Annotated in this window: 108 protein-coding genes and 2 tRNA genes (2 of these 110 only partly in view); 56 read left to right on the top strand and 54 right to left on the bottom strand. The window is 66.5% G+C overall.

Annotation, left to right across the window (positions count from 1 at the left end; translation table 11 throughout):
• A protein-coding gene (locus ACZK2G_RS15095; RefSeq protein WP_426355553.1) for a phosphate/phosphite/phosphonate ABC transporter substrate-binding protein crosses the window boundary here: on the top strand, positions 1-411 show its final stretch. It extends 492 nt beyond the left edge of the window; 411 of the gene's 903 nt are visible here — the last part of the coding sequence; its start codon lies beyond the left edge, outside the window; its stop codon occupies positions 409-411.
• Positions 408-2534, top strand: coding sequence for a putative bifunctional diguanylate cyclase/phosphodiesterase (locus tag ACZK2G_RS15090; RefSeq protein ID WP_046988143.1), 2127 nt, complete (start codon positions 408-410; stop codon positions 2532-2534). Before ACZK2G_RS15095 ends, ACZK2G_RS15090 begins: the two co-directional genes overlap by 4 nt.
• A 60-nt stretch (positions 2535-2594) precedes the next feature.
• Here the strand turns inward: ACZK2G_RS15090 and epmB are convergent, their stop codons facing one another.
• Positions 2595-3635: an EF-P beta-lysylation protein EpmB gene (epmB, locus tag ACZK2G_RS15085; RefSeq protein WP_337302629.1), complete on the bottom strand. Its 1041-nt coding sequence runs from the start codon at positions 3633-3635 to the stop codon at positions 2595-2597.
• Between the two features lie 97 nt (positions 3636-3732).
• On the opposite strand from epmB, the gene efp reads away from it, so the two are divergent.
• From efp to ACZK2G_RS15060, 5 genes are all read left to right on the top strand, one after another.
• Positions 3733-4299, top strand: coding sequence for an elongation factor P (gene efp / locus ACZK2G_RS15080; protein ID WP_046988145.1), 567 nt, complete (start codon positions 3733-3735; stop codon positions 4297-4299).
• Between the two features lie 218 nt (positions 4300-4517).
• Complete coding sequence (locus ACZK2G_RS15075; protein ID WP_046988146.1) at positions 4518-5861, top strand: TRZ/ATZ family hydrolase; 1344 nt, start codon at positions 4518-4520, stop codon at positions 5859-5861.
• Between the two features lie 25 nt (positions 5862-5886).
• Complete coding sequence (gene ubiG, locus ACZK2G_RS15070) at positions 5887-6603, top strand: bifunctional 2-polyprenyl-6-hydroxyphenol methylase/3-demethylubiquinol 3-O-methyltransferase UbiG (protein ID WP_478473744.1); 717 nt, start codon at positions 5887-5889, stop codon at positions 6601-6603.
• Complete coding sequence (locus ACZK2G_RS15065) at positions 6600-7295, top strand: phosphoglycolate phosphatase (RefSeq protein WP_295377079.1); 696 nt, start codon at positions 6600-6602, stop codon at positions 7293-7295. Before ubiG ends, ACZK2G_RS15065 begins: the two co-directional genes overlap by 4 nt.
• Positions 7296-7306: 11 nt before the next feature.
• Positions 7307-8011: a squalene/phytoene synthase family protein gene (locus ACZK2G_RS15060; RefSeq protein ID WP_136639853.1), complete on the top strand. Its 705-nt coding sequence runs from the start codon at positions 7307-7309 to the stop codon at positions 8009-8011.
• Positions 8012-8098: 87 nt separating this feature from the next.
• Here ACZK2G_RS15060 and ACZK2G_RS15055 read toward each other — a convergent pair whose 3' ends face one another.
• Genes ACZK2G_RS15055 through yidD form a run of 3 tightly spaced genes read right to left on the bottom strand, consistent with a single transcriptional unit; the run spans position 8099 to position 10546 of the window.
• Positions 8099-8944 (bottom strand): M23 family metallopeptidase, encoded by an 846-nt coding sequence (locus ACZK2G_RS15055; RefSeq protein WP_046988150.1) that lies wholly within the window; start codon positions 8942-8944, stop codon positions 8099-8101.
• Positions 8944-10290, bottom strand: a complete 1347-nt coding sequence (locus tag ACZK2G_RS15050; protein ID WP_046988151.1) for a dihydroorotase — start codon at positions 10288-10290, stop codon at positions 8944-8946. The genes ACZK2G_RS15055 and ACZK2G_RS15050 overlap by 1 nt, the downstream gene beginning before the upstream one ends.
• A 1-nt stretch (position 10291) precedes the next feature.
• On the bottom strand, positions 10292-10546 hold the full coding sequence (yidD, locus tag ACZK2G_RS15045; protein ID WP_005414016.1) for a membrane protein insertion efficiency factor YidD: 255 nt from the start codon (positions 10544-10546) through the stop codon (positions 10292-10294).
• A 272-nt stretch (positions 10547-10818) separates the two neighbouring features.
• Here yidD and dksA point away from each other — a divergent pair, with 272 nt between their 5' ends.
• A complete protein-coding gene (gene dksA / locus ACZK2G_RS15040) occupies positions 10819-12036 on the top strand; it encodes an RNA polymerase-binding protein DksA (protein WP_136639856.1) in 1218 nt (405 codons plus the stop codon).
• A gap of 628 nt (positions 12037-12664) precedes the next feature.
• On the opposite strand, the gene ACZK2G_RS15035 is transcribed toward dksA, so the two are convergent.
• Genes ACZK2G_RS15035 through cysS form a run of 3 tightly spaced genes read right to left on the bottom strand, consistent with a single transcriptional unit; the run spans position 12665 to position 15793 of the window.
• Complete coding sequence (locus ACZK2G_RS15035) at positions 12665-13912, bottom strand: MFS transporter (protein WP_046986154.1); 1248 nt, start codon at positions 13910-13912, stop codon at positions 12665-12667.
• A complete protein-coding gene (locus ACZK2G_RS15030; RefSeq protein WP_006378633.1) occupies positions 13909-14361 on the bottom strand; it encodes a SufE family protein in 453 nt (150 codons plus the stop codon). Before ACZK2G_RS15030 ends, ACZK2G_RS15035 begins: the two co-directional genes overlap by 4 nt.
• Positions 14362-14416: 55 nt before the next feature.
• On the bottom strand, positions 14417-15793 hold the full coding sequence (cysS, locus tag ACZK2G_RS15025; protein WP_478473740.1) for a cysteine--tRNA ligase: 1377 nt from the start codon (positions 15791-15793) through the stop codon (positions 14417-14419).
• A gap of 188 nt (positions 15794-15981) precedes the next feature.
• On the opposite strand from cysS, the gene ACZK2G_RS15020 reads away from it, so the two are divergent.
• The 11 genes from ACZK2G_RS15020 to ACZK2G_RS14970 all read left to right on the top strand — a co-directional run bounded on the left by ACZK2G_RS15020 (position 15982) and on the right by ACZK2G_RS14970 (position 27330).
• Entirely contained in the window at positions 15982-16551 is a 570-nt protein-coding gene (locus tag ACZK2G_RS15020) for a glycine zipper 2TM domain-containing protein (protein WP_046986152.1), read from the top strand.
• Positions 16552-16870: 319 nt separating this feature from the next.
• Positions 16871-17881, top strand: a complete 1011-nt coding sequence (locus ACZK2G_RS15015; RefSeq protein ID WP_005410369.1) for an N-acetylornithine carbamoyltransferase — start codon at positions 16871-16873, stop codon at positions 17879-17881.
• Positions 17882-17948: 67 nt separating this feature from the next.
• Positions 17949-19142 (top strand): argininosuccinate synthase, encoded by a 1194-nt coding sequence (locus tag ACZK2G_RS15010; protein ID WP_478473739.1) that lies wholly within the window; start codon positions 17949-17951, stop codon positions 19140-19142.
• Between the two features lie 125 nt (positions 19143-19267).
• Complete coding sequence (locus ACZK2G_RS15005) at positions 19268-20356, top strand: acetylornithine deacetylase (protein WP_046986150.1); 1089 nt, start codon at positions 19268-19270, stop codon at positions 20354-20356.
• 75 nt (positions 20357-20431) lie between these two features.
• Positions 20432-21760, top strand: a complete 1329-nt coding sequence (locus tag ACZK2G_RS15000) for an acetylglutamate kinase (protein ID WP_046986149.1) — start codon at positions 20432-20434, stop codon at positions 21758-21760.
• A gap of 5 nt (positions 21761-21765) precedes the next feature.
• Positions 21766-22365, top strand: a complete 600-nt coding sequence (locus ACZK2G_RS14995) for a GNAT family N-acetyltransferase (RefSeq protein WP_046986148.1) — start codon at positions 21766-21768, stop codon at positions 22363-22365.
• Positions 22362-23315 carry an N-acetyl-gamma-glutamyl-phosphate reductase gene (gene argC / locus ACZK2G_RS14990; protein WP_046986147.1) on the top strand — a complete coding sequence of 318 codons (954 nt, stop codon included), beginning with the start codon at positions 22362-22364 and terminating at the stop codon, positions 23313-23315. Before ACZK2G_RS14995 ends, argC begins: the two co-directional genes overlap by 4 nt.
• Positions 23316-23335: 20 nt before the next feature.
• Positions 23336-24631, top strand: a complete 1296-nt coding sequence (gene argH, locus ACZK2G_RS14985) for an argininosuccinate lyase (protein WP_337302636.1) — start codon at positions 23336-23338, stop codon at positions 24629-24631.
• Complete coding sequence (locus ACZK2G_RS14980; RefSeq protein WP_478473737.1) at positions 24631-24894, top strand: YciI family protein; 264 nt, start codon at positions 24631-24633, stop codon at positions 24892-24894. Before argH ends, ACZK2G_RS14980 begins: the two co-directional genes overlap by 1 nt.
• 10 nt (positions 24895-24904) lie before the next feature.
• The gene (gene proB, locus ACZK2G_RS14975; protein WP_478473736.1) at positions 24905-26062 is read left to right on the top strand and encodes a glutamate 5-kinase; all 1158 of its coding nucleotides are present in this window, start codon (positions 24905-24907) and stop codon (positions 26060-26062) included.
• A complete protein-coding gene (locus tag ACZK2G_RS14970) occupies positions 26059-27330 on the top strand; it encodes a glutamate-5-semialdehyde dehydrogenase (RefSeq protein ID WP_046986143.1) in 1272 nt (423 codons plus the stop codon). Before proB ends, ACZK2G_RS14970 begins: the two co-directional genes overlap by 4 nt.
• 79 nt (positions 27331-27409) lie before the next feature.
• Here ACZK2G_RS14970 and pgaD read toward each other — a convergent pair whose 3' ends face one another.
• The 10 genes from pgaD to ACZK2G_RS14920 all read right to left on the bottom strand — a co-directional run bounded on the left by pgaD (position 27410) and on the right by ACZK2G_RS14920 (position 38076).
• Positions 27410-27880 carry a poly-beta-1,6-N-acetyl-D-glucosamine biosynthesis protein PgaD gene (gene pgaD, locus ACZK2G_RS14965; protein ID WP_046986142.1) on the bottom strand — a complete coding sequence of 157 codons (471 nt, stop codon included), beginning with the start codon at positions 27878-27880 and terminating at the stop codon, positions 27410-27412.
• Positions 27877-29127 carry a poly-beta-1,6-N-acetyl-D-glucosamine synthase gene (gene pgaC, locus ACZK2G_RS14960; RefSeq protein WP_202909479.1) on the bottom strand — a complete coding sequence of 417 codons (1251 nt, stop codon included), beginning with the start codon at positions 29125-29127 and terminating at the stop codon, positions 27877-27879. The genes pgaD and pgaC overlap by 4 nt, the downstream gene beginning before the upstream one ends.
• A gap of 7 nt (positions 29128-29134) precedes the next feature.
• Positions 29135-31021 carry a poly-beta-1,6-N-acetyl-D-glucosamine N-deacetylase PgaB gene (gene pgaB / locus ACZK2G_RS14955; protein WP_478473734.1) on the bottom strand — a complete coding sequence of 629 codons (1887 nt, stop codon included), beginning with the start codon at positions 31019-31021 and terminating at the stop codon, positions 29135-29137.
• Between the two features lies 1 nt (position 31022).
• Positions 31023-33050 (bottom strand): poly-beta-1,6 N-acetyl-D-glucosamine export porin PgaA, encoded by a 2028-nt coding sequence (gene pgaA / locus ACZK2G_RS14950; RefSeq protein WP_478473732.1) that lies wholly within the window; start codon positions 33048-33050, stop codon positions 31023-31025.
• 344 nt (positions 33051-33394) lie between these two features.
• Complete coding sequence (locus ACZK2G_RS14945) at positions 33395-34600, bottom strand: CynX/NimT family MFS transporter (RefSeq protein ID WP_478473731.1); 1206 nt, start codon at positions 34598-34600, stop codon at positions 33395-33397.
• Positions 34601-34802: 202 nt separating this feature from the next.
• A tRNA-Pro gene (locus tag ACZK2G_RS14940) sits at positions 34803-34879 on the bottom strand.
• Positions 34880-35019: 140 nt separating this feature from the next.
• A tRNA-Pro gene (locus ACZK2G_RS14935) sits at positions 35020-35096 on the bottom strand.
• A 55-nt stretch (positions 35097-35151) separates the two neighbouring features.
• Positions 35152-35268, bottom strand: a complete 117-nt coding sequence (cydX, locus tag ACZK2G_RS14930; protein WP_005410354.1) for a cytochrome bd-I oxidase subunit CydX — start codon at positions 35266-35268, stop codon at positions 35152-35154.
• A gap of 54 nt (positions 35269-35322) precedes the next feature.
• Positions 35323-36477, bottom strand: a complete 1155-nt coding sequence (gene cydB, locus ACZK2G_RS14925) for a cytochrome d ubiquinol oxidase subunit II (RefSeq protein WP_046986137.1) — start codon at positions 36475-36477, stop codon at positions 35323-35325.
• Positions 36478-36492: 15 nt separating this feature from the next.
• Positions 36493-38076 (bottom strand): cytochrome ubiquinol oxidase subunit I, encoded by a 1584-nt coding sequence (locus ACZK2G_RS14920; protein ID WP_006378378.1) that lies wholly within the window; start codon positions 38074-38076, stop codon positions 36493-36495.
• Between the two features lie 228 nt (positions 38077-38304).
• Here ACZK2G_RS14920 and cydD point away from each other — a divergent pair, with 228 nt between their 5' ends.
• Positions 38305-40050, top strand: a complete 1746-nt coding sequence (cydD, locus tag ACZK2G_RS14915; RefSeq protein ID WP_046986136.1) for a thiol reductant ABC exporter subunit CydD — start codon at positions 38305-38307, stop codon at positions 40048-40050.
• The gene (gene cydC / locus ACZK2G_RS14910) at positions 40047-41720 is read left to right on the top strand and encodes a thiol reductant ABC exporter subunit CydC (RefSeq protein ID WP_478473729.1); all 1674 of its coding nucleotides are present in this window, start codon (positions 40047-40049) and stop codon (positions 41718-41720) included. The genes cydD and cydC overlap by 4 nt, the downstream gene beginning before the upstream one ends.
• Before the next feature lie 98 nt (positions 41721-41818).
• Here the strand turns inward: cydC and ACZK2G_RS14905 are convergent, their stop codons facing one another.
• From ACZK2G_RS14905 to ccmA, 11 genes are all read right to left on the bottom strand, one after another.
• Positions 41819-42163, bottom strand: a complete 345-nt coding sequence (locus ACZK2G_RS14905; RefSeq protein WP_046986134.1) for a DUF1294 domain-containing protein — start codon at positions 42161-42163, stop codon at positions 41819-41821.
• Positions 42164-43276: a homoserine O-acetyltransferase MetX gene (gene metX / locus ACZK2G_RS14900; protein ID WP_478473727.1), complete on the bottom strand. Its 1113-nt coding sequence runs from the start codon at positions 43274-43276 to the stop codon at positions 42164-42166. It lies immediately after the preceding gene.
• A gap of 152 nt (positions 43277-43428) precedes the next feature.
• Complete coding sequence (locus ACZK2G_RS14895; protein ID WP_046986132.1) at positions 43429-44418, bottom strand: tetratricopeptide repeat protein; 990 nt, start codon at positions 44416-44418, stop codon at positions 43429-43431.
• Positions 44412-44861 carry a cytochrome c-type biogenesis protein gene (locus tag ACZK2G_RS14890; protein ID WP_046986131.1) on the bottom strand — a complete coding sequence of 150 codons (450 nt, stop codon included), beginning with the start codon at positions 44859-44861 and terminating at the stop codon, positions 44412-44414. Before ACZK2G_RS14890 ends, ACZK2G_RS14895 begins: the two co-directional genes overlap by 7 nt.
• Before the next feature lie 4 nt (positions 44862-44865).
• Positions 44866-45483, bottom strand: a complete 618-nt coding sequence (locus tag ACZK2G_RS14885) for a DsbE family thiol:disulfide interchange protein (RefSeq protein WP_099551847.1) — start codon at positions 45481-45483, stop codon at positions 44866-44868.
• 8 nt (positions 45484-45491) lie between these two features.
• On the bottom strand, positions 45492-47411 hold the full coding sequence (locus ACZK2G_RS14880) for a heme lyase CcmF/NrfE family subunit (protein ID WP_065724273.1): 1920 nt from the start codon (positions 47409-47411) through the stop codon (positions 45492-45494).
• Complete coding sequence (ccmE, locus tag ACZK2G_RS14875; RefSeq protein ID WP_136639498.1) at positions 47412-47873, bottom strand: cytochrome c maturation protein CcmE; 462 nt, start codon at positions 47871-47873, stop codon at positions 47412-47414.
• Complete coding sequence (locus ACZK2G_RS14870; protein WP_046984380.1) at positions 47870-48058, bottom strand: heme exporter protein CcmD; 189 nt, start codon at positions 48056-48058, stop codon at positions 47870-47872. Before ACZK2G_RS14870 ends, ccmE begins: the two co-directional genes overlap by 4 nt.
• Positions 48055-48825: a heme ABC transporter permease CcmC gene (ccmC, locus tag ACZK2G_RS14865; protein ID WP_253078186.1), complete on the bottom strand. Its 771-nt coding sequence runs from the start codon at positions 48823-48825 to the stop codon at positions 48055-48057. The genes ACZK2G_RS14870 and ccmC overlap by 4 nt, the downstream gene beginning before the upstream one ends.
• Positions 48826-48868: 43 nt before the next feature.
• Positions 48869-49564 carry a heme exporter protein CcmB gene (gene ccmB, locus ACZK2G_RS14860; RefSeq protein WP_014647762.1) on the bottom strand — a complete coding sequence of 232 codons (696 nt, stop codon included), beginning with the start codon at positions 49562-49564 and terminating at the stop codon, positions 48869-48871.
• Positions 49561-50175 carry a heme ABC exporter ATP-binding protein CcmA gene (ccmA, locus tag ACZK2G_RS14855; RefSeq protein ID WP_414490363.1) on the bottom strand — a complete coding sequence of 205 codons (615 nt, stop codon included), beginning with the start codon at positions 50173-50175 and terminating at the stop codon, positions 49561-49563. Before ccmA ends, ccmB begins: the two co-directional genes overlap by 4 nt.
• A gap of 201 nt (positions 50176-50376) precedes the next feature.
• On the opposite strand from ccmA, the gene ACZK2G_RS14850 reads away from it, so the two are divergent.
• The 3 genes from ACZK2G_RS14850 to ACZK2G_RS14840 all read left to right on the top strand — a co-directional run bounded on the left by ACZK2G_RS14850 (position 50377) and on the right by ACZK2G_RS14840 (position 52889).
• Positions 50377-51525 carry a pyridoxal phosphate-dependent aminotransferase gene (locus tag ACZK2G_RS14850; RefSeq protein ID WP_005410338.1) on the top strand — a complete coding sequence of 383 codons (1149 nt, stop codon included), beginning with the start codon at positions 50377-50379 and terminating at the stop codon, positions 51523-51525.
• A 13-nt stretch (positions 51526-51538) separates the two neighbouring features.
• Positions 51539-52351 carry an amidohydrolase gene (locus ACZK2G_RS14845; RefSeq protein ID WP_478473724.1) on the top strand — a complete coding sequence of 271 codons (813 nt, stop codon included), beginning with the start codon at positions 51539-51541 and terminating at the stop codon, positions 52349-52351.
• A gap of 103 nt (positions 52352-52454) precedes the next feature.
• The gene (locus ACZK2G_RS14840) at positions 52455-52889 is read left to right on the top strand and encodes a hypothetical protein (RefSeq protein ID WP_046984377.1); all 435 of its coding nucleotides are present in this window, start codon (positions 52455-52457) and stop codon (positions 52887-52889) included.
• On the opposite strand, the gene ACZK2G_RS14835 is transcribed toward ACZK2G_RS14840, so the two are convergent.
• Positions 52876-53169 carry a hypothetical protein gene (locus ACZK2G_RS14835; protein WP_046984376.1) on the bottom strand — a complete coding sequence of 98 codons (294 nt, stop codon included), beginning with the start codon at positions 53167-53169 and terminating at the stop codon, positions 52876-52878. The two genes, ACZK2G_RS14840 and ACZK2G_RS14835, sit on opposite strands and share 14 nt — an antisense overlap.
• A 353-nt stretch (positions 53170-53522) precedes the next feature.
• Between ACZK2G_RS14835 and ACZK2G_RS14830 the strand changes: the two genes are divergently transcribed.
• A complete protein-coding gene (locus ACZK2G_RS14830) occupies positions 53523-53930 on the top strand; it encodes a hypothetical protein (RefSeq protein WP_012511621.1) in 408 nt (135 codons plus the stop codon).
• 78 nt (positions 53931-54008) lie between these two features.
• On the opposite strand, the gene ACZK2G_RS14825 is transcribed toward ACZK2G_RS14830, so the two are convergent.
• Entirely contained in the window at positions 54009-55163 is a 1155-nt protein-coding gene (locus tag ACZK2G_RS14825; protein WP_426355562.1) for an MFS transporter, read from the bottom strand.
• Between the two features lie 90 nt (positions 55164-55253).
• On the opposite strand from ACZK2G_RS14825, the gene ACZK2G_RS14820 reads away from it, so the two are divergent.
• Positions 55254-56042: an AraC family transcriptional regulator gene (locus ACZK2G_RS14820; RefSeq protein WP_046984374.1), complete on the top strand. Its 789-nt coding sequence runs from the start codon at positions 55254-55256 to the stop codon at positions 56040-56042.
• A gap of 115 nt (positions 56043-56157) precedes the next feature.
• Here ACZK2G_RS14820 and ACZK2G_RS14815 read toward each other — a convergent pair whose 3' ends face one another.
• The 3 genes from ACZK2G_RS14815 to ACZK2G_RS14805 are packed head-to-tail and all read right to left on the bottom strand — an operon-like array spanning position 56158 to position 59624.
• On the bottom strand, positions 56158-57837 hold the full coding sequence (locus ACZK2G_RS14815) for a pseudouridine synthase (RefSeq protein ID WP_046984373.1): 1680 nt from the start codon (positions 57835-57837) through the stop codon (positions 56158-56160).
• Positions 57830-58705, bottom strand: a complete 876-nt coding sequence (scpB, locus tag ACZK2G_RS14810) for an SMC-Scp complex subunit ScpB (protein ID WP_478473721.1) — start codon at positions 58703-58705, stop codon at positions 57830-57832. Before scpB ends, ACZK2G_RS14815 begins: the two co-directional genes overlap by 8 nt.
• A gap of 13 nt (positions 58706-58718) precedes the next feature.
• On the bottom strand, positions 58719-59624 hold the full coding sequence (locus ACZK2G_RS14805) for a segregation and condensation protein A (RefSeq protein WP_046984371.1): 906 nt from the start codon (positions 59622-59624) through the stop codon (positions 58719-58721).
• A 361-nt stretch (positions 59625-59985) separates the two neighbouring features.
• Between ACZK2G_RS14805 and ACZK2G_RS14800 the strand changes: the two genes are divergently transcribed.
• The 10 genes from ACZK2G_RS14800 (at position 59986) to ACZK2G_RS14755 (ending at position 73881) form a co-directional block, all read left to right on the top strand.
• Entirely contained in the window at positions 59986-60285 is a 300-nt protein-coding gene (locus ACZK2G_RS14800) for a YciI family protein (RefSeq protein ID WP_478475590.1), read from the top strand.
• The gene (locus ACZK2G_RS14795; protein ID WP_046984370.1) at positions 60282-60557 is read left to right on the top strand and encodes a BolA family protein; all 276 of its coding nucleotides are present in this window, start codon (positions 60282-60284) and stop codon (positions 60555-60557) included. Before ACZK2G_RS14800 ends, ACZK2G_RS14795 begins: the two co-directional genes overlap by 4 nt.
• 148 nt (positions 60558-60705) lie before the next feature.
• On the top strand, positions 60706-61743 hold the full coding sequence (locus ACZK2G_RS14790; protein WP_046984369.1) for a LacI family DNA-binding transcriptional regulator: 1038 nt from the start codon (positions 60706-60708) through the stop codon (positions 61741-61743).
• Between the two features lie 76 nt (positions 61744-61819).
• Complete coding sequence (locus tag ACZK2G_RS14785) at positions 61820-64906, top strand: TonB-dependent receptor (RefSeq protein ID WP_136639501.1); 3087 nt, start codon at positions 61820-61822, stop codon at positions 64904-64906.
• A 251-nt stretch (positions 64907-65157) separates the two neighbouring features.
• Positions 65158-66762, top strand: a complete 1605-nt coding sequence (locus tag ACZK2G_RS14780) for a glucoamylase family protein (protein WP_046984367.1) — start codon at positions 65158-65160, stop codon at positions 66760-66762.
• Positions 66763-66766: 4 nt separating this feature from the next.
• A complete protein-coding gene (locus ACZK2G_RS14775; protein ID WP_006378067.1) occupies positions 66767-68107 on the top strand; it encodes a sugar ABC transporter substrate-binding protein in 1341 nt (446 codons plus the stop codon).
• Positions 68104-68985, top strand: coding sequence for a carbohydrate ABC transporter permease (locus ACZK2G_RS14770; RefSeq protein WP_046984366.1), 882 nt, complete (start codon positions 68104-68106; stop codon positions 68983-68985). Before ACZK2G_RS14775 ends, ACZK2G_RS14770 begins: the two co-directional genes overlap by 4 nt.
• Entirely contained in the window at positions 68982-69818 is an 837-nt protein-coding gene (locus tag ACZK2G_RS14765; protein ID WP_006378064.1) for a carbohydrate ABC transporter permease, read from the top strand. The genes ACZK2G_RS14770 and ACZK2G_RS14765 overlap by 4 nt, the downstream gene beginning before the upstream one ends.
• The gene (locus ACZK2G_RS14760; RefSeq protein WP_478473719.1) at positions 69815-72982 is read left to right on the top strand and encodes a discoidin domain-containing protein; all 3168 of its coding nucleotides are present in this window, start codon (positions 69815-69817) and stop codon (positions 72980-72982) included. Before ACZK2G_RS14765 ends, ACZK2G_RS14760 begins: the two co-directional genes overlap by 4 nt.
• A gap of 2 nt (positions 72983-72984) precedes the next feature.
• On the top strand, positions 72985-73881 hold the full coding sequence (locus tag ACZK2G_RS14755; protein WP_478473717.1) for an endonuclease/exonuclease/phosphatase family protein: 897 nt from the start codon (positions 72985-72987) through the stop codon (positions 73879-73881).
• A 142-nt stretch (positions 73882-74023) separates the two neighbouring features.
• Here ACZK2G_RS14755 and ACZK2G_RS14750 read toward each other — a convergent pair whose 3' ends face one another.
• Complete coding sequence (locus ACZK2G_RS14750; RefSeq protein ID WP_478473715.1) at positions 74024-77377, bottom strand: Rne/Rng family ribonuclease; 3354 nt, start codon at positions 77375-77377, stop codon at positions 74024-74026.
• Positions 77378-77785: 408 nt separating this feature from the next.
• On the opposite strand from ACZK2G_RS14750, the gene ACZK2G_RS14745 reads away from it, so the two are divergent.
• Positions 77786-78760 carry an RluA family pseudouridine synthase gene (locus ACZK2G_RS14745; protein ID WP_478473714.1) on the top strand — a complete coding sequence of 325 codons (975 nt, stop codon included), beginning with the start codon at positions 77786-77788 and terminating at the stop codon, positions 78758-78760.
• A 126-nt stretch (positions 78761-78886) separates the two neighbouring features.
• Here ACZK2G_RS14745 and zupT read toward each other — a convergent pair whose 3' ends face one another.
• The 3 genes from zupT to ACZK2G_RS14730 all read right to left on the bottom strand — a co-directional run bounded on the left by zupT (position 78887) and on the right by ACZK2G_RS14730 (position 80557).
• On the bottom strand, positions 78887-79696 hold the full coding sequence (zupT, locus tag ACZK2G_RS14740) for a zinc transporter ZupT (RefSeq protein ID WP_006456115.1): 810 nt from the start codon (positions 79694-79696) through the stop codon (positions 78887-78889).
• Between the two features lie 97 nt (positions 79697-79793).
• Positions 79794-80210, bottom strand: a complete 417-nt coding sequence (locus ACZK2G_RS14735; protein WP_046984361.1) for an energy transducer TonB — start codon at positions 80208-80210, stop codon at positions 79794-79796.
• 5 nt (positions 80211-80215) lie between these two features.
• Complete coding sequence (locus ACZK2G_RS14730; protein ID WP_478473712.1) at positions 80216-80557, bottom strand: 4a-hydroxytetrahydrobiopterin dehydratase; 342 nt, start codon at positions 80555-80557, stop codon at positions 80216-80218.
• A gap of 90 nt (positions 80558-80647) precedes the next feature.
• Here ACZK2G_RS14730 and ACZK2G_RS14725 point away from each other — a divergent pair, with 90 nt between their 5' ends.
• Together ACZK2G_RS14725 and ACZK2G_RS14720 are read left to right on the top strand one after the other, a co-directional pair.
• Entirely contained in the window at positions 80648-81247 is a 600-nt protein-coding gene (locus ACZK2G_RS14725) for an NfuA family Fe-S biogenesis protein (protein WP_006377738.1), read from the top strand.
• A 10-nt stretch (positions 81248-81257) separates the two neighbouring features.
• A complete protein-coding gene (locus tag ACZK2G_RS14720) occupies positions 81258-83024 on the top strand; it encodes a hypothetical protein (RefSeq protein ID WP_478473709.1) in 1767 nt (588 codons plus the stop codon).
• Between the two features lie 106 nt (positions 83025-83130).
• On the opposite strand, the gene ACZK2G_RS14715 is transcribed toward ACZK2G_RS14720, so the two are convergent.
• Both ACZK2G_RS14715 and ACZK2G_RS14710 read right to left on the bottom strand, forming a co-directional pair.
• Complete coding sequence (locus ACZK2G_RS14715; RefSeq protein WP_006377729.1) at positions 83131-83544, bottom strand: barstar family protein; 414 nt, start codon at positions 83542-83544, stop codon at positions 83131-83133.
• On the bottom strand, positions 83541-83993 hold the full coding sequence (locus tag ACZK2G_RS14710) for a guanyl-specific ribonuclease (RefSeq protein ID WP_295379248.1): 453 nt from the start codon (positions 83991-83993) through the stop codon (positions 83541-83543). Before ACZK2G_RS14710 ends, ACZK2G_RS14715 begins: the two co-directional genes overlap by 4 nt.
• 220 nt (positions 83994-84213) lie before the next feature.
• Between ACZK2G_RS14710 and ACZK2G_RS14705 the strand changes: the two genes are divergently transcribed.
• Positions 84214-84825, top strand: coding sequence for a superoxide dismutase (locus ACZK2G_RS14705; RefSeq protein ID WP_005410310.1), 612 nt, complete (start codon positions 84214-84216; stop codon positions 84823-84825).
• Between the two features lie 191 nt (positions 84826-85016).
• Here ACZK2G_RS14705 and ACZK2G_RS14700 read toward each other — a convergent pair whose 3' ends face one another.
• Positions 85017-85853 carry an endonuclease/exonuclease/phosphatase family protein gene (locus tag ACZK2G_RS14700; RefSeq protein WP_478473707.1) on the bottom strand — a complete coding sequence of 279 codons (837 nt, stop codon included), beginning with the start codon at positions 85851-85853 and terminating at the stop codon, positions 85017-85019.
• Between the two features lie 162 nt (positions 85854-86015).
• Between ACZK2G_RS14700 and ACZK2G_RS14695 the strand changes: the two genes are divergently transcribed.
• Complete coding sequence (locus tag ACZK2G_RS14695; protein WP_012511603.1) at positions 86016-87581, top strand: POT-type proton-dependent oligopeptide transporter; 1566 nt, start codon at positions 86016-86018, stop codon at positions 87579-87581.
• Positions 87582-87588: 7 nt separating this feature from the next.
• Entirely contained in the window at positions 87589-88215 is a 627-nt protein-coding gene (locus ACZK2G_RS14690) for a rhomboid family intramembrane serine protease (RefSeq protein ID WP_478473705.1), read from the top strand.
• Between the two features lie 56 nt (positions 88216-88271).
• Here ACZK2G_RS14690 and ACZK2G_RS14685 read toward each other — a convergent pair whose 3' ends face one another.
• Positions 88272-88433 carry a hypothetical protein gene (locus ACZK2G_RS14685; protein ID WP_012511601.1) on the bottom strand — a complete coding sequence of 54 codons (162 nt, stop codon included), beginning with the start codon at positions 88431-88433 and terminating at the stop codon, positions 88272-88274.
• A gap of 209 nt (positions 88434-88642) precedes the next feature.
• Here ACZK2G_RS14685 and ACZK2G_RS14680 point away from each other — a divergent pair, with 209 nt between their 5' ends.
• The 3 genes from ACZK2G_RS14680 to cfa are packed head-to-tail and all read left to right on the top strand — an operon-like array spanning position 88643 to position 90999.
• Positions 88643-88945 carry a GNAT family N-acetyltransferase gene (locus ACZK2G_RS14680; protein WP_006377679.1) on the top strand — a complete coding sequence of 101 codons (303 nt, stop codon included), beginning with the start codon at positions 88643-88645 and terminating at the stop codon, positions 88943-88945.
• Positions 88946-88982: 37 nt separating this feature from the next.
• Entirely contained in the window at positions 88983-89864 is an 882-nt protein-coding gene (locus ACZK2G_RS14675; protein ID WP_136639510.1) for a DUF3298 and DUF4163 domain-containing protein, read from the top strand.
• Between the two features lie 19 nt (positions 89865-89883).
• Positions 89884-90999, top strand: coding sequence for a cyclopropane fatty acyl phospholipid synthase (gene cfa / locus ACZK2G_RS14670; protein WP_478473703.1), 1116 nt, complete (start codon positions 89884-89886; stop codon positions 90997-90999).
• 82 nt (positions 91000-91081) lie between these two features.
• Here cfa and ACZK2G_RS14665 read toward each other — a convergent pair whose 3' ends face one another.
• On the bottom strand, positions 91082-93250 hold the full coding sequence (locus tag ACZK2G_RS14665) for a M3 family metallopeptidase (RefSeq protein WP_046984354.1): 2169 nt from the start codon (positions 93248-93250) through the stop codon (positions 91082-91084).
• A 130-nt stretch (positions 93251-93380) separates the two neighbouring features.
• Here ACZK2G_RS14665 and ACZK2G_RS14660 point away from each other — a divergent pair, with 130 nt between their 5' ends.
• Positions 93381-93860, top strand: coding sequence for a glutathione peroxidase (locus tag ACZK2G_RS14660; protein ID WP_136639512.1), 480 nt, complete (start codon positions 93381-93383; stop codon positions 93858-93860).
• Between the two features lie 28 nt (positions 93861-93888).
• On the opposite strand, the gene ACZK2G_RS14655 is transcribed toward ACZK2G_RS14660, so the two are convergent.
• The 5 genes from ACZK2G_RS14655 to ACZK2G_RS14635 all read right to left on the bottom strand — a co-directional run bounded on the left by ACZK2G_RS14655 (position 93889) and on the right by ACZK2G_RS14635 (position 98910).
• Positions 93889-94446, bottom strand: a complete 558-nt coding sequence (locus tag ACZK2G_RS14655) for a TlpA disulfide reductase family protein (RefSeq protein WP_478473701.1) — start codon at positions 94444-94446, stop codon at positions 93889-93891.
• Between the two features lie 109 nt (positions 94447-94555).
• Entirely contained in the window at positions 94556-95335 is a 780-nt protein-coding gene (locus ACZK2G_RS14650; protein WP_046984352.1) for a ferredoxin--NADP reductase, read from the bottom strand.
• A gap of 80 nt (positions 95336-95415) precedes the next feature.
• Positions 95416-97287 carry an ABC transporter ATP-binding protein gene (locus tag ACZK2G_RS14645; RefSeq protein WP_046984351.1) on the bottom strand — a complete coding sequence of 624 codons (1872 nt, stop codon included), beginning with the start codon at positions 97285-97287 and terminating at the stop codon, positions 95416-95418.
• A gap of 240 nt (positions 97288-97527) precedes the next feature.
• A complete protein-coding gene (locus tag ACZK2G_RS14640) occupies positions 97528-97977 on the bottom strand; it encodes a carboxymuconolactone decarboxylase family protein (RefSeq protein ID WP_046984350.1) in 450 nt (149 codons plus the stop codon).
• Positions 97978-98013: 36 nt separating this feature from the next.
• Entirely contained in the window at positions 98014-98910 is an 897-nt protein-coding gene (locus ACZK2G_RS14635; RefSeq protein WP_253078168.1) for an RNA polymerase sigma-70 factor, read from the bottom strand.
• A gap of 158 nt (positions 98911-99068) precedes the next feature.
• Between ACZK2G_RS14635 and ACZK2G_RS14630 the strand changes: the two genes are divergently transcribed.
• The 3 genes from ACZK2G_RS14630 to ACZK2G_RS14620 all read left to right on the top strand — a co-directional run bounded on the left by ACZK2G_RS14630 (position 99069) and on the right by ACZK2G_RS14620 (position 101737).
• Complete coding sequence (locus tag ACZK2G_RS14630) at positions 99069-100586, top strand: fumarate hydratase (protein ID WP_046984349.1); 1518 nt, start codon at positions 99069-99071, stop codon at positions 100584-100586.
• Positions 100587-100708: 122 nt separating this feature from the next.
• Positions 100709-101044 carry a hypothetical protein gene (locus ACZK2G_RS14625; protein WP_136639513.1) on the top strand — a complete coding sequence of 112 codons (336 nt, stop codon included), beginning with the start codon at positions 100709-100711 and terminating at the stop codon, positions 101042-101044.
• A gap of 57 nt (positions 101045-101101) precedes the next feature.
• Entirely contained in the window at positions 101102-101737 is a 636-nt protein-coding gene (locus ACZK2G_RS14620) for a glutathione S-transferase family protein (protein ID WP_136639514.1), read from the top strand.
• A 94-nt stretch (positions 101738-101831) separates the two neighbouring features.
• On the opposite strand, the gene arsC is transcribed toward ACZK2G_RS14620, so the two are convergent.
• From arsC to ACZK2G_RS14605, 3 genes are all read right to left on the bottom strand, one after another.
• Entirely contained in the window at positions 101832-102173 is a 342-nt protein-coding gene (gene arsC, locus ACZK2G_RS14615) for an arsenate reductase (glutaredoxin) (protein ID WP_046984346.1), read from the bottom strand.
• Positions 102173-103327, bottom strand: coding sequence for a phospholipase A (locus tag ACZK2G_RS14610; protein WP_046984345.1), 1155 nt, complete (start codon positions 103325-103327; stop codon positions 102173-102175). Before ACZK2G_RS14610 ends, arsC begins: the two co-directional genes overlap by 1 nt.
• A 118-nt stretch (positions 103328-103445) precedes the next feature.
• Entirely contained in the window at positions 103446-103931 is a 486-nt protein-coding gene (locus tag ACZK2G_RS14605) for a DUF456 domain-containing protein (RefSeq protein ID WP_010486801.1), read from the bottom strand.
• A gap of 235 nt (positions 103932-104166) precedes the next feature.
• On the opposite strand from ACZK2G_RS14605, the gene ACZK2G_RS14600 reads away from it, so the two are divergent.
• Positions 104167-104376: a cold-shock protein gene (locus tag ACZK2G_RS14600; RefSeq protein WP_046984344.1), complete on the top strand. Its 210-nt coding sequence runs from the start codon at positions 104167-104169 to the stop codon at positions 104374-104376.
• Between the two features lie 72 nt (positions 104377-104448).
• Here ACZK2G_RS14600 and ACZK2G_RS14595 read toward each other — a convergent pair whose 3' ends face one another.
• On the bottom strand, positions 104449-104943 hold the full coding sequence (locus ACZK2G_RS14595) for a glycine zipper 2TM domain-containing protein (protein ID WP_046984343.1): 495 nt from the start codon (positions 104941-104943) through the stop codon (positions 104449-104451).
• 136 nt (positions 104944-105079) lie between these two features.
• Positions 105080-105517 carry a hypothetical protein gene (locus ACZK2G_RS14590; RefSeq protein WP_478473696.1) on the bottom strand — a complete coding sequence of 146 codons (438 nt, stop codon included), beginning with the start codon at positions 105515-105517 and terminating at the stop codon, positions 105080-105082.
• An 80-nt stretch (positions 105518-105597) separates the two neighbouring features.
• Here ACZK2G_RS14590 and ACZK2G_RS14585 point away from each other — a divergent pair, with 80 nt between their 5' ends.
• A complete protein-coding gene (locus ACZK2G_RS14585; protein ID WP_046984341.1) occupies positions 105598-106425 on the top strand; it encodes a tRNA threonylcarbamoyladenosine dehydratase in 828 nt (275 codons plus the stop codon).
• Positions 106426-106502: 77 nt separating this feature from the next.
• Here ACZK2G_RS14585 and ACZK2G_RS14580 read toward each other — a convergent pair whose 3' ends face one another.
• Positions 106503-107276, bottom strand: coding sequence for a TatD family hydrolase (locus ACZK2G_RS14580; protein ID WP_478473695.1), 774 nt, complete (start codon positions 107274-107276; stop codon positions 106503-106505).
• Positions 107273-107488 carry a DUF6116 family protein gene (locus ACZK2G_RS14575; protein ID WP_099784760.1) on the bottom strand — a complete coding sequence of 72 codons (216 nt, stop codon included), beginning with the start codon at positions 107486-107488 and terminating at the stop codon, positions 107273-107275. Before ACZK2G_RS14575 ends, ACZK2G_RS14580 begins: the two co-directional genes overlap by 4 nt.
• A gap of 162 nt (positions 107489-107650) precedes the next feature.
• On the opposite strand from ACZK2G_RS14575, the gene ACZK2G_RS14570 reads away from it, so the two are divergent.
• The 5 genes from ACZK2G_RS14570 to asnB form a co-directional block, all read left to right on the top strand.
• Complete coding sequence (locus ACZK2G_RS14570) at positions 107651-108490, top strand: glycine zipper 2TM domain-containing protein (RefSeq protein WP_478473693.1); 840 nt, start codon at positions 107651-107653, stop codon at positions 108488-108490.
• Positions 108491-108621: 131 nt separating this feature from the next.
• Entirely contained in the window at positions 108622-109164 is a 543-nt protein-coding gene (locus ACZK2G_RS14565; protein WP_136639873.1) for a GNAT family N-acetyltransferase, read from the top strand.
• A 172-nt stretch (positions 109165-109336) separates the two neighbouring features.
• Complete coding sequence (locus ACZK2G_RS14560) at positions 109337-109993, top strand: glutathione S-transferase family protein (RefSeq protein ID WP_253078194.1); 657 nt, start codon at positions 109337-109339, stop codon at positions 109991-109993.
• A 77-nt stretch (positions 109994-110070) separates the two neighbouring features.
• Positions 110071-112350: a transketolase C-terminal domain-containing protein gene (locus ACZK2G_RS14555; protein WP_253078159.1), complete on the top strand. Its 2280-nt coding sequence runs from the start codon at positions 110071-110073 to the stop codon at positions 112348-112350.
• Between the two features lie 3 nt (positions 112351-112353).
• Positions 112354-112547 carry the beginning of an asparagine synthase (glutamine-hydrolyzing) gene (gene asnB, locus ACZK2G_RS14550; protein ID WP_253078158.1) on the top strand. It continues 1750 nt past the right edge of the window, so only the first 194 of its 1944 coding nucleotides appear in the window; its start codon is at positions 112354-112356; its stop codon lies off the right edge, out of view.

Here is a 112547-nt window from a genome sequence, read left to right as displayed (position 1 = left end):
GCCGGGGTCTGGGATATGCCGGGCCGGGACAGCGTGGGCTATGTGTTCGTGCGCAGTGAGTTGAACATCGCCACCTACGTGCACAAGGGGATGGCCGATGTGGGAGCGGTGAGCAGCGTGGACTGGAACGACGAACGGCGGGTGCCGGCGGCGTTCCGTCGCGACTTCCGCGAACTGCTGCGCACCGAGCCGTACCCGCGTGCGGTGGAGATGGTGCGCGCCGACCTCGATCCGAGGGTGCGTGACCGCCTGCAGCAGGTACTGCTGGAGGCGGCCAGCGATCCGCGGGCGCAGGGGGCGTTGCATCGGTTTTTTGGCACTTCCGGTTTCCACCGCGTCGATGCGCATGCGCAGCAGCGGCTGGATGAATTGAAACAAGGATTGACGCGCGTGCGGATGGAAGTGGAATGAAGTGGCTCGGCTCGGGAATGCAGGCCCGGTTCCTGCTTGCGATGGGCGGGGCGATGATCGTGGTCGTGGCGATCCTGGCGGTACTGCTGGGGCGGCAGACGGCGATGCAGAGCGAGGTGCGCAACCTCAGTGGCAGTGTCATCCATGAACTGTTCGATCGCGGCGTGCGCAGCCGTGGCGAGGCGATGGCGCGCGAGTTGTCCGATGCGCTGGCCAACCCGCTGTACTACCGCGATCTGGACCAGATCGGTGCGCTGGTGCGCAATACTGCCCGCCAGCAGGTGGTGCGCTACGTGCTGGTGTTCGATGACCATGGCCGGCTGGTGCATGACGGTACGGTCGAGGTTGCCGGTTTCGGGCAGCCCATGGCCGACCCGCTGGCGCCCGGAGCAGTGGCCGCGCGGGCCCTGGTGGTGCAGGAATCGCCGAAGGTGCTCGACAACGCGATGCCGATCATGGTCGGCAACCAGCGCATCGGTGGCGTCCGCGTCGGCATGGCGCTGGACGAGGTGCAGCAGCGCGAGCAGGCTGCCAACGCCACGCTCGGAGAGCGCCTGCAGCAGGTCGGCAGCCGCCACCTGGGCTGGCTGCTGCTGATGCTGGGGCTGCTGGTGGTGATCGGCGTGGTGGTGATCCTCTACGTGCAGCGCACCCTGGTGGCGCCGATCCGTGACCTGGCCGCGGCGGCACGCCGTATCGAAGCCGGGGACTACCAGGCGCCGCTGGCGGAGAACAGCCGCGATGACGAGGTTGGTGAGCTGGTACGCGGCTTCGCCAGCATGCGGGATGCGATCGCCCGCCATGATCGCGAAGTGCGGCGCATGGCCTATACCGATGCGTTGACCGGGCTGACCAACCGGCTGGCGTTCCGCGAGGCGCTGGATCACCGGTTGATGGCTGCGCGCGCTTCCAACCATAGGCTGGGCCTGCTGTTTGCCGACATTGACGACTTCAAGCGGGTCAACGATACCCTTGGCCACGAGGCAGGCGACGAGGCGTTGCTGCAGTTCGCACAGCGCATCGGCCGCGCAGTGACCGAAGCCGGTGGCGATGAGGCGCTGCTGGCGCGGTTCGGTGGCGACGAGTTCGTGATCCTGGTCGGCGACGGTGACGTGGCTGCCAATGCGCGATTGCTGGCCGAAGTGCTGGTGCGCGAGCTGGGCAAGCCGCTGGTGGTGCAGGGCAGGGAATTGTTCCTCGGAACCTCGATCGGCGTGACCCTGTTCCCCGACGACGCGGCCGATGCGACCACGCTGCTGAAGAACGGCGACATCGCCATGTACCAGGCGAAGATGGCCGGCAAGAACTGCTATCGCTACTACAGCCGCGCGATGGACCATGCAGTCGAGCGCCGCGTGCACATGGAGCAGGAGCTGCGCGGTGCCTGGGAGCGCGGCGAGCTGCGCCTGGCCTACCAGCCGATCTTCCGCATGCGCGACCGCCGCATGGTAGGTGTCGAAGTACTGCTGCGCTGGCAGCACCCGACCCTGGGTACGATCCCGCCGTCGGTGTTCATCGAAGTGGCCGAGCAGAGCGGGTTGATCGAGATCATCGGCCCGAAGGTGCTGCGCGCGGCCTGCATGGAAGCCTCGCAGTGGCCGCGCGGAGCGGGCGGCGATGACCTGTTCGTATCGGTCAATGTATCGCCTCGGCAGCTACGCGGCGGTGAGTTGCCGGCACTGGTGGCGCAGTGCCTGCATGAGTCCGGGCTGCCGGCCTCGCGCCTGCACCTGGAGCTGACCGAGACCGCGGTGATCGGTGATGAGATGGTGGCCGCGCAACTGCTGGACAAGCTGCACCGCACCGGTGTGAAGGTCTGGCTGGATGATTTCGGCACCGGCTTCTCCGGCCTCAGCCATCTGCGCCAGGTGCCGGTGGATGGGGTAAAGATCGACAAGAGTTTCGTCGCCGACATGCAGCGCGACCCCGACGACCTTGCTCTGACCACGGCGATCATCGCCATGGCCCATGCGCTGGGCATCACGGTGGTGGCCGAGGGCATCGAGCAGCAGGCGCAATTCGAACTGCTGGCCCAGCGTGGCTGCGACCTCGGCCAGGGTTACTGGCTGAGCCACCCGGTGACCGCCACCGAAGTGGTACGGATGATCGAGTCGGGCCTGTAGCCGTTGTCTTGGGGTCAGATCCCTTTTCCGCGGGAAAAGGGATCTGACCCCGGCCCCGTGTTATAGCGGGCGCTTGCTAGGGTCGCCGGGCAGTTCGCGCACCAGCTTCGGGATCAGGTAACCGGACAGGCGCGCGGTCAGGCCGGCGATCAACGCCTTGGCCTGGATGTCGTCCACTTCGAAGTGGGCCACGCCCTCAACCCGATCCAACTGATGCAGGTAATAGGGCAGCACGCCGGCGGCGAAGCTGCGTTCGCTCAGGTCCTGCAGCGCCTGCACGCTGTCGTTGACCCCGCGCAGCAGCACCGCCTGGTTCAGCAGCTGCGCACCGATGCCGCGCAGGCGCGCCATCGCGGTGTCCACGCTGGCATCGAATTCATTGGCATGGTTGGCATGGACCACGATCGCCAGCGGCCAGGGCAGCCCACCCAGCCAGGCCAGCAGCTCCTCGTCCACCCGCTCCGGCAGCACGATCGGCAGCCGCGTGTGGATGCGCAGCCGACGGATGTGCGGGATCTGGCGCATCGCGTCGGTCAGCTCGGCCAGCTTGTGCGTGGCCAGCGACAGCGGGTCGCCGCCGGACAGGATCACCTCGTCGATGTCCGGGTCGGCCGCGATGGCCGCCACCGCCTCCTGCCAGCCGCCCTTGGCGGCATTCTCCGCGCCATAGTCGAAGTGCCGGCGGAAGCAGTAGCGGCAGTTGATCGCACAGCTGCCGGTGGCCACCAGCAGGGCACGGCCGCGGTACTTCTGGATGACGCCGGTGGCCTTCTTTGCCGCGCCGTCGCCCACCGCGTCGAAGCTGAACCCGGGCGCCGGACGCATTTCCTCGTCGATCGGCAGCACCTGGCGCAGCAATGGGTCGGCCGCATCGCCCTTGCGCATGCGGGCCACGAAGCCCTCCGGCACGCGCAGCGCGAACTGGGCCATGGCTTCGTCCGAGACACCCAACGCGGCCGGGTCCAGCTGCAGCCGGGCCAGCAGGGCGTGCGGGTCGCGCAGCGCCTGGCGCCAGAGCTGCTGCCAGCGTGCGGGCGCGCCTGGCGACGGGGTCCGGGGGAAGGCGGAAAGCTGCATGGACAGGGGGCCTGCGGTTATCATGGACACATAAACAGTTGCCCGCCGGGGTTCCGGTGGGCTTTCCATTCTATCCGGCTCGCCGCACGCGCGGCGGTTTCGCCATTTGAGGAGCTTGAGCATGGCCACTGCGGGCATGAACGATGTCAAGAACGGGATGAAGATCCTGGTCAACAATGAACCGGCCGTCATCTCCGAGACCGAGTTCATCAAGCCGGGCAAGGGCCAGGCCTTCACCCGCGTGCGCTATCGCTTCATCAAGTCGGGCCGCACGGTCGAAATGACCATGAAGGCGACCGATGACGTGGAAGTGGCCGATGTGGTCGATACCAACATGGACTACATGTACAGCGACGGTGAGTACTGGCACTTCATGGACCCGGAAACCTTCGAGCAGGTCCAGGCCGACAAGTCCGGCATGGGCGGCGCTGAGAAGTGGCTGAAGGGCGAAGAGTCCTGCATCGTGACCCTGTTCAACGGCTCGCCGATCTTCGTGCAGCCGCCGAACTTCGTCGAACTGAAGATCACCGAGACCGATCCGGGCGTCCGTGGCGACACCTCCGGCGGTGGCGGCAAGCCGGCCACGCTGGAAACCGGTGCAGTGGTCCGCGTGCCGCTGTTCGTCAACCAGGATGAAATCATCAAGGTCGACACCCGCTCGGGCGAGTACTCCTCGCGCGTCAAGTAATCCGGGTACGCGCTGGCGCATTCGCGCTGGCGCTCCCACGATCCGCGATGCGGATCGTGGGCCCCACTTACCAGCACCCACACCCCGCCGCTTCGCGGCCGCCCCTGACTCAGGGGCTCGTCCTCCAGAAGCTCAGCGGTAGCCGTTCGGCCGGAGATCAGTCGCCCGGCAGACCCAAGGCCGCCAATGGTCCCTCCTCCCCCAGCCAGTGAGCCCGCATGAGCGATAGCCCGCACCTCCCCGAAGCCTGCGACCTGCTCATCGAAGCCGGTTATGTCGTTCCGATCGAGCCGCATGCGGTGGTGCTGGAAGACCATGCCGTGGCCATCCGTGGCAGCGAGATCGTGGCCATCCTGCCGCGTGCCGAAGCCCGTGCGCGTTTCCGCGCCACCCAGGTGGTGAGCCGCCCCGAGGCCGCGCTGATGCCGGGCCTGGTCAACGCGCACACGCACAACCCGATGACCCTGCTGCGCGGCGTCGCCGACGACCTGCCGCTGATGACCTGGCTGCAGCAGCACATCTGGCCGGTGGAAGCGGCGGTGATCGGCCCCGAATTCGTTGCCGACGGCACCACGCTGGCCATTGCCGAGATGCTGCGCGGCGGCACCACCTGCGCCAACGAGAACTACTTCTTTGGCGACGTGCAGGCAGCGATCTACAAGAAGCACGGTTTCCGCGCGCTGGTCGGCGCGGTCATCATCGATTTCCCCACCGCCTGGGCCAGGACCGACGACGAGTACTTCGCCAAGGCCGGTGAACTGCATGACCAGTGGCGCAACGATCCGCTGATCGGCACCGCATTCGCGCCGCATGCGCCGTACACGGTCAACGATGCCAATTTCGAGCGGGTGCGGATGCTGTCCGACCAGCTGGACATGCAGGTGCATCTGCATACCCATGAAACCGCGCAGGAAATCACCGATTCGATCAAGCTGCACGGCCAGCGTCCGCTGGCGCGGCTGGATCGCCTCGGCCTGGTCAACGACCGCCTGATCGCGGTGCACATGACCCAGCTCACCGAAGCAGAGATCCACCTGTGCGCCGAGCGTGGCGTCAGCGTGGTGCACTGCCCGGAATCGAACCTGAAACTGGCTTCCGGTTTCTGCCCGGCCTGCGCCCTGCAACGCGCCGGCGTGAACCTGGCCATCGGTACCGATGGCTGCGCCAGCAACAACGACCTGGACATGTTCAGCGAGAACCGCACCGCGGCGATCCTGGCCAAGGCCGTGGCCGACGATGCCACCGCGCTGGACGCGGCGACCACACTGCGCGCGTCCACGCTCGGTGGCGCCCGTGCGCTGGGCTTCGGCGACCGCATCGGTTCGATCGAAGTCGGCAAGCAGGCCGACCTGGTCTGCGTTGATCTGTCCGCGCTGGAAACCCAGCCGCTGCACAACGTGCTGTCGCAGCTGGTGTACGCCACCGGCCGCCAGCAGGTCAGCGACGTCTGGATTGCCGGCAAGCCGAAGCTGGTGCAGCGCGAGCTGGTCGGCATGGACCTGCCGGGCATCATCGCCAACGCGCGCCAGTGGCGCGAGCGCATCCGTCATATCCGCGCCTGAACCCCGGCGCCGCAAGGACTCCCTCATGACTGCCCCCCAAGCATCTTCCAATTTCGATCAGGCCGAGCTGGACAAGTTCGCCGCACTGGCCAACCGCTGGTGGGACGCTGACGGCCCGCAGAAGCCGTTGCATGCGCTGAACCCGGTACGCCTGCAGTACGTGGCCGACCGCGTGCCGCTGCGCGGCGCACGCGTGCTCGACATCGGTTGTGGTGGTGGTCTGTTGAGTGAAGCACTGGCCCAGGCCGGTGCCGAGGTCACCGCCATCGACCTGGCCCCGGAACTGGTAAAGGTCGCGCGGCTGCACGCGCTGGAAAGCGGTGCCACGGTCGATTACCGGGTACAGGCCGCCGAGCACCTGGCCGCCGAGCAGCCGGGCAGCTTCGACGTGGTCACCTGCATGGAAATGCTCGAGCACGTGCCGGACCCGGGCGCGATCATCGAGGCCTGCATGCGCCTGCTGAAGCCGGGCGGTCACCTGTTCCTGTCGACCATCAACCGCACCGCTGCAGCTTTTGCCGTGGCGATCGTTGGTGCCGAGTACGTGGCGCGGCTGCTGCCCAAGGGCACCCATCACTACCAGGAATTCATCAAGCCGGCCGAGCTGGCGCGCTGGCTGCGCGAGGCTGACCTTCAGCTGGCCGACGTCAGCGGCATGGCCTACGAGCCTTGGCGCAACCGCGCGCGGCTGAGCAGCCGTACCGACATCAACTACCTGGCCCACGCGGTCAAGGCTGCATGACCACCGTGCAGTTCCCGCGCGCGGTGCTGTTCGACCTGGACGGCACCCTGCTGGACAGCGCACCGGACTTCGTCGCCACACTTGATGCGATGCTGGCCGAGCGTGGTCGCCCGCCGGTCGATCCGGTGCTGCTGCGGCCGGTAGTGTCCAAGGGCTCGCGCGCGATGGTGTCGGTGGCCTTCCCTGAGCTGGAAGCCATTGAGCGCGATGCTCTGATCCCCGAGTTCCTGCAGTGCTACGAAGCGCTGATCGGCCAGCACGCAGTGCTGTTCGACGGCGTGGCCGGCATGCTCGCCGCGCTGGATGAGGCCGGTACGGTGTGGGGCATTGTCACCAACAAACCCGAGTACCTGGCGCGGCTGATCCTGCCGCAGTACGGCTGGCAGCAGCGCTGTGCGGTGCTGGTCGGCGGTGACAGCCTGGCGGAGCGCAAGCCGCACCCGCTGCCGTTGCTGCACGCCGCGCAGGCCATCGGCATCGCCGCCGAAGACTGCGTGTACGTGGGTGACGACGAGCGCGACATCATCGCCGCGCGTGCTGCGGCCATGCCGTCGGTGGCGGCGTTGTGGGGTTACCGCCTGCACAGCGATGATCCGCTGGCTTGGCAGGCCGACGTGCTGGTCGAGAACGCCGAACTTCTGCAACTGGCCAGCCTCTGGCCGACCCGGCCGGCAGCCCCGGCCCAGCCGTAAGGAATCACGTAGTGAGCAGTACCGCGCTGGACAGTTTCCTCGACAAGTGGCGCAGCCGTTGGCCGGAATGGTCGGTGGCCGCCCCGTTCGTGGCCGAACCGCAACGCGATATCGCAGTGGCGTGGTTTGCGCTGCTGCAGGAATTCGACGACATGCTCAACACCAGCGGCGACCCGCTGCCGGCCGACGCCAAGCTGGCGTGGTGGGGCGAGGAGCTGCGCAGCTGGGCCGCGCATCGTTCGCGCCATCCGCTGGGCCGTCTGCTGGAGCCGGTGCGTGCGCCGTGGGCACAACTGGCCGAAGCACTTCCGGATCTGGTTGAAGCGCGTACCGTCGCGCTGGATGCGGCTGGTGCCGAGCGTGCGCTGGCCAACTACGCCGAGGCCGTAGCCGCCGTGGAAGCGGCGCTTTTTGCCGACAAGCCGCGCACCGGCGCAGGCCGTGCGGTGCTGCTGCAGACCCTGGCCCAGCGCCTGCAGGACGCCGGCGTGGCTGGTGTGCCGCGCAGCCTGCTGGACGAGGATTCCAGCACCGCCGCGCAGCGCTGGGCACAGCATCTGTTGAAGGGGTGGGGCAGCCGGGTGCCCGGCCCGCGCCCGCGCCGCGTGTGGTCCAGCCTGGCGCGTGCCCGCGTCGCCGCGCAGGCCGCAGGCAAGCCGGTTGAAGCGACGCCGGTGCGCACCCTGCTGCGCGTGTGGTGGGCCGCGCGCGGCTGACTGCTTAGGTGGGTGCGGACTTTGGTCCGCACGCTGTATGAGATTGTGCCGACCAAGGTCGGCACCCACCAAAGTGCATTGCGCGCGTTACTTGCGTTCCAGCACCAGCAGCGGGTCGATACGGGTATCGAACCAGTTCATGCCCCAGTGCAGGTGCGGGCCGGTGGCGCGGCCGGTGGCGCCGACGGCGGCGATCACCTGGCCCTGTTCCACACGGTCACCGACCTTCACGTCGATGCGTGACAGGTGCAGGAAGTTGGAGCTGACCCCGAAACCGTGGTCGAGCAGCAGCGTGCCGCCGGTCAGGTACAGGTCCGGGCCGGCGAAGGTGACGATGCCGGCAGCCGGTGCTTTCACCGGAGTGCCGGTCGGCACCGCGATGTCCATGCCGGAATGCCCGGCACCGGGTTGGCCGTTGTATACGCGCGCATTGCCGAAGCGGCCGCTGATGCGGCCCTGCACCGGCCAGATGAAGGTCTGGGTGAAGTCAGTGCGGTCGTCATCACGGGCGCGTGCAGCCGTCACCTGCGCCTGCTCGCGCTTGATCCGCTCGGCGATGGCCGGTGGTGGATTGACCGTCTTCGGCGGCACGCCGTTGACACGTTCGGTGGGCCAGTCGCGCGGTGTCACCGTGATGGTTGCGGTCTCGCTGCCACCATCGGGGCGTTGCACCTGCACGCGCAGTGGACCCTTCTCGTCACGGCCGATGCCGAACACCACGCTGCCATAGCCGCTCACCCGCAACTGGCGGCCGGCGTATTGCACGCGGCTGCCGGCGGGTACCTTGCCGATCACCAGCGCGCCCTGCGACGCGCTGGCCGGGAACACCACGCGGCTGTCGATCAGGCTGCCGATGCCATCCTGTGCCTGCGCCGAAGGTGCGGAAAACAAGGGCGCCGCCAGCAGCGCCCCGATCAGGAGAACGGAGCGCATCAGCGGTCGTAGGTCATGCGCTGGCCGGCGGGTTCGCCCACCAGCTTGCTGCCATCCCACACCAGCTGGCCGTTGACCCAGGTGGAGGCGATGCGCGAACGGAAGGTGGTGCCTTCAAACGGCGACCAGCCGCACTTGGACAGCACGTCCTCGCGCTTGACGGTGAACGGCACGTCTTCGACCAGGACCAGATCGGCGAAGTAGCCTTCGCGCAGGAAGCCGCGCTCTTCCACGTCGAACAGCTGCGCCGGGGCGTGGGCGAACTTCTGCACCACCTGCTCGCGGGTCAGCTTGCCTTCGTGCACGCGTTCCAGTGCGGCCACCAGCGCGTACTGCACCAGCGGCAGGCCCGACGGCGCCTGCGCGTAGGGCTTCTGCTTCTCTTCCCAGGTGTGCGGCGCGTGGTCGGTGGCCAGCACGTCCAGCACGTCATCGGCCAGCGCGGCAGTGATCGCCTCGCGGTCGGACACTTCCTTGATCGCCGGGTTGCACTTGATCAGGTTGCCCTTGGTCGCATAGTCCGGACGCGCGAAGTGCAGGAAGTGCACGCAGGTCTCGGCGGTGATCTGCTTGCGGCTGCCGTCGGCGCGGATCAGCGGACCTTTCTCGAACAGCGCCAGCTCGTCGGCGGTGGAGATGTGCAGCACATGCAGGCGGGTGCCGTGCTTGCGTGCCAGCGACATCGCCAGGCGGGTCGACTTGATGCAGGCCTCGCGCGAGCGGATGTCCGGGTGCATGTCCGGGGTCAGCGCGTCGCCGTATTTCTCCTGGAACGCCTTCAGGTTGGCATCGATCATCGGCGTGTCTTCGCAGTGCGTGATGATCGGGGTCGGGCATTCGCGGAAGATCGCGTCCAGCGTTTCCGGGTTGTCCACCAGCATGTTGCCGGTGGAGGCGCCCATGAACACCTTCACGCCCGGTGCCTTCTTCGGGTCCAGTGCGCGGATCGCCTCCAGGTTGTCATTGCTGGCGCCATGGTAGAAGCCGTAGTTGGCCCAGGCGCGGCCGCGCGCGAGCTCGTATTTGGCTTCGAGGATGGTCGAATCCAGCGTCGGCGGATTGGTATTGGGCATGTCCATGAAGCTGGTCAGGCCACCGGCCACGGCCGCCGCCGATTCGCTCGCGATGTCGCCCTTGTGGGTCAGGCCCGGCTCGCGGAAGTGCACCTGATCGTCGATCATGCCGGGCAGCAGCCAGCGCCCGGCCGCGTCCACCACCTGCTCGCCGTCGCGCGGCGCCAGCCCGGAACCGATCTGCGCGATGCGGCCATTCTCGATGCGCAGGTCGCCGTCGAAGGTGCGGCCTTCGTTGACCATGCGGGCGTTGGTGATGAGCGTGGAGGACATGTCAGTGTTTTCCTGTGCAACGGCAAGAGGGGGCGTTGGGAGATTCGGGCACTGGGTCGAAGCCGCCTGGGTGGAACGGATGGCAGCGGCCCAGCCGTCGCGCCGCCAGCCAGCTGCCGCGCAGCGGGCCATGGCGCGAGATCGCTTCCATCGCGTATTCAGAGCAACTGGGTACGAAACGGCAGCGCGGCCCAAGCAGGGGGCTGATGAAGCGCTTGTAGAAGCGCAGCAGGGCGATGAGCAGGCGCGAGATCACCCAGTCATCTTATGCCAGTTGGCATGAAGGCCGCATTTGTGCAGGATGGGCCGTTGGTCGCATGTCGCCAATGGCCTGCGACCGCTCGCGGCACCCTCCAGGTGCCGGACAGGTTCCGTACCGCGCAGGGCGGTCCGTGTTGGTCGGACCGCACCTTGGGCCCGTTGTCTCCTGGACTGAATGGAGTGGGCCACCGAGGTTGCTGCTGCGGGTCGGGTAGGCTATAAAGGCCCGCTTTCCCGGGCCCCGGGGAATCCAAGGAAGAGCGTTTCGTGGCTGCTAAAAAAACTGCAAAGAAGGCCGTAACGGCCGCCAAGAAAACCGCCAAGCCTGTTGTGAAGAAGTTGGCGGCAAAGCCCGTTGCCAAGAAACCGGCCAGCAAGCCGGTGACCAAGGCAGCGTCCTCGCAACCGGCGGCCAGGAAGGCCACCGCAAAGAAAGCGCCGGTGAAGGCAACCAAGCCGGTGGCGAAGAAGGCCGCTGCGCCTGCCAAGGCCAAGCCTGCCGCTGCCGGCAGGAAGGCGCCGGTGGTGAAGAAAGCCGTCAGCAAGGCTGCACCGGTGAAGAAGGCCGCCGCCAAGCCGGTGGCGAAGAAGGCAGCAGCCAAGCCAGCGCCGAAGGCGGTGGTGAAGAAGGCTGCGGCCAAGCCGGTCGCCAAGCCTGTAGCGAAGAAAGTCGCTGCGGCCAAGCCTGCTGCTGTAAAGAAAGTTGCCAAGAATGTCGCCGCGCCGGCCGTAAAGCCGACCCCGGCCCCCGTTGTGAAGTCCGCACCGAAGCCAGCTGCGAAGCCGGCTCCGGCCAAGTCTGTCCCGGCCAAGACCGCGGCAGTGGCAGCAGCCCAACCGGCTCCCAAGCCGGCCCCGGCCGCCGCTCCTGCAGCATCGACCGCCCCGCAATCCAAGAATCCCGTGCCCGTTTCGAAATCGCCTGCCAAAACCGCCGTGAAATCCGATTCCGCCCCGAAGACCGTGCCGCGTCCTGTCGGCAAGGTCGCCGTGGCCGTCGCCGCCCGCTCGGCCGCGCCGGCCCCGCGCAGCAAGTACAAGGTGGTCGAATACAAGACCGATGAGGCCACTGGCCGCCCGATCCTGCCGGCTGGCTACAAGCCGTCCTCGGAAGAGGAATACATGAGCCCGCTGCAGCAGGAATACTTCCGCCAGCGCCTGCAGAACTGGCGTGCGGACCTGGTGGAAGAGTCCAAGCAGACCATCGAGAACCTGCGCGAGGAAGTGCGTGACATCGGCGACGAAGCCGAGCGTGCGACCCGCGAGACCGAGAACTCGCTGGAACTGCGTACCCGTGACCGCTACCGCAAGCTGATCGGCAAGATCGACAGCACCCTGAAGCGCCTGGAAGCGGGCGACTACGGTTACTGCGTGGACACCGGTGAAGAAATCGGCCTGGAGCGCCTGGAAGCGCGCCTCACCGCCGAGCGCACCATCGACGCCCAGGAGCGTTGGGAGCACCTGCAGAAGCAGCAGGGCGACTGATTCCCGGTCGTTGTATGGTCATGCGAAAAACCCGGCCTCGGCCGGGTTTTTTGTTGGGTGGTGGTTGGCTGGGTAGAACGGCGCCTTCCGGGTACGGGGGGGGGCCTGCGGGTGGGTCCGGGCAGGACACGCTGCAAGTACATCCCTGTAAGCTCGGCCGCGGCATCCATGCCGCAGACGGTCCTGCCCGGACCCACCCGCAGGCTCTCGACGGTTTCCTGCGTGCGCGGTTGCTGTAAAGCCGAGCCCATGCCCGGCTCTGGCCGAAGCCGGAGGGAAAGGAAGAGCAAAAGCAAAAGCAAAAGCAGCCAAGCATGGCTTGGCTCTACCAGAAGCGGTCATGCGTGCGCTCGCGGCTGTTGGGTCCGCCTTGTAGCGTGCCAAGCACCGCAGGGGAATCAGGGGCGAAGAGGCGCGGGTGTCTGAGCGAAGCGAGTTCCGCGCCGTCCCCTGATTCGCCGAGGAGCACAGGGCACCGGCGCGCAGCGCCGGCTCGCGGATGGCGGCGCGTTTCTTTTGGTTACTTTTCTTTTCGCGCGAAAAGAAAAGTGACACCCCACCGCGGTCGCGGAAAGAGCCCGCCGGGCATGGCCCGGCGCTACGGGCGCGTGGGCGCGCGGAAATCCACTTATTGCAGGTCGCGAAGATTCAATTTCCGCAGCGTCGGGTTCTTCCACGCCGTGATCCCGGCCACACTCAGCACCGCGAAGCCGCCCAGCACTACCGCCGGTACCAGCCCCAGCAGTTTGGCCATCGTGCCGGCATAGAACGCGCCGAGCTCGTTGGAGGAACTGATGAAAATGCCGTTGATCGACGACACCCGTCCGCGCATCTCTTCCGGCGTGGCCAGCTGCAGGATGGTCGATCGGATCACCACCGAGACGCCGTCGAAGGCCCCGTAGAACAACAGGATCAGCGCCGACAGCCAGAAGTGCTGCGACAGCCCGAAGCTGATCACGCACAGGCCGAAGCCGGCCACCGCGAACAGCAGGACGCGCCCGGCATTGCGGTGCAGCGGGTGGCGCGCCAGCCACAGGCCGACACACACAGAACCCAGCGCCGGCATCGCGCGCAGGATGCCAAGGCCTTCCGGACCGTGGTGCAGGATCTCGTGCAGGAACGCCGGCAGCATCGCCACCACGCCACCCAGCAGCACCGAGAACATGTCCAGCGCCATCGCCCCGACCATGATCCGGTTGCCGACCACGAAGCGTGCACCTTCGGCGATGCTCTTGAAGATCGGCGCAGCCGGGCCGGAATGCACGGGCTCTTCCACCTTCAGCGTGGCCAGGCAGCCCATCGCGACTGCCGCGAACACGGTGGCCACCGCATAGGACAGGCCCTTGCCAGCGAAGCCGACCAGTACGCCACCCAGTGCCGGGCCGGCGATCATGCCCGCCTGGAACACCACCGCACCGAGGCCGGCGCCACGGGCGAACTGGTCACGGGCCAGTACGCGGGCGAACAGGGCGTTGTAGATCGGCGACAGGAAGGCACGCACCATGCCGGTCAGCGCAATGGCGGCGTAGATCGGCCACACACCGTCAACCGGCAGCCATCCCATCGCCACGCTGGTCAGCACCAGCGCGGTGGCGATCAGCCCGGAACAGGCGACCATGCCCAGCCGGCGGCGCGGCAGGTGGTCGACCAGGTAGCCGGCGAACGGCGCCACGCAGAAGAACGGCAACACCTCGGCCAGGCCGATCAGGCCCAGCGAGAATGGATTGCGGGTGACTTCGTAGATATGCCAGCCGACGGTGACCGCGACCACCTGGTAGGACAGCATTGCGAAGATGCGGTAGGCCAGCAGCCTGGCGAAACCGGGTCGGGACAGCAGGCCCAGGGCGGTGTCTTCGGCTGTGGCAGGCTCGCTCACGAGGGCTCGCGCTGCAGCTGGGCCTGCGCGGTCTCGCGGATGAAGGCCAGCATCGCCGCCACGCCGTTGCTGCGGGTGGGCGACAGATGGCGGGCCAGGCCGATGTCCTGGATGTAGCTGGGCTCGGTGTCGAGGATCTCCTGCGCCGAGCGCCCGGAGTACACGCGCAGTGCCAGGAAGATCAGGCCGGAGACGATGGCCGAATCACTGATGGCGTGGAAGCGCAGCGACTGCGTGTTGCCTTCCGGCACGATCCAGACCATCGACTGGCAGCCGAGCAGGCGGTGCTCTTCGGTTTTCCATTCTTCCGGAAACACCGGCAGCTTGCGGCCGAGGTCGATCAGGTACTGGTAGCGCTCGGACCAGTCACCGAAGAAGCCGAATTCCTCGGCGATGGCGGCCTGGGCCTCGGCGGCGGTGGGTTCAAGCGGGAACGGGGAGTCGGTCACAGCGGTCTCTACAGTGGGGGGCGTGGCCGGCGCACCGGCCACGGGGCAGGGCAGGTCAGCCGCGCTTGCGCGACCAGCGCACGCCCTGCGGGGTGTCTTCCAGCACGATGCCTTCGGTGGCCAGCTGGTCGCGGATGGCATCGGAACGGGCGAAGTCGCGCGCCTGCTTGGCGGCGGCGCGCGCGTCGATCAGGCCCTGGATGCGGGCGTCGTCGCCATCATCGCCGGCGGCGGTGCCGAACCACTGCGCCGGGTCGGCCTGCAGCAGGCCCAGCGCCAGGCCGGCGCCGAGCAGTTCGCCCTTCAGGCGCGCTTGCTCGGCAGGGTCAGTTGCGCGACGCGCGTCGGCAGCGATGCGGGCCACTTCGGCCAGCGCCTGCGGGGTGTTCAGATCGTCGTCCAGCGTGGCCTCGATCGAGGCCGGGATCAGCGTGGTCGCCTCGATCAAGGCCAGCTCGCGCAGGGTGCCATACAGGCGGTCCAGGGTGCGCACCGACTGCTCGATCAGCGCGTCGGACCAGTCCAGCGGCTGCCGGTAATGGGCCGACAGCAGCGCCAGGCGCAGCGCTTCCGGCGGGTGCTGGCGTACCAGGTCATGCACGCGCTCGATGTTGCCCAGCGACTTGCTCATCTTGGCGCCGCCGAAGTTGAGCATGCCGTTGTGCAGCCAGAAGCGGGCGAAGATCCTGCCTCCGTGCGCGCATTCGCTCTGCGCCAGTTCGTTCTCGTGGTGCGGGAACTGCAGGTCGACGCCACCGGCATGGATGTCGATGGTCTCGCCCAGATGAGCGGCGGCCATTGCCGAGCATTCGATGTGCCAGCCCGGACGGCCACGGCCCCACGGCGATTCCCAGCCGGGCAGGTCGTCGCTGGACGGCTTCCACAGCACGAAATCACCCGGGTCGCGCTTGTACGGGGCAACATCGACGCGGGCACCGGCCAGCATTTCCTCCGGATCGCGGCGCGAGAGCTTGCCATAGCCCTCGAAGCTGCTGACCGCGAACAGCACGTGGCCCTCGGCCGGGTAAGCGTGGCCGCTGGCGATCAGCTGCCCGATCATGGTGATGATCTGCGGGATGTGCGCGGTCACTTCCGGCTCGATGTCCGGCGGTGCCACGCCCAGCGCGGCCATGTCTTCACGGTAGGCGGCGGCGAAACGGTCGGTGATGGTGCTGATCGGCACCCCCTGTTCGCGCGCGGCGTTGTTGATCTTGTCGTCCACGTCGGTGATGTTGCGCGCGTAGCGCAGGCCGCCGAAGCGCCGCCGCAGCAGGTCGGCCAATACCCCGAACACCACCGGGCCACGGGCGTTGCCGATGTGCACGTAGTTGTAGACCGTCGGGCCGCACACATACAGGGTCGGACAGGCCGGGTCGAGCGGGGTGAACGGTTCGAGCTGGCGAGTCAGGTTGTTGTGCAGGCGCAGGGTCATGGGGCTGTGTCTGGGGGACAAGCCTGTGATTTTAGAACGTGTCGGGGCGCTTTGGGGCGACGCGCTGCCACCGGTGGACCTGAAGCCCACCCATGGTGGGGTGGGCAGGAGCGGCGCGGACGGGTAATGTTCAGCCCCTTGCGGTCACCACTGCCTACACTATTGCCGTGTCCCTGCACTCCTCGCCAATGAAAACCACCGCGTTGCTGACCCTGGCCTGCCTGTCGGCGCTGCCTGCCGTGGTCCTGGCCCAGGAGGCCGAGCCCCGCAACCGGGTGGTGATCGTAGAGAACGTGAAGTTCGACTACGCCCAGGTACTGAACGTCGAGCCGGTATTCCAGACCCTGCGCGCGACCCGCACCGAGGAGCATTGCGAGCCGATCTCGACCCGCACCCTGGCCCCGGTCAACGTCACCGGTGAGGAGCCGGTCGAGGACAAGGGCCGGATCAGCCGCTTCTGGGACTCGGTGCGCTCGATGTTCAAGCGCAGCGATGAAGAGGGGGCCGAGGAGACCGCCGCCGAGACGCCCGCGCCGGCCCCGGCGCCGGCCAACAACGGGCCGATGCTGACCCGTGACTGCCGCATCGTGCCGGTCGGGCGTGAATTCCGCCGGCCGATCGCCTATGACGTGGACTACGTCTACAAGGGCACCAAGTACCGCTCGCGGCTGCCGGAAGACCCCGGCAACCGGCTCAAGGTCCGGGTCTCGATCACCCCATGGGTCGGTCCCGAACAGAACACTGCCAGCAATCCCTGATTCCGCGACCCACGCCCCTTGCGCCGGTCCCGGCCGCATGCAAAGATGCCCGGCCATGAAGCTCACCGACTTCCAGCACGACAGCAGCGCAGCCCGACAGGCGTCGGGCATGACCTCGCGTGCGCGTCGACCGGAACCCCACATCCTCGCTGGGTAACCGGAGCTTTTTGCTGTTCGTCCGAAAAAAACCCAGCCCACCGGCTGGGTTTTTTCGTTTCCGCGTCATGAAAGCTGCAACTGCAACCTTTTCGTACCACCTTTGGTTCCTGGTTTCCCTTCCACCGCGTCGACCTTCGGCGCCGCCACGCAAGGAAAGATGATGTCCCCCAAGCACTTCCTGAACACCCAGGACTGGAGCCGCAGCGATCTCGACGCGCTGCTGACCCAGGCCGCGCTGTTCAAGCGCAACAAGCTCGGCGACCAGCTCAAGGGCAAGTCGATCGCGCTGGTGTTCTTCAACCCGTCCATGCGCACCCGCACCAGCTTCGAACTGGGCGCGTTCCAGCTCGGCGCCCACGCCGTGGTGCTGCAGCCGGGCAAGGATGCGTGGCCGATCGAGTTCAACCTCGGCACGGTGATGGACGGTGATACCGAAGAGCACATCGCCGAAGTGGCCAAGGTGCTGGGCCGTTACTGCGACATCATCGCCGTGCGTGCGTTCCCCAAGTTCATCGACTGGGCCTACGACCGCCAGGACATCGTCCTCAACAGCTTCGCAAAGTATTCGCCGGTGCCGGTCATCAACATGGAGACCATCACCCACCCGTGCCAGGAACTGGCCCACGTGATGGCGCTGCAGGAGCACTTCGGCACCCAGGACCTGCGCGGCAAGAAGTACGTGCTGACCTGGACCTACCACCCCAAGCCGCTGAACACCGCGGTGGCGAACTCGGCGCTGACCATCGCCACCCGCATGGGCATGGACGTGACCCTGCTGTGCCCGACCGCCGACTACATCCTCGACGACCGCTACATGGGCTGGGCCGAGCAGAACGTGGCCGAGAGCGGCGGTTCTCTGAAGATCAGCCATGACATCGACAGCGCCTACGCCGGTGCCGACGTGGTCTACGCCAAGAGCTGGGGCGCGCTGCCGTTCTTCGGCAACTGGGAACCGGAAAAGCCGATCCGCGACCAGTTCAAGCACTTCATCGTGGACGAGCGGAAGATGGCGCTGACCAACAACGGTGTGTTCAGCCACTGCCTGCCGTTGCGCCGCAACGTCAAGGCCACCGATGCGGTGATGGATTCGCCGCAGTGCATCGCCATCAACGAAGCCGAGAACCGACTGCACGTGCAGAAGGCGATCATGGCGGCCGTTGCCGGGCGCTGATTCCCAAGCATTGAAACAATCCGCCGGGCATGGCCCGGCGCTACCCACCTGATTGGACATTACCCCCATGAGCAACAAAGACGTCGTTCTCGCCTTCTCCGGCGGCCTGGATACCAGCTTCTGCGTGCCGTATCTGCAGGAGCGCGGCTACAACGTGCACACCGTGTTCGCCGATACCGGCGGCGTGGATGATGAAGAGCGCGATTTCATCGAGAAGCGCGCCGCCGAGCTGGGCGTGGCCAGTCACCAGACCGTCAACGGTGGCCCGGCCATCTGGGAAGGCTTCGTCAAGCCGTTCGTGTGGGCCGGCGAAGGCTATCAGGGCCAGTACCCGCTGCTGGTCTCGGACCGTTACCTGATCGTCGATGCAGCGCTGAAGCGTGCGGCCGAACTGGGCACCAACATCATCGCCCACGGCTGCACCGGCATGGGCAACGACCAGGTCCGCTTCGACCTGGCCGTGAAGGCGCTGGGCGATTACCAGATCATCGCGCCGATCCGCGAGATCCAGAAGGAACACACCCATACCCGCGCCTACGAGCAGAAGTACCTGGAAGAGCGCGGCTTCGGCGTGCGCGCCAAGCAGCAGGCCTACACCATCAACGAGAACCTGCTGGGCCTGACCATGTCCGGCGGCGAGATCGACCGTTGGGAAGCCCCGGGCGAGGGTGCGCGTGGCTGGTGCGCACCGCGCAGCGAGTGGCCGGAACAGGCGTTGACCGTGACCCTGAAGTTCGTCGAGGGCGAAGCCGTCGAACTGAACGGCAAGGCGCTGGCGGGTGACCAGATCCTGGCCCAGCTCAACAAGCTGTTCGCCCCGTACGGCGTTGGCCGTGGCGTGTACACCGGCGACACCGTGATCGGCCTGAAGGGCCGCATCGTGTTCGAGGCACCAGGCCTGGTCTCGCTGCTGGCCGCACACCGCGCGCTGGAAGATGCGGTGCTGACCAAGCAGCAGAACCGCTTCAAGCCGGACGTGGCGCGCAAATGGGTGGAGCTGGTGTACGAAGGCTTCTACCACGACCCGCTGAAGACCGACATCGAAGCCTTCCTGAAGTCCTCGCAGGCCAAGGTCAACGGCGAAGTGGTGCTGGAAACCCGTGGTGGCCGCGTCGATGCGGTAGCGGTGAAGTCGCCGCACCTGCTCAACACCAAGGGCGCCACCTATGCGCAGTCGGCCGACTGGGGCGTGGAGGAAGCCGAAGGTTTCATCAAGCTGTTCGGCATGAGCTCGACGCTATACGCGCAAGTCAATCGCTGAGCGATTGAATTGCGCGCGCGTCTCCCGCGCATTCCACCTAATCCCCGCGCCGTTGGCGCGCCCCCTTGAGCATCAAGGGGGCTCTCCTCCAGCCGGTACACGTTGTACTGAAGGATCTTTGATTCATGCTTGAACAGACGATCTCGCATCTGCAGGCCCTGGTGTCCTTCGACACCCGCAACCCGCCGCGTGCGATCACCACCGGTGGCATCTTCGATTACCTGCGTGCGAACCTGCCCGGGTTCAACGTCGAGGTGATCGACCATGGCGCCGGTGCGGTCAGCCTGTATGCGGTGCGCGGTACGCCGAAGTACCTGTTCAACGTGCACCTGGATACCGTGCCGGACTCGCCGCACTGGAGTGCCGACCCGCACGTGATGCGCCGCCTGGACGACCGCGTGGTCGGCCTCGGCGTGTGTGACATCAAGGGCGCCGCCGCTGCACTGGTGGCCGCGGCCAATGCCAGCGACGGAGACGCTGCATTCCTGTTCTCCAGCGACGAGGAAGCCAACGATCCGCGCTGCATCGCCGCGTTTCTGGCCCGTGGCATTCCGTATGAAGCAGTGCTGGTGGCCGAGCCGACCATGAGCGAAGCCGTACTGGCGCACCGGGGCATCAGCTCGGTGCTGATGCAGTTCGCCGGTCGCGCCGGGCATGCCTCGGGCAAGCAGGATGCGGCCGCCAGCGCACTGCATCAGGCCATGCGCTGGGGCAACCGTGCGCTGGACCATGTGGAATCGCTGGCCTCGGCGCGCTTCGGCGGCCTCACCGGCCTGCGTTTCAACATCGGCCGCGTAGAGGGCGGGATCAAGGCCAACATGATTGCCCCGGCCGCTGAAGTGCGGTTCGGCTTCCGCCCGCTGCCGTCGATGGACATTGATGGCCTGCTGGCGACCTTTGCCGGTTTCGCCGAACCGGAAGCGGCACTGTTCACCGAAACCTTCCGTGGTCCCAGCCTGCCGGCCGGTGACATCGCCGAAGCCGAGAACCGCCGCCTGTTGGCGCGCGACGTGGCCGACGCACTGGAGCTGCCGATCGGCAACGCGGTGGACTTCTGGACCGAAGCCTCGCTGTTCTCGGCCGGTGGCTACACCACGCTGGTGTTCGGCCCGGGTGACATCGCCCAGGCCCATACCGCCGATGAGTTCGTAACGCTGGACCAGCTGCAGCGCTACACCGACGCCGTGCACCGCATCATTGCTGCCGGCGCCTGATCGACCCCACAACGCCGCCGTGCTCCGGCACGGTGGAACTGCAACGCGGCGACCGCCGCCTGTGACGAAACCGAAATGTCTCCTGCCCTCCAGCCCCACCGCCAGACCCGCCAGACCATCGTGCGCCTGCTTTCCAGCATGGCCAGCGCGAAGGAGATCAGCCAGTACCTCAAGCGCTTCTCGCAGCTGGATGCCAAGCGCTTCGCCGTGGTCAAGGTCGGCGGTGCCGTCCTGCGCGACGACCTTGACGCGCTGACCTCGTCGCTGTCGTTCCTGCAGGAAGTCGGCCTGACCCCGATCGTGCTGCACGGCGCCGGCCCGCAGCTGGATGCCGAGCTGTCCGCAGCCGGCATTGAGAAACAGACCGTCAACGGACTGCGCGTGACCTCGCCGGAAGCGCTGGCGATCGTGCGCCGGGTGTTCCAGCAGTCCAACCTGCGTCTGGTCGAAGCACTGCAGCAGAACGGTGCGCGTGCGACCTCGATCACCGGTGGCGTGTTCGAAGCCGAGTATCTGGACGTGGACACCTACGGCCTGGTCGGCGAGGTGAAGAAGGTCAACCTGGCGCCGATCGAGGCCAGCCTGCGCGCTGGCTCGATTCCGGTCATCACCAGCCTGGGTGAGACCGCCGGCGGGCAGATCCTCAACGTCAACGCCGATTTCGCTGCCAACGAGCTGGTGCAGGAGCTGCAGCCGTACAAGATCATCTTCCTGACCGGCACCGGCGGCCTGCTGGACGAGCAGGGCAGCGTGATCGATTCGATCAACCTGTCCACCGAGTACGACCATCTGATCGCGCAGCCGTGGATCCACGGTGGCATGAAGGTGAAGATCGAACAGATCAAGGATCTGCTCGACCGCCTGCCGCTGGAATCGTCGGTGTCGATCACCCGCCCGGCCGACCTGGCCAAGGAGCTGTTCACTCACAAGGGCTCGGGCACGCTGGTGCGCAAGGGTGAGAAGGTGCTGCGCGCCACCGCGTGGGAGCAGCTGGACCTGCCGCGCCTGAAGCAGCTGATCGAATCGAGCTTCGGCCGTACCCTTGTGCCGGACTACTTCCAGAAGACCACGCTGCTGCGCGCCTACGTCAGCGAGAACTACCGCACGGCGGTGATCCTTACTGACGAGGCCGAGGGCGTGTACCTGGACAAGTTCGCGGTGCTTGATGATGCACAGGGTGAAGGCCTGGGTCGCGCGGTCTGGAACGTGATGCGCGAGGAGACGCCGCAGCTGTTCTGGCGTTCGCGCAACGGCAACCCGATCAACCATTTCTACTACGCCGAATCCGATGGCTGCTACAAGCAGGGCCATTGGAAGGTGTTCTGGTACGGTGCTGATGGCATCGACCGTATCAGGACCTATGTCGACCATTGCGGCGTTCGTGCACCGAGCCTGGAGGGCTGAGCACGATGAACCATGCTGATTGGACCAAGGTCCCTAGCCTGGCGGGCACCCATGCGCGGCTGGAGCCGCTGCAGATGGGGCATATCGATGGCCTGCGCGGCGCGCTCGGCGATGGGGCGCTGTCCAGGCTCTGGTACACCCAGGTGCCCGATGCGAAGACCATGACCGGCTATGTGCAGGCCGCGCTGCAGGCGCAGGCCGAAGGCAAGGTGCTGCCGTTCGTGGTGTTCGATGCCAACGACCAGATTGTCGGCACCACCCGCTACTACGATCTGCAAGCGGACGTGCCGCGCCTGAGCATCGGTTACACCTGGTATGGCGAGTCTGCGCAGCGCACCGGGGTCAATACCGAGACCAAGCTGATGCTGCTGAGCCATGCGTTCGAGCGGCTGGAATGCCTGAGCGTGGTATTCGAGACCAGCTGGTTCAACTTTGCCTCGCGTACCGCGATCGCGCGCCTGGGTGCCAAGCAGGATGGCGTGCTGCGCAACCACAAGCGGCATGCCGATGGTACGCCGCGCGACACCGTCATCTTCTCCATCATCGATGCGGAATGGCAGGGCGTGAAACGCCATCTGCAGTACCGCCTGGACAGCCACGCATGAACGATTCGACTTTCACCCTGGGCATTGTCGGTGCCCGTGGCCATACCGGCGCCGAGCTGATCAAGCTGGTGGCTGCGCACCCGCAGCTGCAGCTGGCGTTCGTGTCCTCGCGCGAACGCGCGGGCCAGCGCCTGGCTGACCATCATCCCGAGTTCCGGGGCGAACTGCAGTACGAGAACCTGGATGCCGACGCGGTGGCCGCCAAGGGGGTGGACGCGGTGATCCTGGCCCTGCCCAACGGCCTGGCCGCACCGTTCGTGGCCGCGCTGGACGCGGCGAAGCCGGACACCGTCATCGTCGATCTGTCGGCCGACTACCGCTTCGACAATGCGTGGTACTACGGCCTCCCGGAGCTGACCCGCGGTCGCTACAACGGCCAGAAGCACATCAGCAATCCGGGCTGCTATGCCACCGCGATGCAGCTGGCTATCCACCCGCTGCTGGACCTGCTGGCCGGCCCGCCGCAGTGTTTCGGTGTGTCCGGTTACTCCGGTGCCGGCACCACGCCGTCGGACAAGAACAATGTCGAGCTGCTGGCCGACAACCTGATGCCATATGCACTGACCAACCATGTGCATGAGCGCGAGGTGTCGGTGCAGATGGGCGTGGCGGTCGAGTTCATGCCGCACGTGGCCCCGCATTTCCGTGGCATCACCCTGACTGCCAACCTGTGGCTGAACCGCGTGCAGACCCGCGATCAGATCGTCGAGCGCTTCCAGCAGGCCTATGCTGGCGAACCGCTGATCGAGGTCGTGGATGAGGCGCCGTGGGTCAGCCGCATCGCTGGTCGCCACGGTGCCCAGGTCGGTGGCTTCACCCTGGCCCCGGGCGGCAAGCGGGTGGTGGTGGTGGCGACCCTGGACAACCTGCTCAAGGGTGCGGCCAGCCAGGCCATGCAGAACCTCAATCTCGCGCTGGGCATCGACGAACTGACGTCGATCCCGCACTGAACACGCCTTCCGGAGCCCCCATGGCAGACCTTCTTTGGCAGAAGCCCGGCGTCGCCGTCGACGCCCAGATCCAGACCTTCCTCGCCGGTGACGACGTCATCCTCGACCGCGAGTTCTTCCTGCACGACATCGCGGCCAGCGCCGCGCACGCACAGGGCCTGCAGCACATCGGCATCCTCAGCGCCGATGAGCTGGCTGGCCTGCTGCGCGAGCTCGACGTGCTGGCGCAGGACTTCCGCGAAGGCCGTTTCGTGCTGGATACGCAGTATGAAGATGGCCATTCGGCGATCGAGGCACGGTTGACCGAGCGCCTTGGCGATGCTGGCCGCAAGATCCACACCGGACGCAGCCGCAACGACCAGATCCTGGTCGCCACCCGCCTGTGGCTGAAGGAGAAGCTGCAGCGCGTCGCTCAGCTCAGTGCCGAGGTGGCCAAAGTCGCGCTGGATCGTGCACACGCGGAAAAGGACCTGCCGATTCCCGGTTACACCCACATCCAGCGCGCCGTGGTGTCCTCGGCCGGCATGTGGTGGGGCGGTTGGGCCGAGGCCTTCATCGACAACGCCGTGCGTGCCCGCGATACCCATGCACTGGTCGATGCCAATCCGCTTGGCACCGCCGCCGGTTACGGCGTGAACCTGCCGCTGGATCGCGAGCACACCACCGCCGCGCTCGGCTTTGCGCGCATGCAGATTTCGCCGATCTACGCGCAGCTGTCGCGTGGAAAGTTCGAACTGGCTGCACTGGAAGCGCTGGGCGGTGCCACCCTGGACCTGCGCCGCATTGCCTGGGACCTGTCGCTGTTCACCAGCGCCGAATTCGGTTTCGTCGCGTTGCCGGCGCAGTACACCACCGGCAGTTCGATCATGCCCAACAAGCGCAATCCGGACGTGATCGAGCTGATGCGGGCGACCCATGCCAGCGTCGCCGCTGCCCGTACCGAAATCGAGCAGCTGCTGTCGCTGCCGTCGGGCTACCACCGCGACCTGCAGTCGTCCAAGGGCGCCATCTTCCACGGCTTCGGGCGCGGCCTCGCCGCGCTGGAACTGCTGCCGGCGCTGCTGGCCAACCTGGAGTGGCGCGATGACAGGCTGCGCGCGGCGATCGATTCGGGCATGTATGCCACCGACGTTGCGGTGGAAGCCGCGGTGGCGGGCGTGCCGTTCCGCGAGGCCTACAAGGCTGCTGCGGCCGGTGCGGACAGTGCAGGGCAGGGACGTACCCCGGAAGGCAGCCTGGCCGCGCGCGTATCGCCGGGTTCGGCAGCCGACCTGCGCCTGGACGAACTGCGTGCGCGCTGGCAGGCGCTGTCCTGATGGCCGCTACCGTGTACCTGGTGCTGGCCATGCGCCGGCCCGGCTTCAACGCCGCAGCGGTGCAGCCGCATCTGGACTTCCTCGACGCGTTGCGTGCGCAGGGCAGGCTGCAGCTGACCGGCGGTTTCGCCGACGGCAGCGGCGGCGCCTATGTGCTGTGCAACGTGGAGAACCTGGCGCAGGCGCAGGCCATCGTCGCCACCGACCCGCTGGTGACGATGCAGGCCTCCGACCTGACCGTGCACGAATGGAATACCCGCTGAGGCGCACCTGATGACCCTGCACGCCACCCACGTCGCCTCGCCGTTCCCGGAACAGGTGCTGCCACCGTGGCGGCGCGCGGTGCTGAAGGTTGGCAGCAGCCTGCTGGCCGCCGATGGCGGTGGCCTGTCGCCACGCCACGCGCTGGGCCTGGCCCAGTTCGTCTCCGCCAACGTACTGGCCGGACGCGAGGTGGTGATCGTGTCCTCGGGCGCGGTTGCCGCTGGCCGCGCGATTCTTCCCCGGGCCGACGAGCCCGGTGCGGCGATGGCGGCGCGTCAGGCGCTGGCCGCGCTCGGACAGGCCCAGCTGATCGGGCTCTGGCAGCGCTTCTTCGAACGCCCGGTGGCGCAGGTGTTGCTGACCCACGACGACCTGCGCAACCGTCGTCGCTACCTCAATGCGCGCGCCACGCTCACCGAGCTGCTGCGGCTGGGCGCGTTGCCGGTGGTCAACGAGAACGACACGGTATCGGTGGATGAACTCAAGCTCGGCGACAACGACAACCTGGCCGCAACGGTGGCGGCGCTGGTGAATGCCGATGCGCTGTTCATCGCCACCGACATCGATGGTCTGTACAGCGCCGACCCGCGCACCGTGGCCGACGCACGACCGATGCATGACGTGCTCGAGCTGGACGATGCCGTGCTGGCGATGGCCGGCGGCGCCGGTTCGCGCGCCGGCACTGGTGGAATGCGCACCAAGCTGGAAGCGGCGGCCAAGGCCGGCCGCCTCGGCATCGAGACCTATCTGTTCAATGGCCGCAGCAGTGAGGTGGTACGCGCACTGGCGCAGGACCGCCTGTTCGGCACTCGCATCCACGCCGCGCGCAGCCGTGAGGCCGCACGCAAGCACTGGCTGCGGCATGCGCCGCTGGCCGAGGGCGCGATCATCGTCGATGCGGGCGCGGCCCAGGCCATGCGTGAGAAAGGCGCTTCGCTGCTGCCCGGTGGCATCACCGGTGCAGAAGGCAGCTTCCGCCGTGGCGACATGGTGCAGGTGTGCTGGACCTCGTCGCAGGGCCGTGTCTGCATCGCCCGCGGTGTCAGCCAGTACGCCGCCGATGATGTGCGCCGGATCGCCGGTCGCCATTCGCGCGACATCGAGGCCGTGCTGGGCTACAACTACGGTGGCAGTGTCGTCCATCGCGATGATCTGGTGCTGCCATGACCGGTTTGAAGGACACTCCGATGAGCGAAATCGAAGCGCAGGCGCGTGCCTGCCGTGACGCTGCCCAGATCGTTGCCGGCCTCGACAGTGCGGCCCGCCGCACGCTGCTGCTGGCGATGGCACAGGCGCTGGAAGTGAATGCCGGGCTGATCCTGGCCGGTAATGCACGTGACCTCGCCGCCGCGCGCGACAAGGGCGTTGGCAGTGCCATGCTCGACCGCCTGGCGCTGGACCCGGCACGCCTGTTCGCGATGGCCGAAGCCGTGCGTGAGGTCGCTGCGCTTCCCGATCCGGTCGGCCAGGTCACCCGCGACGACGTGCGCCCGAACGGCATCCGTGTGCAGAAGGTGCGCGTGCCGCTGGGCGTGATCGCGATGATCTACGAAGCACGTCCGAACGTGACCGCCGAAGCCGCGGCGCTGTGCCTGAAGGCCGGCAACGGCGTGGTCCTGCGTGGCGGCTCCGAAGCGATCCATTCCAACACCGCCATCGCCCAGGCACTGGCTGGTGCATTGACCGCCAATGGCGTGCCTCCGGCGGCGGTGACCGTGCTGACCGACCTGCGTCGCGAAGCGATGCTGGAACTGCTGCAGCTGCATGAGCTGATCGACCTGGCCATTCCGCGCGGCGGTGAAGGCCTGATCCGCTTCGTTGCCGAGCATGCGCGGGTGCCGGTGATCAAGCATTACAAGGGCGTGTGCCATCTGTTCGTGGATGCCAGCGCCGATCTGGGCAAAGCCATCGACCTGCTGGTGGACGGCAAGTGCAGCCGTCCGGCAGCCTGCAACTCGCTGGAGACCCTGCTGGTGCATCGTGTCGTGGCCGATACCTTCCTGCCGCGCGTGGCACAAGCGCTTGGCGAGCGAGGCGTGCAGCTGCGCGCCGATGCGCTGGCGCAGCCGCTGCTGCCGGGCAGCACGTTGGCCACCGAAGACGACTACGCCGCCGAGTTCCTTGACCTGGTGCTGGCGGTACGCGTGGTCGACGACCTCGATGCGGCCATCGCGCACATCCGTGCTTATAGTTCCGACCATACCGAAGTAATCGCCACCGAGGACGCGGGCAACGCCGAGCGTTTCGTCAACGCGTTGCGCTCTGCGGTGGTGATGGTCAATGCCTCTTCGCGCTTCTCCGATGGCGGCCAGCTCGGCCTCGGCAGCGAGATCGGCATCTCCACCACGCGCCTGCATGCCTACGGCCCGATGGGCCTGGAAGCGCTCACCGTCGAGCGTTTCGTGGTGCGTGGCGAAGGGCAGACCCGCACCTGAGCGCAACGGACGCCGGGCATGGCCCGGCGCTACCGCCGCACATCGGGTAGCGCCGGGCCATGCCCGGCGAAGCGCAGGTTCACACCACTTCCCGGCGGATGCCGATCGGCCGCGCGTGATCGTCCATGTGCAGCGTGGCGGCCTTGCAGCCCAGCAGGCGTTCGGCCAGGCCGGTGCTGGCACCCAGGTCAGCGGCGACCTCGTTGAGACTGGCCGGTGGCCGCGGCAGGCGCCGCTCGTGGCCACGGAAGCGCGCGCGGTTGTACTCGGCCCAGCCAATCAGCAGCACGCTGGCGCACAGCAGCATCAGCGGCAGCGCCACCAGCACATACGGATCGAACTGGTTCTGTCGCTCGTACAGCTGCCGCCAAGCCAGCCGGCCGCCGGCCAGCCACGACACCAGAGTGACCAGAGGAGCCCACAGGTAGAAGTAGAAGCCCCAGAACGCCAGGGTGACGAACCCCCAGGCAGTGCGCTGGAACCGCGGCTGGCGGTGCGGCTTGCGGATCATCCGTGAATCGAAGCGGTTGGAAGAGTGGTGTGTGTTCATCGGATACCCCGGTCAGGACTGGTCCAGGTGGCACGCTTGCTGCGACGGCGCAGCAGGGTCTTCGGAAGCGCCACCAGGGTGGTGGAAAGGCTGATCAGCCAGTACGCCATCGGGTACCAGATGACCCAGAAGTAGTTGCGTCCTATCTGTGTTTCGTATCGACGGTCGATGATCAGGCTGCTGGCGAACTGCAGCAGGCAGACCAACGCCAGGATCACGCCATGCCACTGGGGCAGCAGGCTGGCGATATACAGCTGGTGGGGCAGTTCGATGAACTTGCCCAACGCCCACAACACCACGATGAACAGCATGGTGTAGGCCCAGATCACGCTCAGCACGTATTCCAGCAGTACGCCCCACATGCGCCGTTCCTTCCAGTGCAGCAGCGAGCGTGCGTGGCGCAGCATCACTTCCACGCCGCCCTGAGCCCAGCGCAGGCGCTGCCGCCACAGCCCCTTCAGCGTTTCCGGCATCAGGATGAAGCACAGCGCGTTGGGCTCGTAGCGGATGTCCCAGTGCGCGCGCTGCAGCCGCCAGCTGATGTCGATGTCTTCGGTGACCATGTCATCCGACCACCACCCGACCTGGTGCAGGGCAGTGCGGCGGAAGCCGGCGATCACTCCCGAGATGGTGAAGATGCGTCCGTACACGCGCTGCGCGCGCTTGATCATGCCGATGATCGAGGAAAACTCAGCCACCTGCAGCCGGCCCAGCAGGGTGGAGCGGTTGCGGATGCGCGGGTTGCCGGTGACCGCGCCGACCCGGTTGCCGCTGACCAGGTGCCAGATCATCCAGTGCAGCGCGTGCTCCTCCAGCATCGCATCGCCGTCAATGCACACCAGATACTCCGAACGTGCCGCCAACGCGCCCATGCGCAGCGCGTTGGCCTTGCCCAGATTGCGGTCCAGGTGCAGCACGCGCAGCCGCGGGTGCTTCGCGGCCAGCGCGTCCAGGCGGGCACCGGTGTCGTCGCTGCTGCCATCGTCGATGGCGATCACCTCGTAGTCGGCCGGATAGCGCTGTGCCAGTGCCGCTCCGAGCGTGTCGTCCAGGTTCTCCGATTCGTTGTGGCAGGGAATCAGCAGGCTGGCGAACGGTGGATCAACCATCAACGGTGGATCATTACGCGGCGGCGAATGCCGTTCGCGCCGGAAGTAGTAGTAAAGCCCACCGGACATCCAGAAGAACGCCATCACCATCGGATAGTAGAAGGCGAACTGGAACAGGATCTGCAACAACGGATGCATGTCCACGTCACTTCTCCGGATACGGGAAGTTGCCGGCGGACATAGCCGCACGGGCATCGTGGGTGGAGGGCTGGCCAGCGATGAAATCATCGGGGTACCAGGCAAAGTGGTGCACGCCCTGTGCCTGCAGCTGGCGGATCTGCGCGCGCAGGCGATCAGCTGGAATCGGCTGGACGCTACGCCAGTCAACGGTCTGCAGTTCGAACAACGTGTGCTGCAGCTGCGGGTCATGCCTGCGCACCTCGGCCAGCAGCTGGTCCAGCCATCGCTCCGGGTGCTTGCTGCCCTCCATCCACGGCATCGCCATCAGTGCAGTCTGGTCGTAGGCCTTGTTGAACAGGTCAAGGCGCTGGGCGAACCAGGCCTCACTCTGCGGGCGCAGCACCGGCTCGGCGTACAGGTTGCGCACCGTTGCGAGCTTCGGCCGCCAGCGCTGTGCGCGGTCGCGCAGGGCGAGAGTGAAGTCGATCAATGCCTGTGTACGCCCGCTGCCATCGTGGCCTGCAGCCAGTGTGGGCAGCTCGGTATCCCGCAGGTAGCCATCGTCATGGAACAGCAACCCTTCGAAATAGGAATTGACCGCCAGATCCTCGTAGATATCCAGCATGATCTGGCGTGCTTTGGGGTTGGTGAAGTCCAACCGGTACATGCCATCGGCATCTCCACTGCGGATCGCCAGTGCCTGTCGCTGCGCCGGATCCGGCAGTTCGAAACCGAGCACCGGCAACCAGGCGTACACCTTCACTCCAGCACGCGACTTCAGCTGCCACGCGACCCTGCTGAACAGGTCAGCGCGCATCGGCATGTGGCGGTTGGGGAAGTACACGGCATCGGCGGTGTTGTTGCCATCAGGGTCGGCAAAGGCCTGCAAGTAGACGTGGGTCGGCGCGATCCGCTTGACCCGCTCGATCAGTGCATCCAGGTTGCGCGCCTGCTGGGCAGGGTCACGGTCATAGACGGCATCCAGGTCGATCTGCAGGGCGCGGACGCCATCGAGTGCCACGTCGCGGCGCAGTTCGTAGGCCAGTCCCTCCACGGTCGGGTTGTCGCTGACCAGGAAGCGCGCCAACCCGTGCAGGTCACTGGCCACTGGCGTGCTGCGGCCTTCCAGATCGAACGAGACCGGCATTCCCAGCTGCTCGGCGATATCGTTGCTCAGCTGGTTGTACGCGGCGTAAGGCCAGACGATGGCGCGCGGGCGGACCCCCAGATGCTGCTCTATGCGCTGTGCGCTGCGGCTGAGGTCGGCACGCAGGCGCTGTTCGTACTGTGCTTCGCTCTCGTAGCTGTGGGTCGCGGGCGTATAGACACGGGTGACCACCGCTGGCGTGGAGTTGCCCTGAGGGTTGGCGATCACGCCATGGTGCAGGTCGTCGGTATGGCTGGCCACTTCGATCAGGCCGCTGTCGTGCATCTGCTTCAGCTGTGCCCAGGTGATGAAGTCCTCGCGACCGAACGGGCGGTAGCCGTAGTCGATGGTACGACCCGGCGCCATGTCCACGTAGTCGGTGATCACCGCCACCAGCGCCGGATAGCGATAGGCCTGCAGCAGCGGGAAGGCCTTGTCGTAGACACTGCGCAGGCCGTCATCGAAGGTCAGCAGCACCGGCTTCGGTGGCAGTGTCGCGCGTCCCTGCGAGGCGTCGATCACCTGCGACAACGACACCGGGTGGTAGCCATGCGCACCCAGCCAGTCCAGGTGGGCAGCGAAGTTCTGCGTGCTTACCGCGTAGGTATCTGCGTCGCCCTTGGCCGCGACCTGGTCGCGGATATCGTGATAGCTGAGGATCAGCAGGCCGTTGTCGGCCGCGTCGAGATGCACGGCCTGCTGCGCAGGGGCCGGTGTCGCGGCGGCCAGCAGCAGGAGCACGATCAGTCGCAGGATGTGGGTCATGTCAGTCTCCCCAGCGCAGTGCGGCTTCGAAGCCGATATGGCGCTCGCGGTGGCCGTCATAGACCGGCCGTGACCAGCGCACGCCATACTCGAGCACGCGGCCCTGGCCGATCTGCCACTCATGCATGTAGGACACCGACGGCACCAGTGCGCTGCCGAAGCCGTCCTGCCAGTAGTCGCCCAGCGAGACCGTCAGCCGGTGCCGGAAATGGCGCTCATAGTGTCGCCACAGCTGCTGGTCGACGCGCAGGCCGATCTCGACCATGCGGTCGCGCTTCGGATTGAAGTAGGGCGCATCGTCGCGGCTGCCCCAGCTGGTATAGGCACTGGCCAGGCCATCGATCAGCCAGCGTGGTCGAGTCAGCAGCCGCTGCTCGACACTGGTGCTGAACAGTTCGCGGTGATTGCCATCGTCGTAGCGGAAGCGGCTGGCGCCGAACATCCAGTGGGTGCGTTCGCTGCGCCGGTAGTCCACCTGCGCGCCCACGCTGTCGGCGGTGATGCCGGCCGCGCGCGCCTGCATCGAGGCCTCCGGATCATTGCGCGCAGCCATCAGCCCGGCATGCCAGCAGTCGTTGAACTGCCAGCCCACGCTGGCACGCAGGCCGGTATCGCCGACGTGATCGTTGGCATGCACTACCGCGGCCTCCGCATCCAGCCGGCCGAAGCGGTAGCGCACGCCTGCACCCAGCCACAGCGGGTCGATGCGCTGGTCCTGGAAGTCGACCGAGCGCCTGTCGGCGAAGGCGAACAACCGCCAGCGGTCGTCGAGCACCGGCGTCTGCACTTCCATGCCGTAGTGACGGTCGTTGTTGCCCAGTGGCGAAGTGCCGCCACCGCCGGAGCTGCGGCCGATGTCGGTCCATGCCTTCAGCTGCCAGCCGCGATGTGCACGCCAGGCCTGGTCCATGCGTTCGACGGCAGGCTGGGTGGGATAGCGCGCGAGCAGGTCGTCATGCAGTGGCCGCGCCAGGTCATCGCGCTGCAGGGCGACGTAGGCCTCTTCCATACCCAGCCGCGGCTCGATGTCGCGCGGGTCCAGTGCATGCGCCATCTGCTGCCGCTGCAGGGCCATGCGTGGCCAGCCGCGCATCATGTACACGCTGCCCAACGCACTCTGCAGGCCACCGTTGCCGGGGGCGATATCGACCATCGATTCCAGGTCGCGCTGGGCGGTCGGCAGGTCGCCGCTGTAGGCACGCACCATCGCCAGATTCAGGTCGGCCTCGTAGCGTGACCAGTTCGCATACGGCGATTTTCCGTTGCCCCAGCGCCAGGCCGGTTCCTTGTCGCGCCACGCCTGCAGCAGGCCGATGGCCTTTTCCTGCTGTTCGCTCTCAAGATAGGCATAGGCCAATTCCGAATGCGAAGCATCGCGTGTGGGATCGCCGGTCACCGCCGCCTGCAGCACCGGAATGGCCTCCAGCGGATGCAGGGTGCCCATCAGTGAATCACCCACAGCGGGCAGCACGTAGTCGGGCAGTGCATGGCCCTCGGCCTGCAGTGCGCGTGCTTCCTCACGAACCTGTGCGTGGCGGCCCAGCCGGTTGAGCAGGATCAGGCGATCCAGCCGGATCCGCAGGGGTGCCTGCGCCGCAGTGGTGCCTTCGCTGCCGACGTAGCGCTGCATGCGCGCCAGGGTCGACTCGGCTTCTTCCAGGCGGGCGTCCTCGCTGCTGCTGTAGGCCAGGCTCCAGACCACCAGCTTGGCCAGGTAGTCGCCCTCAAGTCGCTGCTTCTGTGCATCGTCGAACAACTGCGGGCGCTGCTGGTACAGCTCCCAGGCGCGCCACGCGTTGCCGATATCGCCCAGGGTCAGCACGCGCAGCTTGAACAACAGATCGTCGTTGGGCTGCTGCTGGCTGGCGCGCTCGATCGCTCCCAGCGCATCCAGCCAGCGGGCCTGGTCGCGGTAGCGGCCGATCTCGGCCAGGGCGGCCTCGCGATCAGGCGGGGCCGCGCTGCTGGCCCAGGCCAGAGCGAAGCAGGCAAGGCCGACGCAGAGCGCCAGCCGGCGGTGGACAACCATTGGGGACCCCCTTGGCTTCCGAACCAGACAACCTGAAAAATGTGACGCACATCACATGCCAGATTTTGGGATGGCCGTGGCCTGCGTCACTCCCCTCGTGCGTTCCCATCCAGCAGGATGGGTAGAACCGGGACAGCGACCTGCAATGTCTAGTCTGAAACGAGAGTCCCCCGCACACCGACTGGTGGCCTGGACGGCGCTGCCGCCCCCATGCCCGATGCCGGCACGCGGCAAGGATGGGCATTCGGGGGCACTATCTGCCCGGAACTGTCAGCCCAGCGTCAAAATCCGCGTGAAGACTGACCGGCGGTAGATGGAGGGCGGCAGCCGGCCCGGGTGGATGCTTACCAGAGGTCTTCCAGCTTGCGCGGCTTGCATGCCACCCAGGAGGCACACAGCATCAGGGTCGCGCAGCCGAACAGGAAGCTGAATGGGATCGTCCAACCGTCGCTGACGGTGTGCAGCCAGCCGACCAGGAATGGCCCCAGGCAGCTGAAGCTGTAGCCCACACCCTGCATGAAGCCGGACAGCGCGGCCGAGCCGGTCGGAGTGCGCGTGCGCAGGTTGATCAGGGTCAGTGCCAGCGGGAACGTGGACGGGCCGACACCGAGCAGGCAGGCCCACAGCAGTGGCGCCTTCATCGGTGCGAGCAGCAGGCCGGTGAAGGCGATCACGAACGAGAAGAAGCCGATCAGGACCAGCGGGAACGGGTTCTGCAGGCGCACCGCCATCGATGGGATGACCAGCGACGGCAGCAGGCCCAGCGCCGAGAACACTGCCACCATCACCCCGCCGAAGGCGGGCGTGCCGCCGGCCTCGACCACGATGCGCGGCAGCCAGGTGAACATCGAATAGGTCATCAGCGAAGTCATGCCGAACATCAGCGTCATGCTCCAGCCCAGCGACGTGCGCCAGACCTTGCCATGCGGTTGTGCGGTCGGGTCGTTGGCATCCAGCACCGGCCCGGGCGCACGGCGCGCCAGCAGCAGCCACGGCAGGCTCGCCGCCAGCGCCAGCAGCGCCCACATGCCTAGCGACACCCGCCAGCCGGCCGCATTGGCCACCGGCACCGCCAGCAGCGCCGGCATCATCGTGCCCAGCTGCAGCACACTGATGTACAGCGTGCTCATGGTGCCGACCTTGTTGGCGAAGTAACGCTTCACCAGCGGCGGCACCACTACGTTGCCGATACCCATGCCGGCCAGTGCGATCACCGAGCCCAGCAGCAGCGTGCCGACGTTGCCGGCGCTGGAGCGCAGCAGCAGGCCGGCGGCTGCCATCAGCATGGCCAGCAGGGTGGTGCGCTCCAGGCCCAGGCGCCGCGCCAGTGCCGGCGTTGCCACGCCGAACAGCGCGAACGAGGCGGTGGGCAGCATGCCCAGCACACCGGTCATGGTGGTGCCGAAATCGAACTGCTGGCCGAGCACATCGAGCAGGGGCGTGATCGAGGTGACCGCTGTGCGCAGGTTGATCGCGGCCAACAGGATCGCGGCGAATGCGAGGACGCGGCCGTGCTGCAGCGACGGCGAATCGGAAGTGGAGGAACTCATCGGTGGTCCTTGCAGGTGTCGCACGCTTCAGCAACGGCATGCAGCGCCGGCATCGGTCTACGCCGAAGCGGCAGGTGGGGGAGGCGGCCATTGTACGTGGCTGGCCAGTGGCGTTGCGGGCGGCCGCGCCTGTCCCGGGCCGCAGGCACAAAAAAACCCGGAGGACAGTGATGTCTTCCAGGCTTCTTGGTGACCACCGAAGTGGTCGGGGAGACAGGATTCGAACCTGCGACCTCTACGTCCCGAACGTAGCGCTCTACCAGACTGAGCTACACCCCGAAGGGAGCCGCCTATTCTAGCGATTCACCCCGATGGCGGCAAGGGGTGGATGCTGTTTTCTTCACACTGCCGAAGCAGTGCCACTTCAGGGAACAAAAAAGCCTGGACGACTTCACCAGGCTTCAATGCGACCACTTGAGTGGTCGGGGAGACAGGATTCGAACCTGCGACCTCTACGTCCCGAACGTAGCGCTCTACCAGACTGAGCTACACCCCGAAGGAGCCGCCTAAGATACCGTGTGAAGGCCAAGGCGGCAAGGCTTTTTTACAGCTCAGCGACGATTTTCTTTCTCGATGCGGTTCTGCTCGCGGGCTTCAAACCACATGCCGTTGAGGATGGCGACCGTCGAGGCGAGGCCGGCGCCGAGGATCCAGGCGAAATACCACATGTTCAATCTCCTGTGTGCAAGACAGGTGCCGACCGTGGGTCGGCACGCTGGCAATCAATAGGCGTTGGGGTTGTCGTCCATGTCCTCGACCGTCGTCTTGCCCTTCAGCACGCGGTACACCCAGGTGGTGTAGGCGAGGATGATCGGCAGGAAGATGGCCGTGGCCAGCAGCATGACCCACAGCGTGAGGTGGCTGGACGAGCTGTCCCAGACGGTCAGGCTGGAGGTGGGCTGGCTGGAGGACGGCAGCAGGAACGGGAAGATCGCAAAGCCGACAGTCAGGATGATGCCAGCGATGGATGCACCCGAGGCGATGAAGGCCAGGCCACCACGACGGGCACGCAGCAGCACCGCACTGGCCAGCGCGCCGAGCAGGCCGAGCACCGGGAACACGATCGTGGCCGGCATGCTGCTGTAGTTGCGCAGCCAACCACCGGCAGCCGTGCCCAGCTCGGCCGTCTTCAGCAGCGGATTGGTCGGGCCATCGGTGACCACCTGCGAGGTGATCTGGTAACCCGGCAGGCCGAAGGCCACCCAGGCACCGGCCACGGCGAACAGCACGAAGCTGATGATGGCGGCGACGCTGCCGTAACGTGCGGCACGTTCGGCCACCGGGCCGTCGGTCTTGATGACCAGCATGGCCGCACCATGCGAAACCAGCATGGCCACGCTGATCAGGCCGGCGATGAGCGCGAACGGTGTGAGCAGGCCGAAGAACGAACCGGTGTAGGTCACGCGCAGGGTGTCATCGAAGTGGAACGGCACACCCAGCAGCACGTTGCCCACCGCCACGCCGGCAATCAGGCCCGGCAGCAGGCCACCGACAAACAGCACGCGGTCCCAGTTGTCGCGCCAGCGCTTGGACGGCAGCTTGCTGCGGTACTTGAAGCCGACCGGGCGCAGGATCAGCCCGAACAGCATCGCAAACACCGCCAGGTAGAAGCCGGAGAAGCTGACCGCATACAGCGGCGGCCATGCGGCGAAAATCGCACCGCCACCCAGTACCAGCCACACCTGGTTGCCTTCCCACACCGGGCCGACGGTATTGATCACCAGCCGGCGTTCTTCATCGGTTTTGGCAACGAACGGCAACAGGGTGCCGACGCCAAGGTCGAAACCATCCATCACGGCCCAGCCGATCAGCAGGATGCCGAGCAGCAGCCACCAGATCACGCGGAGCGTGGTGTAATCAAGTGCAATGAATTCCATCTGGATTCTCCTGCCTCAGGCCTGGCCGGGGGCGACTGCATTGGGGGAAACAGGGCGGATATCGGCCTGCAGCGTCGGCAGGATGTCGTCCGGACCCTTGCGGATCGCCTTCAGCATCAGCTTGATCTCGATGATCAGCAGCACCGTGTACAAGCTGGTGAACACCGCCAGCGTGGTCAGGATTTCATGCAGTGCCAGGCCCGATGCGGCGTAGAAGGTCGGCAGGACGCCGTCCACAGCCCACGGCTGGCGGCCGTACTCGGCAACGAACCAACCGCATTCGATCGCGATCCACGGTGCCGGCAGCGACCACACCGCCAACCGCAGGAACCAGCGCTTGTCCTGGAAGTTGTTGCGGCACGAGAAGTAGAAGGCCAACGCGAAGAAGGCGATCAGGTAGAAGCCCAGGCCCGCCATGATGCGGAAGGTCCAGAACAGCGGGGCCACGCGCGGCACGGTATCCATCGCGGCCTTGGAGATTTCCTCCGGCGTCGCGTTGAGGATGTCTTCGCGGTAGCGCTTCAGCAGCAGGCCATGGCCGAGATCCTGCCAGTGGCGATCGAACATCTCGCGTGCTTCGAGATCGTTGCGGTCCTTCTTCACGCGCTCCAGTGCGCCGTAGGCGATCTGGCCACCGCGGATGCGGTGCTCGGCACGTTCCACCAGCTCCAGGATGCCGGGAATCGGCTGGTCCAGCGAGCGGGTGGCGATCAGGCCCATCAGGTACGGGATCTTCACCGCATAGTCGTTCTGATGGGTGTCTTGGTTGGGAATGCCGAAGGCGGTGAAGTCGGCCGGCGCACGCTCGGTTTCCCACATCGCTTCAATCGCGGCCAGCTTCATCTTCTGGTGTTCGCTGGCGGCATAACCGCTTTCGTCACCCAGCACCACCACCGACAGCGAGGACAGCAGGCCGAAGGCTGCAGCCACCGCGAACGAACGGCGGGCCATGTCCTTGTACTTGCCACGCAGCAGGTACAGCGCGCTGATCGACATCACGAAGATCGCACCGGTCACGTAGCCGGCACTGACGGTATGCACGAACTTGGCCTGCGCCACCGGGTTCAGCAGCACCGCGGCGAAGTCGACCACTTCCATGCGCATGGTTTCCGGGTTGAACACCGCACCGGTCGGGTTCTGCATCCAGCCGTTGGCGATCAGGATCCACACCGCCGACAGGTTGGTGCCCAGCGCCATCAGCCAGGTCACGGTGAGGTGCTTGACCGGAGTCAGGCGCTTCCAGCCGAAGAAGAACAGGCCGATGAAGGTCGCTTCCAGGAAGAACGCCATCAGGCCTTCGATGGCCAGCGGCGCACCGAAGATGTCACCGACGTAATGGCTGTAGTACGACCAGTTCATGCCGAACTGGAACTCCATCACCAGGCCGGTGGCTACGCCGATGGCGAAGTTGATGCCGAACAGGGCACCCCAGAACAGGGTCATCTGCCGCCAGACCTGCTTGCGGGTCATCACGTACACGCTTTCCATGATGGCCACCATGAAGGACAGGCCAAGCGTGAGGGGGACGAATAGGAAGTGGTACATCGCGGTCAGAGCGAATTGCAGCCGCGACAGTTCTACGACTGTCTGATCAATCATGGCCTGGCTACCTCGTTGGATAGTGCCGTTGCAGGTGGCGGGAAGGGTGGTCTACGGGGTGAATGATGTGACCGACTACTTCAAACAGCCTTGATCCAGATCAATGTATGAATGGGTATTCAGGAGGATCGTATGCCAACCCGCCTGGGACTGCGACCGCCGGCCGCAGGGGGAGGCTGTTGCCTGCGCCTACAATGCCTGCCAATGCCCTGTTGCCTGTGAAGACCCTTGAGCGCTGCCGAACCGACTGCTGACGCCGCTGTTTCCGAAGACGAATCGACCCGGTTGCGGCGCATCCGTAGCGCGTGGCTGGCCGATCTGGCGCGGTCCGCGCGCGGCCGCCAGCGGTTGGCCTCGTTGTGCATCAGCCTGTCCGGCGCACTGTTGATCGGCCAGGCGGCCGCCATCGCCTGGCTGGTGCAGCAGGTGCTGGTCGAGCGTGCACCACTGGCCTCGGGCCTGCCGGTGCTGGCCACGCTGGTCGTGATCCTGATCGTGCGTACGCTGCTGGGCAGCGCCACCCAGGCTGCAGCGGGTGACGTGGCCGATGCCGCGCGGCTGGCGTTGCGCGAGCGCGTATTCGCGCGCCTGCTTGGCCATGGGCCGCTGTGGCTGCGCCAACGCCGTACCGGCGAGCTGGGCGAACTGATGTTGCATCACGGCGATGCGATCGAGAGTTATTACAGCGGCTTCCTGCCGGTGCGCACCGAAGTGGTGGTGGTGCCGGTGCTGATCCTCGCGGCAGTGGCCTGGGTCGACTGGGTAGTAGCGCTGATCCTGTTGTTCACCGCGCCCCTGGTGCCGTTCTTCATGATGCTGGTGGGCTGGGGTGCCGAAGCGGCCGGCCGTGCGCAGCTGGGCGAACTGGCACGGATGAGCGGACACTTCGCCGATCGCATCAAGGGCCTGGGCCTGCTGCGCCTGTATGGCCGCGGCGAGGCCGAGCTGGAGGGTATCGAAGCGGCTGCAGAAGGCGTGCGCGTGCGAACGATGAAGGTGCTGCGCATCGCCTTCCTGTCGTCCACCGTGCTGGAGTTCTTCGCTTCGGTGAGCGTGGCGATGGTCGCGCTGTACCTGGGGCTGAGCTATCTGGGCCTGATGTCGTTGCATGCGACGGTGCCCACGCTGGGTGCGGGCCTGTTCTGCCTGCTGCTGGCACCGGAGTTCTATGCGCCACTGCGGCGGCTGGCAGCGCACTACCACGACCGTGCCAACGCGCTGGCTGCGGCCGCTGAAGTGGAGCGCCTGTTGCAGGTGCTGCCGGAAGAAGCTGTCCTTGCCGATGACGAAATGGTGCCGCTGCCGCAGGAGCCGGCCGAAGCGGCGATGGCGCCGTTGCGGGCGTGGGGGCTGATGCTGCGTCCCTTGGGCGCGCCGCATGATGTGCTGCAGGGCCTGGACGTGACACTGGAGCCAGGCCAGCGGCTGGCGCTGGTGGGCCCCAGTGGCAGTGGCAAGAGTACGTTGCTGGAAGCACTGGCCGGTTGGCTGCCCCCCCGTGCGGGCAGGGTGCAGCTGCGACCGGGGCTGCAGGTGGCCTATGCCAGCCAGAGGCCCTACCTGTTCCATGGCAGCATCGCCGATAATCTGCGGCTGGCCGATCCGGGCGCCAGCGACGCCCGCCTGCGCGCGGTGGCCGAGGCCGCGCAGGTGCTGCAGTTCGCACAGCGCCTGCCGCAGGGGCTGGATACCGTGATCGGTGAGCGCGGCTTCGGCCTGTCCGGTGGTGAAGCACGCCGCATCGGCCTGGCCCGGTTGCTGCTGCGCGATCCACAGGTACTGCTGCTGGATGAGCCCACCGCCTTCCTCGATGCGGACACCGAAGCCGCGCTGCTGCGCAGCCTGGCCGCCTATGCGCGCGGGCGCAGCGTGGTGGTCGCCACCCATAGCCCGGCGGTGATTGCCTGGGCCGACCGTTGCCTGCTGCTGCCCGAAGGGCGGCTGGTCGAGCCAGCGCAGGCGGTGCGCGCATGAGTCGTTCGCCGGATTCACTGCGCGCGGTATTCCTGCGCCATCGCGCGCGCCTGTTGCTGGCCGTGCTGCTGCTGTGGGCCACGATGCTGGCCGGCACCGCCCTGCTGGGGTTGTCGGGCGGCTTCCTGACCGCCGCAGCGCTGGCCGGTGTCGCCGGCCTCGGCCAGGGCTTCAATTTCTTCACGCCCTCGGCGGGCATCCGTGGGCTGACCATGGCGCGCATCGCGTCGCGCTACTTCGAAAAACTGGTGGGGCATGACGTGACCCTGCGCATCGCCCGTGACCTGCGCGTGTGGTTCTTCCGACGCGCGCTGCCGCTGGCACCGGCGCGGTTGGGCGCGACGCGTACCGGGGAGCTGCTGGCACGCCTGCTGGGTGACATCGGCGAAGTGGATGGCCTGCTGGTGCGCGCCATCGGCCCCCTGTTGGCCCTGGGTGGGTTGTCGCTGGTGGGGGTGGCTTCGGCCGCTGTGGTCCTGCCTTCGGCGGCTGTGCTGCTGGCGGTACTGGCGGTGCTGATCAGCTTCGGGGTGCCGTGGCTGGGCGTGCGTGGGCATGACGATGAGGAGGCCGATCGCGCCGCACATCGCGCTGCGCTGCGCACCGCCGCGTTCGAAGGACTGGAAGGCGCGGGTGATCTGGCCGCACTGCATGCCAGCACGGCATGGCAGTTGAAGGTGCGGGTGGCCGCCAAGCAACTGGCCTCGCGTGATCGTCGCCGTCGCTGGCGCCTGATCGCGGCCTCGACCCTGCACGGCCTGGTTGCCGGGCTGGGTCTGGTAGCGATGCTGGCACTGGCTCTGCATGCGGCCGAACAGCAGCGCATCGCGCCGGAAATGGCCGCTGGGCTGGTGTTCCTCACCGTGGCACTGATCGAACTGTGGGCCGGCATGGGCCTGGCCTGGCAGTCACTGCAGTCCGGGCGCATCGCTGCTGCGCGGCTGCAGGCGATCGTCGAGCAGCCGCCGACGGTGGAAGACCCGCAGGCGCCGCAGCCGGTGCCGCAGGCGGCGCGCGTGCATTGGGATGACATCCATTTCCAGTGGCCAGGCGCGGTGCGTCCGGTGCTGTCTGGCCTGCAGCTGACCCTGGCACCGGGCGAGCGCATTGCCATCCGCGGCGACAGCGGCAGTGGCAAGACCACGCTGTCCAGCCTGCTGCTGCGATTGTGGGATCCGCAGCAGGGGCGGTTGACCTACGGTGGCCGTGACCTGCGCGACTTCGCCCAGGGCGACTGGCATCGGCAGCTGGCCTGGTTGCCGCAGAACGCCCCGGTGTTTGCCGGCAGCGTGGCCGAGAACCTGCGGCTGGGTGATCCCGATGCGAGCGACGCGGCGTTGTGGGCGGTGCTGCGGCGCGTGCGCCTGGGCGAATGGGCCGAGCACAATGGTGGCCTGCAGGCCTGGGTGGGCGAGAACGGCGCGACCATGTCGGCCGGTCAGGCACGGCGCCTGGCACTGGCGCGCGCGCTGCTGCGCAATGCGCCGATCCTGCTGCTGGACGAGCCGACCGAGGGCCTGGACGTGGATACCGCGCGCGCGCTGCTGCTGGATCTGGCCAGCTTGCTGGACGGCCGCAGCCTGCTGATGATCACCCACGACGACCTGCCCGAAGGCGTGGTTGATGCGCAGTACCGGTTGTGTGATGGGGTTCTGATCCGCGAAGCGTGAAATCATCCCGGTAGTGCCGGCCGCTGGCCGGCAACCACGCATCCGGTTCGAACATCATGGCGTTGCCGGCCAGCGGCCGGCACTACCCATTCGAACGGTTACCGCGAAAACTCGCGCAGCATCACTGCGATCGAGGCCACGTTGGCCAGCACGCACAGCCAGAACACCCATTGGAACGAGGCCTTGCGATGCTTGTGGCGGAACAGCCCCTGGCCCAGCAGCGCACCGGGCCAGCCGCCGGCAAAGGCCAGCAGTTGCAGGGTGCGCTCGGGAATCCGCGATTGCTTGCGCTGTGCCGCGCGCTTGTCGTGGCCGTACAGGCCGAACGACACTGCGCTGGCCAGCAGGCACCAGCCGCCCAGCCACAGTGGCAGCACGCCGCTGATCATCAGCGCGATCAGCGCGCCGAACGCGGCCAGCGCGAGGTTGCGCCGCCACGCCACTTAGAGTGCGTCGAGGAAGCCGCGCACGGCCGGGCCGAAGCGCTCGAAATCGACCAGGAAGGCGTCGTGGCCCTGTGGTGATTCCAGGCCGATGAACTGCGCATCGGCACCGCCTGCGCGCAGGCCATCTGCTACTTGCTGCTGCTGCTGCACCGGGAACAGGATGTCGGTGTTGGCACCGATCGCCAACGCCTTCTCCACCCGGATCTTCGCCAGCCCGGCCAGCACGTCGCCGTCGGCATACTCGGCCAGGTCGAACCAGTCCATCGAGCGGCTCAGGTACAGGTAGCAGTTCGGATCGAAGAAGCGCACGAAGCGCCGCGCGTGGCCTTCCAGGTAGCTTTCCACCTGGAATTCCAGGCCGAACGGATCGTCGTCGGTCTGGTCCGAATCCAGCCGCACGCGGCCGAAGCGGCCATCCCATTCCAGCGCCGAGCGGTAGGTGATCACGCCCAGCTTGCGCGCCATGCGCATCCCCGATTCCGGGTACGCATCGTCATCGTAGTGGCCGCCGTTCCAGCGCGGGTCGAGGCGGATTGCCTCGCGCTGCAGCGAGCGGATCGCGATCGAGAACGGCAACGCCTGTGCACTGCCGGAGATGTTGATGTGGCTGCGTGCGATGCCCGGCTGCAGCATCAGCACGGCCAACGCGGTCATGCCGCCCATTGAATTGCCGACCACGCAGGCCAGTCGTTCAATGCCCAGCGCCTGCACCACCTCGATGGCCGCGCGAGCGCCGTCCTCGATCGACAGCTCCGGGAAGTCGAGGCGATAGGGTTGGCCTGTAGCCGGATTGAGCGACGCCGGTCCGGTCGAGCCCTTGCAGCTGCCCAACGAGTTCACGCACACCACGAACCAGCGGTCGCTGTCGATCGGCTTGCCGGGCCCGACCATCGCGTCCCACCAGCCCGGTGCCGGGTTGGCGTCGTTGGCGGCGGCATGCGCATCCGGCGACAGCCCGGTGACGATCAGGATCGCGTTGCCGGCATCGGCATCCAGCGTTCCCCAGGTTTCGTAGGCCACGCGAGCACCGTGCAGGGCGCCACCGCGCTTGAACGGGAACGGCGAGGGCAGGGCATGGAAGCGAGTGCCGGGCGGGATGAATTCAGTCATGCGGGCATTCTAGCGGGGCTGCATGTGGAGCTGGCGACACGCTGGTTTCCATCGGCGATGCACCCGGTAGTACCGGCCGCTGCCGGCAACCTCATGAACCTTGATGTGCCCGCGTGGTTGCCGGCCAGCGGCCGGCACTACCGTGCGGAGCGTCAAGGGAACCGCAACTCAACCACGCCCTCATGCGGCAGGTTCACCTTCACAGGCGTGCTCTGCAGATCGTCCTCGCTACGGTTGGCGCTGCCGCTGCGCGAGATGCGCGCCAGCACTTCCACTTCGCGATGGGCCGACAGCGGTGCGGTCGGCATCGGGCTGTCACCGTCACCCAGCCCGACCGTGGCCGGGAAGCCAGCCAGCGGCAGCTTGCGTGCGGCCACCGGCATCGGCGGTCCACCCGCGGCACGCGCCAGTACGAACACCTGGGTGCCGGCTGGCCACTCGCTGCTCTTCAGCGCCGGCAGCTGCACGCGTACCTGCAGCAGCGCCGGTGGCGTCGCAGCGCCAGCATCGGGCGCCTGGCCGACGGCTTCGCGGGCGATCGCGATCTGTGCCTGCAGTGCCTGTGCGGCACCCGGTTCCAGTCGCGGCAGCAGGCTGCTCCAGATATCGGCTGCTTCGGCATTCCGGCCGCGCTGGCGCAGGGCGATGCCGAGCAACCAGCTGGCGCGTTCGGCATCCGGGGCCAGGCTGCGCGCCTGCTGCAGCCAGGTCATTGCGGTGTCGTCGAACTGTTTGCCGGCATCGGCCTGTGCCCGCGCCTGTGCCGCTTCCACCAGCACGCCGGGGTCTTCAGGGGCCAGGGCGGCGGCACGTGCGAAGGCGTCCGCCGCAGCCGACGTGTTGCCCAGCTCGGCCTGCGAACGCCCGAGCAGCGTCCAGCCATCGGCACGCTGCGGATCGCGCTGCAACGCATCCTGCAGGGCCTGCACGCCGTCACGCAGGGTGGCCACCGACGGCGCAGGCTGCACCTGTGCCGCACGCGGGTCTCCGACCAGCAGGTACAGGCAGGCACCGGCCACGCCCAGCGCGAGCACGCCGACCACGAAGCCGCGGCGGCCATGGTGGCGCAGCGGCCACAGCACCAGTGCAGCCATCAGCGCAGCACTCACACCCGCTGCCATGGGAAGCCAATGGCTCACCAACCGTCTCCTTCATCAGTCTTGCTGGCCGGTGCGGACGCGACCGTGCGCCCACGACGGCGGACGATGCCCAGCACCACCAGCGCACCGGCGCCGAGCACCAGCAGCGGACCGCCCCACAACAGCCACGTACCCGGCTGCAGTGGTGGCTGGTAGAGCACGAACTCGCCGTAACGGGCGACCAGGAACTGCTTGATCTGTGCGTCGTCATGGCCCTGCTGCATCAACTGCAGCACTTCGCGGCGCAGGTCCTGGGCGATCTGCGCGTTGGAATCGGCCAGTGACTGGTTCTGGCACTGCACGCAGCGTAGCTGCGCGGCCAGGTCATGAAAGCGGCGTTCCTCTGCGCCATCGCGGAACTGCAGCGGCTGCGGATCGTGCAGCGGCTGCTGGGCCAGCGCGGCCAACGGCAGCATCATGAGCAGCAGCGCCAGCAGCCAGCGCATCGGCTCAGGGCGCCGTGTGCAGGGTGTTGCCGGCATTGCCCTGGGCCTTTTCGATCTTCTCCAGGGCCGGGATCAGCTTCTCGTCGACCACGCGCTGGGTCATCGCCCCGCTGTACTTCCAACGCACGATGCCACTGCCATCGACCAGGAAGGTTTCCGGCGCAGCGGTCACGCCCCAGTCGATCGCGGTGCGGCCTTCCACGTCGCTGAGCACGACCATGAACGGGTTGCCCAGCTGCTCCAGCCAGTGCAGGGCATCGGTCGGGTCGTCCTTCCAGTTGTAGCCGATCACGCGTACGCGCTTGCTCTCGGCGAAACGGGTCAACACCGGATGTTCCTCGCGGCAGGCCGCGCACCAGCTGCCCCACACGTTCAGCAGGTAGGGCGCGCCGCGCAGCTCGTCGCTGTGCACGATCATTTCCGGGTCGTGCAGCACCGGCAGCGCGAACGCCGGCGCCGGCTTGTCGATCAGGGCCGACGGCAGCACGTCGCGCTGCGGGTCGCCGGATTTCATCACCCCGTAGATCATCAGCCCGAGCAGGCCGAAGAAGAACAGCACGCCGATCACGATGGCTACCGGCGGCAGCGGGCGGGAGGGGCGCGGGGCGGGGGACTCGGACATGGGAACTCCTACGGACGACGGAAGCGGCGGTCGGCGGCGGTGATGAATCCGCCCAGGGCCATCAGCAGCGCGCCCAGCCAGATCCAGCGCACGAACGGTTTGATGTGCACCCGTACCGCCCATGCATTGTTGCCCAGCGGCTCGCCCAATGCCACGTAGACATCACCGTCGAAGCGTGCATCGATGCCGGCTTCGGTCATCACCTGGCCGCCACTGGCGTACTGGCGCTTCTCCGGATGCAGCAGTGCCAGTTCGCGGCCATTGCGGAACACGCGCAGATGGCCGCGGTCGGCGATGAAATTCGGACCTTCGCGATGGTCCACGCCTTCGAAGCGCACTTCATGGCGGCCGACCACCACCTGCTGTCCGGGTGCCAGCGCTACTTCGCGCTGCACGTTGAGTGCTTCCACCAGCAGCGCGCCGGCCAGGAACACGGCAATGCCGGCATGGGCGACGATCATCCCCAGCATTTCGGCGGTGAAACGGCCGTTGCCGCGCAGGCGCTGCCAGACGAAGCGGGCGGTGCCCAGCCCGACCCAGGCCGCTGCAGCAACGCCCAGGCCGGCCTTCCAACCGTTCTGTGGGGCCTGCCACCAGGCCAGCGCGCCGAGCAACATGGCCAGCCCCAGCCACGGTGCCAGCAACGCGAATGCACGCGAAGGCTGGTCGCGCTGCCACTTCACCAGCGGGCCGAACGGCAGCAGCAGGATCATCGGCGCCATCAGCAGCAGGAACAGGCTGCCGAAGTAGGGCGGGCCGACCGAGATCTTGCCCAGTGACAGCGCATCGGCCAGCAGCGGGTACAGCGTGCCGAGCAGGACCATCGCGCAGGCAGTGGCCAGCAGCAGGTTGTTGGCCAGCAGCAGGGTTTCGCGCGATGTCGCGGTGAAGCCACGGCGCGGATCGTCGGCGTTCACCGACAGACGTGGCGCCCGCAGCGCATACAGCAGCAGGCTGCCGCCGACCAGCACCGACAGGAACACCAGGATGAACAGGCCGCGCGAGGGATCGGCGGCGAACGAATGCACGCTGGTGAGCACGCCGGAGCGCACCAGGAACGTACCCAGCAGTGACAGCGCGAAGGCGGCGATTGCCAGCAGCAACGTCCAGCTGCCGAAGGTGCCGCGCTTCTCGGTGACGGCCTGCGAATGGATCAGCGCCGCACCGACCAGCCACGGCATGAAGCTCGCGTTTTCCACCGGGTCCCAGAACCACCAGCCGCCCCAGCCAAGCTCGTAGTAAGCCCACCAGCTGCCCAGCGCGATCCCCAGCGTCAGGAAGCCCCAGGCGACGTTGGTCCACGGTCGCGTCCAGCGCAGCCAGCGGGCGTCGACGCGTCCTTCCAGTAGTGCGGCTACCGCGAACGCGAACGGCACCGCGAAGCCGACGTAACCGATGTAGAGCATCGGCGGGTGGATGATCAGCCCGGGGTCCTGCAGCAGCGGGTTGAGGTCACGGCCTTCCAGTGGCGCCGGGTTCAGGCGCAGGAACGGATTGGAGGTGAAGATCAGGAAGGCGAGGAAGCCGACGCTGACCACGCCCATCACCGCCAGCACGCGCGCTTGTACCGGCGCCGGCAGGTGCCGCGAGAACAGCGCCACCGCGCCGGTCCACAGCGCCAGCACCAGCGCCCACATCAGCAACGAGCCCTCGTGCGCGCCCCAGACCGCCGAGTAGCGGTAGATCATCGGCAGCAGCGAATTGGAGTTCTCGGCCACGTAGCGCACCGAGAAGTCCTGCTGAACGAACGCGGCGGTGAGTACCGCGAAGGCGCCGGCAAGCAGCAGCAGCTGCGCGAAGGCGGCCGGTCGCGCCACCGCCATCCATGCCGTGTTGTTGCGCTGCGCACCGGCCAGCGGCAGGCCGGCCTGCAGCAGCGAGGCCAGCAGCGCGCACAACAGCAGGATCTGACCCAGTTCGGGCAGCACTCAGCGCACCTCGGGTGCCGTCACCGGCACATCATGCTTGCGATGGGCGTCGCCCATCTTGTCGGCCACTTCCTTCGGCACATACTTCTCATCGTGCTTGGCCAGGACTTCATCGGCGACGAAGATTCCGTCCTGCAGGCGGCCGCTGGCAACCACGGCAGTGCCCTCGGCGAACATGTCCGGCAGGATCCGTGAGGTGCTCACCGCCAGCTGAGCATCGCCGTCGGTGACCTCGAAGCGTGCTTCCAGCGAGCCGACCGGGCGGTTGAAGGAGCCCTTCACCACCATGCCGCCCAGGCGGAAGCGCGACTGCGCATCGACATCCCCGCGCAGCACCTCCGAGGGCGTGTACAGGTAGGCGATGTTGCGCTCCAGTGCCATCGCCACCAGCGCGGTGGCCAGGCCGGACGCAAGCAGGGCCAACAGCACCCAGACCAGGCGGCGACGCTGTACCGGGGTCATCGTTCCAGCTCCGTCGGCAACGACGACGCGGCTTCCTGCTTGCCGGCGCGGGTCTGCTGTCGCTGCTGGCGTGCCAGGGCGAGGCGGCGTGCCACGCGCAGGCGCAGCCACGAACCGATGGCATCGGCGCCGAGCACCAGTACGAACACGGCGTAGGCACCGATCACGTAAGGCAGGTGGGTCATGGCTGGGCCTCCCCGGCCGGGCGTGCGGCATCGACCCGGCCACCGACCCAGGCCTTGCCGGCCTCGCGGTCGAGGTTGTCGGCGCGGGCCTTGGCCAGCACCGAGCCTGCGAACCAGAACTTGGTGCCGATCACCATCCACCACAGCGGCGCGATCATCGCGCTGCTGATCGCCGATTCACCGAACACGTTGATCGACTGGCGCTGGTGCAGGCCGCCCCACCAGTCCACCGAATAGCGGATCACCGGCAGCAGGCTGACACCGACGATGGCCAGCAGGCCAGCCGCGCGAGCGGCGCTGCGACGGTCCTCGATGGCGTGGTACAGGCCGATCACGCCCAGGTACAGGAACAGCAGCACCAGTTCACTGGTCATGCGCGGGTCCCAGTCCCACCAGGTGCCCCAGGTGCCCTTGCCCCAGATGCTGCCGGTGAGCAGGGTGATCAGGGTGAAGCCTGCGCCCATCGGCGCGCAGGCCATGGCCAGGATCTCGCAGACCTTGATCCGCCAGATCAGGGCGATGGCGGCATACAGCGCCATCAGCGCGAACACGAACAGGCTCATCCAGGCACTGGGCACGTGGATGTAGAGGATGCGGAAGCTGTCCAGCTGCTTGGCTTCCGGCGGCACCACCAGCAGCGCCTGCCACACGCCCACCAGCAGCACCGGCACCGCAGCCAGGTAGAACACCCGCGACCAGCGGGCAGCGAATCGGTCGAACGTGGGGGGCGAGCCGAGTTGGTGGAACCAGCGGACAATCGGATTCATGCGTGGCGGCTATCCAGCAGGGGTGGATTGGCTCTCAGCTCGGTCAACTCAGAGAAATACGTATTGCAGCAGCGGTGGCCAGCGGAGCCAGCACCAGCGCGACCAGCAGGCCGGCGCCCAGCATCAGCAGCGCACCGACCGGATCCTGTCCGCGTCCGGCCGCTGCCAGACTGCCTGCACCGAACACCAGCACCGGCACGTACAGTGGCAGCGACAGCAACGCTACGAGAATACCAGAGCGCCGGATGCCTACGGTCAGTGCTGCGACCACGCCACCGATCAGGCTCAGCAACGGTGTTCCCAGCAGCAACGATGCCAGCAACATCGGCAGCTGGTCATGCGGCAGATGCAGCATTTCGGCCAGCAGCGGGCTGACCACGATCAGCGGCAGCGCAGTGGTGGCCCAGTGCAGCAGCACGCGCACCAGCACCAGCCAGGCCAGTGGCACCGGCGCCAGCAGCCATTGTTCCAGCGAGCCGTCTTCGGCATCGGAGCGGAACAGTGAATCCAGTGACAGCTGGCCGGCCAGCAGTACCGCCAGCCACAGCACTGCGCCGGCGGTGGCGGCCAGCAGTTGCGGTTCGCGGCCCTGGGCGAGCGCGAACAGGACCACCACCAGTACCGCGAACAGCAGCGGTTGCAATGCGTCGCCGCGACGGCGCCAGAGCAGGCGCAGGTCGCGCCTGAGCAGCGCACCTGCGGTCTGCCACAGGCCCGGTTCGGTACCCGGCGCGATCATGCAGCACCGCCGAGGTCGAGCTGGCGGGTACGCACCGGCGGTGCGGCATAGGCGCCATGGGTGGTGACCAGTGCAGCGCCGCCGGCACGCAGATGCGCGGAAATCATCCGGTTGACCAGGGTGATGCCCTCCAGGTCGAGGTTGGCATAGGGTTCGTCGAGCAGCCACAACGGCGCCGGCGACAGCCAGATGCGTGCCAGTGCCAGACGCCGCTTCTGTCCGGCCGACAGATGCCGCACCAGAGTGTCCTCGTAGCCGGCCAGGCCAACGATGGCCAGCGCGTTGCCGGGCATCTGCCGCGCGCGGCGACCGTGCAGGCCGCACAGGAAATGCAGGTTCTCCAGCGTATCCAGGTCCGGCTTCAGCGCCGGTAGGTGGCTGAGGTAGGCCACATAGCGTGCACGCTCGGCATTGCTGGCCGGCTTGCCGTCGATCCGCACCTGACCGGCACCGGGCCGGGCCAGGCCGGCCAGCACGCGCAGCAGGGTGGTCTTGCCGGCACCATTGCCGCCCTGCACCAGCAGCGCCTCGCCGGCGTCCACATGGAAGTCCAGCGGGCCGAACACCGGCTCGTCATTGCGGGAGAAGCTCAGGCCGCTGGCGGCCAGCAATGCAGGGGTGTTCAAGGGGCAGGGTCTTCATGCCGGAGTGCGGCGGCAATTGTAGCGGTGAATGCATACGGTAGTGCCGGCCGCTGGCCGGCAGGCGCGACCAAGCGTCGCAGATTGTCCGAGGTTGCCGGCCAGCGGCCGGCACCACCGAAGCAGGGATTGCGTAAACTCAGGGGCCTGTCTCCCCATATCCCCAGGCCGATGCAACCGAACACCAAGCTGCCCAAGGTCGGTACCACGATCTTCACCGTGATGTCCCAGCTCGCTGCCGAACACGGCGCGGTCAACCTGGGCCAGGGTTTTCCGGATTTTTCGGCGCCGCAGCGCCTGATCGACGAGACCGCCAGGGCGATGGCCGCCGGGCTGAACCAGTACCCGCCGATGACCGGTGTGGCGCCGCTGCGCCAGGCCATCGCGCAGAAGGCGCTGGACTGCTACGGCGCGCAGGTGGATGCGGACAGCGAGATCACTGTCACCAGTGGCGGTACCGAGGCCATCTTCAACGCCATCCACGCCGTGGTGCGGGCCGGCGAGGAAGTGATCGTGCTCGACCCGGCCTATGACTGCTACGAGCCGGCGATCGACCTGGCCGGCGCCAAGGCGGTGCATGTGTCGCTGGATCCGCAGACCTTCGCCGTCGACTGGGACCGCGTGCGCGCGGCCATCACCCCGCGCACCCGCATGCTGATCGTCAACACCCCGCACAACCCGTCCGGCGCGATGCTGTCGGCGCAGGACATGCAGGCGCTGGCCGAGCTGCTGCGTGGCACGCAGATCTACCTGATTTCCGATGAGGTGTACGAGCACATCATCTACGATGGCCGCCGCCACGAATCGGCGCTGCGCTATCCGGAACTGCGTGAGCGCGCTTTCGTCATCTCCAGCTTTGGCAAGACCTACCACTGCACCGGCTGGAAGATCGGTTACGCGATCGCACCGCCGGCGCTGACCGCCGAATTCCGCAAGGTGCACCAGTACAACACCTTCACCAGTTTCGGCCCGGCGCAGTACGGCTTTGCCGCGATGATCCGCGATGAACCCGAACACCACCTGGAGCTGGGCGCGTTCTACCAGGCCAAGCGCGACCGCTTCCGCGAGCAGCTGGCCGGCACCCGATTGAAGGCGTTGCCGGTGCCGGGAGGTTATTTCCAGCTGGTCGATTACTCGGCCATCAGCGATCTGCCGGACCATGAGTTCGTGAAGTGGCTGACCATCGAGAAGGGCGTCACCGCCATTCCGCTGTCGCCGTTCTACGAGAATCCGCCGGCTGGTCAGCGCCTGGTGCGCCTGTGCTTTGCCAAGAATGAAGCGACCATGGACGCGGCGATCGAACGCCTGCGCCTGCTCTGAGCGAGGCTTGAACATGCAGGACCTGCGCATTTCCCTCGTCCAGGGTGACACCCGCTGGCACGACCCGACTGGCAACCGTGCCTACTACGGTGCGTTGCTGGCGCCGCTGGCCGGCAGCACCGACCTGGTGATCCTGCCGGAGACCTTCACCAGTGGCTTCTCCAACGAGGCCATCGCCCAGGCCGAAGGCATGGATGGCCCGACCGTGGCCTGGGTGCGCGAGCAGGCCAGGGCCTTGAACGCGGCGGTGATCGGCAGCGTGCAGTTGCGCGAGGGCGAGGGCGAGGGCGTCTACAACCGTCTGCTGTTCGCCACGCCCGACGGCGAGCTGCAGTACTACGACAAGCGCCACCTGTTCCGCTATGGCGGCGAGCACGAGCGCTATTCGGCCGGTCGCGAGCGCCTGAGCGTGGAATGGAAGGGCTGGCGGATCAATCCGCAGGTCTGCTACGACCTGCGTTTCCCGGTGTTCTGCCGCAACCGCTACAACGTGGAGCGTCCGCAGCAGCTGGATTTCGACCTGCAGATCTTCGTCGCCAACTGGCCGTCGGCACGCGCCTATGCATGGAGGACCCTGCTGCGTGCGCGGGCGATCGAGAACCTGTGCTTCGTTGCTGCGGTCAACCGTGTCGGCGTCGATGGCAACCAGCTGCACTACGCAGGTGACAGCGCGGTGCTGGATTTCCTGGGGCAGCCTCAGGTGGAGATCCGCGAGCGCGAACAGGTGGTCACCACCACCATTTCGGCCGAGGCGCTGGCCGCACACCGCGCGCGCTTCCCGGCCATGCTTGATGCCGATGCCTTCCATCTGGACGAACAGGCCTGAGCGACGGCCTGAACGCTGCCGCACCAGCGCGCGCGCCTGCATTCAACCTGCACGCGCGCGCTGCTAGATTCGCCGCCAGTCCGACCGAACGGGAAGTCCCGCCATGAACAAGCCCTTCGCCCTGCTGCTGGCCCTGTCTGCCGCATCGCTCGCCCCGGCCGCGCACGCTGCCGGCAACCTCGATTGCGAGCTGCACTACAACCTGTCCGGCTGGTCGCTGATCTACAAGACTGCCTCCGGCAATGGCACTGTCACCTGCAGCAACGGCGCCAGCATGCCGGTGCGCATCCAGATGAAGGGGGGCGGCCTGACCGTGGGCAAGTCGAAGATCACCAACGGGCGCGGCAATTTCACCGGCGCGATCAGCATCGATCAGCTACTGGGCACCTACGCATCGGTCGGTGCACATGCCGGTGCGATGAAATCCAGCAATGCGCAGGTGATGACCAAGGGCGACATCTCACTGGCCCTGTCCGGTACCGGCAAGGGCTGGGACCTGGGCGTGGACGGTACCGCGTTCACCCTCAGCCGGCGTTGAGGCGGCGCTGCGCTGCGCCATCCCAGCTGATCCGGATGTAGTGCTGTTCGGAATCGCTCAACAACCGTTCGACACCGAAACCATTCTTCAGCAGCTGTGCGACCACGTCTTCGACGAGCTGCTCGCTGGCCATCACCTGGCTGAAGCCGAACACGATATAGCGGCGGCCATTTTCCGAGCCGATCTGGATCGAGTTGTCGAGGTCGCGGTAGAACTGTTCGATCGGGCGCTTGGCGGCATCGGCGTTGGCGCGGGCCTGTTCGGCGGTGATGGTGATCATGGGCATCTGCCTTGTGCGGGAGAGCACGCACGATAGCCAGCGCCCTGATGTGAATTCCGTGCGTGGCGCACAATGCCCCGTGTTTGCAGCAATTCCTAACATGAGCTGTGAACGTCAAGATGCGCAGGGAAAGTGCCGCGCGGCGGTGAGCATCCTGCATCGACATGAAGCCATCGGGAAGGGATGGGTGCCAGCAGCAGTACAGGCGTGCAACGCACCGCCCAGAGGGGATCCTGCACCCATCCGATGCTGTGGGCACGCAGTGCATTTACATTTCCTTGACCTTGCAGTAACCCCGCAATGCCTAACAGGGACGTCCCAGCGATTCTGCTGGGATCATTGGAGACGCTGGAATGGAGTTCAGAACGTCCGTGCTGCTCGTGGCCCTCATCGCCACACCCGCGATCGCCCACGCCGAAGTCTGCCTGTCCGACAGCGGCATCGTTGTGTCCTGTCCTAGCCTGTTACCGCATCCGGTGACGGCCAGGTTCGAGATCGGGACCCTGCCGCGTGTGGCCGGCTCGCCATCGGAGATCTACATCACAGGCGGCGGCCAGGTGGATGGAACGAGTAATTTCTCGGTCTATGCCAATGGTCAGTTCCTGTGCCGTACCAATGACAATTACGACGGTGGCAACACCACGCCGATTCGCCATTGCACCGCGACCATCGCAACACCCGGGACCTATGTGATCTCGGCGTCGCGCAACAGCCCTGGCAACTTCCTTGCGCCGATGGACGAAGTGATCAACGTGCAGTAATCGATTGTCCGCTGACCCAGGCCCCGGGGCGTAACCCCCGGGGCCTCTGCTGCCCTTATGGCAGCGGGACCGGCTCCTTCACCGTTGCGATCCACAACCAGGCCTTCCGCCGTCAACTGCCCTGTCCCGTTGCAGCCACAAGGCCAGCAGGCCACACACGATAAGGGTCGGTGCCAGCAGCTGCACTGCACCGGCCAGTGCCATTGCCGCACCGATCAACAGGTAGTAGAGCAGGCCGAACAGCGCGCCTGCGCTGCCGAGACAATGTGGATAGCCGCGCAGGGCCTGGCCGAGCACATTGGGAATGGCAAGGCCGAAGCCCGTCACCACCGGCACCATCGCCGCGACCAGGGCCGGGTGATCATGCAGCAACGCGGCCAGCAGGCCTCCCGTAAGAACCAGTCCTGCGGCGATGCGGATGCGCGTGGTTGTGGCAACGCCTGCACGCAGCAGGCGCCCATTGCCCCACGCGCCCAATGCCGAACCCAGTGCCAGCACCGCGCCGCTGGCGCCGAACCAGGTGGCTGGCCAGTGCAGGCGCGCAAACACGAAGGGGCCGAGTACATACCAGCTGTACATCGCGACGTTGAAGGCCATCACCAGCAACGCGTGTGACCAGATCCAGCGATCGCGCAGCAGTTCCCGCAGCAGCGGCAGCATGGGCGTGTGCGGGATCTGTACAGGGCGGCTTTCGCGCAGCCCTGCCAGGCATGCGACTGCCAGCAGGGCAGCAATCAGCAGCAGGCCGGACTGTACGCCGACATAGCCATTGGCGGCGACCAGCAGCGTGCCCAGTGCAAGACCGATGGCCGGACTCAGGGCCAACGCCATGCCGATCCAGGAGAATGCCTGCGCCAACGCCGGCCCCTGCAGATGGTCGCGCAGCACGGTCTGGGTGACCACCGAAGCAGCGGCGGCGCCGACTGCGGCCAATGCCTGGGCCAGCAGCACCTGGCCGAAGCTGCCAGCCATCAGGCCGCCCAATGCAGCCACTGCGAAAACGCCGAGGCCACAGAGAAGGGCGGGGCGACGACCGATACGATCGGCCAGGCGCCCCCACAGCAGCACACCCGCAGCGAAGCCGAACAGGTACAGGCTCATGGCCTGGCTGGCGGCACTCGGCGGCAAGGCGAAGCGTATGGCTAGATCGGCCAGGGCCGGGCTGTACAGGGTCTGTGCCAGCTGCGGAAACATCAGCAGTGCAATGGCGAGCAACAACAGGCGACGCGACATGCGGGCGCTCCAGGAACGGGGCCGCGCATTGTGGTCGCGTCCGCAATGGCGCACCCTGTCTATCCTGTCATCGAATGTATGAAATCAGACATGGCCTGGTTGCAGCCGGACGCGCACTTCGACGCCGATGCCTGGAGCGCTCCGGTGCTGGGGATCGCGGCCTCACTGGCGGATCACGATTCGGGTTGGCACCAGCACGCACGCGCGCAGCTGCTGTACACCCGACAGGGCTGTACGCGCCTGACCTATGGTGATCGCATCAGCCTGCTGCCGCCCGCGCGCGCAGCGTGGATTCCGGGTGGGCTGCGCCATCGCGCGCAGATGCGCCAAGCGGTCGACTACCGTTCGTTGTACTTCGACGCCACCCTGTCGGCCCAGCTGCCCCGGCAGCCGGCGATCATCGGCGTAGGCCCGCTGCTGCAGGCCTTGCTGGAGCCGATCGCGCAGGCACCGTTCGACCATGACTGGCAGTCGCCGCGCGCGCACCATCAACTGGGGTTGTGCGTGCTGGAGATCGCCGCTGCACCGGTGGCGCCGATGGACCTGCCTTTACCGCGTGATCCGCGGATTGCACGTTGCCTGCCGCTGGCCGAACAGCTGCCGCCCGAACTGGGGGAGCTGGCCGCGCGCACAGGCCTGAGCGCGCGTACCGTCGGTCGGTTGATGCAACGCGATACCGGCATGAGCTATCAGGCCTGGCGCCAGCAATGGCGCCTGATGCGGGCCATGGAGCTGCTGCTGCTCGGCCATCGCGTCGCGCATGTGGCCCAGGACACCGGCTTCTCCGCCGAGAGCCCGTTCATTGCCTTCTTCCGCAGCATGACCGGCACTACGCCCGCCGCTTTCCAGCGCCACGCAAAAGGGGACGGAGGGGATTAGTCGTTTTCGCCCCTTCGATACACACCGTGGCAAAAACGAATTAATCCCCTCCGTCCCCTTTTTAAAGAAAAACCCCGGCCGGAGCCGGGGTTTTTCATGTCGCTCGCGTCAGCGATCAGCCGCCGCGCGGGCCACTGCGGCGCGGGCCGCCGGGGCCACGGTTGCCGCCGGGGCCACCCGGGCCACGGTTGCCACCCGGGCCGCCGGGACCACGATTGCCGCCGGGACCGCCCGGGCCACGGTTGCCACCGGGGCCACCTGCGCCGCGGTTGCCGCCCGGGCGTGCATTGGCGTTGCCGCCCGGACGACCGTTGCCGGCCGGACGCGCACTGCCATACGGGTTGAAGCCCGGATTGGCGTGGTCGGACGGGAAGCTCGGGGCGTTGCCCGGATGGCCGTACGGGTGCTTGTTGCCCTGGCCCTGCGAGCGGTTGCCGGCACCGGCCGGACGGCCCTGGCCGCCACCGGCGCCACGGCCTTCACCACCGAAACCGCCACGGCCCTGGCCGCCACCGGCGCCTGCGCCGGGACCCTTCGGCTTGCCGTATGGACGACCCTGGCCGCCTGCGCCCGGACCGCGTGCGCCGGGGCCACGAGCACCCGGACCGGCATTGCGGTGGCCGCTCGGGCCGGTGCTGACACCGTCCGGCACATACCAGGTACGGAATGCCGCCGGGTTGCCTTCCGGCAACGAGCGGTCGTTCTTCTGTGCGCGCTGCTTGAACGGCTTCTGCGACTGCTTGGCTGCGGCTTCACCGCTGACCGTCAGGCCGCCCTTGAAGCCGCCGCCTGCTTTGCCGCCACGACCACGGCCGCGGTCTTCGCGGACGTTGTCGAAACGACGCAGCTCGCGACCTTCATCGGCAGTGTTGTGGCCGTTGACGTAGGCATTGCCACGGCCACCTTCGCGCACGCGCACGGTGGTCTTGGCGGCGCGGCGCTGGCCGATCACCGGCTGCAGGGTCAGCGCCGACGGCGCGCCTTCTTCCAGCTTCAGCTGCGCACGCAGGGCTTCGACCTGGGCGCTGCCCAGCTCCACCGAATGGCCGCGGGCCAGTTCGCGCGGCAGGGTAACCTTGCCGTAGCGGGTGCGCTTCAGGCGGCTGACCTGGCAACCCTGGGATTCCCACAGGCGGCGCACTTCGCGGTTGCGGCCTTCCTTCACCACAACGCGGAACCAGTCGTGCGAATCGGTGCCGCCAATGCGTTCGATCTCATCGAACTTGGCCGGGCCATCTTCCAGTGCCACGCCGCGGCCGAGGCGGTCGATGATGGCGTCGGAGACCTTCTCTTCGCCTTCCGGGGCACGCACGCGCACAACGTACTCGCGCTCGACCTCGAACGACGGGTGCATCATGGCGTTGGCCAGCTCACCGTCGGTGGTGGCCAGCAGCAGGCCGGTGGTATTGATGTCCAGGCGGCCGACCGCGATCCAGCGCGCGCCCTTCAGCGGCGGCAGCGATTCGAACACGGTCGGGCGGCCTTCGGGGTCTTCGCGGGTGGTCACTTCGCCTTCCGGCTTGTTGTAGACCAACACGCGCGACGGCTCGGCCAGGGCGGTGGCGACGAAGCCACGGCCGTCCAGCTCGATCTTGTCGCCGCTCTTGACCGACATGCCGGTCTGCGCGACTTCACCGTTGACCTTGACCAGGCCTTCGGCGATGCGCTGTTCCAGCGCGCGGCGCGAGCCGAGGCCGGCCTGGGCCAGGACCTTGTGCAGGCGTTCTTCCAATTTGAACTGTTCGGAGGTGGCTTCGCGCTTCAGCGAGAGCTTGTTACGGGGGGTGTCACTCATCAGTTTTGCTCCGGCCGACGGTTTCGAGGTCGGCCTCTGGTTCGGAATCGGCTTGGTCAACAGCCACGGTCGTCATCGCGACGGCGTTGTCTTCGCGTTCGTTCACTGGCACCGCGCGCTCGCCCGGCGCGGAATCGGGATGCCCATCATCGAAGGGCGAAGGTGCTTGCTCATCGGAGGCCGAGGCAGGGGCTGCATCGGCGGAATCGGGGGTGTTACTGCCGGCCAGGCCGGCGTCATCATTGGCGGCGTCATCGTGACCACCGGCCGAAACATCGGGGCCTTCGGCGCCAGCCCGGGGCGGCGCATCGCGGTCCAGCGACAGCTGCGGCTCCAGTTCGCCCAGGTCCTTCAGTTCCGACAACGGCGGCAGTTCATCCAGTCGCTTCAGGCCGAAGTAGTCCAGGAAGCCCTTGGTGGTACCGAACAACGCCGGCTTGCCAGGCACGTCGCGGTGCCCGACCACGCGTATCCACTCGCGTTCTTCCAGCGCCTGGATGATGTTGCTGCTGACCGCCACGCCGCGCACCTGTTCGATCTCGCCGCGGGTGATCGGCTGCCGGTAGGCAATCAGCGCCAGGGTTTCCAAAGTGGCGCGGGTGTAGCGGGTCTTGCGTTCGGTCCACAGCCGGCTGATCCAGCCGTGTACTTCGCCGGTGACCTGGTAGCGGAAGCCTGAGGCGACCTCGACCAGTTCCACGCCACGGCCTTCGCAGGCGTCGCGCAGGCGTTCCAGCGCACGTTCGATGCTGCCCGGCGGTGCCGGTTCCTCTTCCGGGAACAGGTCCTTCAGCTGGGCCAGGGTAAGCGGCTGGCTGGAAGCCAGCAGCGCACCTTCGACAATGCGGTCGATCAGCGGTTGATCCATCGGCAGTCAGCGCTCACTCGTTGGCATTGGCGGCGTCGTTGTCGTCGAACTCGCTGCTGAACTGCAGCGGGGCGTTGGTGTTGCCGGCGGCCAATGACTTCACATAGATCGGCGCCAGCGGTTCTTCCTGGACGATGTCCAGCAGCTGCTCCTTGGCCAGTTCCAGCACCGCCAGGAACGTGACCAGCACGCCCAGCTTGCCTTCTTCCGCGGTGAACAACCCTTCAAAGCGGTAGAACTTGCCGTCTTCAAGCCGGCCGAGTACTTCACCCATGCGCTGCCGGACACTCAGCGCCTCGCGCTTGATCGCGTGGCCGGTGAACAGCTCGGCGCGCTTGAGCACGTCGTGCAGGGCCATCAGCATTTCCTTCAGGTCGACCGGCGGCGGCAGCTTCACCGTCGCCCGTTCGGGCATGAAGGCGTGGGCCAGGCTGGTATCGCGGTCCTGGCGGGGCAGGGCGTCGATGTCCTCGGCAGCCTGCTTGAAACGTTCGTACTCCTGCAGCCGGCGTACCAGCTCGGCACGCGGGTCGGCCTCATCGCCTTCCTCGCTGACCGGGCGCGGCAGCAGCATGCGCGACTTCACCTCGGCGAGGATCGCGGCCATCACCAGGTACTCGGCGGCCAGCTCGAAACGCAGCTCGCGCATCACCGTGATGTATTCCACGTACTGCCGGGTGATCTCGGCCACGGGGATGTCCAGCACGTCCAGGTTCTGCCGGCGGATCAGGTACAGCAGCAGGTCCAGTGGGCCTTCAAAGGCATCCAGGATGACTTCCAGCGCATCCGGCGGGATGTACAGGTCCTGCGGAATCTGCAGGACTGGTTGCCCATGCACCACGGCCAGCGGCATTTCCTGCTGCTGGGGGGCGGGCGGCCGGGTTGGCGGGTTCGCGTCGAGCGCGAGTTCGGAAGTCATCTAATGGACATCAGGATTGCAACGGACCAGTCGCGGCACCGGGTTCACCGGGCCAACGCCACGGAGCCCCAGGGCACCAGACACGCCGGGATCGGCGCGCTTCCACACATATCAAACAGCAGGACGCGCCGCAGGGAACGGCAGCGACGGGACTACGGGGAGGTCGTCTACGTGGCCCCTTTGAAACAGCGGGACGGTCGTCGGGGGCTGCGTTGGCCGCAAAAACCGACGGGCTGCTGCATCCAGCCACGTGCAATGGAGTCTAGAGTAAGCCTTTGCCGCGCCAGTGTCCAGCTGCGGCCGGGGCAGGGGCCGCATTGGCTAGAATCAGCGCACCGACAACGCGAGCGAGGAAATGCCGGTGTGGTATGTGATCGAAGGGTATGACGGCCAGGATGTCCTGGCGCAACGACTGCAGGCGCGGCCGGAACACCTGGCGCGGCTGCACGCGCTGCGCGACGAAGGTCGCCTGCTGTTGGCCGGGCCTTGCCCGGCGGTGGACAGCGAAGACCCGGGCCCGGCCGGTTTCAGTGGCTCGGTGGTGATTGCCCAGTTCGATTCGTTGCCGCAGGCGCAGGCCTGGGCCGATGCCGACCCCTACGTGGCGGCAGGTGTCTACACCCAGGTGCAGGTGCGGCCGTTCCGCAAGGTGCTGCCGTGAACGCGGAACGGATCGAGCGGATTCGTGATGCGCTGCAGCAAGCGTTGGCCCCGATCGTGCTCGAAATCGAGGACGACAGCCATCGCCATGCTGGCCATGCCGGCGCCCGCGACGGTCGTGGCCATTTCAACGTGCATGTGGTCAGTGATCGGTTCGCCGGGCTGGGCCCGCTGGCCCGTCACCGCGCGGTCTACGCCGCGCTGGGAGCGATGATGGAGACCGATATCCACGCGCTGTCCATCCGTGCGCTGACCCCGTCAGAACAGGGCTGAGGCCTTGTCCCACGCTGTCCTGGCCGGTCCCCGCAGGGGCCGGCGCAGACAGATTTCCATGTCCATTTCGGGACATTCGCCTAACGGACTGTTTACAAGCCCAGATGGAAACGCTTACATTCCGCGCCAATGCTGGTAGGTCCAAGCCGTGGAGGGCGGCTTCGTGAACAAGGCAGCTATCACAATCAAAGACGTCGCACGCGAAGCCCGGGTCTCCGTGGCCACGGTTTCCCGCGCGCTCAACGGGCATGAAAATGTCGCCGAACCGGTCCGCCAGCTTGTGCTGGAGGTGGCCGCACGGCTGCGTTACACCCCGCACGCCGCCGCCCGCAGCCTGAGCAGCCGCCGCACCAATACGGTGGGGGTGGTGCTGCCGGACCTGTACGGTGAATTCTTCTCCGAGTTGATGCGCGGCATCGACAACGTTGCCCGTAGCCGTCGTCAGCACCTGCTGGTGTCCAGCTACCACGGCGACCAGGAACAGCAGGGCGCCGCCCTGCGCGCCATGCGCGGCCGCGTCGATGGCCTGCTGGTGCTCTCGCCTTATGCCGAGAGTCCGGGCTTCCTGACCGACAACCTGCCGCAGTCGTTGCCGACGGTGTTGATCAACACCTATCTGCCCGGTCAGGACCATCCGGTGTTGAGCATCGACGACCATGCTGGTGCGATGGCGATGACCCGCCACCTGCTCGAGGCCGGTCACCGCCGCATCGCCTTCATTTCTGGCCCGGACCTCAACTTCGACGCGCGCGAGCGCCTGCGTGGCTTCCGTGACGCGCTGGCGGCTTTTGGCAGTGGCGCCGAAGGCATCGAGCTGCCCGGTGATTTCGACGAAGCTTCCGGCCACCGCGCCGGTCAGGAGTTGCTGGCAGCCGGAGCGCTGCCCGATGCCGTATTCGCGGCCAACGACATGATGGCCCTGGGCTGCCTGTATGCGTTCACGCAGGCCGGTGTCCAGGTCCCGTCCGATGTCGCGCTGGCGGGTTTCGATGACATTCCGCTGGCGCGTTTCGTCCACCCGTCGCTGACCACCATGCAGGTCAGCATCGCCGAGCTCGGCGACCGGGCCATGACGCGCCTGCTGCAGTTGATGGACGGCACCTCCACGGACGGGACAGGGGACAAGCAGACCCTGGTTCCCCGCTTGATAGTTCGCGATTCCACCACTCCGCCATCGGGCCATTGAAGCCAGAGGCGTTCCTTCTTTTTTGATTGATCGCAGGGACCGCGCAAGCGGTCACCGCCACCCGGAGATTGAGTTGATGATGCACACCACCTTCCGCACGCCGGCACGCCGGCTGCTGAGCACCGCACTGGTCAGTTGCCTGATGCTGGCCGCCGCTCCGAACGTCATGGCGCAGTCGGCCAACGCCAGCCTGCGCGGCCAGGTTGCCGGCGCCCAGGCAGGCACCGAAGTCACCGCCACCAACGTGGCCACCGGCACCGTCCGCCGCGGCACCATCCGCGCCGATGGCAGCTACTCGCTGATGGGCCTGGATCCGGGCACCTACAACGTGGTCGCTAACGGCCAGACCCAGAAGGTCACCGTCACCGTGGCCTCGACCGCCACCCTGAACTTTGCCGACGCCGCCAGCAGCACCCCCGGCGCGACCGCGGCCACCAACCTGGACACCGTCAACGTTGTTGCGCCGACCCTGCTGCAGGAAGTGCGCACCTCTGAAGTCGGCAAGACTGTCAGCCTGCAGCAGATCCAGACCACCCCGCAGGTGTCGCGCAACTTCCTGGAGTTCGCCGACGCGGTGCCGGGCATGATCTTCACCCGCGATGCCAAGGGCAACACCTCGCTGCGCGGCGGCGCCACCAATTCCGATGGCACCAACGTCTACATCGATGGCGTGGGCCAGAAGAGCTACGTCAAGGGCGGCGGCATCTCCGGCCAGTCCGGAAGCGCAGGCAATCCGTTCCCGCAGCTGGCCATCGGTGAATACAAGGTCATCACCGGCAACTACAAGGCCGAGTACGGCCAGGTGTCCAGTGCAGCGATCACCGCCGCCACCAAGTCCGGTACCAACGAGTTCAAGGGTGAAACCTTCTACCGTTACACCAACGACAGCATGCGCGCGATGACCCCGGCCGAACGCCAGCCGGGCAAGAGCAAGGAAGAATCGGCCGAGAAGGAATATGGCTTCGCCTTGGGTGGCCCGATCATCCAGGACAAGGCCCACTTCTTCGTCACCTATGAAGCCAAGCGCTTCGACCTGCCGGTGACCATTGCACCGGACGGCGCAGTGACGCCCGCTGCCGCCAAGCTGCCGGCTGACGGCGCCGCTGGCCTCGGCCCGGCCAGCCAGCCGTTCCAGCAGGACCTGATCTTCGCCAAGATCGACTTCGAGCCGACCGACAACGATCGCATCGAACTGACTTTCCAGGACCGCGACGAGACCCAGCAGCAGTTCAGTGGTCAGACCGCAAAGGTTCACGGCAAGGTCGTTGACAACACCGACCGCCGTTACGCCCTGCGCTGGAACCACAGCGGTGAGCGCTTCTACAACGAGCTGATGGTCACCCATGAAGAGGCCTTCAACAACCCGCTGCCGCTGAGCTTTGGCAACGGCATCATCTACACCGCACCGGATTTCGGTGACTCGGACGCCAACCGTCCGCAGGAGAAGACCCTTGTCCAGGTCGGCGCAGCCGATGCCTTCGCCTCGCAGGTGAAGGGCCAGAAGGGCTGGGCGATCGAGGACAACCTGACCCTCGATGGCCTGCAGTGGGCCGGCGACCACACCATCAAGATGGGGGCCAAGTACAAACAGATCGACCTGTACGCCTCCGACGCGGCGCAGATCAATCCGCAGTTCTCTTACACCATCGACAACCCGGCGTTCCCGTCGGGCACGCCGTACAAGGCCCAGTTCACCAAGGCCAGCACCGGTGTCACCGGCGTGCAGTCTGAAGTGCGCGCCAAGGTCAAGCAGATTGGTCTGTTCATCCAGGATGACTGGCAGGTCAACGATCACCTGCAGCTGAACATCGGCCTGCGCTGGGATTACGAAAAGAATCCGGTCTATACCGATTTCGTGACCCCGCCGGAAGTCGTGAAAGCGCTGTTCTCGCAGGATCCGAACGCGCCGGTGGGCGTGTCCCAGACCTACGCGCAGACGCTGGCGCTCAGCGGATTGAACGTCAACGACTACATCAGCACCGGCCACAACCGCAAGAATTTCAAGAATGCCTGGCAGCCGCGCCTGGGCTTCTCGTATGACGTCAATGCCGACGAACGACACGTGTTCCATGGTGGCGCCGGCCGTTCCTATGACCGCGACCTGTTCGACAACCTGGCACTGGAAACCACCAAGCTGGCGCTGCCGCAGCCGACCGTGTATTTCCGCAACCCGGCCACCGGCAACTGCATGTATGGCCAGACGCCGTGCTTTGACTGGAACCCGAACCTGCTGAACGGCATCGAGAACGTGCAGGCACTGCTGGGGGCCACCAGCAATGAAGGCATGGAGGTCGATCTGCTGAACAACAACATGAAGGTGCCGTACGCCGACCAGTTCAGCCTGGGCATGAGCAACCAGTTCGGCGAGTGGCTGACCGATGCCACGATTTCCCGCACGCTGACCTATGACGGCTTTGCCTTCACCCTGGGCAACCGCTTCAACAACGGCAACTTCTTTGACAACCAGATGCTGTGTGGTGCCAAGGAGCCGACCTATGGCCAGCCGTGGAACTGCAACATTCCGGGCTTCGGCAGCCTGATCATCGGCCAGCAGGGCATCAAGACCCGATCGACCCAGGTCCTGCTGTCGGCGCAGAAGCCGTACAGCAAGGAAAGCGGCTGGGGCACTTCGATCGCCTACACCTGGACCAACGCGCGTCACAACCGCAACATCAACGAGCATTACTCGTTCGATCGCGGCACCATTGGTGAATACCCGACCATCAAGTCCAACGGCGCGCCGCGTCACCGCCTGGTGGTGACCGGTTCGTATGATGGCTTCTGGGGCATCACCTTCGGTGGCAAGCTGACCCTGGCCACGCCGACGCCGGGCAACGACTGGTCCTGCATCGCCCAGGCGGGCACCGCCAACTGCCTGCCGACTCCGGCCGCCGGTACGCCGGGTGGCAATGGCCGCTTCCTGCTCGGTGGCAAGATCTTCGGCTACCGCTCGCTGGATCTGCAGGCGACCAAGACCTTCAAGCTGGCTGGCGATACCGAGCTGTACGCGCGTATCGACATCATCAACGTGCTCAACTTCGACAACTTCTCGAACCTGAACTACGTCAAGCAGGACGGCAAGCTGCTGGTGAGCTACAACGAGACCGGCGACGTCATCGGTACCCCGCGCCAGGTCAAGGCGGAAGTGGGCTTCCGCTTCTAAGCCGATCCGCCTGAAGCAATACCCGATGCCGCCGGTCCGCCGGCGGCATCGGCAGGATGAAAAAACGGCAATGGCCGGCCCGGTGCCGGTCCATTGCCCACGCCGCTGCCGGCCAGGGGGCAGCGGCGTGGGCAATGATCGCGGTGTCAAACCACGTTTTTCGTGGTTTTTTAAGAACGCATCTTGTAAACGATTTCAGATCATTGGACGGTATGCTTTCCCATCGATCAGACCACCGGAGAAATCGCGCCATGCTGGCACGCCATCTGTTGTCCGCCGCAGCGTTGAGCCTGGTCGTTGCTGCCTGCCAGCCGGCCCAGCAGGAGCCTGCCAAGCCTCAGCCGCAGGTGATCCTGATCGAGGCCGACGCGCCACCGCGGCCGATGAAGCCGGTGCTGCCGCCGCTTTTCGATGACATCGAACGCCGTACCTTCCAGTTCTTCTGGGACACCACCAACGAAATCAACGGCCTGACCCCGGACCGTTACCCGTCGAGGCCGTTTGCCAGCATCGCCTCGGTTGGCTTCGCGCTGACTGCCTATCCGATCGGCATCGAGAACGGTTGGGTCAGCCGCAACCAGGCCATCGACCGCACGCTGACCACCCTGAAGTTCTTCCGCGACGTGCCGATGGGCCCGCAGCGCACCGGCAAGGCCGGCTACAAGGGCTTCTACTACCACTTCCTGGACATGCAGGAAGGCCGCCGCTACGACAGCTGGGTCGAACTGTCCTCGGTGGATACCGCACTGCTGATGATGGGCGTGTTGTTCGCGCAGTCGTACTACGACGGCGACGATCCGCGCGAGAAGGAGATCCGCCAGATCGCCGACACGCTGTACAAGAAGGTCGACTGGCCGTGGCTGCAGCAGCGTGCACCGCTGATCTCGATGGGCTGGTTCCCGGAGAGCGGCTTCATCGACCACGACTGGATGGGCTACAACGAGGCGATGATGGTCTACATCCTCGCCCTGGGCTCGCCGACGCATCCGGTCAGCCCGGATGCGTGGACCGTGTGGACGCGTACCTATGACAACGACTGGGGCGTGTACCAGGGGCAGGAATACCTGTCATTCGGCCCGTTGTTCGGCCACCAGTACAGCCACGTCTGGATCGACTTCCGCGACATCCAGGACGCGTACATGCGCGAGCGCGGCAGCACTTATTTCCTCAACAGCCGCTCGGCCGCGCTGGCCCAACGCGAATACGCCATCGCCAACCCCATGCAGTGGAAGGAGTACGGCGAGAACGTGTGGGGCCTGACTGCCAGCGACGGACCGCAGAACACCACCCAGGACTATCGCGGCGAGCAGCGCCAGTTCCGCCATTACTCCTCGCGCGGCGCTGGCCTGCGCGAGAACTTCGATGACGGCACCATCGCTCCCACCGCTGCGATCGCGTCGGTGGTGTTCGCCCCCGAGCAGGTGATCCCGGCCACGCTGGAGATGCACAAGCGCTTTGGCGACTACATCTATTCCAGCTACGGCTTCCTGGATTCGTTCAACCCCAGCTTCAACTACGACATCCCGATCAAGACCGGTCGCCTGGTGCCGGATCGGGGCTGGGTCGCCAGCGACTACATCGCCATCGACCAGGGCCCGATCCTGACCATGATCGCCAACTACCGCGATGACTTTGTCTGGGAAGTGATGAAGAAGAACCCGTACATCCGCAAGGGCCTGGAGCGGGCCGGGTTCAACGGTGGCTGGCTGGCGCCGGAAGGCTCCTTCCAGCCGCTGGAACTGCAGAAAGACGAAAAGGCCGCGGCGGCACGCGCGGTGGGTATCGCCGAATCACGCGCGGCTGCCGCGCAGGAACAGAAGAACAATGCCAACCGCACCACAGGCCAGGGCAAGTAACCTGATGCCGAACTGGATCGACCGCCTGCGCCGCTGGGCGCTGCCTGCCCTGGCCGCATTGGCCGTGGCCGGCTGCGCCCGCACCGAGCCGGGCACCACCACCGTGCGCTTCTGGGCGATGGGGCGCGAAGCCGAGGTGGTCAGCGAATTGATCCACGAATTCGAGGCCGAGAACCCCGGTATCAAGGTGGATGTGCAGAACATCCCGTGGACGGCCGCGCACGAGAAGCTGCTGACCGCGTTCGCCGCCGACGGCCTGCCGGACGTGTGCCAGCTCGGCAACACCTGGGTGCCGGAGTTCGCCGAACTCGACGCGCTGACGCCGCTGCAGCCGTTCGTGCAGCGTTCGGCCGTGGTCGACCCGAAGGACTATTTCCAGGGCATCTGGGATACCAACGTGATCCACGGTGAACTGGTCGGCGTGCCGTGGTACGTCGATACGCGCCTGATCTACTACCGCAAGGACCTGCTGGCCAAAGCCGGCTATGACCACCCGCCGCGCACGTGGCAGGAGTGGGACGAGCAGATGGCGGCAATCAAGCGAATGCAGGGCCCGAGCCGCTATGCGGTGCTGATGCCGATCAACGAGTTCGAGCAGCAGCTGTCGCTGGCGCTGCAGCAGCCTGATCCGCTGCTGCGCGACGATGACACCCGCGGCAACTTCGCCAGCCCCGGTTTCCGTCGCACGCTGGCCTTCTACGCCAACATGTTCGAGCAGGGCTGGGCGCCGAAGATGTCCGAGACGCAGATCTCCAACGTCTGGGACGAGTTCTTCCGTGGCTTCAACGTGTTCTACATTTCCGGCCCCTGGAACATCCGCGAGTTCAAGAAGCTGCAGCCGAAGGAACTGGAAGGGCAGTGGGGTACCGCCGCGCTGCCGGGCCCGGATGGCCCGGGCGCCGGTATTGCCGGTGGCACAAGCCTGGTGATCTTCCGCAAGTCGCAGCAGAAGGAAGCGTCGTGGAAGCTGATCGAGTTCCTGTCGCGGCCGGAAATCCAGGCGCGCTTCCATTCGATCATCGGCGACCTGCCGCCACGCCGCAGCACCTGGAACGCGCCTTCGCTGGCCAACGATCCGCTGGCTGCTGCGTTCCGTGACCAGTTGGAACGGGTCAAGCCGACGCCGAAGGTGCTTGAATGGGAGCGCATCGTGCAGGAAATGCGCATCGTCACCGAGAAGGTGGTGCGCGGCGGCCTGCCGCAGGACAAGGCCGTGGAAGAACTGGACCAGCGCGTGGACAAGGTGCTGGCCAAGCGCCGCTGGATGCATGAACAACAACGCCTGCAGCAGCGCGTGCCGTCGCCGCAATCGAGCAGTGCCGTGGCCGCCGGGAGCGCGCAATGAAACGTACTTCACTTGCCGGCTGGATCTTTGCCGGTCCCTCGCTGATCGTGCTGGGCATGTTCTTCGGACTGCCGGTCGCCTCGGCGCTGGCGCTGAGCGTGACCGACTTCGACCTGTATGCCCTGGCTGACAGCAGCAACCTGCGCTTCGTCGGCCTGGGCAACTATGTCGACTTGCTGCAGACGCCGATGTTCTGGAAGTCGCTGTGGAACACGACCTACTTCGTGCTGATCGGCGTGCCGTTGTCGATCGGCGTGTCGCTGGGCGCGGCGATGCTGCTGAATGCACCGGCCGCGCGCTTCAAGGCGTTGTTCCGTACCGCGCTGTTCGCGCCGGTGGTGACCACGCTGGTGGCGGTGGCGGTGATCTGGCGCTACCTGTTCCATACCAGCTACGGTCTGGTGAACTACGGTCTGGGGCATCTGGGCATCAGTCCGATCGACTGGCTGGGCGATCCCAACTGGGCGATGCCGACCATCATGCTGTTCGCGGTGTGGAAGAACTTCGGCTACAACATGGTGATCTTCCTGGCGGGCCTGCAGGCGATCCCGCATGACCTGTACGAGGCCGCCCGCATCGACGGTGCCTCGCGCTGGAAGCAGTTCCTGCACATCACCCTGCCGATGCTCGGCCCGGTGCTGCTGGTGGTCGGCGTGATCACCGTGTCCGGCTACTTCCAGCTGTTCGCAGAGCCCTACGTGATGACCCGCGGCGACCCACTGCAGAGCACCGTCAGCGTGCTGTATTTCATGTTCGAGGAAGGCTTCAAGTGGTGGAACCTGGGACGCGCCTCCGCAGTGGCGTTCCTGCTGTTCCTGATCATCCTGGCGGTGACCACCGTGATGCTGCGTTTCGGCCGCAAGAGGCAGTTGGTATGAGTCGTGAAATCGGCCAGTCGCGCTGGTATCCGTGGTTGATCAATGGTGCGTTGCTTGTGCTGGCCCTGGTCAGCCTGGCACCGCTGCTGTGGATGCTCTCGGTCTCGTTCATGCCGCAGGGCGAGGCGACCCACTTCCCGCCGCCGTTGCTGCCGTCCAGCATCACCACGCGCAACTACCATGAGTTGTTCGCGCGCACCGGCATGGGTGGCAACTTCGCCAATAGCCTGCTGGTGTCGGTGGGCATCACCCTCGGCTCGCTGCTGCTCAACACCATGGCCGGCTATGCGTTCGCCAAGCTGAACTTCGTCGGCCGCGAACGCCTGTTCCAGGTGTTGATGGCCGCACTGGTGATCCCGGCACAGGTGGCGATGCTGCCGCTGTTCCTGCTGATGAAGCAGCTCGGCCTGGTCAACAGCTTCGGCGGCGTGATCGTGCCGGCGCTGGCCAGCGTGTTCGGCATCTTCCTGGTCCGCCAGTACGCGCGTTCGATCCCCGACGAACTGCTGGAAGCAGCGCGCATCGATGGGGCAGGGGAGTTGCGCATCTTCTTCCAGATCGTGCTGCCGATGCTCAAGCCGGTGCTGGTGACCCTGGCCATCTTCACCTTCATGGGCGCATGGAACGATTTCATGTGGCCGTTGATCGTGCTGACTGACCAGGAGCACTACACTTTGCCGGTGGCGCTGGCCACCCTCTCGCGCGAGCACATCATGGACGTGGAAATGATGATGGCCGGCGCGGTGGTCACCGTGGTTCCGGTGCTGGCGCTGTTCCTGGTGCTGCAGCGGTACTACATCCAAGGTCTGTTGCTGGGGAGCGTCAAAGGATGAAGCGAGCGATCGCCGTTGGACTGGGCCTGTTGTGGACCTCCCTGGCGATCGCCGCACCTCCGGCGCTGCCGGCGCCGAAGGTGCTGGACGACTTCGACGACATCAGTGCCTGGAAGCTGGTGCTGTCCGACCAGGTCAGCGGTTCGCTGCGGCCGGTCAGCGGTGCCGGCGGCGGCCGCGCGCTGTGCCTGGATTACGACTTCCACAACGTCTCCGGCTACGTCGGCATCCGTCGCGCGCTGAACATCGAATACCCGGTCAACTATCGTTTTGGCTTCCAGCTGCGCGGTGACTCGCCGGGCAACGACCTGCAGTTCAAGCTGATCGACGCCAGCGGCGATAACGTCTGGTGGGTCAACCGTCCTGGCTACGCCTTCCCCAAGACATGGACACCGGTCGAGTATCGCCGCCGCCAGATCGACAAGGCCTGGGGGCCGTCGCCCGAGAAGGAGATGTCGCGCAGCGCGGCGGTGGAGTTCACCCTCTACAGCAAGGTCGGTGGGCGCGGCACGGTGTGCTTCGACAAGCTGACCCTGCAGGGCCTGCCACCGCAGGATGATTCGGCGCTGGTGCCGTCGGTGATCGCAGATACCGCGATGGCGCTGCAGGACCGCATGATCGATGGCAGGAGCGATACCTTCTGGATCAGTGGCGGGGTCAAGCAGCAGACCATCAGCCTGGACCTGCACAAGAGCCGCGAGATCGGTGGCGCGGTGATCGACTGGTTGCCGAACCTGGAGGCCCGCCGCTACACCGTGCGCACCTCCGAGGATGGCCGTGACTGGCGCACCGTGCGTGAGGTGACCAGTGGTGCCGGTGGCCGTGATTGGCTGGCGCTGCCGGATACCGATGCACGCTACGTGCGCTTCGACCTGCAGGATGGCCCGAACTGGCGCTACGGCATCCGTGACATCGCGCTCAAGCCGTTGGCCTTCGCCGCGACCCCGAACGCATTCCTGTCTTCGGTGGCCGCCGACCTGCCGCGCGGGTCGCTGCCGCGTGCCTACGTGGGCGAGCAGCCGTACTGGACCCTGCTGGGCCTCGATGGCGGCCAGGAGCAGGCGCTGATCAGCGAGGACGGCGCACTGGAGCCGGCCAAGGGCAGCTTCAGCATCGAGCCGTTCATCCGCCTCGATGGCAAGCTGCTGGACTGGTCCAAGGTCGCCATCACCCAATCGCTGCAGGACCACTACCTGCCGATCGCCAACGTCGATTGGGTACATGAGAAGGCCGGCCTGGCGGTAACCAGCTTCGTGCAGGGCACTCCCGAGCGCGCGCAGCTGATCGGTCGCTATCGTCTCAGCAACCCGGACAAGGTCGCGCACGAGTACACCCTGGCGCTGGCGATCCGCCCCTGGCAGGTCAACCCGCCGACACAGTTCCTCAACACCGTCGGTGGCTTCAGCCGCATCGATGCGCTGGATGTCGGCGAGCAGCTGGTGCGGATCAATGGCGAGCCGCGCATCTATCCGCTGCAGGTGCCGGACGCACGCTTCGCCAGCACCTTCGACGGCAAGCTGGATGTGATGCATCTGGCGGAGGGAAAGTATCCGGCCACCACGACGGTGAAGGACAGCACCGGCATGGCGTCGGGCGCGCTGATGTATACGATCAGGCTGGAGCCCGGCCAGAGCCGCGAAGTGGCGGTGGTACTGCCGCAGACCGGAGGTTGGGCGCCGCAGGCACTGGACGTGGCCAAGGCCCAGGCCCAGGTGGCTGAACAGTGGCGGCAGAAACTGGGCGTGGTGTCGCTACAGGTGCCGGCTGCCGGCCAAGCGCTGGTCGACACCCTCCGCACCGCGGTCGCGCACATGCTGATCTCTCGTGTTGGCCCGCGCCTGCAGCCGGGCACGCGGTCATATGCACGCAGCTGGATCCGAGACGGCGCGATGATTTCCGAAGGCCTGCTGCGCATGGGTCGCAGCGATGCCGTGCGCGACTACATCAACTGGTACGCGCCCTACCAGTTCGAGAATGGCAAGGTGCCGTGCTGCGTCGACGCGCGCGGCAGCGACCCGGTGCCGGAAAACGACAGCCACGGCGAGTTGATCTACAGCATCGCCGAGTACGGCCGCTACACCGGCGACAGCACTTTCGTGGAACTGATGTGGCCGCACGTACAGGGCGCCTACACCTACATGGAGCAGCTGCGCGCCAGTGAGCGCACCGACGAGAACCGTGCGCGCAATCCGGCCTTCTACGGGATGATGCCGGCGTCGATCAGCCATGAGGGTTACTCGGCCAAGCCGATGCACTCGTACTGGGACAACTTCTGGGCGCTGCGTGGCTACAAGGATGCGGCGCAGCTGGCCACCCAGCTGGGCAAGGTTGAAGCGATGCAGATTGCCGAATCGCGCGACCAGTTCCGCGACGACCTGCAGGCGTCGCTGCTGTCGGCGATGCAGCAGCACAACATCGACTATCTCCCGGGCTCGGTCGAGCTGGGCGACTTCGACGCGACCTCGACCACCATCGCACTGGCCCCGGGCGGCGAGCAGGACCGGCTGCCACAGCAGGCGCTGGAGGCGACCTTCGAGCGCTACTGGGAGGAGTTCGTCGCCCGCCGTGACGGCAAGCGCGAGTGGAAGGACTACACGCCTTACGAATGGCGCAACGTGGCCGCGTTCGTACGCCTGGGCTGGCGCGACCGTGCCTGGCAGGCCACCGAGTTCTTCTTCAAGGATCGCGCGCCGCAGGCCTGGAACCAGTGGGCCGAAGTGGTCTCGCGTACGCCGCGCAAGCCGTTCTTCGTCGGCGACCTGCCGCATGCCTGGGTGGCCTCGGACTTCGTGCGCTCGGCGCTGGACATGTTTGCTTACCACCGCGACATGGACGACGCGCTGGTGCTGGCCGCGGGCGTGCCGAGCGCGTGGCTGCAGGGCGAGGGCATTGCCGTGCAGGGCCTGCGCACACCGCAGGGCCAGCTCAACTATCGCCTGCAGCGCAGCGAAAAGCAGCTGGTGCTGGACGTGCAGCCGGGCCTGGTACCGCCGGTCGGTGGCGTGGTGCTGCCATGGCCATACGCGGGTGATCCGGGCGAGGCGACCATCAACGGCGAAACGGCCGAGTGGGTCAACAAGGAACTGCACGTGCACCAGTTGCCTGCGCGGGTCGAGATTGAAGTGCCAAGCGCGGTGCGCCGCGCCGAACGCAAGGGGCAGTAACGATGAAACAACAGGGGGCGAGGGCGCGCACGGTCGTGCGTGCCCTTGGGCTGGCCGTCGCGTTGGCACTGCCAGGCTTCACGATGGCGGCGGCAACGCCGGCAACGCCGGCAACGACGTTGCCGGCCGATACCGCCCATGCGTCGGGCATGAGCATGGTCACCTTCAATCTGCATCATGATCGCGAGGACTGGCCGAGCCGCCGGCGCAGCATCGTTGCCGAACTCAAGCGCCTGCAGCCCGATGCGATTGCCCTGCAGGAGGTGATCCAGCGCCGCACCCTGCGCAACCAGGCGCAGTGGCTGGCCAGCCAGCTCGGCTACACGTATCTGTTCGTTTCCACCGATCCGGTCGGGGCCCCGAAGCGCTATGGCAATGCGCTGCTGACCCGGCGCCCGGTGCTGGCCCGGAACGATCACCTGCTGCTGCCACTGGATGACTACCGCACCGTCGCCCATCTGCGCATCGACGTCGATGGCAGACCGGTGAACGTCTATGCCACCCATCTCAATGAGCGCAGCGATGAAAGCGGCCAACGCGTCCGTCGCACCCAGGTGGAGGATCTGCTGCGCTTCATCACGGCCACTTCCGCTGCGGCACCGGTGGTGATCGCAGGCGATTTCAACGCGCTGGTGGATGCCGGCGATCTGAGCGAACTGCGCAGCCACTACGGCGACAGCTACGGCAGCGTGCATGTCAACACCGACCTGGCCGGGGTCAGTACGCTCAACCGCCACTATTACCAGGCGCCATCGCGGATCGATCACATCTTCTTTCAGCAGGATGAAATGGTGGCGCGCGAGGCGAGGATTCTGTTCGATCAGCCCGACGACAGCGGCCGCTGGGCCTCGGACCACTACGGCGTGTGGACCCGCCTGCAGTTCGCGCCGAAACCCTGACGCAGACACGCTTCGGTAGGTGCCAACCTTGGTTGGCACGAACCAACAGCGCCGACCAGGGTCGGCCTCTACCCAACGCACAAACAAAAACGACGGGGATCATCGATCCCCGCCGTTTGGTTTTCACGCGATCAAAGATCGATCAGTTCGCCGGCGGCGTGCGCTTGGCGGCTTCTTCGTCTTCTTCGTCGGTCTTGGCTTCAGCAGCCTGGGCGGCAGCGTCGGTGTGGCCATCGGCGACCGGGTCGATCGACGGCGTCACCACCGCCTCGGCGACCGGTGCAGCGGCTTCCACCGGTGCGGCTTCCACCACTACCGCAGCGACCGGCTGTTCAGCGATCGGCGCGGTCTCGACGACCTGCGGCGCTTCAACCGCCGCGGCAGCTTCAACCACGATCGGCTTCGCTTCAGCCACCGGAGCGGCTTCAACCATGGCCGGCTTCGACTCGACCACCGGAGCGGCTTCAACCACCGCCGGCTTCGACTCGACCACCGGAGCGGCTTCAACCACCGCCGGCTTCGACTCGACCACCGGAGCGGCTTCAACCACCGCCGGCTTCGACTCGACCACCGGAGCGGCTTCAACCACCACCGGCTTCGCTTCGATCACCGGAGCGACCTCTTCCACGACCGGCTTTACTTCTGCCACCGGGGCGGCAACGGCGACCGGCTGTGCCGGGGTTGCTGCGTCGATGGCGTCGAGCATGCTGGTCTGCACCGGCGAGGATGCCGTTTCGGACTTGGCAATGGTCTCAACCGGGTCTGCGGTCTCGGCGACGGCCGGAACGGCGGCCTCGACCACGGCGCTGCTTACCACCGCGACCGGCGCGGCCACGACAGCTGCGGCGGCGCGGGCCGGCTTCTCTGCTTCGACGGCGGCCGGTTCGGCCTCGTCGTCGAAATCGAACTCCGGCTGCGAACGGGTCAGCTGGCTGACGCCGGCCGGAGCGGCCTCGCCGGTGTTGCCGACGTTCGGTTCGGTGCCGTCAGCGTCATCGCCTTCGTCACCGTCGTCCTGATCGTCGCCCAAGGCGTCATTGCCGGTGGCGTTCTCGGCGCCACCGCGGCGGCGGCGGCGGCCACCACGACGGCCACGACGACGACGGCTCGCGCCCTCGCCAGTCTGGTCGCCCGTGGCCTCGGCCGCAGCCTCTTCACCGGTCACGACAGCAGCTTCAGCCTCGGCGCCTGCGGCCATGGCGGTGTCGACCACCGGGGCAGCGTCCACCGGAGCGGCAGTGGCAACCGGTGCAACCGGTGCAGTGGCTTCCTGCGCGGTCACGGTACTGGCGACGGCCGCCGTCGCGGTCACCGCGGCGGCCGCGGTTGCCACTTCAGCAGCGGCTTCGGCGGCGTTGCGCTGCGGCTTTTCGGCCGGCTTGTCGCCGTCCTGCTGCGGACGCGGCTGCCGGGGTTGCTTCAGCTTCGGCTGCTGCTGCTGCGGGTTCTGGGCCTGCGGCTCGTTGCGCTGCTTGTTCTGCTGCGGCTGCTGCTGGCCGTCCTTCTGCTGATCCTTCTGCTTGCCCTGCTGCGGCTGCTGGGCATTACCAGTGCCAGGATTGGCGCCGTTGCCTCCCTGGCGGCCGTCCTTGCGCTGCTCACCGCGGTCCTTGCGGTTGCCGCCGTCCTTCTGCTGCTGCGCATTGCCGTTGCCGCGGCTGTCATCGCGACGGTCCTTGCGGTCCTTGTTGCGATCCTTGTTGCGGTCACGGCGGCCACCGTCCTGTTGCGGCTGGCGTGCGGCCGGAGCCGGTGCGGGCGCCGGTGCCGGCTCGCCGCCAAAGATGCGCTTCAGCCAGCCGACGACGCCACCACTGGCGGCTGCGGCCGGAGCGACTGCGGCCACTGGTGCCGGAGCCGGGGCTGCAGCCGGCTCCACTTCCTCACGCACCGGGGCGGGGGAGTTGTGCTTGACCTGGGTCACCATCGGCGGCGGAATGTTCAGCTGGCCCTTGGTCAGCGCGTGAACCGGCAGCTTGCGCGGGGTGCCGCGCTGGTAACTCGGCCTGCCACTTTCCTCGCCCAGCTCGTTGTCGCGCAGGCGGGTGACGGCGTAGTGCGGGGTGTGCAGCTGCTCATCGGCGACGATCACGATCGGCGCCTCGTGGCGCTGCTCGATCTCGCGCAGGGCGCTGCGCTTCTCGTTCAGCAGGTAATTGGCGATCTCCACCGGGGCCTGTACCAGCACCTGCCCGGTGTTCTCCTTCATCGCATGCTCTTCAGCGACGCGGATGATCGACAGCGACAGCGACTCGACGCTGCGCATGCGGCCGTGGCCGTCGCAACGCGGGCAGACGATCTGGCTCGACTCGCCCAGGCTCGGGCGCAGGCGCTGGCGGCTCATTTCCAGCAGGCCGAAGCGCGAGATGCGGCCGACCTGCACGCGTGCACGGTCGTACTTCAGCGCGTTGGCGAGGCGGTTTTCGACCTCACGCTGGTGCTTGTTGGAGGCCATGTCGATGAAATCGATGACCACCAGGCCACCCAGGTCACGCAGGCGCAGCTGGCGGGCCACTTCCTCAGCCGCTTCCAGGTTGGTCTGGAACGCGGTGTCCTCGATGTCGCTGCCCTTGGTGGCGCGCGAGGAGTTGACGTCGACGGCGGTCAGCGCTTCGGTCTGGTCGACCACGATCGAACCACCCGACGGCAGGCGCACGTTGCGCTCGTAGGCGCCCTCGATCTGCGATTCGATCTGGAAGCGGTTGAACAGCGGGATGTCGTCCTTGTAATGCTTGAGCTTGCGCAGGGTCTGCGGCATCACCTGCTGCATGAACTCCTTGGCGTGCTCGTACATCTCCTCGGTGTCCACCAGGATCTCGCCGATGTCGGCGCGCAGGTAGTCACGGAGGGCGCGCACGATCAGGCGCGATTCCTGGTAGATCAGGAAGGGGGCCGGCTTGCTCAGGGCCGCTTCGGCGATCGCGCGCCAGACGTTGAGCAGGTAGTCCAGATCCCACTGCAGCTCTTCGGCATCGCGGCCGACGCCGGCGGTGCGGATGATCACGCCCATGTCGTCGGGGATGTTCAGCTTGTCCAGGGCGTCCTTCAGGGCGGCCCGGTCCTCGCCTTCGATGCGACGGGAGACACCGCCCGCGCTGGGCGAGTTCGGCATCAGCACCATGTAGCGGCCGGCCAGCGAGATGAACGTGGTCAGGGCAGCGCCCTTGTTGCCGCGCTCTTCCTTGTCGACCTGGACAACGATTTCCTGGCCTTCCCTCAGCAGCTCGCGGATGCCGGCCTTGTTGTGGTCGACACCGGCCTGGAAATAGTCGCGGGAGATTTCCTTCAGCGGCAGGAAGCCATGGCGGCCGCCACCGTACTCAACGAAGGCCGCTTCCAGCGAGGGCTCGATGCGGAAGATCCGGCCCTTGTAGATGTTGGACTTCTTCTGTTCCTTCGACGGCTGTTCGATGTCGATGTCATACAACGACTGGCCATCCACGATGGCAACACGCAGCTCTTCAGCCTGCGTGGCGTTGATCAGCATTCGCTTCATTGTTGCGTTCCTCGCAAGCGGCTACCGCGCGGAACGCCATGGGGTTTCGCCTCTGGACACGGTTCGCCGCCCATTCGCGCAAGCGCGGGGAGGGCGGCTTGGGTTTCCAGCGCTACGACACCACGGCAGGCCGCGGGAGCGCTTCACTCTTATGGGTTTTGGGGTGTTACAAGGCCGCAGGCAGCTGTCAGCCAGGCTGGAGCGCCACGCGGGACATGTTCAGCACGGTTGTGTGTCAGACATCCGGCGATGGCCGGGAAGGCCGGTGAGCCGCTAACATGGCCGCCCCGCGGGCGGTGGTCGCGCACTGTGCCGGATTCGTCGGAAGCTGGGCTTCTGGCCCTGAGTAACTTCCAACGAAATCAATCCCTTATATCGCCCCCCGAGTGTAACAGAATAAACAGCCTGATGACCGCCCAAGACCCCACCAAGCCCGCTGGCGACAAGCCTTCCGTGCGCATGATCACCGTTCCCGCCGACCGCGCCGGCCAGCGCCTGGACAATTTCCTGCTGGGCCAGCTGAAAGGCGCTCCGCGCAGCCTGGTCTACAAGCTGGTGCGCAGCGGCCAGGTGCGCGTGAATGGCGGCCGTGCCAAGGCCGAGCGGAAGCTGGAAGCGGGCGACGAGGTGCGTGTGCCGCCGGTTCGTCTCACTGAAGAGGGAGACAAGGCCGGCCCGCCGGAGGCGTTCATGCGCCGCCTGGAGCAGGCCATCGTCTTCGAGGATGCCCGCCTGCTGGCCCTGAACAAGCCGACCGGCGTGGCCAGCCACGGTGGCAGCGGCATCAGCTTCGGCGCCATCGAGACCCTGCGCGCCCTGCGCCCGGGCCAGACCCTGGAGCTGGTCCACCGGTTGGATCGCGACACCTCGGGCCTGCTGATCGTGGCCAAGAAGCGCTCGGCGCTGAGCGAACTGCAGGCGCTGCTGCGTGAAGACCATGGCGCCGGCATCCGCAAGCGCTACCTGACCCTGCTGGCCGGGCGCATGCCCGACGGTGTGATGACGGTCGACGCGCCTCTGCACGTGGGCCTGCGCCAGGGCGGCGAGCGCCATGTGCAGGTCAATGCGATCGGCAAGGAATCGATCAGCCACTTCCGGGTGCTTGAGCGCCGCGGCGGCCATTCCTACTGCGAGGTGCGCATCGAAACCGGCCGCACCCACCAGATCCGCGTGCATGCCCAGCATCTGGGGCACCCGGTGGCCGGTGACGACAAATACGGCGATCCTGCGGTCAACAAGCGGCTTCGTGAGCAGATCGGGCTGAAACGCCTGTTCCTGCACGCTGCGTCGCTGGAGTTCGCGCTGGACGCGGGCAAGACACCGTATGCGCTGAACGCGCCGCTGGCTGATGAGTTGGTCGAGGCGCTGGACCGGCTTCGCTGAAGGTAGCGCCGGGCCATGCCCGGCGTCTCCCCCTGTGGAATCGAGCCATGCTCGACTGCGCTTCGGTAGGGGCGCGCGGAAAGCCCATCGAGCAAGCTCGACTTTACGGAGTGGGCCGCAAACCCCTCACCACTTGAACAGCACCAGGCTGATCGCCAGCGTGCCCATGCCTGCCACCAGTCCATACACCGTCTCGTGGCCCTTGGCATAGCGCTTGGCCGCCGGCAGCAGCTCATCCAGCGCCAGGAACACCATCACACCGGCGATCAGCCCGAACACCCAGCCGAAGGTGGCGTGCGACAGTGATCCGGACAGCAGCCAGTAGCCAAGCGCCGCGCCCACCGGTTCGGCCAGGCCCGACAGCAGGCTGGCGCTGAATGCGTAGAACTTGTTCTGGGTGGCGAAGTACACCGGCACCGCAATGGCGATGCCCTCGGGAATGTTGTGGATGGCAATGGCGAAGGCAAGCGGCATGCCCACCGACGGGCTCTCCAGCGTCGCGAAGAACGTTGCCAGCCCTTCCGGGAAATTGTGCGCGGTGATCGCGATCGAGGTCAGCAGGGCGACCCGCTTAAGGTACTCGCGGCTGTTCTCGCGGAACGCCGGGTCCTGCTTGTCCAGGCTGTCATGCGGGTTGGGGATGAAGTGATCGATCAGCACGATCACGATCACGCCGAGCAGGAAGGCCAGGGTGCCGTAGGTGAAGCCGGTGCGCTCGCCATAGGCCAGTGCAAACGAGGCAATGGACTTGTTGAGGATCTCCGACAGCGACACATAGACCATCGCACCACCGGCGAAGGCCAGGCCGAACGCCAGCAGGCGCGGATTGGGCCGGCGCGAGAACAGCACCAGCAGGCTGCCGATGGCGGTGGCGAGGCCGGCCGCGAGGGTGACCGCCAGCGCGATCCAGACATTTTCGGGGGGAATCTGCAGCATGTACCGACGCGATCCTGGTCAACAGACAACCGCCCCGGACAGGGCCGGGGCGGCAAGGGCGAGGCGGGCGTCGGCTGGCCTCGTCGGGTGCGGGCGATCAGCCGCCGCGGCGCAGGCGTTCTTCAATCGCGAAGCACTGGTCTGGCTTCGGCTGCGGCGGGTTGAAGCTGACCGGCACCTGGATGGTGGCGGGCACCGGCTGGCCATTGCGGGTGGCGGCGTTGAACTGCCAGCCCTGCACGGCGGTCTTGGCCAGCTCGTCCAGTTGCGGGTTGCCGGCGCCGGTCAGCAGGGCGACCTCGCTGGGCTTGCCGTCGGTACCGATGGTCACCTTGAAGGTGCTGGTACCCCCCACGCCCATGCAGGCCAGTTCCAGCGGGTACTGCGGCGGCGGCGTCTTAACCGCAGCCACTTCGGTCGGCGGCGGCGGTGGCGGGGCCGCCGGTTCGGACGCGCCACAACCGGCCAGGCCGGTCGCAGCGATCAGGGACAGGCTCAGCAGGCGTACGTTCATGGCAGTTACTCCGTCAGGGCCGAAGTCTTGGCCGCGCAGATGAAGTCGTTTTCGCTCAGGCCGCCCACGTCGTGGGTGGAAAAGCGCACGACCGCGCGGTCGTAGTGCACGCCCAGGTCCGGGTGATGGTCCTCGTGGTGGGCAATCCAGGCCAGCGCGTTCACGAAGGCCATGGTGGCGTAGTAGTTCTTGAAGCGGAAGGTGCGCAGCAGCGCCTGGCCTCCCTCGCTCAGCTCCCAGCCGGGAACCTGCGGCAACAGTTCGGCCAGGCGGGCTTCGCCGAGCTTGTGGTCGCTGCCTTTGCGCGGCACGCAACGGGCCTGGGCCAGCGGAATCAGGTCGGCCATGGGAATCTCCACCTCGTGTTGACTGAACAATGCGCCGGACGGTGTATAAACCGAATGAGCGGCTGACGCTTACTTGGCTAGAATAGCCTGATGATCCAGATCTCCGACACTGCCCAGACCCATTTCCGCAAGCTGATCGAACGCGAGGGCGCGCCCGGCATGGGCGTGCGCCTGAGCGCGGTCGATCCCGGTACCCCGCGCGCCGATGCCCGGCTGGAGTTCGCCGAGCCGAGCGACCTGCTTGGTGACGAGTGGGCGGTGGACTGCGATGGCTTCACCCTCTACGTCGATGCAGCCAGCGTGGGTTGGCTTGACGGTGCCGAGATCGACATCGTCGCCGGTACCGCGGGCGCCCAGCAGCTGACCATCAAGGCACCGCGCATCAAGGGCGAAGCGCCCGGTGATGCCGCCTCGCTGGTGGAGCGCGTGCACTGGGTGGTGGAAAACGAAATCAACCCGCAGCTGGCGTCGCATGGCGGCAAGGTGGCGGTGCAGGAAGTCTCGGCTGAAGGCGTAGTGCTGCTGCGCTTCGGTGGTGGTTGCCAGGGCTGTGGCATGGCCGATGTGACCCTCAAGCAGGGTATCGAGAAGACCCTGATGGGCCGCGTGCCGGGCGTGACCGCTGTGCGTGACGCGACCGACCACGACAGTGGCCACGCGCCGTATATTCCTCGCGGCAACGCCGCCTGATCGCTGACGCGTGCCTCTGACCCGGGCCGAGCAACTCATCGACCTGCTGCTGGCCCGCCAGCAGCCAAGCGCCGTCCTCGAAAAAACCACGCGCCTGCCGTACGGCTGGGCGCTGTGGCTGCGCTCGCTGGGCCCGCTGTCGCGGCCGTTGCATGCCCGCGAAGTGATTGCGGTACTGCTGCCGCGCCCGCTGCCTGGCCCGCCCGGGCGGTTGCCTGCGTTGTCCCCCTGGCAGGCGCTGCGCCGCCTGTTCTGGCAGGACTGGGATGCGGCGCCGCGCGACCAGCGCTGGATGCGTTGGATCTCGGCACTGGCCAGTGCGCTGCTGCACCTGCTGTTCTTCGTACTGTTGCTGTGGGTCGCCGTGATCCGCACCACCGAGCCGGAGCAGGACGGTGCCGAAGGCGAGCGTGTGCAGGTGGAATTCGTCGGACGCGCCACACAGGAAGGCGGGGGCGATCAGCCGGGTGCCGAGGCGGCTGCGGCGGCACCGGCCGGCCAGGTTGCCGTCGGCCAGGAAGCAGGGGCAGCGACTGCACCTGAGCCGCGTCCTGCGGCCGCGTCGTCGCCCGCACCCGCACCGGCTCCAGCACCGACAGCCAGCGCGCCGTCGCCGCCGGCCGAAGCCGACCCCGCACCGGTTGCCGCGCCGCCGCCGTCGCCGGTGCAGGCTACCGAAGTAGCCCAGGCCAGCACCGATTTCGTGGTGCCTCCGGTCAGCGTGCCGCGCACCGAAGTCAGCATCGTGCCGCGCGATACCACGCCCTCGGTACGCGAGCGCAGCGTGCAGCCGGTGCAGGCAACGCCGACGCCCACTACGGTGCAGGCGCCTGAGGTTGCGGTGCGATCGCCGCAGTTGCGCGAGATCCAGGTGCAGGAGCGCGAAGTCGGTACGGTCGACGCGCCGGTTGTGCCGCAGCCGCTGCGCACGGCCGACGTGCAGGTGCGCGTGCCGCAGCGGGACGTGCAGGTGCGCGAGCGTGAAGTGCAGGCGGTGGTCGATCCGCAGGTGCGGATGGCAACCGTCGCCGGTCGTGAACCGGCGGTGCATGCGCCGGCGGGTCGTGACGTACAGGTGCGCGAGCGCGAAGTAGCCTCGGCACCGGCGGCAGCCCCATCGTCTTTCAGTGGGAATGCACCCGCGGCAACGCCCGCGCCGGCAGCCAATGGCAGCGCGACGCAGGCGAACAGCAGTACTGCGCGGCCTGCTGCATCCAGCACGACCCCGGCTCAGGCAGGGGCGCGCCCGGCGCCCAATCCGGGCAACTGGGCCACGCCCGCCAAGGGTGATGACTGGGGCGCATCGAACCGCAACCATGACGGCGCCGACAAGGGCGCCCGCCAGGCCAGCACCACCGGCAAGGGCAGTGGCCTGTTCAATGCAGATGGCAGCGTGCGCGTGCCGGGCCAGGAAGGCGAGGGTCGTGCCGAGCGCGGTGCGCCCGGTGGCGCCAACGATGGCTGGAGCAAGGAACGCATTGCGCAATCGGGCACCTGGTTGAAGCGACCACCGTACGACTACACACCCACCTCGTTCGACAAGTACTGGGTGCCGCAGGAATCGCTGTTGGCCGAATGGGTGCGCAAGGGCATCAAGGCGATGGAGATTCCATTGCCGGGTACGAACTCGAAGATTTCCTGCGTGATCTCGATCCTGCAGGCGGGCGGCGGCTGTGGGCTGACCAACCCGAACATGCAGGACCAGCCGGCCGTGGCGCGACCGCCGCCGGACATCCCGTTCAAAAAGGAACTGCAGGAAGATAACGGCAGCCGCTAGGCAGGGGGCCGCGCCCCGCACGCTGGCCGGCTCGCGCTTTGGTAGGTGCCAACCTTGGTTGGCACAGAAACGCCGACCAAGGTCGGCATCTACCAGGGCATCTACCTCACGCGCTCTGCGACAGGAATACCCAGAACGGTACGTCGCGGCCGACCCAGTCGCGGCTGGCTTCGTCCATCACGTCCAGCAGGGTATCGAAATCCTTCTGCGTGGCCGCACGGAATGCGTCGACATCGGCCAGGAACAGCGCATAGCCGTTGGCCGGCAGCCACTGCAGGTCGCGCAGATTGTCCGACAGCGCATCCCAGTTGCCGCCGAACCCCGCCGGGAAATCCAGCTGCGCAGCCAGACGGGCAAGCAGGGTGCGCTTGTCGGCCACGCCATCCAGGTCGATGCGTATCACCTTCAGGCCGGCATCGCGCATCGCTGCGGCCAGTGCGCTGATGTCGTCGCTGTCGATGGCATAGACGCCGGCATTGTTGATGTCGTGCAGGCCGAGGCCGAAATCGTCGTGGCTCATTGCTGCGCTCCCGGGGCCGGTACGGTGAAGCTGCGGAACGATGCGTAGTGGTCGTCGGTGTAGTACCACGCCTCCGGCGGATCGCCACCGGTGACGATGCGGCGCGTGCCGCGGGTACGCGCACCGGGGGTGTCAACGGTGTATTCGCGGTAGTAGCCGCGCGGGCGCTGCGGCAGTTGCTGTTCGCGGTTGCCGAAGGTGCTGCCGTCCTGGCGATGCGGGAACGGACCGCCGCGCTGGATCAGGGCAATGGTCTGGCGTGCCTCGGCGGGCAGGAAGGCCGGCAGGCCGCTGTCATTGCTGCTGCGCGCAGGCGTTGTGCGTGCAGCGGGCGCGCTCTGCAGGTCCGGTGCGAACTGCGGCGCCGGAGGCCGCTGCATGAAATGGTTGACGACCAGGCCGAGCACGAGCAGGGCGATGGCGGTGATCAGCAGCCGGGGGTTGCGCATGGGGCAGGGGCGGGCGAGGGTGGTGCAGGCACTGTAGCGCCTGTGCGCTGCACGGTGCATGAGGACGGCGTCGCGTCACTGCTGCGTAACAATTGCCGTCGTGCTCACTGGCAGGACGCAATTTCCTTTACATCCCCCTTGGTAATCTGGCGGTCTGTCCCCATCATTCACCGCGCAACGCCCGACACCGTCGGGTGCCCTCGCAATCAGGAGATGCATCATGGCCTACACCCTGCCCAAGCTGTCCTACGCCTACGACGCGCTGGAACCGCATATCGATGCGGCGACGATGGAAATCCATCACACCAAGCATCACCAGACCTACATCAACAACGTCAACGCGGCGCTGGAAGGCACCGAATACGCTGACCTGCCGGTCGAAGAACTGGTGAAGAAGCTCAAGTCGCTGCCGGAGAACCTGCAGGGTCCGGTGCGCAACAACGGTGGCGGCCATGCCAACCACTCGCTGTTCTGGACCGTGATGGCTCCGAATGCTGGCGGCAACCCGGTGGGCGACGTGGCCAAGGCCATCGACAAGGACCTGGGCGGCTTCGACAAGTTCAAGGACGCCTTCACCAAGGCGGCGCTGACCCGTTTCGGCAGCGGCTGGGCATGGCTGAGCGTGACTCCGGACAAGAAGGTCGTGGTCGAGAGCACCGGCAACCAGGACAGCCCGCTGATGGAAGGCAACACCCCCATCCTCGGCCTGGACGTGTGGGAACACGCGTACTACCTGAAGTACCAGAACCGTCGTCCGGAATACATCGGCGCGTTCTTCAACGTCATCGACTGGAACGAAGTCGAGCGCCGTTACCAGGAAGCGATCGCCTGATCGCAGTGACTGGATGAGCGGAAAAGGCCGGGGGAGACCCCGGCCTTTTTTTGTCTGTCAGTCCTGGGAATGGGGCTGATTCCGGTAGGTGCCGACCTTGGTCGGCACGGAAACATGTGCGCGCGCGGTGGGAATGTGCCGACCAAGGCCGTCACCTACCGGGGTGAGGCGTGCCGCGGGGATGAGCGGGGCTATTCGACCGTGGCCGTATCCCCCTGCAGGCGCAGGGTCGCCATCACGCCCAGGCGCAGGCCGGGCAGGTCGCCGTCGGCCGGCAACAGGATCGGCTGCTGGCGGATGCCGCCGAAGTGCTTGACCTGGAACAGCACGTCCAGGCCATGGCCACTTGCTCCGCCGCCACTGGCCGCCGGTGCGCCGGGATTGCGCCGGGCCGGCTGGAAGCCCGGCGTGCTGCGTACCAGTTCCACCGTGCTGGCCGAGAAGTCGCCAGCGATCAGGCTGGGCATGCCCTCGGCGGTGGCGCTGATCCAGGTCATCAGGTCGCTGGTCTGGTGCTGGCGGGCGATGGCCTCGTCCGGGTCCGGACGCAGGCGCGCCACGTAGACGTTGAGCAGCGACGCGCCCAGCTTCAGCCGCATCATGCCGGCCGCGCTGAACGTGCCGGGCGGGTGCAGCAGGGTCACGCCGTCCTCGCTGACCGGCAGCCGGGTCAGCATCGCGTTGCCATGCCGCAGCGGCTGGCTGGGCGGATCGGCGGTGACGAAGTCGCAGCTGTAGCGCAGCCGGCTGGCCAGCCAGCAGGCCGGGTTCCGGCCCTGCTGCTGCAGGACCTGCTGCACCGAAATCACGTCCGGCTGCAGCTCGGTCAACAGCTGGGCGACCTGCTCACGTCGCAGCTTCCACTGTGCATCGTCGCGGCTGGGCAGTTCCAGCGCGGCCACGGTCAACTGCCGTGGCCCGCTCTCGCCGGTGGCGGCAGCCGGCGCCTGTGGCCGCGCCTGGGCCTGCCACGCCAGCAGCAGCGCAAGGCAAGCGAGCAGGAGGCGGGCGAGGGCGGGGGGGCGCATAACGATAAGTTTACGCTTTTGTCGTGCAGGTTCCGTGACTTCCGGCAGGGCATGGCGTGTCTGCCACGGATTGGCACCGTTGTCATGCAGCCCTGCAGCGTGCTTCGCAAGCCCGGGTTCCGGTAATCTTGCGCCTTTCGCTTTGCAGGAATGCCTTACAGGATGAGCCACGACGCAGTTGCCCCCATCGCCGGCCAGGGAAAGATGCCGCGCCAGATCCCGTACATCATCGGCAATGAGGCCTGCGAGCGGTTCAGTTTCTACGGGATGCGCAACATCCTGGTGCAGTTCCTGATCACCTCGCTGCTGCTGCAGGAAATCACTGCGGAAGGCCGTGCCGGTGAAGCCAAGGACATCATGCACAGCTTCATGATCGGCGTGTATTTCTTCCCGCTGCTCGGTGGCTGGCTGGCGGACAAGTTCTTCGGCAAGTACCACACCATCCTCTGGTTCAGCCTGGTCTACTGCGCCGGTCACCTGTGCCTGGCGTTGTTCGAGAACAGCCGCGAAGGCTTCTTCCTCGGCCTGGGCCTGATCGCGCTCGGTGCCGGCGGCATCAAGCCGCTGGTGGCCTCGTTCATGGGCGACCAGTTCGACCAGAGCAACAAGCACCTGGCCAAGATCGTTTTCGACGCCTTCTACTGGATCATCAACTTCGGCTCGCTGTTTGCCTCGCTGCTGATCCCGCTGGTGCTGAAGAACTGGGGCCCGCAGTGGGCGTTCGGTATCCCGGGCATCCTGATGTTCATCGCCACCTTCGTGTTCTGGCTGGGCCGCAAGCGCTACGTGCTGGTGCCGCTGCCGCCGAAGGACCCGCATTCGTTCGCCAACGTGGTGCGCACCGCCCTGACCGCGCGCGTCGCCGGCCAGGGCCGCCCGGGCCTGGTGATCGCCGTGCTCGGCCTGGTACTGGCGGCAGCCTCGTTCGGCCTGGTCGGTTCGCTCGGCATCGTGATCTGCCTGTGCCTGGCGCTGGTCGCCATCCTCGCTGGCATCGGTGGCGGCACCTGGCTGCAGCTGGACCGCGCCCGCGGCCAGCATCCGGCCGAAGCCGTGGAAGGTGTGCGTTCGGTACTGCGCGTGCTGGTGATCTTCGCGCTGACCACGCCGTTCTTCTCGCTGTTCGACCAGAAGGCCTCGACCTGGGTCCTGCAGGGCCAGCAGATGCAGATGCCGAGCTGGTTCACCGCCTCGCAGATGCAGGCGCTGAACCCGCTGCTGGTGATGATCCTGATTCCGTTCAACAACCTGGTGCTGTACCCGGCCCTGCGTCGCTTCGGTTTCGAACCGACCGCGCTGCGCCGCATGACCGCCGGTATCGCCTTCAGCGGCCTGGCCTGGATCGTGGTGGGTGGCATCCAGGTGGTGATGGATGGCGGCAATGCGATGTCGATCTTCTGGCAGATGCTGCCGTATGCGCTGCTGACCTTCGGTGAAGTGCTGGTCTCGGCCACCGGCCTGGAATTTGCCTACAGCCAGGCGCCGCAGGCGATGAAGGGCGTGGTGATGAGCTTCTGGAACCTGACCACCACCATCGGCAACCTGTGGGTACTGCTGTCCAACGCCGCGGTGCGCAACGACACGGTGACCCACCAGATTGCAGGGACAGGGCTGAGCGAGGCGGCGTTCCTGATGTTCTTCTTCGCCGGTTTCGCTTTCATCGCGGCGTTGGCTTTCGGTTGGTATGCAAAACGCTATCGTATGGTCGACAACTACCGTAGCGCCTGAGCCTGACATGACCCCCGTCAATCTGCTGTTGATCGCCGTCACCGCCATCCTGTCGTGGATGGCCTTCAACAACCGCAAGCTGGCCGACCGCCTGATCCTGTGGCCGCCGGCAGTGGACCGCCACCGCCAGTACGACCGCCTGGTGACCTATGGCTTCATCCATGCCGACTGGTCGCACCTGATCTTCAACATGATCACCCTGTTCTTCTTCGGGGGGTTCATCGAGAGCGTGATGGTGCAGCTGACCGGCAACTACCTGACCTACCCGGCGTTCTACATCGGTGCGCTGGTGGTCTCGATCCTGCCCAGCTACCTGAAGAACCAGAAGAACCCGAACTACCTGAGCCTGGGTGCGTCGGGTGCGGTGTCGGCGGTGCTGTTCGCCTTCATCCTGATCAAGCCGTGGTCGATCATCCTGGTGTTCTTCATCCCGGCACCGGCCATCGTGTATGCCGCGTTCTACGTCGGCTACAGCATCTGGATGGACAAGCGTGGCGGTGACCGCATCAACCACAGTGCGCACCTGGCCGGCGCGGCATTCGGCGTGATCTTCATGCTGGCCATGCAGCCGAGCATCTTCAACCACTTCCTGCGCGAACTCTCCAACCCGACCTTCCGCCTCGGCGGCGGTTGAAGTTGGCCGGGGTCGGATCCGCTGGATCCGACCCCGGGGTTGGCCCCCGCTCCTGGTCAGGCGCGGGTCTGTTGGCCGTAGGTGTCCTGCAGGCGGGCGAATACCTCCTCGCCGATGCGCTGGAAATCCTGGTCTTCGGTCTGCCCCTCCACCGCCAGTTGCAGCAGGCCCTCCAGCAGGGCACGGTCGGTATCGGAATGGGTATCGCTGGGGTGCATGGGAGCCTCCGCGGTGGTGCGCATGGTCAACGGTCGCAAGGGTCGTGCCAGCCTGGCCGTACCCCTCCACATGCGATAGCGGCCGCCCACCCTCCAGCTTGAGGGTCGGGAACTGACGTGAATGGATCGGACTTGCCCCTGTTCAGGCTTCACGCGATCATGGCGCCCGGCTGCGCACCATCCACGCAGTCGTCGCAGGAGACAGCTCCATGGCTTCGGTCACGCCCCCCGGTCTGGCCTACGAGGTCGAACATGATCTGGCCAGCCACCGCTTCACCGCCCGCGTGCGAGGACAGCTGGCGGTGCTCGACTACCAGATCAAGCGCAGGCGCATGGTCATCACCCACACCGAAGTGCCCGAGCCGATCGCTGGCCGTGGCATTGCCGGTGAATTGACCCGCGTCGCGCTGCGTTTCGCCCGCGAACAGAAGTACAAGGTGGTGCCGGCGTGTTCGTACGCCGAGGCCTTCCTGCAGCGGCACGAGGAGTATCACGACCTGCTCGTTGGCTGAATGCCAGCGGGTCACGCTTCAGCCATGGCAGGCGATGATGTACAAACATGAACAGGGGATCCCGATGAAGATTGGAAACAACCGGCCACTGCACGGCAGCGTGCTGGCCGGCGTGGTGGGCGTGCTGTTGCTGGCCGGTTGCCAGCGTGAAAGCGAGCCGTCAGCGGCGACCGACGCGGCGCCTGCCGCCGAGGCCGCTGCGGCAGGTGAAACGCCGGCTGCGGAAGCGCCGCTGGACCTGCGCGATGTGATCGAGAACAACGAGCGCGAAGTGGTGGGCATCAGCTATCCGGCCGGCATCGACCGTTACCCGGGCCTGGCGCGCGCGCTGCAGGGCTACGCCACCAGTGCACGCAGTGATCTGCAGCAGGCGCTGGACGGGCTGGGCAATGACAAGCCGACCATGCCCTACGAGCTGTCGCTGAGCTTCGAGAAGCTGCTGGAAACCCCGCAGCTGGTGGTGGTCAGCGCCGATGGCAGCCGCTATACCGGTGGCGCCCACGGCGAGCCGCTGGTGGCGCGCTTCGTGTGGCTGCCGCAGCATCAGCAGATGCTCAGCGCCGAAAAGCTGGTGGCCGATGCCAAGGGCTGGAAAGCGATCAGTGACTTCGTCGCCGACCAGTTGCGCGAACGCGTGGCGACCCGCCTCAGTGGTGAGGACATGGACCCGGCCCAGCTGCAGGAATCGCTGCGCAACGCATCGCGCATGATTGCCGACGGCACCGGCCCGCAGGCCGACAACTTCAGCCAGTTCCAGCCGCTCACCGACGACAAGGGGCAGATCACCGCGCTGCGCTTTGTTTTCCCGCCGTACCAGGTGGGTCCATACTCAGATGGCACCCAGACCGCCGATGTACCGGCGGCGGTGCTGTTGCCGCACGTGGCCAAGGACTACGTGGAGCTGTTCGCACGCGGTTGACCGCAGTCGAGGAGGTGGCGTGGATACAGGGTTGCAGGAGCGGGTTTCCGGCCTGCTGCAGGAAGCCGGGGTCCGCATCGGCGGTACCCAGCCACAGGACATCCAGGTGCATGACCCGCGCTTCTTCGCGCGGGTCATGGCGCACGGCTCGCTTGGTCTCGGCGAGAGCTACATGGACGGTTGGTGGGATGCCAACGTCCTGGATGAATTCCTCGTCCACCTGATGCAGGCGCACCTGGATGAGCGGGTGCACGGCTGGCGCGAAGTGGCCGATGCGCTGAAGGCGCGCCTTTTCAATCTCCAGGTCGGGCAGGGCAGCTATGAAGTCGGGCGCCGCCACTACGATCTCGGCAACGATCTCTACCAGGCCATGCTTGGGCGGCGCCTGGTCTACAGCTGCGGCTACTGGCGCAACGCCGATGATCTCGACGCCGCGCAGGAAGCCAAGCTCGACCTGGTCTGCCGCAAACTGGGCCTGCGCCCGGGCCAGCGCGTGCTGGATATCGGTTGCGGCTGGGGTGAAGCGCTGAAGTTTGCCGCCGAGCGCTACGGCGTCAGCGGAGTGGGTGTGACCATCTCGCAGGAACAGGCCGAGTTCGCGCGCGAACTGTGCGCCGGCCTGCCGATCGAGATCCGCCTGCAGGATTACCGTGAACTGGACGAGCCGTTCGATGCGATTTTCTCGATCGGCATGTTCGAGCACGTTGGTGACAAGAACTACGGCAGTTTCTTCGAGGTGGCCAAGCGCTGCCTGTCGCCGCGCGGCCTGCTGTTGTTGCACAGCATCGGCACCAACATCTCGCGGCATCGCACAGATCCGTGGATCGCGCGCTACATCTTCCCCAATTCGATGCTGCCGTCGGCAGTGCAGGTCACCAAGGCGTTCGAGGGCCGCTTCGTGCTGGAGGACTGGCATAACTTCGGCACCGACTACGACCTGACCCTGCAGGCGTGGCGGCGCAACGTGGAAGCAGCATGGCCACGGCTGGATGAACGTTACGACGAGCATTTCCGTCGCATGTGGCGTTTCTACTTGGCCGGCTCGATGGCGACCTTCCGTTGCCGGCATGCGCAGTTGTGGCAGCTGGTGCTGTCGCCGGAAGGCGTGCCGGGGGGGTACGTCGCGCCGCGTTGAATCCAGGGTTCTGACCCCAACCCCCACAAAAAAACCGCCCGGTTTCCCGGGCGGTTCTCATTTCACACTAACGCACTGGCGATCAGTTGCCGGCGCCGGTCAGGCCACGCTTTTCCAGCAGCGGTTCGATCTGCGGCTCGTGGCCGGCGAAATCGCGGAACAGCTGCATCGCATCCACGCTGCCGCCCTTGGACAACAGGGTGGCGCGGAAGTGGTCGCCGTTCTTGCGGCTCAGGCCGCCGTTGTCCTTGAACCACTTCTGGGTGTTGGCGTCGAGTACTTCCGACCAGATGTAGGCGTAGTAGCCAGCCGAGTAGCCGCCCATGATGTGGCTGAAGTACGGGGTCTTGTAGCGCGGCGGGACCGGCGCATAGTAGATGCCGTCCTTCTCCAGCGCGGCGCGCTCGAAGGCCATCACGTCCTTGGCGGCCGGCACCTGGTCCGGACCGATCTGGTGCCAGCGCTGGTCGAGCATGGCCGCACCCAGGTACTCGGTGGTGGCAAAGCCCTGGTTGAACTTGGCAGCGGCCAGCACCTTGTCCAGCAGCGCCTGCGGCATCGCCGAACCGTTCTGGTAGTGCTTGGCGTAGTTCTTCAGGATGGCCGGGTTGTCCGACCACATTTCGTTGACCTGCGAGGGGAACTCGACGAAGTCACGCGGCACCGAGGTGCCCGAGAAGTACGGGTACTTCACGTTGGAGAACATGCCGTGCAGGGCATGGCCGAATTCGTGGAAGGTGGTGTTCACCTCATCCCAGGTCAGCAGCGTCGGCTGGCCGGCCGGCGGCTTGGGAATGTTGAGGTGGTTGGCCACCACCGGCTTGAAGCCGGTCAGCTTGGACTGCGAGACGTAGGAATTCATCCACGCACCGCCACGCTTGGACGCGCGGGCGTACGGGTCGAAGATGAAGATCGCCAGCTGGCTGCCGTCGGCATCGAACACGTCATAGACGGTGACGTCGTCGTGGTAGACCGGCAGGTCGGTGCGCTGCTTGAAGGTCAGGCCGAATTCCTGGCCCGCCGCGTAGAACACGCCGTTCTCCAGCACGTTCTTCATCTCGAAGTACGGCTTCAGCTGCGATTCGTCGAAGTTGTACTTGGCCTGGCGCACCTTCTCGCTGTAGAACGCCCAGTCCCACGGCTCAAGGGCGAAGGTCTTCTTGCCGGCGGCCTTCTGTTCCTTGTCGATCATCGCCTGCAGGTCGGCGGCTTCGCGCTTGGCATTGGCCACTGCGGCCGGAGCCAGCTTGCCCAGCATCGCGTTGACCGCTTCGGGGGTCTTGGCGGTCTGGTTGGTCAGGTTGTAGGCAGCGAAGTTCGGGAAGCCCATCAGCTTGGCCTTGTCGGCACGCAGCTGCATGATGCGCGAGACCAGCGCGGTGTTGTCGAACTCACCGCCGCGGCTGCCGCGGGTGGTCGAGGCTTCGTAGATCTTCTGGCGCAGGGCACGGTTGGCCAGGTTGGTCAGCGGCGGCTGGCCAGTGGTGTTGAGCAGGGTGATCACGTACTTGCCGTCCAGGCCACGGGCCTTGGCGGCTTCGGCGGCAGCGGCGATCTGCTCCTTGGACAGGCCGTCCAGCTCCTTGACGTCATCGACGGTGATCGCCGAGGCGTTCACTTCCGACTGCACGTTCTGGCTGAACTTGGTGCCCAGGTTGGCCAGCTCGGCATTCATGGCCTTCAGCGTGGCCTTGTCGGCCTCGGACAGCTTGGCGCCGGCGCGTACGTAGTTGTCGTAGTACTTCTCGACCAGGCGCACGCCTTCGGCGTCCAGGCCCAGCTGGCTGCGGGTGTCGTACAGCGCCTGGATGCGGGCGAAAAGCTTGCCGTTCAGCGCGATCGCATCGCTGTGCGCGGCGAACTTCGCCGAGTAATCGGCCTGCAGCTTCTTTCGGGTGTCGTTGGTGTCGGCGCCGACCAGGCTGAAGAACACGGTGGTCGCGCGATCCAGGGTGTCACCGCTCTTTTCCAGGGCGATGATGGTGTTTTCGAAGGTCGGCTTGGCCTTGGTGTTGGCAATGGCCTCCACTTCCTTCAGCTGCTGCGCCATGCCGGCGTCGAAAGCCGGAGCGAAATCGCTGTCCTTGATCTTGTCGAACTGAGGGAAGTGCAGTGGCAGCGGGCTGTCGGCGAAGAACGGGTTGGCTTGCTGGGCGCTGCTGGCGGCGGCCGCGGTGGCGGCGCTGGCAGCGTAGGCGGGCAGGGCAAGGCCGAGGGTCATGGCCACGGCAAGGGCAAGGCGAGTGGTCAAGGTAATAGCTCCGGTAAGGCAAACAAGGGCCCGAGGGTAACCCGGCCCGGCGCGCCGGCACTTGTGTCAAAAGGCATGTTGTCGGGGCCGGGCGCGGGTACCATGCGTTCACCGCCCACGGCCCGCTGCCATGACCACTGCCTACGATTTCAGCTTCCGTGACCTCGACGGCCAGCCGCAGCCGCTGGCCCGCTACAAGGGCCACCCATTGCTGCTGGTCAATGTCGCTAGTCGTTGTGGCTTCACCCCGCAGTACACCGGGCTGGAACAGCTGTGGCAGGAGTACCGCGAGCGCGGTCTGGTGGTGATCGGCTTCCCGTGCAACCAGTTCGGCGCGCAGGAGCCCGGCGACGCCGCGCAGATCCGCCAGTTCTGTTCACTGGACTATCCGGTCAGTTTTCCGCTGTCGGAGAAGATCGAGGTCAATGGCGAGGGGGCCGAGCCGCTGTGGGCGTGGCTGTCACGCGAGAAGCGCGGCCTGCTGGGCAGTGCCCGCATCAAGTGGAATTTCAGCAAGTTCCTGGTCGACCACCAGGGGCGGGTGGTATCGCGCCATGCGCCCACCACCAGGCCGGAGCAGTTGCGCAGCGCGATCGAAGCGCTGCTGTAACAGCTGCCGGTCGCCTTGGGCGCAGCGCTCAGTGTCCCAGCGCTGGTACGCCTGCCTGCCGGTTGCGGACCTCTTCGGGCAGGGCTTCGATCACCTGTTGCATGATCCGCGGCAGGCTGGCCTCGCTGTAGCCGCGATGGGCATGGACGATGGTGCCGTCGCGGCCGACGATGAACATGTGGGGTACGGCGACGATGCCGAACTGCTCCGCCAGCGCACCGCCAGGATCATGCAGGTACTCCAGCTTCGGCCAGTCACGCTGGCGGATCAGCCGGCTGACCTCCAGCCGCGGTTCGCCCCAGTTGACCGCGTAGACCTTCAAGGCGTCCTCGCCAATCACCTGCTGTAGATGGGCCAGGATCGGCAGTTCCTTGCGGCAGGGCCCGCACCAGGAGGCCCAGAAGGTCACGATGACCACCTTGCCGCGCTGATCGGCCAGATTGACCGGATTGCCCTTGCGGTCGTTGCCCAGCGCCTGCGGCGGCGTTTCGCCGCGTGCAGGCGGCGCAGCCCACGTCGGAACCGCTGCCAGCAGCAGGCCGGCAATTGCCCAAGCCCGCATCCAGTGCGGGATCGATGTGTTCATCATCCGTGTATTCCCCGGGAGGGCCATCGGCCCGTGCGGGGGGACGATGCCTGCAATGCGCAGGGTGCGCAACAGGTCGCGTACAAATGCGGGGCCAGGGCCCCGCGCTTTACTTCTCGACGAACGCGCGCTCGAACACGTAGTGGCCCGGCTGGCCGATACGCGGCGAGACCTGGAAGCCACGGGCATCGAGCACGCTGCGCAGGTCGGCCAGCATCTGCGGGCTGCCGCAGATCATCGCGCGGTCGTTCTCCGGGCTCAATTCCGGCAGGCCGAGCGTGCGCTGCATCTCGCCGCTTTCCATCAGCTGGGTCAGGCGGCCCTGGTTGGCGAACGGCTCGCGGGTGACGGCCGGGTAGTACAGCAGCTTGTCGCCGATCATCTCGCCCAGGAACTCGTGCTCACGCAGTTCCTTCTCGAAGTAATCGCGGTAGGCCAGATCCTTTTCGTAGCGGACGCCGTGGCAGAGGATCACCTTCTCGAAGCGTTCGTAGGTTTCCGGGTCCTTGATGACCGACAGCCACGGCGCCATGCCGGTGCCGGTGCCCAGCAGATACAGGTTCTTGCCGGGGTGCAGATCGCTGATCAGCAGGGTGCCGGTGGGCTTCTTGCCGACCAGCACCTTGTCACCCGGCTTGATGTGCTGCAGGCGCGAGGTCAGCGGGCCGTCCTGCACCTTGATGCTGAAGAACTCCAGATGCTCTTCCCAGTTGGCGCTGGCGATGGAATACGCACGCAGCAGCGGCCGCGCCTCGGTTTCCAGGCCGATCATCACGAACTGGCCGTTCTCGAAGCGGAAACCGCTGTCGCGGGTGAGGGTGAAGCTGAAGTAGGCATCGGTCCAGTGACGGACCTCAAGCACCGTTTCGGCGCCAAAAGCGGAGGACATGGGCGTATCTATCGGAAGTCGTCGGGGGTGATTCTATCTCAAATGAGACAGGTTCTCATTAGGCGGAACGAGAGGCGTTCTCAGCGGTAACCCGCCGCCTGCAGCTCGAACAGCTCGGCATAACGACCGCCCTCGGCCATCAGCTGCTCGTGGGTGCCGCTGGCCTCGATCCGGCCATCGGCCAGCACCAGGATGCGATCAGCCATGCGTACCGAGGAAAAACGGTGGGAAATCAGCACTGCGGTGCGATTATCCGCCAGCTCCCTGAACCGCTGGAACACCTCGAACTCACTTCGCGCATCCAGCGCCGCCGTTGGCTCATCCAGGATCATCACCTGCGCGTTGCGCATCCATGCACGGGCGATGGCGATCTTCTGCCATTGACCACCGGACAGGTCCACGCCCTGCTTGAAGCGGCGGCCGATCAGCTGGTCGTAGCCGGCGGGCAGGTCGTCGATCACTTCTTCGGCCATGCCGCGGCGCGCGGCGTCGGCGATGCGCGCCTGGTCGTCCATCGCCTCGACCTGGCCGACGCCGATGTTCTCGCCGGCGCTGAGGTTGTAGCGCACGAAGTCCTGGAAGATCACCCCGAGATTGGCGCGCAGGTCGTCCAGGTCGTAGTCGCGCAGGTCGCGGCCATCGAGCAGGATGCGGCCCTCGTCTGGTTCGTACAGTCGCGCCAGCAGCTTCACCAGCGTGGTCTTGCCGGCGCCGTTCTCGCCGACCAGGGCCAGCACTTCGCCGGCCCGCAGCTGGAAATCGAGGTGGCGCACGGCCCATTGCTCGGCATCCGGGTAGCGGAAGCCGACGTTCTCGAACACGAAGCCTTCGCGTATCGGCTGCGGCACGCGTACCGCACCTTCGCGCGAGTGGATTTCCGGCTGGATCTGGAAGAACGAGAACAGGTCATCCAGGTACAGCGCCTGGCTGGCCACCTGCGAGAACCCGATCAGGAGGCCTTCCAGCAGCTGGCGCAGGCGCAGGAAGCTGCCGGCGAGGAAGGTCAGGTCGCCGATCGAGAAGTCGCCACGCACCGTGCGCCATGCGATGTAGGCGTACGCTGTGTAGTAGCCCAGCGTGCCGAGCGCAGCCAGCAGCGTGCCCCAGAACGCACGCCGCCGTGCCAGTGCACGGTTGGCCTGGAAGAGTGCTGCAGACAACCTGCGATAGCGTTCCACCAGGAAGCGATGCAGGTTGTAGATCTTCACTTCCTTGGCCGTTTCCACGCTGGCACCCAGCTGGCGCAGGTAGTCGAGCTGGCGGCGCTCCGGCGTCCACTGGAAGTTGAGGCTGTAGCCGGCCGCGTTGAAGTGCGATTCGCCGATGAAGGCCGGCACCAGCGCCAGCACCAGCAGCAGGATCAACCATGGCGCATACACCAGCAGGCCGACGGCGAGGCTGGCCACGGTGATCGCGTCCTGCACCTGGCCGAACAGCTGGCTCATCAGGTTCATCCGGCCCATGGTCTGGCGCCTTGCACGGTCCAGCTTGTCCTGCAGGTCCGGGTCCTCGAAGTCCTCCAGGTCCAGCGTTGCCGCGTGTTCCATCAGCCGGATGCTGGTGACGTTGGCGAACAGTTCCGACAGCAGCGCATCGGCATAGCTGACCAGCCGGCCGAGCAGATCCGAGGCGATGGCCAGGCCGAGCTCCAGCGCCAGCAGGCCCAGCAACGGATTCAGCACGCCGCTGGACAGTGCTTCGCCCAGTGGCGGGAAGCCAGCGTCGTGCTGGCTCAGGTGCAGGGCGCTGTCGATGATCAGCTTGCCGACGAAGAGCATCGCCACCGGCAGCAGCGCACGGATCAGGCGCAGCCCCAGGCTGGCGAGGGTCAGGGCGGGGCTGGTCTGCCAGACCATGCGCAGGAACGGCGGCAGGTTGCGCATCGCCTTGAAGCGCTGGCGCAGGCTGGGTTTCTTCGCGGCGGCAGCGCCGGCAATGGGAGAGGCTGGCATGCCGCCATTGTGCGCGCCTGATACGTGCAGGTGGGGTCAGGGCAGCCGTGTGGCCGCCGGGGTCGGATCCTTTTGCTGCGCAAAGGGCTCTGACCCCACCAGCCAGATCGGGTCAGAGCCCTTCGCGTTGCGAAGGGATCCGACCCAACCACATCCACGCATGGCGTGGATCTACCGTGTCGACCAAGGTCGACATCTACCAACAGCTGCAGGAACCTGACCTACCGGGCTGGCCCCCTTTTACGGCAGCGGCGGCAGCAGGCCCGCCCCCAGCCGGTTCCAGGCATTGATCACCGCAATGCCCATGCTCAGGTCACTGATGCCCTTCTCATCGAAGTGCGGCGCCAGTGCATCGAACGCCGCCTGCGACGGCGCACCGTCGGTCAAGCGGGTCAGCGCCTCGGCCCAGCCCAGCGCCGCGCGTTCGCGCACATCGAAGAAGCGGCTTTCGTGCCACGCGGGCAGGGTGTCCAGCTTGCGCGGCTCGATGCCGCCCTTGCGTAGCGTGGTGGCATGCATGTCCATGCAGTAGCCGCAGCCGTTGAGCTGCGAGACGCGCAGGAACACCAGTTCCATCAACGTCGGATCGATCGAGCTGTCATGCACCGCCTTGCTGGTGGCCAGCAGGCCCTTGAAGGCTTCGGCGGCCAGGCGGGTGTAAGGGACGCGGGGAGAGGCGTGGTCGGACATTTTCGGCTCCACGGCGGCCACGATGGCCGCCTTTCATTACAAGGACGCCGCACCGTCACCGCGCGTGACAACGTCCGGCAACTTTTCCGGATTCAACACGCTGTACACGTTGGCGATGCGGCCATCGACCACTTCGATGGTGGTGATCGAGTGCAGGCGATCGCCCTGGAAACGCAGGATCGCCGGTTCGCCATTGACGTAGCCCAATTGTGCCGGATGCGCCGCGCCGCGGCGGGCGATGGCCCAGAACAGGCGGCCGATGCGCTCGGCACCGAGCAGCGGGCGCACCGCCGCGGTAACCACGCCGCCGCCGTCGGAAACCAGTACCGCATTGGCGTGCAGCAGGGCCTGGATTCCCTCGCTGTCGCCGCGTTGGGACGCGTCCATGAAGCGTGCCAGCAGCTGCCGGTGCTGGCTGGCATCGGCATTGAAGCGTGGCCGCCCAGACTGCAGGCGCTGCCGGGCACGGTGCACCAGCTGCCTGCAGTTGGCCTCGCTGTGGCCGATCAGCTCGGCGATTTCGCGGTAGTCGTGGTCGAAGGCCTCCTTCAGCAGGAAGGCGGCGCGTTCCTCGGGGCCGAGATGTTCGAGCAGGGTCAGGAAGGCGACCGAGATGTCGTCGGCCAGCGCATGCAGCTGGGCCGGGCCGGGCGCCGGGTCGGGCTCCAGGCTGACCGCCAGCGGCTCAGCCAGCCACGGGCCGACGTAGTGCACGCGCTCGCGCTTGGCCGCGCGCAGCCGGTCCAGGCCGAGCCGGGTGGTGGTGGTGACCAGCCACGCCTCGGGATCGCGGACGCTGGCCGGGTCCGCCCCGGACCAGCGCAGCCAGGCATCCTGGACCACGTCTTCGGCGTCGGCGCGGCTGCCGAGCAGGCGGTAGGCCAGCGCCATCAGGCGCGGGCGGTGGGTCTGGAAAGCGGTTTCGGCGTTCATGTGGGCAAGGACGCCGTAGTGGCGCATGGCGTGACAGGGGAGGCGGGGTCAGATCCCTTTCCCTGGGAAAGGGATCTGACCCCTGACTCTACCTGCGGCCGGGGGAGGGGGTAAAATGGGCGGATTACCTCCGCCAGCCTTCAGCAAGCGAGCAATCCGTGACATCGATCAAGCAGGAAGACCTCATCCAGTCCATCGCCGACGCGCTGCAGTACATCTCGTACTACCACCCGGTCGACTACATCAAGAACCTTGCCGCCGCCTATGAGCGCGAGGAGTCGCCGGCCGCGAAGGAAGCGATGGCGCAGATCCTGATCAATTCGCGCATGTGCGCCGAAGGCCATCGGCCGATCTGCCAGGACACCGGCATCGTCACCGTCTTCCTGGAAATCGGCATGGACGTGCGCTGGGATGACGCCACCATGGGCGTGGAGGACATGGCCAATGAAGGCGTGCGCCGCGCCTACATGCACCCGGACAACAAGCTGCGCGCCTCGGTGCTGGCCGACCCGGCCGGCAAGCGCATCAACACCAAGGACAACACCCCGGGCGTGGTCAACGTCAAGGTGGTGCCGGGCAACACGGTCGAAGTGATCGTCGCTGCCAAGGGCGGTGGTTCGGAAGCCAAGACCAAGTTCGCCATGCTCAACCCGTCCGACTCGATCGTCGACTGGGTGCTGAAGACCGTGCCGACCATGGGCGCCGGCTGGTGCCCGCCGGGCATGCTCGGCATCGGCATCGGCGGCACTGCCGAGAAGGCGATGCTGCTGGCCAAGGAAGCGCTGATGGAGCCGATCGACATCACCGAGCTGCAAGCCCGTGGTGCGTCCAACCGCATCGAGGAGCTGCGCCTGGAGCTGTACGAGAAGGTCAACGCGCTGGGCATCGGTGCGCAGGGCCTGGGCGGCCTGACCACCGTGCTCGACATCAAGATCAACGATTACCCGACCCATGCGGCCAACCTGCCGGTGGCGATGATTCCGAACTGCGCCGCCACCCGCCATGCGCACTTCACCCTGGATGGCAGCGGCCCGGTGATGCTGGACCCGCCGTCGCTGGAAGACTGGCCGAAGCTGACCTACGATTCGTCCAAGGGCACCCGCGTGGACCTGGACACGATCACCCCAGAGGACGTGGCCAGCTGGAAGCCGGGCCAGACCCTGCTGCTCAACGGCAAGCTGCTGACCGGTCGCGACGCGGCGCACAAGCGCATGGTCGACATGCTCAACAAGGGCGAGCAGCTGCCGGTCGATCTGAAGGGCCGCTTCATCTACTACGTCGGCCCGGTCGATCCGGTGCGTGACGAAGTAGTGGGCCCGGCCGGCCCGACAACGGCCACCCGCATGGACAAGTTCACCCGCCAGGTGCTGGAACAGACCGGCCTGCTGGGCATGGTCGGCAAGGCCGAGCGCGGTCCGGCGGCGATTGAAGCGATCCGTGACAACAAGTCGGCCTACCTGATGGCCGTCGGTGGTTCGGCTTACCTGGTGTCCAAGGCGATCAAGGCGGCCAAGGTCGTTGGCTTCGCCGACCTGGGCATGGAAGCGATCTACGAGTTCACCGTGCAGGATATGCCGGTGACCGTGGCGGTGGATTCAACCGGTGAATCGGTGCACAAGACCGGCCCGCGCGAATGGCAGGCCCGCATCGGCAAGATTCCGGTGGTGGTGGAGTAATCCTGCCGCGCATCCGGTTCAAGCAACGGCGCCCGTGTGGCGCCGTTGTTGTGTGGTGAGGGTTAACGAACCTGCAGCATCTGCTCTGCTAGGCTCGGCGCGACCTCACACAGGACGTGTTCATGGGCCTGCATCGATTCATCACCGTTGCGATCCTGCTGGCCCTGGCCGGCTGCAGCAGCACATCCTCGTACGAAGGTGCGGACTTCTCCGCCTCCTCGCAGTGCCGCATGCAGTGCCAGGCCGACTATCGCAGCTGCATGGCGCGGGGCAGTATCGGCAGCAACGACTTCAGCTGCGAACAACAGATGGTGCCGGCGCCGGACAAGCGCTGCAAGGACGTCACCAACCCCGAGTTGCGCCGCTCCTGTGAACTGAAGGCGCATGACTGCGCAGTACGCACACCGATCATGTCCTGTGGCGAAGGCCGCGATACCTGCATGAGCCGCTGCGGCTGAGCAACGACCGCTCGCGTGGGCGCATAATCGGCGGATCCATCCACACATGAGCCGCGCATGAGCACCACGCTGTATGGTTCAACCAGTACTGCCGCGCTGGTGGTGCACTGGCTGCTGATCGAGCTGGGCATCGAACACGAACTGGTGCTGCTGGATTTCGACGCGCGCGAGCACAAATCAGCGGAGTATCTGGCGCTGAATCCGGCCGGTGTAGTGCCGACGCTGCTGATCGATGGCCTGGTACTGACCGAAGCGGCGGCGATCGCACTGTATCTGGCTGACCGCCATCCGGAGGCCCACCTGCTGCCCGCACTGGGCACGCCGCAGCGCGCCGATGCCTACCGCTGGATGTTCTGGTGTGCCAATACGCTGCAGCCGGCCTATCGTGCCTGGTTCTATCCGCACGAAGTGGCGGGCGAGGCAAACGTGGAGGCCAGCCGCGAGATGGCACGGCAGCGCCTGGAAGCGGCCTGGCAGCATGTGGCCACGCACCTGCAGGCACACGGACCGTACCTGCTGGGCGCGACGCCCTGCGTGGCCGATTACATGCTGGTGATGCTGATGCGCTGGTCGCGCAACATGCCGAAGCCCAGCGACACCTGGCCGCCGCTCAAGGCGCATGCCACGGCGATGAAGGCACGCCCGGCGTTCGCCGAGGTGTACCGCCGCGAAGGCATCACCGACTGGCTGTAGTCCGTTCTGTAGAGCCGAGCCATGCTCGGCTGCATTCATGGGTAGCACGCGAACCGCAGCCGAGCATGGCTCGGCTCCACCAAAGCGGGGTGGGTTACAGGACTTCCAGCACCGTTTCCGGTGGGCGACACAGCCGGGTGCCCTTGGGCGTGCGCACCACGGGGCGGTTGATCAGCCGCGGGTGCTCGGCCATCGCCGCCAGCAGGCTGGCATCGTCAGCATCTTGCAGACCGAGTTCGGCGAACTGCGCTTCCTTGCTGCGCACCAGGTCACGCGCGCTCAATCCGGATTCGGCCAGCACCTGACGCAGCGTGGCCACGTCAGGTGGGTCGCCCAGGTACTCGATCACTTCCGGCTCGAAGCCGGCATCGCGGATCAGCTTCAGTGCGCCGCGCGAATTGCTGCAGGCCGGGTTGTGCCAGATCGTCACGACCATCAGAACCACTCCAGCAGGGACACGCCGACGCCCACGTAGGTGGCCTTGTGGTTGTAGTCGATCAGGCTCTCGCCATAGCCATCGAAGACCTGCACATGGCCGCGCAGCAGATTGCTGATCGGGAAGCCGTAATCCAGCTGCAGGGCGCCGTGCGAACGGCTGCCGGTGCGCAGCGAATGGCGCGCCATCAGCGAGACTTCATGGCCGTTGCGGTTCCAGGTCAGGGTCGCGTCGCCGCGGCCCATGTAGTCCTCGATGTCCGGGTTGTTGTCGTCGCTGCGGGTCTCGGGAATGCGGTACCACGGCCGCAGCACCAGCGCCCAGTTCTCGCGGTCCAGGCCGATGTTGAGCATCACCCGGTTCCAGCTGCGCGACAGCGGGTCGGCACGACCGTTGGACTGGTGGTTCAGCGCGATGCCGGTCATGCGCCCACGCCAGCCACCGATCGAGTAACCGTTGCGGAACACCATCATCACTTCCGGCTCGTAATTGGTTTCGCGGAACGGGCGCGAATCCTCGCCGTTGTAGGCCTGCCAACGCGAGCTCTGGGTGTAGCCGGCCCAGATGTCGCCGTTGTCGCCGAACAGGTTCTCGGCGATCTTGGTCTTGAAGCTGATCTGGAACTTCAGCTCGGCACTGTCCAGTACCTGCGGCGTGGTGACCGTGTTGGCCGGGTTTGGCGAATGCGGCGTGGTGTTGCGGTCGCTTGTCCAGAACGCGGGCAGCAGGTACACCGGCTTGTACGCACGCAGCTGGAACGGCCCCAGCTTGGAGTCTTCGGCCAGTTCCCAGCGGCTGTCCAGCAGCGAACCTCGGCCGGCATTGGCCAGCGCGCTGTCCGGCGCAGAGGGGCGGAACAGGTCGCTGACCCGTTCGCGCAGCTTCTCTTCGCCCTGGCTTACGCGTGCGGTCTGGCGCTCTTCGCGACGGGCCTGCGCGGCCGCCTCGGCAGCGGCGTCGGCAGCGGCCGTGGCCTGCGGGGTGTGCGCGAACAGGCGGTCATAACAGGCCAGGCGCGCAGCGTCGGTGGTAATGGCGGCGCAAGCCGCCGGCGAGGTATCGGTGCCGGGAACGAATTCCTGCGCGGCCAGCGGAGCACTGGCCAGGGCCAGCGCCAACGGCGCAAGGCGGGGAAGCAGCGGGGGGAGGGTCATTCCAGCAGGCCCTTCGGTGAATACGGGGATCGCACAGTGTGGCGGCTGCACCGGATCACGGCCAGCCCCCGCTGTTTATGCACGGCCACGACGTGCGCAGGGCGTGAAGACGGAGGTGTCACAGGAACCAGGCGAAGGCGAACAGGCCCAGCATGGCGATCACCACGGCCAGTTTCAGCGCCAGGCCGAGCAGGATGCCGAGCCAGGTGGCCAGCCCGACCTTGGTTGAGCGGCCCAGTTCGCGGGTGTGCCAGTACTCGCCCAGCAGGGCGCCGATCAACGGCCCGGCGAACAGGCCGATCGGCATGAAGAACAGGCCGACGATGCTGCCGACGAAGGTGCCCCACAACGCCTTGCGGCTGGCGCCCACCCGCTGCGCGCCGACCACAGTGGCCAGCACGTCGGCCAGCAGCGACAGCACGGTCAGTACGCCCAGTGCGACGAGCGTGGGCCAGCCGACGTGCGCGAAGCCGTCGGCCCAGGCCGCCAGCAGCAGTCCGATGAAGACCAGCGGGATCCCGGGGAGGGCCGGAAGGATGATCCCGGCGATGCCGACGAGGACAAAAATGACCGCTAGCAGATATAAGATGAATGAGAGTCCCATGCTGTCCCGTATGGTCGCCGTTTTGGGGTTGACAGTGAAAGATTTTGCCAGTTGCTTTTTCGTTTTGGGCGGGTTAAGTTGCAGTCGCTGAGCTTGGCAAGGTCACCGTGGATCGTGGCCTGATGAAGCAAGATCTTTCCGATCCGCTGCATCGATGCACCTCGCTTCCCCCTTGCTTGTCAGCCGCCCACCAGGCGTTTCCAACAACAAGAGAGAGTCAAAGGGAGTTAGTGAGATGGCTGATCGCGAGACCGGTACCGTAAAGTGGTTCAATGATGCGAAGGGCTTCGGCTTCATCAGCCGACAGAATGGCGAGGACGTGTTCGTGCACTTCCGTGCCATCGAGACCCAGGGCTTCAAGAGCCTCAAGGAAGGCCAGGCCGTTACCTTCGAAGTCGTGCAGGGCCAGAAGGGCCTGCAGGCTGACAAGGTCCAGCCGGCGTAATACCTGCCGCACTCCGGCATGAAAAAGGCCCGCGCAAGCGGGCCTTTTTCTTTGCTGTCGGCCCGCCGCAGGTCAGCGCAGAATGACCCGCCCATTGACCACGCGCACGTAGGTGTTTTCGCGGATGCCGCCGAGGTCGCGCTGGTTGACCACGATGGTGCGGCCATCGTCCATGCGCACGCTGATGTCGTAGGTATCGCTGGTCACGTTCTTCTGGATCTGGTTGCCGGCCAGGGCGCCACCGACCGCGCCTGCAGCGGCAGCGATGTTCTTGTTGCCGCGGCTGCCGCCGGTGTGGTCGGAGATCTCGTGGCCGGCCACGGCGCCGACGATGCCGCCGAGGATCGCGCCGGTGGCGCTGGGCGCCGTGCGGCCGGACTGCACGGTGTTGATGCGGGTGACGATGCCGCAGTCGGCGCAGCGGCCCTGGTTGTAACCACCATTGTTGCCGTAGCCGCCATTGTTGTAGCCGTTGTTGTAACCACCGCCACCGTAGCCGCCGGGGGTGGCACAGCCGGCCAGGGCGAGGGTTGCGATGGCGCTGGCAGCGATGAGCTGGATCTTCATGGGGCTTCTCCTGGCCGTGAAGGCGGGTGCGTTGGGTGGTACTGCGTCATGCAGCAGAGTGGACGAATCCTCTCCTTTCGAACGTGAACAACGCGCCAACCATGCGTGTCCTGGCCGGCTGCAGGATGAATGCGTGTCAGCGGTAGTCCTGGTGGCAGGCACGGCAGTCCGCCTGCAGTGTTTCCACCACTTTGGCCAAGGTGGTGCAGTCGCTGGGCGGCGCAGCCAGCGCGCTGTTGAGGTTGCCGCGCAATTGGCTGGCATGCTGCTGGAACTGCGCACTGTCCTTCAGCCCGGGAAAGGCCAGGTCCAGATCGTTGGACAACAGGCGGATGGCCTGCAGCCGCGGAACGCTGTCGACAAGGCTGCAGCGGTTCTGCTGCTGGGCCTGCTGCAACATCTGCGACTGCCGTTGCATCACCTGCATGAGGCTGTCCGGGAACGGGTCACGGCGGGCCTGCAGGGCACGTCCCACCATCACCGTGGCAATCAGCCCGATCAGCAGGCCCAGGCACAGCACGAACAGGTAGCGATAGGCAGTGGACGGGCGGCGGCGGGACGGGCTGGCGTTCATGGCGGGCTCTCCGGGCGTGCAACGGTGGGTTCGATGTCAGCGCGCTGTAGGCACCGGCGCCTGCACGTTAAAATAGCCCGATGAACGAACAGGTCAAACAACGCTTTGCCGGCATCGAACGGCTGTATGGCGTGGGCGCGCTCGAGCGCCTGCAGGGCAGCCGCGTGGCAGTGGTGGGGATGGGCGGGGTCGGCTCGTGGGTGGTGGAGGCGCTGGCGCGTTCAGCGGTCGGCCACCTGACCCTGATCGACGCCGATGATATCTGCGTGTCCAACACCAACCGGCAGCTGCCGGCGATGGAAGGCAACTATGGGCGCAACAAGGCCGAGGCGATGGCCGAGCGTTGCCGCGCGATCAATCCGGAGATCGAGGTCGATGCGGTGCAGGCGTTCCTGACCGTGTCCAACATGGCCGAACTGCTGGACCGTGGTTTCGATTTGGTGATCGATGCCTGCGACAGCTTCCGGGTCAAGGTCGAGACGATCGCCTGGTGCCGCCGCCGCAAGCTGCCGCTGTTGACTGTCGGTGCCGCCGGTGGCCGTACTGATCCGACCCTGGTGCGCATCCGCGACGTCTCGCGCACCGAGCACGACGCCATGCTGGCGCTGATCCGCAAGAAGCTGCGCAGCGAGTTCAACTTCCCGAAGAATGCCAAGCGCTACTTCGGCGTGCCGGCGGTGTACTCGCTGGAGAACGTGAAGTACCCGCAGGCCGACGGCAGTGTCTGTGGCCTCCGCCCGAACCTGGGGGCCGATGCGGCACTGAAGCTCGATTGCGGCGCCGGCCTGGGCGCAGCCACTCATATCACCGGCGCGTTCGCCTTCGCCGCTGTCGGCAAGGCGTTGGAGATGCTGCTGGAGCCGAAGAAGGTGAAGGCTGAAGTGGTCGAGGATCACGCTGACGCGTGATCGGTAGCGCCGGGCCATGCCCGGCGTAGGGTCCACCGCGGTCGTTACAGCGTGCCGACCAAGGTCGGCACCTACCGTTACATCGTGGGCAGGTTGAACAACCGCCGCGCATTTTCCGTCGTGGCCTGCGCCAGCGCATCCAGCTCGATTCCGCGCACCGCCGCCACATGGCGGGCGATGATTGCCAGTCGTGCGGGTTCGTTGCGCTGGCCGCGGATGCCGGCGTCGGGCTGGTCCGGGGCGTCGGTCTCCAGCAGCAGTTGTTCCAGCGGCATCTCCCGCACCAGTCGCTGCAGTCGCTGCGCGCGCTCGTAGGTCAGCGGTCCGCCCAGGCCCAGCAGGAATCCATGCCTGTGCAGTTGTGCGGCCTGTTCGGGGCTGCCGGAGAAGCTGTGCACTACGCCGCGCAGGCCGCCGATGCGACGGATCGCGGCGATCACCGCATCCACCGCGCGCCGCGCATGCACGATCACCGGCAGCTCGAACTCACGGGCAAGTTCCAGCTGGCCGATGAAGTACGCCTGCTGCGTCTCTGCATCCAGGCCTTCGACAAAGAAATCCAGGCCGCATTCGCCGATCGCGCAGGGGCGTTCGCGCTCGATCCACTCGCGCAGCTCGGACAGGTGCCCGGGGCGGTGCTCGGCCAGGAACATCGGATGCAGGCCGTAGGCCGGATACAGCCCCGGGGCCAGCCGGCAGACCTCGCGCAGCTTCGGCCAGCTGGCCGCGGTCACCGCCGGCACCACCTGCTGGTGCACGCCAGCTGCCTGTGCGCGCTCGACCACGGCGGCGCGGTCGCGGTCGAACTCGCTGGCGTCCAGGTGGCAGTGGCTGTCGACCAGCAGGTTCAACGCTGCTCCAGGGGCGGTGGCGTGGTCGCGCTCCGGCTCTTCCAGTTGGCCAGCAGCAGGGTGCCAAAGCCCAGCACCAGTTCGTCGACGAACGGAATCGGGTCGGGGATGAACAGGGTCAGCGCGAACAGGCCTGCGGTCAGCTTGAACAGGGTGGGGTAGCGCAGCCGGCGCGCCCATTGCAGTACCGGCAGCAGCATCGGGTTGGCCATGGCGGGGTCCTTGTGGGGAATATGCAAACGCTACCACGGGCCCAGCATTTCCCGATGCTGAATGGGTTACGGGAATGAGCAGGAAATGTGGAGATTCCGTTCAGGCAGCGCATGCTGCAATCTGGCCTGAGAACGTTGCGGACGGTCCGCAAGGAGCAGGTCATGAAAAGCACAACTACAACTGTCCTGGTCGCAGCGGGCGCGCTGCTGGTCGGTGGTATCGCAACCGCCGCCTTCATGAAGAGTGGCGACAAGTCGCCTGAGCAGCTCAGCGCCGGAAACCCGAGTGAATCGCGCTTGGTCGATGGCAACGCCGCTGACGATGGCGCGCGGGCTGACACGCTCGACCCGTCCGCGCCGCGCGGCCTGGAGTACGCCGACGTGCTGAAGGTCGACCCGATCACCGAGAAGCAGAAGGCCTATGCCACCGTGATCGGCACCGATCCGGTACGCGAGACGTCCACTACCCAGACCCCGCATGAGGTGTGTCAGGACGTGGTGGTGCAGGAACGCCTGCCCGAGCGTGACGGCAACGTCGGTGGCACCGTGGTCGGTGCCGTGGTCGGTGGCCTGCTGGGCAACCAGGTGGGCGGCGGCAATGGCAAGAAGGCCGCGACCGCTGCCGGCGCCGTGGCCGGTGGCTTCATCGGCAACCAGGTCGACAAGCGCCATGTGGGTGGCCGCGTGGTCAACCGCACCGAGCGTCAGTGCCACACCGAAACGGCCACCTCCGAGTCGAGCCGTGTCACCGGCTACAACGTGACCTACCGCAATGAAGACGGCACCACCGGCACCATGCGCATGGGCAGCAAGCCGGGCAACCGCATCGCCATGGGCACCAGCGATGTGGTCAAGGGCTATAACGTGACCTACCGCTACGACGGTGCAGAGAAGACCGTGCGTATGGACAACAAGCCGGCCAGCGATCGCCTGCCGGTGGTCGATGGCCAGCTGGTCACCCAAACCGCGGCTGCCGGCGCTACCGCCGCGACCCGCCAGTAATCCATCCGCACCACGCAGTACCTGACGGGCCGGCACATGCCGGCCCGTTTCGTTGGGGACGCCGATGTTCATCCGCGCCGGATGTGGGTCTACCATCATGGGCCTTCCCATCACTGCGATATGGAATCGGCATGAGCATCTTCGACCTGCGCCTGGAAACCGAGCGCCTGATCCTGCGTCCACCGCAGCGTGACGACTATGAGCAGTACCTGGCCTTCTGCGCCGACGAAGAGGTGATGCGCACGCTCGGAGGTGTGCAGCCGCCCTCGGTCGCGTGGCGGGGCTTCTGCAGCCTGGCGGGGGCCTGGCAGCTGTTTGGTTTCTCGATGTTCAGCGTGATCGAGAAGTCCAGCGGCGAGTGGGTCGGCCGGATGGGACCGTGGCAGCCGCAGGACTGGCCGGGCACCGAGGTCGGCTGGAGCATCCGTCGCGCCAGCTGGGGCAAGGGCTATGCCCCGGAAGCTGCCACCGCCGCGATCGACTGGGCGTTCGACACGCTGGGTTGGGATGAGGTGGTCCACACCATCGCAGAGGACAACGAGAACTCCCGCGTGGTCGCGCGCAAGCTGGGCAGCACGCTGCTGCGCATGGGCGAGCTGCCGCCGCCGTACAACGACAAGCCGATGCAGATCTGGGGGCAGTCGCGCGAGCAGTGGCGGCAGCGCGCACGCTGAGCGTTGCCCGGTAGTGCCGGCGCTGGCCGCCAACCTCTTGGCAGGATTCGTGCGATTGCCGGCCAGCGGCCGGCACTACAAGGGTGCCATGCTGCACCCGCGCTTGGCATTCACCGGTGCGCTTGCCAGACTGCCCGCAGCCGGCCGCCGGCCGGATTCGATGGAGCAGGCAATGCTGGAAGAGCGCATCCCGCTGACGGTGCATGGCATGTCGGTCTCGGGTAACTGCCACAAGGTCCGCCTGCTGCTGGAGCAGCTCGGCAGCCGTTACCGCTGGGTGGAAGTGGACAGCGCCCATGGCCAGACCCACACCGCTGAATTCCTCGCGCTGAATCCGAATGCCAAGGTGCCGCTGATCGTCCGCGACGATGGCCGCGTGCTGACTGAATCCAATGCGATCCTGTTCTGGCTGGCCGAAGGTACCCCTTACCTGCCCAGCGACGGCTGGGAGCGTGCGCAGGCGTTGAGCTGGATGTTCTTCGAGCAGTACACGCACGAGCCCTGCGTGGCAGTGGCGCGCTTCATCCGTGGCTGGACCACACCGGATTCGCCGCGCCGCGCTGAACTGCCGCGCCTGCACGAGCGCGCCGCCAACGCGTTGGCGGTGATGGAGCAGCACCTGCGGCAGGCGCAGTGGTTCACCGGCAGCGGATACGGCATTGCCGACATCGCCCTGTTCGCCTACACCGATGTGGCGGGCGAGGGTGGCATTGCGCTGGATCTCTTCCCGGAGGTGCGCGGCTGGCTGCAGCGCGTGCGCGCGCAACCGCGCTTCCTGCCGATGCCGGCAGTGACCGCCGAGGTCCGTGCGCGCTTCGAGGCCGCGTGACTCTCACCAAGGTGACCCCCACAGGGTAGCGCCGGGCCGTGCCCGGCGGAATGCAACAACGACACGGAGGGTGTTCGATGTTCGCTGTGGTTCCAGATCCGATTCCCGCACGCATGCGCGTGCTCAACCGCGCCGAAGTGTGCGATGTCAATTTCCTCGATGCAGTGCGGGGCTGGCGCGGCACCCCGCGCCCGCGCCCGGCAGCGGATGCGCCGATCCTGCCGGGCAGCACGCTTACCGCCGCTGCGTTCGGCGAACTGTTCGACTCGCAGCTGGCCAGTCGCCAGCTGGACCTGATGGCACGTGTTCTGCGCGTGCAGAACAAGGTCTTCTACACCATTGGTTCCTCCGGCCATGAAGGCAACGCGCTGCTGGCGCGGGCCTGCCGGCATACCGATCCAGCCTTCCTGCACTATCGCTCCGGTGCTTTCATGGCCGAGCGTTCGCGCCAGGTGCCGGGCATCGACCCGCTGCGCGATGCCGCACTGTCCTTCGCCGCCAGCGCCGATGATCCGGCCAGCGGTGGCCGCCACAAGGTGTGGGGCAGCAAGCCATTGTGGGTGCTGCCGCAGACCTCGACGATTGCGTCGCACCTGCCGAAGGCGCTGGGTACCGCGCTGGCCATCGAGAGTGGCAAGCGGTTGGGGCAGGCGCTGCCGATTCCCACCGACAGCATCGTGCTGTGCTCGTTCGGTGATGCCTCGGCCAACCATGCCACCGCGCAGACCGCGTTCAATACCGCAATGTGGTCGGCCTACCAGAAACTGCCGGCACCGATCCTGTTCGTCTGCGAGGACAACGGCCTGGGCATCTCGGTAAAGACGCCCGAAGGGTGGATCGCCGAGCGTTTCAGCCGTCAGCCGGGGTTGGACTATTTCTTCGCCGATGGCCTGGATCTGGCGGTTGGCCACGCCCAGGTGCAGGCCGCAGTGGAGCACTGCCGGCGCACGCGGCGGCCTACCTTCCTGCACCTGCGCACGACGCGCCTGATGGGCCACGCCGGTACCGACTTCGAAGTGGAATGGCGCGCGTTGCCGGAGCTGTGTGCGGCCGAGGCGCAGGATCCCTTGCTGCGCTCGGCGCAGATCGCACTGGAATCAGGCTGGATGGATGCGGCGGCGATCGAGGTTGCCTACGAGACGATGCGCGCGCGCTGCATGGCCGCTGCTGCAGAGACTGAAGGCCGCCCGACGCTGCAGTCGCTTCAGGAAGTGATGGCGCCGCTGGCGCCGTACACGCCAGCGGCGGTGCAGGCCGAAGCACGGCGCGAGGTGCCCGCCGAGACGCGCGAAGCGCTGTATGGCGGTGCGGAGGCCCTGCCTGAGCGACAGGCACCACGGCACCTCGCCATACAGATCAACCACGGCCTGCAGGAACTGCTGGCGAAGTATCCGCAGAGCCTGTTGTTCGGCGAGGACGTCGCGCAGAAGGGCGGTGTCTACACCGTCACCAAGGATCTGCTGCGCCGCTTCGGCCCACGCCGGGTGTTCAACACCCTGCTGGACGAAACCATGATCCTGGGCATGGCGCAGGGCCTGGCCAACATGGGCATGCTGCCGATTCCGGAAATCCAGTACCTGGCGTACCTGCACAACGCCATCGACCAGCTGCGCGGAGAAGCGTGTTCGCTGCAGTTCTTCTCCAATGACCAGTACCGCAATCCGATGCTGGTGCGGGTGGCCGGGCTGGGCTACCAGAAGGGCTTCGGCGGGCACTTCCACAACGACAATTCGATCACCGCGCTGCGCGACATCCCTGGCCTGGTGGTCGGCTGCCCCTCGCGTGGCGACGATGCGGTGATGATGCTGCGTACGCTGGCAGCGCTGGCGCGGGTGGATGGCCGGGTGGCGGTATTCCTGGAGCCGATCGCGCTGTACATGAGCAAGGATCTGCACGAACCGGGCGATGGCCAGTGGCTGTTCGACTACCCCGCGCCTGGCCAGGCGCTGGTGCCGGGCGAGGGCCGGGTCTACGCGCCGGACGCCGGCGACCTGGTGGTCTACACCTATGGCAACGGCGTGCCGATGGCGCTGCGTGCGGCACGGGCAATCGAGCAGCAGCTGGGTTGGCAGGTGCGGGTGGTCGACCTGCGCTGGCTGGTGCCGCTGGATGCCGGCTTCATCGCCGCACAGGCCGCCAGCGCCCGGCGCGTGCTGGTGCTGGACGAGGGCCGCCACAGCGGCGGGGTGGGCGAGGGCGTGGTCACCGCACTGGTCGAGGCCGGCTTCGGCCACCTGCCGCTGCGCCGGGTCTGCGGTGCCGATACCTATACGCCGCTGGCGGGGGCAGCAATGTTCGGGCTTCCAAGCGACAATGCAGTGATTGGCGCCGCCCTTGAACTGGCGCAGGAACCCTGATGCATGTGTGGATTGGCGGGAATGTTGTTGCCGGCGCCGGTGGCGTCGGCCGAGGTGCTGCAGGCGCAGGTCCTGGCCATGGGCGAGGCGCTGCACCACCGCGGGCCGGATGATGGTGGCTGCTGGGTCGATGCCGGGGCCGGCATCGCGCTGGCGCACCGCCGCCTGAGCATCCTCGACCTGTCCCCGCTGGGCCA

It is taken from the genome of Stenotrophomonas sp. 107298_Sma, from assembly GCF_056480345.1.
Note: the sequence above shows the minus strand (reverse complement) of the source record. Positions and strands in the feature narration are given on the sequence as shown.

Coding starts and splice junctions, on each gene's coding strand:
- ACZK2G_RS15090 (WP_046988143.1), top strand. CDS start 408: ATGAAGTGGCTCGGCTCGGGAATGCAGGCCCGGTTCCTGCTTGCGATG.
- epmB (WP_337302629.1), bottom strand. CDS start 3,635: ATGATAACCGCAGGCCCCCTGTCCATGCAGCTTTCCGCCTTCCCCCGG.
- efp (WP_046988145.1), top strand. CDS start 3,733: ATGGCCACTGCGGGCATGAACGATGTCAAGAACGGGATGAAGATCCTG.
- ACZK2G_RS15075 (WP_046988146.1), top strand. CDS start 4,518: ATGAGCGATAGCCCGCACCTCCCCGAAGCCTGCGACCTGCTCATCGAA.
- ubiG (WP_478473744.1), top strand. CDS start 5,887: ATGACTGCCCCCCAAGCATCTTCCAATTTCGATCAGGCCGAGCTGGAC.
- ACZK2G_RS15065 (WP_295377079.1), top strand. CDS start 6,600: ATGACCACCGTGCAGTTCCCGCGCGCGGTGCTGTTCGACCTGGACGGC.
- ACZK2G_RS15055 (WP_046988150.1), bottom strand. CDS start 8,944: ATGCGCTCCGTTCTCCTGATCGGGGCGCTGCTGGCGGCGCCCTTGTTT.
- ACZK2G_RS15050 (WP_046988151.1), bottom strand. CDS start 10,290: ATGTCCTCCACGCTCATCACCAACGCCCGCATGGTCAACGAAGGCCGC.
- cysS (WP_478473740.1), bottom strand. CDS start 15,793: ATGACCCTGCGCCTGCACAACAACCTGACTCGCCAGCTCGAACCGTTC.
- ACZK2G_RS15020 (WP_046986152.1), top strand. CDS start 15,982: ATGAAAACCACCGCGTTGCTGACCCTGGCCTGCCTGTCGGCGCTGCCT.
- ACZK2G_RS15015 (WP_005410369.1), top strand. CDS start 16,871: ATGTCCCCCAAGCACTTCCTGAACACCCAGGACTGGAGCCGCAGCGAT.
- ACZK2G_RS15010 (WP_478473739.1), top strand. CDS start 17,949: ATGAGCAACAAAGACGTCGTTCTCGCCTTCTCCGGCGGCCTGGATACC.
- ACZK2G_RS15005 (WP_046986150.1), top strand. CDS start 19,268: ATGCTTGAACAGACGATCTCGCATCTGCAGGCCCTGGTGTCCTTCGAC.
- ACZK2G_RS15000 (WP_046986149.1), top strand. CDS start 20,432: ATGTCTCCTGCCCTCCAGCCCCACCGCCAGACCCGCCAGACCATCGTG.
- ACZK2G_RS14995 (WP_046986148.1), top strand. CDS start 21,766: ATGAACCATGCTGATTGGACCAAGGTCCCTAGCCTGGCGGGCACCCAT.
- argC (WP_046986147.1), top strand. CDS start 22,362: ATGAACGATTCGACTTTCACCCTGGGCATTGTCGGTGCCCGTGGCCAT.
- argH (WP_337302636.1), top strand. CDS start 23,336: ATGGCAGACCTTCTTTGGCAGAAGCCCGGCGTCGCCGTCGACGCCCAG.
- ACZK2G_RS14980 (WP_478473737.1), top strand. CDS start 24,631: ATGGCCGCTACCGTGTACCTGGTGCTGGCCATGCGCCGGCCCGGCTTC.
- proB (WP_478473736.1), top strand. CDS start 24,905: ATGACCCTGCACGCCACCCACGTCGCCTCGCCGTTCCCGGAACAGGTG.
- ACZK2G_RS14970 (WP_046986143.1), top strand. CDS start 26,059: ATGACCGGTTTGAAGGACACTCCGATGAGCGAAATCGAAGCGCAGGCG.
- pgaD (WP_046986142.1), bottom strand. CDS start 27,880: ATGAACACACACCACTCTTCCAACCGCTTCGATTCACGGATGATCCGC.
- pgaC (WP_202909479.1), bottom strand. CDS start 29,127: ATGCATCCGTTGTTGCAGATCCTGTTCCAGTTCGCCTTCTACTATCCG.
- pgaB (WP_478473734.1), bottom strand. CDS start 31,021: ATGACCCACATCCTGCGACTGATCGTGCTCCTGCTGCTGGCCGCCGCG.
- pgaA (WP_478473732.1), bottom strand. CDS start 33,050: ATGGTTGTCCACCGCCGGCTGGCGCTCTGCGTCGGCCTTGCCTGCTTC.
- ACZK2G_RS14945 (WP_478473731.1), bottom strand. CDS start 34,600: ATGAGTTCCTCCACTTCCGATTCGCCGTCGCTGCAGCACGGCCGCGTC.
- cydX (WP_005410354.1), bottom strand. CDS start 35,268: ATGTGGTATTTCGCCTGGATCCTCGGCGCCGGCCTCGCCTCGACGGTC.
- cydB (WP_046986137.1), bottom strand. CDS start 36,477: ATGGAATTCATTGCACTTGATTACACCACGCTCCGCGTGATCTGGTGG.
- ACZK2G_RS14920 (WP_006378378.1), bottom strand. CDS start 38,076: ATGATTGATCAGACAGTCGTAGAACTGTCGCGGCTGCAATTCGCTCTG.
- cydC (WP_478473729.1), top strand. CDS start 40,047: ATGAGTCGTTCGCCGGATTCACTGCGCGCGGTATTCCTGCGCCATCGC.
- metX (WP_478473727.1), bottom strand. CDS start 43,276: ATGACTGAATTCATCCCGCCCGGCACTCGCTTCCATGCCCTGCCCTCG.
- ACZK2G_RS14890 (WP_046986131.1), bottom strand. CDS start 44,861: ATGCGCTGGCTGCTGGCGCTGCTGCTCATGATGCTGCCGTTGGCCGCG.
- ACZK2G_RS14885 (WP_099551847.1), bottom strand. CDS start 45,483: ATGTCCGAGTCCCCCGCCCCGCGCCCCTCCCGCCCGCTGCCGCCGGTA.
- ccmE (WP_136639498.1), bottom strand. CDS start 47,873: ATGACCCCGGTACAGCGTCGCCGCCTGGTCTGGGTGCTGTTGGCCCTG.
- ACZK2G_RS14870 (WP_046984380.1), bottom strand. CDS start 48,058: ATGACCCACCTGCCTTACGTGATCGGTGCCTACGCCGTGTTCGTACTG.
- ccmC (WP_253078186.1), bottom strand. CDS start 48,825: ATGAATCCGATTGTCCGCTGGTTCCACCAACTCGGCTCGCCCCCCACG.
- ccmB (WP_014647762.1), bottom strand. CDS start 49,564: ATGATCGCGCCGGGTACCGAACCGGGCCTGTGGCAGACCGCAGGTGCG.
- ACZK2G_RS14850 (WP_005410338.1), top strand. CDS start 50,377: ATGCAACCGAACACCAAGCTGCCCAAGGTCGGTACCACGATCTTCACC.
- ACZK2G_RS14845 (WP_478473724.1), top strand. CDS start 51,539: ATGCAGGACCTGCGCATTTCCCTCGTCCAGGGTGACACCCGCTGGCAC.
- ACZK2G_RS14840 (WP_046984377.1), top strand. CDS start 52,455: ATGAACAAGCCCTTCGCCCTGCTGCTGGCCCTGTCTGCCGCATCGCTC.
- ACZK2G_RS14835 (WP_046984376.1), bottom strand. CDS start 53,169: ATGATCACCATCACCGCCGAACAGGCCCGCGCCAACGCCGATGCCGCC.
- ACZK2G_RS14830 (WP_012511621.1), top strand. CDS start 53,523: ATGGAGTTCAGAACGTCCGTGCTGCTCGTGGCCCTCATCGCCACACCC.
- ACZK2G_RS14825 (WP_426355562.1), bottom strand. CDS start 55,163: ATGTCGCGTCGCCTGTTGTTGCTCGCCATTGCACTGCTGATGTTTCCG.
- ACZK2G_RS14820 (WP_046984374.1), top strand. CDS start 55,254: ATGGCCTGGTTGCAGCCGGACGCGCACTTCGACGCCGATGCCTGGAGC.
- ACZK2G_RS14815 (WP_046984373.1), bottom strand. CDS start 57,837: ATGAGTGACACCCCCCGTAACAAGCTCTCGCTGAAGCGCGAAGCCACC.
- scpB (WP_478473721.1), bottom strand. CDS start 58,705: ATGGATCAACCGCTGATCGACCGCATTGTCGAAGGTGCGCTGCTGGCT.
- ACZK2G_RS14805 (WP_046984371.1), bottom strand. CDS start 59,624: ATGACTTCCGAACTCGCGCTCGACGCGAACCCGCCAACCCGGCCGCCC.
- ACZK2G_RS14785 (WP_136639501.1), top strand. CDS start 61,820: ATGATGCACACCACCTTCCGCACGCCGGCACGCCGGCTGCTGAGCACC.
- ACZK2G_RS14780 (WP_046984367.1), top strand. CDS start 65,158: ATGCTGGCACGCCATCTGTTGTCCGCCGCAGCGTTGAGCCTGGTCGTT.
- ACZK2G_RS14775 (WP_006378067.1), top strand. CDS start 66,767: ATGCCGAACTGGATCGACCGCCTGCGCCGCTGGGCGCTGCCTGCCCTG.
- ACZK2G_RS14770 (WP_046984366.1), top strand. CDS start 68,104: ATGAAACGTACTTCACTTGCCGGCTGGATCTTTGCCGGTCCCTCGCTG.
- ACZK2G_RS14765 (WP_006378064.1), top strand. CDS start 68,982: ATGAGTCGTGAAATCGGCCAGTCGCGCTGGTATCCGTGGTTGATCAAT.
- ACZK2G_RS14760 (WP_478473719.1), top strand. CDS start 69,815: ATGAAGCGAGCGATCGCCGTTGGACTGGGCCTGTTGTGGACCTCCCTG.
- ACZK2G_RS14755 (WP_478473717.1), top strand. CDS start 72,985: ATGAAACAACAGGGGGCGAGGGCGCGCACGGTCGTGCGTGCCCTTGGG.
- ACZK2G_RS14750 (WP_478473715.1), bottom strand. CDS start 77,377: ATGAAGCGAATGCTGATCAACGCCACGCAGGCTGAAGAGCTGCGTGTT.
- ACZK2G_RS14745 (WP_478473714.1), top strand. CDS start 77,786: ATGACCGCCCAAGACCCCACCAAGCCCGCTGGCGACAAGCCTTCCGTG.
- zupT (WP_006456115.1), bottom strand. CDS start 79,696: ATGCTGCAGATTCCCCCCGAAAATGTCTGGATCGCGCTGGCGGTCACC.
- ACZK2G_RS14735 (WP_046984361.1), bottom strand. CDS start 80,210: ATGAACGTACGCCTGCTGAGCCTGTCCCTGATCGCTGCGACCGGCCTG.
- ACZK2G_RS14730 (WP_478473712.1), bottom strand. CDS start 80,557: ATGGCCGACCTGATTCCGCTGGCCCAGGCCCGTTGCGTGCCGCGCAAA.
- ACZK2G_RS14725 (WP_006377738.1), top strand. CDS start 80,648: ATGATCCAGATCTCCGACACTGCCCAGACCCATTTCCGCAAGCTGATC.
- ACZK2G_RS14715 (WP_006377729.1), bottom strand. CDS start 83,544: ATGAGCCACGACGATTTCGGCCTCGGCCTGCACGACATCAACAATGCC.
- ACZK2G_RS14710 (WP_295379248.1), bottom strand. CDS start 83,993: ATGCGCAACCCCCGGCTGCTGATCACCGCCATCGCCCTGCTCGTGCTC.
- ACZK2G_RS14705 (WP_005410310.1), top strand. CDS start 84,214: ATGGCCTACACCCTGCCCAAGCTGTCCTACGCCTACGACGCGCTGGAA.
- ACZK2G_RS14700 (WP_478473707.1), bottom strand. CDS start 85,853: ATGCGCCCCCCCGCCCTCGCCCGCCTCCTGCTCGCTTGCCTTGCGCTG.
- ACZK2G_RS14695 (WP_012511603.1), top strand. CDS start 86,016: ATGAGCCACGACGCAGTTGCCCCCATCGCCGGCCAGGGAAAGATGCCG.
- ACZK2G_RS14690 (WP_478473705.1), top strand. CDS start 87,589: ATGACCCCCGTCAATCTGCTGTTGATCGCCGTCACCGCCATCCTGTCG.
- ACZK2G_RS14685 (WP_012511601.1), bottom strand. CDS start 88,433: ATGCACCCCAGCGATACCCATTCCGATACCGACCGTGCCCTGCTGGAG.
- ACZK2G_RS14680 (WP_006377679.1), top strand. CDS start 88,643: ATGGCTTCGGTCACGCCCCCCGGTCTGGCCTACGAGGTCGAACATGAT.
- ACZK2G_RS14675 (WP_136639510.1), top strand. CDS start 88,983: ATGTACAAACATGAACAGGGGATCCCGATGAAGATTGGAAACAACCGG.
- ACZK2G_RS14660 (WP_136639512.1), top strand. CDS start 93,381: ATGACCACTGCCTACGATTTCAGCTTCCGTGACCTCGACGGCCAGCCG.
- ACZK2G_RS14655 (WP_478473701.1), bottom strand. CDS start 94,446: ATGAACACATCGATCCCGCACTGGATGCGGGCTTGGGCAATTGCCGGC.
- ACZK2G_RS14650 (WP_046984352.1), bottom strand. CDS start 95,335: ATGTCCTCCGCTTTTGGCGCCGAAACGGTGCTTGAGGTCCGTCACTGG.
- ACZK2G_RS14645 (WP_046984351.1), bottom strand. CDS start 97,287: ATGCCAGCCTCTCCCATTGCCGGCGCTGCCGCCGCGAAGAAACCCAGC.
- ACZK2G_RS14640 (WP_046984350.1), bottom strand. CDS start 97,977: ATGTCCGACCACGCCTCTCCCCGCGTCCCTTACACCCGCCTGGCCGCC.
- ACZK2G_RS14635 (WP_253078168.1), bottom strand. CDS start 98,910: ATGAACGCCGAAACCGCTTTCCAGACCCACCGCCCGCGCCTGATGGCG.
- ACZK2G_RS14625 (WP_136639513.1), top strand. CDS start 100,709: ATGGGCCTGCATCGATTCATCACCGTTGCGATCCTGCTGGCCCTGGCC.
- ACZK2G_RS14620 (WP_136639514.1), top strand. CDS start 101,102: ATGAGCACCACGCTGTATGGTTCAACCAGTACTGCCGCGCTGGTGGTG.
- arsC (WP_046984346.1), bottom strand. CDS start 102,173: ATGGTCGTGACGATCTGGCACAACCCGGCCTGCAGCAATTCGCGCGGC.
- ACZK2G_RS14610 (WP_046984345.1), bottom strand. CDS start 103,327: ATGACCCTCCCCCCGCTGCTTCCCCGCCTTGCGCCGTTGGCGCTGGCC.
- ACZK2G_RS14605 (WP_010486801.1), bottom strand. CDS start 103,931: ATGGGACTCTCATTCATCTTATATCTGCTAGCGGTCATTTTTGTCCTC.
- ACZK2G_RS14600 (WP_046984344.1), top strand. CDS start 104,167: ATGGCTGATCGCGAGACCGGTACCGTAAAGTGGTTCAATGATGCGAAG.
- ACZK2G_RS14595 (WP_046984343.1), bottom strand. CDS start 104,943: ATGAAGATCCAGCTCATCGCTGCCAGCGCCATCGCAACCCTCGCCCTG.
- ACZK2G_RS14590 (WP_478473696.1), bottom strand. CDS start 105,517: ATGAACGCCAGCCCGTCCCGCCGCCGCCCGTCCACTGCCTATCGCTAC.
- ACZK2G_RS14585 (WP_046984341.1), top strand. CDS start 105,598: ATGAACGAACAGGTCAAACAACGCTTTGCCGGCATCGAACGGCTGTAT.
- ACZK2G_RS14575 (WP_099784760.1), bottom strand. CDS start 107,488: ATGGCCAACCCGATGCTGCTGCCGGTACTGCAATGGGCGCGCCGGCTG.
- ACZK2G_RS14570 (WP_478473693.1), top strand. CDS start 107,651: ATGAAAAGCACAACTACAACTGTCCTGGTCGCAGCGGGCGCGCTGCTG.
- ACZK2G_RS14565 (WP_136639873.1), top strand. CDS start 108,622: ATGAGCATCTTCGACCTGCGCCTGGAAACCGAGCGCCTGATCCTGCGT.
- ACZK2G_RS14560 (WP_253078194.1), top strand. CDS start 109,337: ATGCTGGAAGAGCGCATCCCGCTGACGGTGCATGGCATGTCGGTCTCG.
- ACZK2G_RS14555 (WP_253078159.1), top strand. CDS start 110,071: ATGTTCGCTGTGGTTCCAGATCCGATTCCCGCACGCATGCGCGTGCTC.